Here is a 109,112-nt window from a genome sequence, read left to right as displayed (position 1 = left end):
ACCGTCTCTCCGATGCGTCTCAACCGTCTCTCCGGCTCGTCTCCGCCGTTCCCAGCGTCCCAGCAACCACCTCAGCAGCGCCGGTGAAGGGCGTTCTATGCCTTACGCATTCAACGCGCAAGTGGAAAATTCAAGAAAGTCGTAAAAAACTTCAAATTCGCTTTTTAAACTAATATATCAAATACTTACGAGCTATAAGTCTCACCGAATACGGTTAAAACCATCCTTCAAACCTATCAGACATACCACTCAGGCTTCAGCGCTTGTTGGTTCAAACCCTATATATAGTGAGAGCACTACGCCACCTCCACAAGACAGGACCGACTCGATATGGAGCAGCGATTCATTTCCAATCCCGGAATCGCACCCAGCATCGGCGCCGCCGAGCGCATTGCCCAACGATCCTACAAGGCCTTGCGCATTGTCTATGGATAGGCTCAGGTCTCTCAGAAGCTCAACCGATACGCCTGTGACCGTGATATGACGACTGACACTAAGTTCCCCCTGCTACGAACCGTTGGATTAGACGGTCTGTTGGTGACCTTTGCGCAAACCATGTCCGAGCAATCAAACCGCGCCGCTCTGGCATTTCGCGGCGCGGTAGAAGAACAACAGATCGACGGTGTGCTTGAGACGTCGGCCTCGCTGGCATCTGCATTTATACGATTCAATCCCTCAAGCCTGTCGCATCACGACATCGAAGAGTTGATGCGCGCGATGTTGGACAGTCGCGATTGGTACGCCGCACCCTTGCCTGCAGGGCGACGATTCTGGAAAGTACCGACAGTCTACGGTACCGATCTTGCGCCACAGCTAGAAGACGCAGCGCTGGCAGCCGGATTGTCAACTACAGACGCCATCGATCGTCTCAGCCAATCGCGCGTGCGGGTACTAACCATCGGGTTCGCTCCGGGCCAACCTTATCTCGGGCCATTAGGACCCGAATTCAACATTCCACGCCTGAAAGAGCTGACGCCAATGGTGCCCGAGGGGGCGTTGGTTCTGGCAATTTCGCAATTTGTTCTGTTCTCAGGGCCAACTCCAACCGGATGGCGCCATGTAGGGCAAACCGCTTTCCGTTGCTTTCGTCCGGACATGGAGCAGAGCTTTGCCCTCAACCCCGGTGATGAGATGCAGTTCATCTCAGTCTCGCGCGAGGAACTTGAGGATATCCAGACAACGTGCACCGATGGTTCTGGCGGTGCGAGTTGCAAGGAGATCACGGCATGACGCTGATCGTCCATCGCATCGGTCCAGCTTGCACGGTTCAGGATCAAGGGCGTACTGGGTATCTGGATCAAGGCCTGTCACGTTCGGGTGCCGCAGATGTAATGGCGCTTTATGAAGGAGCCGCCTTGCTGGGTAACGCCCCAAAGTGCGCAGCACTGGAAATGGCGGGGATGGGGGGCGAGTTCGAGGCAACCGTGCCAACCGCCATCGCGCTAACCGGCGCACCTATGCAGGCCAGTATCGATGGCAGCCCGGTTCTGTGGAATGCCTCGCACCAGATGGAAGTCGGACAGCGACTGGTAATCGGGTCGGTTCAACAGGGCAGTTATGGGTATCTACACTTGGGCGGCGGGGTCGAGACCGAAATGACACTGGGCTCTCGCGCGGCACATCTGACCGCCAGGATCGGGCGCGCTGTTCGGGCCGGCGATCGACTGCCCGCACCCGGAGCGGGTACGACGGGCCTGAAGTTGCGTGCCGACGATAGATTCTCGGGAGGCTTGCTGCGGGTCGTGGCCAGCTTTCAAACGGCGCTGTTCGATGAAGGTACACTTGCGCGGTTTACACGAACGACATTCCACCGTGGCGCCCGGGCCAACCGGATGGGCATGCAGCTAGATAGCGAAGGCGACGGCTTCGCTGCCAAAGGCCAGTTAGACATCCTGTCAGAAGTTATAACCCCCGGCGATATACAGATGACCGGTACCGGTGCACCCTTCATCCTACTTCCCGAATGTCAGACCACCGGAGGCTACCCGCGCATCGCAACCGTCCTACCCTGTGATCTGCCCCGCGCGGCACAGACACCGGCGGGGGGCGAGGTTCGGTTCGAGTTTGTATCGATAGAACAAGCTGTGACACTACAAGCCGCTTTTGAGGCCGAACTGGCCCGCATACCGGGGCGCGTCGAACCCTTGGTCCGCGATCCACATGACATCCCGGACCTTCTGTCCTACCAATTGATCAGCGGAATGATCTCTGCCACCGAATAAGGAGTTATCGCGATGCCGAGCGTCGATCTGAATGCAGATATGGGCGAGAGCTTTGGCCCCTGGAATATGGGGGATGATGAAAGCCTGCTGAAGATCATCACTTCGGCCAATATCGCCTGTGGCTTTCACGCCGGTGACCCGGATGTGATGGCCAAGACCATGACTCTGGCGGCCAAGAACGGTGTTGGCATTGGCGCGCATCCTGGTTTTCCCGATCTACAGGGGTTCGGGCGTCGAAACATGAAAGTACCTCATGACAGTTTGCGCAATCTTGTGCGTTATCAACTCGGATCAGCCATCGGCATGGCCAAGGCCGTAGGTACAGAAGTCCGGCACCTCAAGTTGCATGGCGCACTGGCCAATATGTGTTCGGTCGATATCGACATGGCGCGCGCCTGTTATCAGGGCGCGCTGGATGTGGACCCCAACATCATTATAATGGTGCTTGCGGTGACCAAGCAGGACGCGGCTGTGCGCGAACTGGGTTGCAAATGGGTGGGTGAGATCTTTGCGGATCGCGCCTACAACGACGACGGCACGCTAGTAGACCGGTCCTTGCCGGGGGCGGTCATCCATGATCCCGCGCTGGCAGGGCCGCGCATCCTGAACATGGTAAACGAAGGTGCGATCATCACCGAATCCGGCAAGCGGCTAGAGACTTCAATTGATACGATATGCCTGCATGGTGATGGCCCGACGGCGGTTCAGATCGCGCACTCCGTGCGCGAGAACCTGATCGCAGGCGGTGTCGAGGTCACAAAGTTCATCCGCTAGTCACAACAACGTAACTTTCGAACCCCATCTCCAAACTGTTGCCCATGCAGGCCTTAGCGCCTAGCATGATTGGCAAGTGCATGATCTGACTACCACAAATCCAAGCAACGCGCCGCAAGGAGATGAGCCTATGTCTTTCGATCTGATGTCCTACCAGCCAAGGGGCGACAAGAAAAACTCGGACTTCTTCACCGAATATCTGCCCAGGATTTACGAGCGTCGCATCAGCTCTGGCATCGCGGATCAGGTAGGCGCGATGCGCGCGATCGTCATTCAGGTTGAAACAGATGCGCTGTTCGACACGTTGGTCGAACTTTATGTAATGACCCCCTATCGCCATACTGCCAGCTATCTGGGCCAGACGCATAAGTTCGCGGTCATGCACTCACATGCCGATTACCCGGCGCTGATTTTGATGGCTCCGCTCAGTTCGGCGTTCGAAGATTTCATTCCCCGCATCAACAGAATGTACCCGCTGGCGCGCGGCACGCCCCAGACGCGTTATGTGGGTGAGATTTACGGCGCTACCGATTTGAAGAACCTGACGGGAACGCTGGAGGATCAGAATATTCGGTTCGAATATTCCGGGGATACGGAAAACCCATTTTACACGTTGGACGGATACCGGTTTACGACGCCGTCGGATTTCACGTGCAACCGCGTCGGCTATTCAACGCATGATTTCAACGACACCGACAGTCTGGGGCTTGGCGATCGCGCGATGCTGAGCGATGCGGAACAAGCGCGGCTGGATCAGGCCGCAGCCTTTGGCGCCGACAGCAAAATCTCTCCGCTGATGCTGGGGATCGATCACCTCGCCACGCGGGTTCTCGCCGGAGAGCGCGAGGACGCGATCCTCGAGTTTCTGACCATGATCCCCTATTATTTCTGGGGGGCGTACAACATCTTTGACATGAACTCGTCAACCAACGTGAACCGTAACGCCAATGTGGATGACGACAAGAAATCCCCCGCCAAGGTCTTCACCGCCAACAACACGCCATCCTTCGTAAATTCCTTCGCCAAACTGCCGATGCCGACCGAGGATTTCGTGCGCAACTTTGGACGCCGCCTGCACCACATGGCAGTCGAGATTCAGGATGGTGATCATGCCGCAGGTGAGAAAAATGTCGATTTCGTAGTGAATACGCTCAAAGACAAAGGTGTGCCATTTCTTGCCCATGTGGTGGGCGAGTGCAAAGACGATCCGAATCTTAAACAGATCTTCTCGAAGCACTCGAAACATACATTGCTGATCACTGAGTATATCGAGCGCTGCCATCACTATGATGGCTTCTTTACCAAAGACAATGTTGCTGCCCTGACCGCTGCCGCCGGGCAGGACGAACAGTACCAGCATGGTCACGTTTTCGACTGATCGGATAAAAAAAGGGCTGCGAGATCATCGCAGCCCAGACCCATCCAGGAGAGTATGTCGGGTCTTATGACGGCCCGATCATGAAACATGTGACGTTGCGCGCCTGCAACCGGCGGCAAGCCAGATCGGCCTGTTCGCGGGTCATGCCCTGAAAGGTCGCATCAAACCCGCGCGCGCTCTGGTTCACCTTACGCAACGTGCCTTCCAATGTAGTCATTTCCGACAGCGCGGTTTTCAGCAAAACTTTCTCGGCCTCGTATCGCGTGGTGTATCGGCCCACATTGACACCCCACAGGTGACCGCCGGATGTGGACAGGCGGGTAACCACTTCGGGTTCCGGCTCTGGCTGTCTGTCCGGTTCAACCGAGGCAAGAACCACATCCCCAGGCCGCGAAACTGGTCGTGTTGCGCTGTCCGCAGGTGCGACATCCGCTGCCGCAATGGCGGCGGCAATACCGTCTTGAATACGGGAACCATTTTTCTCGGCCGTTTCGGCAACTGCACCTGCTACTTGCACAGCAGCGGCTGCCGTCGGACGCAGGACCGGGCGCAAGCTTTTCTTCGGTGGACCAACCTGAGCGACCTGTACGGTGCCCAGCCCCGTGTTTCCGGCATACGCCGGGCGGGCAGGCTTGCGGATCGGCGCGCGCGAGGGGGCACGGCGGAAACCCATATCCAGAAGTTCAGCTACACGGGCGTTACGTGATGCGCCGGATTTGCCGCCGAAGACCGTGGCAATGATGCGTTCATCCTTGCGTTTGGCTGAAGCAACAAGGTTAAATCCGGCCGCGCGGGTATAGCCGGTCTTGATCCCATCGGCGCCCCTGTAGGCCGCCAGCAGGCGGCGGTTGGTGTTCGGAACGGTCTTGATCCCGGCATGAGTCGATTGGCGCGAGAACAGATTATAATACTGCGGATAATCATACAGCAGATGACGGCCCAGCGTGGTCATGTCGCGCGCGGTCGACAAGTGGCCCGACTCGGTCAGACCATGCGCGTTCTTGAAGGTCGTCCGGCTCATCCCCATCGCCTTGGCGGTACGGGTCATGCGACGGGCAAAGGCCGCCTCGGAACCGCTGAGCGCGATACCTATGGCGGTCGCCGCGTCATTGGCCGATTTCACTGCTGCTGCCCGGATCAGATAACGAAACGCGATTCGCTGGCCGGTGCGCAATCCCAGCTTGGACGGCGGTTCAGCCGCCGCCTTCTTGGTGATCCTAACCTGAGTGTCCAATGTGATCTCACCATTCCGCACCGCCTCAAACGCGATGTAGAGGGTCATCATTTTGGTCAACGATGCCGGATGGAGCCGCGTGTCGGCATTACGGGAATGCAGCACTTCCCCGGTGCGCGCGTCGATGACCATGGCTGCGTAGGGGGCCGCCACGCCTTGAAGTGGCGCAAAAGAAAGCAGCCACAGAAATGCTATAAGGAATAAGCCCATTCGGGCCGGAACTGTCCGCCGAATCTGCACGATCTTTGCCTCTGTCTGCCTCGCGCCGCCGGGTTTTCCCGGTCAGCAATTTTTATTTTGATATTGATCAGGCTAACACAGGGACGGGCTTAAAGAAACTGAAAGCTGCGTGTTCGTTACACCCACTCCGACCCAGCACTGCACTACATGTGGTAGAAGCTGCGCGTCCAGACACCAAACCCGCGATTCCGCCGAAAATCAGGCAAGCCAATCCATCGAATTTTTCGCAACTGATGTGAAACGGCAACAGGTCAGGAAATCCGGGCAACCAGAGCCGAGAGATCGCCCAGATCTCGCAACTCACAAAATCTGGGATTGTCGGCCGGAGTTTCAGCCTTCTCAATTTCCCAGACCAGCCCATGGGGCACATACACGCCCCAGCATCCCGCTTCGATGGGCGCCACCACGTCAGACCGCATCGAGTTTCCGATCATCATCGAGGCCTCGGGACCATCCCCATGCTGCGCGAAAATCATCGAATAAGTCGCTGCCGTTTTTTCGCTCACGATCTCAACGCAATCAAATAGCTCACCCAATCCGGATTGCGCCAGCTTACGCTCCTGATCGATCAGGTCGCCCTTGGTGATCAGCAAAACCCTGTGCGTCTCGGCCACCGTCTCGATGGCCTCGCGCGCATGGGGGAGCAGTTCGATGGGATGCGCCAGCATCTCCTGCCCCGCTTCAACAAGTTGGCGGATAACGCGCGCAGGGACGCGATCTTCGGTCACCTCGATCGCTGTCTCGATCATAGACAGGGTAAAACCCTTGATGCCATACCCATAGTGCTGGATGTTCCGCTTTTCAGCGGCAAGAAGACGTTCCATCAGGTGATCGCGCTCGGCGTGATCGGCCAGCAATTCGGCAAAATAGGTCTGCGTCAGTTGAAAAAACCGCTCATTATGCCACAGCGTGTCATCCGCATCGAACGCGATTGTGGTCAATTTGTCCTGCATTGCGATTCCGACTCGTAGCTCTTTTCTCTGACCACAGTGACGTTATATAAGCCCTCAAACAAACCGAAGCTTGAATCGGGATTCTCTTACAGTAATGCGCGAACACCAGTGGATCATGTCGGACAAGGACGACCAGGACGACGACACGTCGGTCCTGGTGCAAACACGTCCCAAGACCAAGCGGCCTCCGCTGTATAAGGTGTTGCTGCTGAATGACGACTACACGCCGATGGAGTTTGTGGTGCATGTGCTGGAACGTTTCTTCGGCATGACCCATGCGCAGGCGTTCGAAATCATGCTGACCGTGCACAAGAAAGGTGTCGCCGTGGTTGGCGTGTTCAGCCATGAGATTGCCGAAACCAAGGTCGGGCAAGTGATGGATTTCGCGCGCAGGCATCAGCACCCGCTGCAATGCACCATGGAACGCGAAGAATAACGCGCGGCCATGTCTCCTCGCATTGAACTTGCCCTAAGCAGCGGGCTCCGCCTGTCACAACCTCTGACCGTGCTGGCCCCAACCCCCAACCACGATCTGTCGGACCTGCCGCACGAGACGCAGGTGGTACAACCCTTTAAACCCTTTCACGATCATTTTGCCGCGCAAGGTTTTGTGGCAACGCCCAACAGTGACGCGCCCAGCCAGGATGCTGTCGTCTTCCTGCCGCGTGCCAAAGCGCTGGCCCGGGCGTTGGTTCATCAGGCTTGCAGCCGCGCCAGCGGGATCATTGTGGTGGACGGGGCCAAAACCGATGGCGTCGACAGTTTGCTGAAAGACATCCGCAAGCGGGTCGCAATCAACGGGCCGATTTCGAAAGCGCATGGCAAGATTTTCTGGTTTCAGTCTGATGCGGACGCGTTTGCCGACTGGGCTGCGCCTGAAAACCAAATGGTCGACGGATTCCACACCGCACCCGGTGTGTTTTCCGCTGACGGTATCGATCCTGCCTCAGCCCTGTTGCAGAGGTCTCTGCCAACCAAGCGCGGTACGCGCATTGCTGATCTGGGCGCAGGCTGGGGCTTTCTGTCCGCCGGGCTGATCGACGACACCTTGCACAGCCTGCATTTGGTTGAGGCGGATCACACCGCACTCACCTGTGCCCGCTCCAACGTCACCGACCCTCGTGCGCAGTTCCACTGGGCCGACGCAACCAATTGGACCGCACCCGAGCCACTGGACATGGTGGTCATGAACCCGCCGTTTCACACCTCGCGCAGTGCTGACCCGGCCCTTGGGCAGGGATTTATCGCAAACGCCGCACGAAACCTAACACGCAACGGGCAACTCTGGATGGTTGCCAATCGCCACCTGCCCTACGAAGCCACCCTGGCCGAGTTCTTCACGCGCGTTGAAGAAGTTGCAGGAGACAACCGATTCAAGGTATTTCATGCCTCTCGCCCTCGGGGCTGAGGCCCGCTAACCTGCGCCAGAACTCAGGAGGATTCGCATGTCCTTTTCAATCGCGGGCAAGACCGCAATCGTCACCGGCGGTGCCAATGGCATCGGGCTTGCCATCGGGCGGCATTTTGCGGATGCAGGTGCCAATGTCATGTTTGCCGACATGGATGAAAAACGCCTGTCCGAAGAGCTGGGTGAACAGGCGGATGACAGCAATATCCGTTATTTTGCGGGCGATCTGCGCGAAAAGCTGACCATCGCCAACCTACTCTCGGCAACGCTGGATGCTTTCGATCAAGTGGATATCCTGATCAATGGCGCACGGCAGGTCATCCCTTCAGACCCGCTCGACGCGGATGATGACTCGGTCCGTATATTGTTGAACCAGAACCTGATGCCTGCGCTGAGACTGAGCCAACTGGTCGCCAAGCGGTTCATCAAACAGGCTGATGGTGACACCGAGAACCCTGCAGGTTCGATCATCAACCTGTCCTCGATTGCTGCGCGCCGAACCCACCCGGACCTGATGGCCTACTCGGTCTCAACAGCCGCGCTGGATCAGATGACCCGTTCGCTTGCTGTAGCGTTGGCGCCGAGCCGCATCCGCGTGAACTCAATTGCTCTGGGATCGGTAATGAGCGCCTCGTTGCAATCCACATTGAAGGAAAATCGCGACTTCCGCGATGATATCGAAAAACACACACCCCTGGCGCGAATTGCAGCGCCTAACGAACTGGCCGAAACAGCGCAGTTCCTCGCTTCGGATGCCGCGGGTTTCATGACAGGGCAAATCCTGACCATTGACGGCGGTCGCACCCTGCTGGACCCGGTCGCGGCACCTGCCCACTGACACCTATGTTTGACACAGAAAAAAACACCGCCTCCGCATGGTTTCGCCAATTGCGCGATGAGATCATCATGGCGTTCGAAGCGCTTGAGGAAAGCCACGACGCTGGCCCATTCTCAAACGATCAACCGGGCCGTTTTGAAGTGAAAGAAACCACCCGCCAATCCGACGATGGCTCGGACGCTGGTGGCGGTTTGATGTCCGTTATGCGCGGCGGTCGCGTGTTCGAAAAAGTGGGCGTTAATGTTTCAACCGTTTACGGCACACTAGGCGAACGCGCGCAGAATGCGATGGCTGCGCGCAAGGGCATTCCCGGAATGAAAGATGACCCGCGTTTCTGGGCGTCTGGCATCAGCCTGGTGGCACATATGCAGAACCCGCATGTGCCTGCGGTACACATGAACACACGAATGTTTTGGACACCGCATGCCTGGTGGTTCGGTGGCGGGTCCGATCTGAACCCTTGCATCGAATATGACGAAGACACCTCTCATTTCCACGCCACTCAAAAGGCTCATTTGGATCCGCATGGTGCGTCGCATTATCCACGCCTCAAAGATTGGGCCGATGAATATTTCTACATCCCCCACCGCAAACGCGCACGAGGTGTTGGTGGGATATTCATGGATGACTATTGTACTGGCGACTGGCAGGCAGATTTCTCCCTGACCCAGGATATTGGCCGCGCATTCCTTCCAGCGTTCTTACCTCTGGTCGAGAAGCGTCGAATTCAGAGTTTCAATGACACGGACAAGACTAAGCAGCTTGTGCATCGTGGTCTCTATGCGGAATACAATCTGGTTTACGACCGTGGCACCAAGTTTGGTCTGGAAACCGGGCATGATCCCGATGCCGTTCTCATGAGCCTGCCGCCGCTGGCGAAATGGATCTGATGGTCAGAAACCAAAATCTATGAAATTGTCATAGCAATATCCCTGAGCCGACCCTGCCGTCATATTTGCTCCTACGGTTTTGACCGTGACGGAATATGTTGTGACATCTTCAGCCCCTTCAGGCGGTGACAGAGAAAACTGCACCGTACGGGCACCCCTCTCATAGGGTTTCGAGATATAGATGCGTTGAGTTGCTGATGTCCGCAGCGTCCGGATCGCAAAATCACCGATCCCGCACCAATAGGCCACTGGCGCTGATGTACCGATCGCAGCCACCTCGTAGGTGCCATCATTCAATGGCGTGACTGTTGTTCGAAATGCGGGCCGCACACCCACACCGAAGCCAACGGCTTGTGAAAGTGTGGGGGACACCAAAGCAGCCACCAGGCATGCAAGCTTCAGAATTCGCATATCCAATACCTCATTCGATAACTTCGATCGACGCCGTCAAAGCGTGAATTCAATCAATAACATACCATGACAGCATTCTTGCTTCTGGTACAATGTCGAATTCGTGCGCCCTTGGTTACCCACCATGAAAATCCTTTCATTGAATATGATCCGCGCTATGATCTAAGGAACCTTAGTTTCCAGAGTGACCCGTGCAGACGTCATTTCCAAATGACTGGTTCGATATTTCTCCTGAAAAATACGCCGATTTCGGTGCAGTGTTTTATCTCGCGGCACTGACCAAAACACATCGGGATCGCAACTTAGGTCAGGCGCTTTATGCTTTTGAAACGCCCTTGCGTCTGGGGCAGTATCATATCTTTCGGCAAAACGGATTTCCGCGCGGGTTTGTGACTTTCGCCGGTCTAAGCCCTGAAGCCGAACATCGCTATGCGGTACAGGAACAGCCGTTGAATGACGCCGATTTCACCAGCGGTACGTCTTTCTGGATCATCGACATGGTCGCTCCGTTTGGTCAGACCAACCAAATTGTCGAGATGCTGAAACGCGAGATCCCGCATCCCAGGGTGCGCACTAACCGGATGGACAGCGACCTGACCCGAAACCGAATCGTCGAATGGACCCGTGACCAGAACGCTGAGGTGCACATGCGCCTTTACAGAAAAAATGAATTCGCGCGAGTGCTAGAGCAGGAGGGATCATAACATGGTCTCGATAGTCGGCGATACAACAGGTTCGGTGACAGATGATCCACCGAATGTGGCAACCGGTGATCTTGATATTACCAGCGGTGCCACCATCGTCTCGCAGGACTGGTCGATCCAGACGCCCCCCGATCACGGGACAGCCAGCATAGATCCAGCTACAGGCGAATGGACCTATACGGTCGACCCTACCTTTTTCGACAGTTTGGATAATGGCGAAATCGTCACCGATACGTTCACGGTTGAAGTCAACGCCGTCGTCAGCGTCTTCGGCTTTAATTTTAATGCAGCTCCGGAAACAACCGATATCACCATCACAATTGAAGGTGTGTGTTTTACTGCAGGAACGTTGATCGAGACTGAAGTCGGTTCGCAACCGATCGAAACCCTTCAGGTGAATGACGAAGTGTTGACCGCCGATCACGGCTTGCAGCCCATCCGCTGGATCGAAAGCAGCCGATTGGACCGTGGGCGATTACGTGCGAACCCTTCAATGCGACCGGTGCGGCTTACTGCAGGCAGTCTTGGGCCAGATATACCATCCCGTGACCTTCTGGTCTCTCAACAGCATCGAATTCTGATAAGTGGTCCCAAGGTCCAGATGCTATTTGGTGCGCCCGAAGTACTGGTCGCCGCAAAACACCTTTGCTCCTGGCCGGGCATCAATATCGAAACAAGCGACCAGCCTGTCGAGTATTTGCATATCCTTTTGGACAGGCACGAGATTCTAACCGCCGAAGGGGCGCCAGCTGAAAGCCTATTTCTGGGGGAAGAAACCCTTTACACGCTTTCGTCTGACGCATTGCAAGAACTCGTCGAGATTTTCCCCGACCGCGCGACAGACGAACACAACGGATTCGGAAATGCCGCGCGCCTTATCCTGCGCGAGCATGAGGCGCGCGCACTTGCCTAATCCTTAGACGACCCGCCCACCAACATCTTGTGGGGCCAGTGCGACAGTCTTGATCACCGCATAGCAACTGCTGCCCTGCTGCAATCCCAAGGCCGCGACCGAGCGTCGGGTCACGCGGGCCAGAACAATCCCAGCAGGTGTGTTGACCGACACAATGGCACCCGGCCCTTCGCCTGATCGGATCGTTTCGACCTGCCCGGAAAGCACGTTCAGGGCTGACAGCCCTTCTGGTGGTTTGTTCGACAAGATCACCTCTTGCGCCGGGATACGGATACGCAGGTCTTCGCCGATCCGGTGCGCAATGCGCGGCAGGAACAACCGCGCCCCGCCTGCGTCCAATTCAGATAAACCATCATCGTGATGAGCCGCCACGCGAACGCTTAGCACCGCACCCACGGCGCGCACACCGGCGGGGGCAACTGATGGGTCGGCCAGCACTTCGGACGCAGGGCCAAAGCGTACCACCTGCCCATCCTGAAGCGCCACGACCGATGTCGCCAACCGCGCAACCTCGGCCGCCGAATGTGTTACATAGAGGATTGGAACCGAGACCTCATCCCTTAACCGTTCAAAATAGGGCAGGATTTCCGCCTTCCTCGCATCGTCAAGCGCCGCCAAGGGCTCGTCTGCAAGAATCAGGCGCGGGCTGGCCAACAAGGCGCGGCCAATGGCAACGCGCTGTTTCTCACCGCCCGACAGCATAGCCGGGCGCCGATCCAGCAGGTGGCCGATGCCCAACATCTCGATCACGCGATCCGGGCTTTCGCGCTGTACTCCACGCGGGGCAAACCAACGACCATAGTTCAGATTCTGACGCACAGTCAGATGCGGGAACAATCGGCCTTCCTGAAAGATGTATCCCAATCGCCGCCGATGTGGCGGCAACCAAACCCCGCAATCCGTGTCGAACAAAACCCAATCACCCACTGCAACACGCCCCGCTTGGGGACGCAGCAACCCGGCTACGGCATTGACCACCGTGGTCTTCCCGGAACCCGAGCGCCCAAAAAGGACTGTGACACCCGGAGGCGCTTCAAAATCCAAATCGAGCGCAATACCCGGCAGATTATGTTGCATGCGAACAGACAGACTCATGACCCAGACACCCGTTTGGCCACACGGCGGCCGACATATTCTGACAAGAGCAGCGCCCCCATGGCGATTATGATCGAAATGATCACTAACCGCGTCGCCGCCGCCTCACCCCCGGGCACCTGCAAAAACGCATAGACGGCGGAAGGCAGAGTCTGGGTCTGGCCCGGTATGTTTGAAACAAAAGTGATCGTGGCCCCGAACTCTCCCATCGCTTTGGCAAAGGCCAGTATTGCGCCTGCGATAACCCCAGGCAGGATCATCGGCAGCGTCACCGTTCCAAAGACCATCAGACGCGACGCACCCAACGTGGCCCCGGCCTGCTCCAGTTTGGGATCCACCGCCTCAATCGACAAACGGATCGCGCGCACCATCAGTGGAAAGGCCATGATCCCAGCTGCAAGCGCCGCACCGGTCCAGCGGAATGCGAAAACGATACCAAGCTCGGCCAACGGCCCACCCAGCGGCCCCTGAATGCCGAATGTCAGCAGCAACAGATAGCCGGTTACCACCGGAGGTAGGATCAGCGGCAAATGCACCAGACCATTCAACACTTGCCGCCCTGGAAAGCGCCAACGCGCCAAGGCGTAGGCCACGAAGATTCCGAATGGCAGCGTTATTAGCGTCGCCCAGAGTGACACGCGCAACGACAGCTGCAACGCCTCGATCTCTGCTGGTCCCAACCACCCCATCTCGTCACCCGTCCGGCAGGGTGAAACCCTGCCTCAGAAACTCTGCCTGCGCGGTTTCTCCTTGCAGATAGGTCAGAAATGCCTGCGCATCTGGATTTGCGGTGCGGGTCAGGGCTGCAGGGTAGACAATTGTCGGATAATGCTCAGGCGGGATTGTTCCGATCACACCCACCCGATCCTCGGCAATTGCATCTGAACGATACACAATTCCCAGCGGTGCAGCACCCGTCGCCACCAGCGCCAGTGCTGCGCGAACATTATCTGTCTGTGCGATCTGGTCCTGTACTTCGTTCCACATGCCCAAACCCTGCAATGCAGCCTTGCCATAGATACCTGCAGGAACGGCATCGACCAATGCCAACGCCAGATAACCCCCATCCAACTGGGAGAGCAGATCAAACCCAGCTCCAATTTCGGCGGCTTCCGAACTCGGCGCGCCAATCAGCACCAACCCGTTGCTTAGCAAGTCCACCCGTGAAACAGTATCGATCAAATCTTCGCTTTGCAGCACATCCATCCACTCTTCATTGGCCGAGATGAACAGATCTGCAGGGGCCCCAACCTGAATCTGCCGCGCCAATACCGATGAAGCGGCGTAAGACACCGTGACACTGTGCCCGGATTCTTCCTCAAACCCAGGTGCGATGGCATCCAGTGCGGTCTTGAGGCTGGCCGCAGCAAAGACCAGCACCCCCTCGGCCCGAACCGGAGCTGCGATCAGCGTGCATAACGCCAGAGCCGCAATCAGACAGCGCATCTTGTGCCTCCGGTTCAAAGGGTTGCAGTCTCTCTGGGCATATCGGAGGCGACACGGGGCAGGCAAGGCCCTTTCCCGGCGCAAGGAGACATCTGGTTCGACTACGACACGCGTTTCTGTCGCAATTGGGATTGAACCCGGCAGGCATTCAGGCTGATGTGAGCCAAACCAAGACAGGAACCGTTGAACATGCTGCACCAGACCCCCGGACTGATTCAAGAAATCCGCTCACGCTTTGCCCATGTCGACGCCTGCCCGTTTCAGGGGCCACGCATTTTCTTTGAAAATGCAGGCGGTGCACTGACCCTGAATACGGTGATCGACACCTCGGCCAAATTCGCTGCGATCCCGGATAATCAGGGGCGGGACAACGTCGCCAGTCATGCGCTGATCGATATCATCAACCGTGCGAAGGCAGATTTGTCTGTCTTCATGAACGCCTCGGAAGGTCAGTTCTTTGTCGGCGAAAGCGGGACAGAGCTGCTGTTCCGCATGATCCGCACGGCCTGCGTGAATGCACCGAAGGGGGGTAAGGTGATCGGCAGCTCCATCGAACACCCCGCAAGTCGCAGCGCCGCACGCAGATGGGCTGAAATCGCCGGCCTTGACTATGTCAATGTGCCCCATGACGACGTAACAGGCCTTGTCACCGCCAAAGACTATGCTGCGCTGATGACCCCGGATGTGGCCGTCGCCACGATCCTGCACGCCTCGCCTGTAACGGGCATGGGGATGGATGTGGCCGCCATAGCGCGTGTCATCCGCGCTGTCGCACCCGATTGCTTCATAATCGTCGACGGCATTCAGCACGCAGCCCATGGCCAGATGGATATCGATAGCTACGACGTCGATGGCTATGCTATCTCGCCCTACAAAGTGTTCTCACGTCATGGTTATGGCATCGCCTGGATCTCGGACCGCTTAACTGCCCTGCCGCACGACCAGCTGATCGACGCCCCTGCAAACGGATGGGAATTTGGCACTAGAGACACCGGCTCATACGCCGCGATGACCGACGTGGTCGGCTATTTCGACTGGCTCGGCGGACAGGTCTCGGAGGAAACCGATCGCAGGGACCGCATCCGCGCCGCCGGCCATGCGATACATGCCTACGAAACACACCTGACCAATGTTATGATCAACGGTACAGGCAACCTGCCCGGTCTGAGCGATATGGACCATATCACGATCCTGGCTGGTGCTGATAATCCCGCGCGCGAGGGGCTGGTGTCGATCACTGTCGAGGATTTTCCGTCGGCGGATGTGGTGACCCGGCTGAACCAACAAGGCATCCGCACCCATACCCGAAAAGCGGACCACTACAGCGGCAATGTGCTGACACCTTTAGGCCTGAACGACTGTATCCGCATCTCGCTGTGCCACTACAACACCGAACATGAGGTCGCGCAGCTTTTGGCCGCTCTCAAGGACATGAAACCCTGATCTGCAGCGCGGTACAAATTTGCAGAAGAAATTGTGCCCTACCCTCTTGCGCCCGCGCACGGGCTTAGCTACATGAGCCCTCACGGGTGATTAGCTCAGTTGGTAGAGCGCTTCGTTTACACCGAAGATGTCGGGAGTTCGAGTCTCTCATCACCCACCATCCCCCTCAATTTTGATGGCTTGCTCAGGGTCTTGTAACGAGAACTTGGAGACTAATTGAGGATAAATGTACGGGAATCGAAACCTCAAAACCGTGTTGGACTGCCCAGAGGGTTGTTCCCCAGAGGTTAAGGGTACGCTCTCAGGGTAGCTGTACCAACTGATTACCAAGGAATTGTTGGCAAACGAGAGATTGTCAAAGGATTGGGAACTCAGGACCTAGCCGAAGCCTTGAAACGTCGTCCAAATGTCCTTGAGGAAATCCTTGAAGGACAAACACCGTCTCGGCCAGTTCGCCCCAATTATCCGAATCGGGAGCCCGATCTTTAGAGCACCTCATCGAACTATGTCACTACCGCAACCTGCAACCTCTTTGAAACGAGATAACCTACCAAACGGCGGGGCGTAAGCCTCGCCCGTACGACTTTGTATCTGTCTTCTTTAGATAAGGTAGGTTCTAAGAGTGGTTCAGGCCGCAACGTAAGCGAGGAATCTGGTAAAAAGGCAAAGCCGAGCTTTGCTGAGTTTGAATCGAATTTCCGTTCCGCGAACAAAGTGGACAAAAAAATTCCTGAATATGAAAGGTTTGTCAGGTCTTCGACCACCGGATTGTATTACTCGACTGCATGGTTCGAGTTTGTTCTTCTCGCGTAAATCAGTAGACTTACAACCGAAGCAAACAGGTGCATCGGACACGTTATTAACTTGTCTTTTTGGCCCGATAAGTAAGAACTATGCGGGTTAGATCGCTAGATATTCCTCACGAAGGTTGGTGTCTTCAAGTACTTCTTTCGCTGTACCATCAAATACAATGGTTCCGGTATCTAGTATGATCGCACGGTCCGCTAACTCCAAAGCGCGCACGGCATTCTGCTCAACAATTATCGTTGTCATACCCTGTTGCTTAACGTGAGTAAGGGTCTTTTCGATTTCATCTACAATGACAGGAGCCAATCCCTCATACGGTTCATCCAAAAGTAAGACTTTGATGTCCCTCGCCAAGGCTCTGGCGATTGACAGCATTTGTTGTTCGCCGCCTGACAGTGTAATTCCTTCTTGTTTTCTGCGCTCTCCCAAACGCGGAAACAACTCGTAAAGCCGTTCCAGTGACCATCCGATTGGCGGTGCAATCTGAGCAAGCTGCAGGTTTTCTTCGACGGTCAGGCCAGGAATTATTCGCCTGTCTTCTGGTACCAGACCAAGACCAGCTGCCGCCGCCTCGTAGCTTGTCATTTTGTGTAGCGGCTTGTGGTCTAGCCAGATTTCGCCATGTCTTACTTCAGGCTCTCCAACTCTCGCAATCGAACGAAGTGTTGAGGTTTTTCCGGCACCGTTACGCCCAAGAAGAGCAAGAATCTCGCCTTCGTGCACGTTGAAACTGACGCCTTGAACGATATAGCTTTCGCCGTAGTAGGAGTGCATATCCCAAACGGAGAGAAACGCAGGCGCAGTGCTGGCCATATTGGCATTTTTCGAAAAGTCAGGTTTCTCGTTCATAGGTTTTCCTTACGCAGCCTCGCCTAGATAGGCCTCGCGAACCTTGGGGTTTCCGCGGATGTTTTCCGGAGTATCTTCAACCAGGGGTGTTCCCTGCGCCAGAACGGTGATGCGTTCGGCAAGGCTGAATACGACGTGCATATCATGCTCAATGATTGCGATGGTGATGTCGCGCTCATCCTTAATTTGTTTCAGCAAGTCGATTGTGTTGTTTGTATCCGCCCTCGCCATACCCGCGGTAGGTTCGTCTAACAGCAGTAGCCGCGGATTCTGACTGAGGCACATGCCAATCTCGAGTCGGCGCTTATCGCCACGTGAAAGCGAGGCTGCATGCATTTCGCGCTTGTCAGCCATGTTCATCTCTTCCAGCATCGCTTCAGCCTGTTCAACAATCGCCTTTTCGTTGGCGATGGTCTCATACGCATGCATCCGGAACACGCCATCCCTCATAGCAAAAATAGGGATCAACATGTTCTCCATCACTGTCAGTTCACCAAAAATCTCTGGAGTCTGAAAAACACGGCTAATACCCATCTGGTTGATCTGGAAAGGTTCAAGTCCCAACACCGAGGCGTTGTCGAACAATACGGTTCCCGTGTCCGGCATGAGCTTGCCCACCAGACAATTCAGCAAAGTCGACTTGCCGGCACCATTGGGCCCGATGATCGCGTGAACCGAGTTTTCCTCGACGTTGAGGTTTACATCCGTCAGTGCCTTAAGGCCGCCGAAGCGCTTGCTAACGTCTTTGACTCTTAGAATTGCCATGGCTCGCCCCTTATTCCGCCGGTTCTGTTTTGCCAGACGTTGCGTCATCGGCTTTTGATTTCTTGCGTTTGATCCGGTTGAGCAAACGCTGGCCACCTTCAACCAGGCCCCCCGGCAGGTAGATAACGACAAGCATGAAGAGGATGCCAAGCGTCAGATGCCAACCTTTTCCGATGAACGGATGGATCACGAAAACCACCGCGTCCTCCAAACCGTCGGGCAGGAAAGCAAACCAACTGTGCAACACGTTGTCGTTGATCTTCGAGAAGATATTCTCAAAGTACTTGATAAAGCCTGCACCCAGTACTGGACCTATCAAAGTGCCCGTGCCGCCGAGGATAGTCATTAGAACGACCTCTCCCGACGCGGTCCACTGCATACGCTCAGCGCCTGCCAACGGGTCCATTGCGGCCATAAGGCCACCAGCCAGACCGGCGTACATACCAGAGATAACAAACGCCGCCAGTGTGTACGGCTTCGAGTTAAGGCCGGTGTAATTCATCCGCTGCTGGTTCGATTTGACAGCCCGTAGCATCATGCCGAAAGGCGAGCGAAAGATGCGGATAGATAAGTAGAACACCACCATCATAACTATCGCACAAAGATAATATCCCGCGTTAAAATCAAAGCTCCACGCTCCGACGTCCATTGTATAAGTTGCGCGCATCGGCAGCCCGAACAGATGTGGCAGGTCCGGTGAGTTGGCACCCTGCAGGATTTGCGGATCGTCTGCGTAAACCTGCAGACCGGTTTCCCCGTTGGTTAGATTGAACTTGGGGTTCGACAAGACAGAGTAGGCTAATGCAAAACTCATCTGCGCAAAGGCCAGAGTCAGGATCGAAAAGTAGATGCCGGACCGGCGCAGACTGACATACCCAATCAGCAGCGAGAATACCCCGGCGACCACAACGCTGAGCGCGATAGCCGGAATGATGTTGTAACTCAGCAATTTGAACATCCACACGGCTGAGTACGATCCGACACCTAAAAAAGCCGCGTGACCGAATGACAGGTATCCGGTTAGGCCGAACAGGATGTTGAACCCGATGGCAAAGATGCCAAAGATAACAAAGCGCTGCATCAGGTCCGGATAACCCGCGTTGAACTGCGCCATGGCGCTGCCTTCTGGGAACGGGTTCAGGATGAACGGGGCCAGAAGGGTGAGAAGGCCGACGATGATTAGAAGGCTGGTGTCTTTTTTGTTCAGTCCAAACATCGATTATTCCTCCATCACGCCTTTGCGTCCCATCAAACCGCGCGGGCGCGTCAGAAGCACAATGATGGCAACAAGGTAGATGATGATTTGATTGATCCCGGGAATTGTCGTGGTGGCCCAGGTCGTCGAGGCAAAACTTTCCAGGATGCCCAGCAGAAAGCCAGCCAGCACGGCTCCGGGCAGCGAGCCCATGCCGCCAACAACAACGACGACGAAGCTAAGGACCAGAAAGTCCATCCCCATGTGATAATTTGGCGGGTTTAGCGGCCCGTACATTACACCGGCCAAACCGGCCACTGAGGCAGCGATACCGAACATGATCGTAAAGCGCCGGTCGATATTGATACCCAGCAAGCCTACGGTTTCACGATCCGCCATTCCGGCGCGCACGACCATGCCGAACGTGGTGAATTGCAGGAATGAGAAAACAGCACCGATAATCGCGACGGCAAATCCGAAGTACACCAAACGCCAGATTGGATAGATTATTGCGTTGGGGTCAAATCCAATCATTGTGCCAAGGTCGATAGAACCGCTCAGCGCGTCAGGCGCTGGAGTTTGGATTGGGTTGGCGCCGAAGAAATACTTCACGATTTCCTGCAACACGATCGCCAGACCAAAGGTGACGAGGATCTGGTCGGCGTGAGGGCGCTTGTAGAAGTGCTTAATCAAACCGCGTTCCATCACATAGCCCACTGCTAACATGATCGGGATCGCAAACAGGATAGCCAAAGGAACAGACCAATCGATGATCGTCGCACCGGTCTCTGGGCCGAACCAAGCCTCGACATAAGGTGTTTCAACCTTCAGTGGGTTGCCCAGAAAGTCGGTTTGGCTTTCGTCGATGGTGGCAAAGCTCAGGTTCATGAGCTTTTGCAGAGTAACGGCACAGAACGCACCGATCATGAACAGTGCGCCGTGTGCGAAGTTCACAACACCCAGCGTTCCAAAAATGAGCGTCAGCCCCAGCGCAATCAACGCATAGGCCGACCCTTTGTCCAGACCGTTCAATATTTGCAATAGGATGGCGTCCATTGGCCCCACCTCAGGGTTGGTCAGTGTGAATTAAGTGGCGTAACAGGATCAACCCTGTTGCAGATGTCTGGCCGCCTGTTCGGCAGCCAGACTTAGACACGAGGACTTACGCGCCCGGGTTACACTTACCCAGTGAACCACCGGCGAACATCGGATGCTCGGGGTCGTATTCGACCTGCGCACGTGGCGTGATCTCGACGATTTCCAGAGTGTCATAGGCGTTGGTCGGATTCTCGTTGCCACGAACGACCAACACGTCTTTGAAGCACTGGTGGTCCGCGCCACGGTACCAAGTCGGACCGTTGCCCAAACCGTCGAACTCGAAGTCCTCCAGAGCCTCAGCAACGCCACACGGATTGAATGTGCCAGCACGCTCACAGGCATCAGCATAAAGCAGAACTTGTGCATAGCAGGTCTGTGCAGAGTTGGACGGCGGTTTGCCGTACTTTTCACCAAAGGACTTCACGAATGCTTTGGTGCCCTCATCTTGCAGCTGCCAGTTCCAGTTCATGGAACCCAGCACGCCCTTGATGTTCTCGCCCGCACCAGCGGCCATCAGTTCCGAATACAGCGGAACGACGATCTTGAAATCCTTGCCGTTGGCAACTTTGTCGAGCAAGCCGAACTGAATTGCGTTGGTGAGCGAGTTCACCATGTTGCCGCCGTAGTGGTTCAGAACCAGAACATCAGCACCCGAGTTCAATACCGGGGTGATATAGGACGAGAAGTCCGTCGAAGCGAGTGGTGTTTTGACGGTGTTGACCGTTTCCCATCCCAAGGCTTCGGTCGACGCGACGATCGACTCTTCCTGTGTCCAGCCCCAGTTGTAGTCGGCCGTCAGGTGATAAGCACGGCGTTCCTTGCCCATCTCGGCAGCCAGCACCGGCGCAAGTGCAGCGCCCGACATATACGCGTTAAAGAAATGACGGAAACCATTGGCTTTTTTATCCTTGCCAGTCGTGTCGTTGGCATGAGTCAGGCCAGCCATAAAGATCACACCTGCTTCTTGGCAAAGGCCTTGAACCGCAACAGCCACGCCCGAGGACGATCCGCCGTTGATCATGATCGCGCCGTCTTTTTCGATCATCGACTTTGCAGATGCACGTGCAGCGTCTGATTTGGTCTGCGTGTCGCCTGTGACGAACTCGACCTTTTTGCCAAGGATACCGTTGCCTTTCAGCGCCTTCGAGGTGAAGGTATTCAAGCAACCCCCATCTCCCTCACCATTGAGATGTTCGACGGCCAACTGTTGCGCCAGTAGCTCGTCATTACCCTCTTCAGCATACGGTCCAGTCTGGGGAACGTTGAAGCCCAGGGTTACGGACCCTCCGGTAGGTTCGTTGGTATAAGCAGCAGCCGACGAAGCCGTGAAGATCGTAGGCAGGGCCAGACCGGTACCTGCGACGGCACCAGACTTCAACACGCCACGGCGTGTGATCGGTTTATTGGTCATTAATTCCTCCCATTTCTCTTTCTTCCGTCGTCTGGCTCCTCTTCCAGCAGACGAAAGCGCACTTATGTGCAAGTCAATAATGGAAAGGCGAATGAAAACTTCACAACAAATTACTGGATTTAAAACAAAATTTTGTAAATTTGTTCACTAAACGCGAAAGTATCTTGTAAATACACTGCAGCTAGATAGTGCTAACTTGTTATATTCAAAATAATTAGATGCAAACTTTTTTTCCTCATTTTTCTGTCGTGAGTGGTGTCATACGCTTTAGTGAGCTCGAGCCGGGGCAAAGTCGCAAGCGCAAGGCAATTTCTTAATTCCCAATTTGATACTAGGCGCTCGCTGACACGAGTTGTCCGCGGTCAACAGAGCCAGTTTTGCCATTTTTCTGCTCTGGGCTCGAGGTTGTCATTAGCTGCGGATCGTTTGAACGTCGGCTTTTGGACAGGACGAAAATTTGCAGCACGTTTTTTTTGAGACGGTATCTAGCCCGCACTGGGTGGCCAGTTGCCCCCGTACCCCCCACGGCACGTAGCGACCGCTGCAACACCACTGCACATGAGCGGCAATTCCACCGTTATGCGCACCACAGGTTAGATTGGAGTCCATTTACCGACTTGTACTTTGATATTGATTATGAAAGCCTCAAGTTACTGACAACACGAGACATCTTTACAGTAGGATGCTGGTGGCGGCAGTTGGATACAGCACTTAGCTGCATGTGCGGATTGGGATAGAACGCTTCGTTTACACCGAAGATGTCGGGAGTTCGACTCTCTCATCACCCACCATCCTTTCCCCGCGATGTATCAAGGTCTTACGCGACTAGCACCTCTAAATCCGCCCGTTTTGGACATCATGGCCTTCGCATAATCATGTTTTACCGTTGCACGGTCCTCGAAGCGAGCATGCACGATGCAAAAGAACAGGGCACCGTCATCTAGACCGTTGCGAGGTGTAAACCAATCAAAAGGGTCGGTCGGCTCTAACGACGCAAACTGATTAGTCGGTGTCATGGCAGGCGCGACACTAGCTTCACTATTTGTGATGTCATCGAGCAGTGTTGGACGGGCCGTGCCGGTATCCGGCGTGAGAATACCCATGATCTGCTCGCGACCAGCCGGAACGAAACGCCCGCTCTCCTTGACTGGAAACCGGATCGGCTGTCCGGCATAAACATCTCGCTGAACTTCACTGTTCTTAACAATAATGGTTCCGTTAACGAGCACGTACGGAATGCCTTCTGATGGTAGACCTTGCTGACCGAGAGTATAGTTCGCCTTTTCGGTCACAGTCTCCGGATCAAAAATCGTAATGTCCGCAACCATGCCTTCTTGCATACGCCCACGCACCTGCATTGCTCGCAAACCTGTGTCACCTAATCGCTTCGCATGGATGTAACTTAACTGAGTGAGTGTGAGCATAAGCGGCACATTCGCTTCGCGAGCCAGTCTCAAGACAAGCGCGTGGCTGCCTGCTGACCGAGGATGCCCGGCATAGTCTTCGTAGGGAGCATCCCAACTCATCAAGTTGCCCTCGATGTCTAGCCCGGCCATACCGTCGCCCGAGATGCCATAGCCTGCGATGGTGATCCAATCATTCAGCCATTGCTCTCTTGGAGGGCTAAAAACTATGGCTGTCCGTCCCGGTTCATTCTCAGCGAAGTTCAAAAACTCGTCTTTTGTCACGAAGCGATCGAGCTGGGGATCAAAGATAGTGTCTTCGTATTTGTACCCCATCGAACCTTCCCAGTTTTCAGGGGCGATGATCGAAGCTCCGTAGTTTCCCGACCCGGCAGTCCAAGGATAGTAGCTGGACCAGACGTTGTAACCTTGGTCGCGGGCCATCTGGAGCTTTTCCTGATTTTCCCACCACCCATAATCATTATCGTGATGAATGTGCAGCGGGGCGCCAAGCACCATCGCATTGACCAAGATTTCATTTACACCCGTCTGTGTTTCTGTCGGCGTCGAAGCACTGGGATGAAATCGGTGATGGACGGAGGTCAATCTACCGTAACGCGCCGCAGCCCGCTGCGCTTCGAACATCTCATAGGTTGTAATACCTTCGCGGGCGTAGCCGATGGTCGATCCCACGCCGAGTGCTCCAAGACGTAGTCCCTCATCCAGCTGGGCAGTGATTTCGTTCATCTGCTCACGGTTGCTTGGTACAGAAGACCACCCCTCGACGCCATCTTCCACAGATTGCGCCCTCAGTGCGAAGAAGTTCCGGAAGTCTATATCCCCACCTTCAAGCACGAGGCCGTCATGGACCCGCATCCGTGCGAATTCTTGTCCAACCACCGTGCCATAATTTGCCTGCGTTGAACCCTCTCGTGCCTCATACCATTCATCAATGTTAGCGGCTCCGACCTCAAAATCCATTTGAGTTGTGACGCCATCCCTAAGGTTTACTTTGATACCCCAAGGGTCCAACCCGTGTTGCTCAAGGTCGATAAATCCGGGTGCCACAACGTGCCCTGTCGCATCGATAGACTGGCTGCCGTTAATATCTTCGTCGGTAATCGCAGTGATCCAGCCGTTGCTTATTCCAACGTTAGCAATCTGGTCGAACCCGGTTTCCGGGTCCATTACCCGACCGTTGAGAATGACGACATCGTAAGTCTGCGCGGCGCATAGTGTCGAAAAAACAGACAACATGCCCGCCAGAAACAAGGTGCGCATGGACGGATCCTCCCTTTTATCGACAAAACTAAATGTTTCGTTATTTTTAGCGACTGCTTTCGCCCCATTTTAGAATACGATCCGGGTTCTTAGACCGAACAGCGTAATGCTATCCTGGGTAGGGTTCAGCAGCGGGTCAGAAATGAACTGCAGTGATGGCGTGATCTGCAGTCCGGGCGAGATTGAAAAGCGGTAGAATGCTTCGAGCGTGAACTGATCACCGTCTATGCCTCTTGCCTCGGCCCAGTTCAGGCCCAGCCCGGCCAAATCGGTATTGCGACCGTAGTAGCCAAGACCCGCAGAAACGGACCGATCATAAAGCGCCGCTGTCCCTTTTGAGGCCCCTGCCCGAAAGAATGGCATCCATTTATTGCCAACAAACCACGCCGCTGAGAACGCGGCCCCATAATCTTCAGGACGGCTGCCATCGTCGGCTGCATCCGCATGCCAAAGGGTCAGGTGAATATTGTCGAAGTAAATGCGATCAAAGCCGGAGGTGTAACCAAGTTCGAGTGACTTGAAGAGATTGCCATCGCTAAACACATCAAAGTTTGGATCAGACGGGTCGGCGTTTGCGTCTGAGACGCTCGCAACAGCGTAGAAGTTTTCGCTCAGCTTTACCCCACCGGCGATGCCAAGACCTTGATTGGGCGTGTTAATAGTCGGATTGGTATTAAAAGACAGGTTTTGGAAGCCACTGTAGGGGCTGACCAACCCATAGATATCCACAAAGTCCGTTACATCAATCTGGCCAACTTGCAGCGTCCACGAACCGTTCTCGGCCCTTTGGGACCAGAACAGATTGGTTAGCAGCAGACCATTATCGTTGAAGGCTGTTCCCGTGATTGAAAGGGCTCCGCCATCCAGCCCCAAAAACTGTGGGGCGACATCGGTGTAGCTGTGTCGATCTTCGATCTTGAATGTCAGAGAGCCGCGTTCGGTTGCCTGCCAACTACCGTAGAAACGCGCAATCCCACTGGCCGCTTCGCCGGTTCCCAGATCAGCATTTGTGGATTGGCCCAATGCCAAGTAATCAATGTTGAAGCGAAATCCTTCCTCGGCCAGTCGGTCTTTCCACTGAAACCAACCCGGGGCGATATTGCGTGGAAAATCGGAACGGTATTGCGGATCGGTCAGCCCATCTCCGGGCTCTAGATCAGCTTCGACCGAAGATGGCCCGGATAGTCCCTGAGCCGACGCTGCGCCAGCAAAGGCAATACTCAATGCGGCAACCAGAAATCTTATCATTCAGACGCCTTTGCCCCGCCAGTCTTGCGATCGCCCGCCGCTCGGATGCGATCAGCGGCGCGCTGTTTCCATTCCAGCCTGTCTGCCTCCGTTTCCAGAGTCTCGACCTTCTCCGTCTCCAACTGGAAGGTAGCACTCATGGGCATAAGGCCATCCACGACCATCATGTTTTGCATCGTGGGATCAATCTTCAGTGTGCCCGTTAGCCTTACGGGTTCATGAAAATAACTGGGCGTCCAATCGCCATTTAATCGCACACGGATCATCTGATTTGGTGGAGGTGGAGGCATGTGGCTACACATCCCGCGTTCTGGCACCAAATAGGCTACAGGTCGTCCGTCAGGATCGCTCGGGGCGGGAATGGCGAAGCCCGCTAGTGTAATTGTTTGACCATCGAATTGCGGATTTCCGTTTGTTCCAGCCTTTCTTCGCCGTTCCGTCACAATCTCTCGTTGATCGAGTAGCCAGTCGACATCAATCCCATCAGCCGCCAAGGCATCCTCAGTCTCGGTCAGAAGCTCCCGCCATTTCTGCCTCTCTTCTTCGCTGCCACTATCCTGCTGTAACCTGCCGCGCAGCCGTACGACGTAAAGAACATCGTCGAATTGTTCGGCGCTAAGTTCGCGATAGGGGTCTTCAAAGACCTGCGCGGACGGGTCAGGCAGGTCAGACCAGTCCAACGCGGTTCCTTGCGTCGCCATGACAGGATGACCACACCAAACCAACCCTGCAAATACTAAGGAGCGAAACCAATGGTGCATAAATACTCTCCGACTGTTTGGACAGGTCAATCCAGTGTGTTTTTATAGATGACGCCGTCCTTCATGATCAGTCGGATCGTATCTGGGCTTTCTGGCCTCGGATCGGCACCGAACCACTGATCACCTGTGCCAACAACCGAGAAGTCTTCAAGTGGATTACCGTCGATTAGCAGGATATCCGCATAAGCTCCTTCCTCGATAACGCCCAGTTTCCCGGCGGTATACGGGTTCATAAAGTCACCTGACAGAGCGACTACCTCGCCACCCGTCGATGTCAGCGTGACCATTGACGTGTAGGGTCCGAAGAACTCATTGTTCAGGTGTTTTTCATAGGCAATCTGGATATTGCACGCCTCCACAGACCCAACACAGTCGGTCTGGAACCCTCGCTTCACCGGGCATTCCTTCATATTGTCGATGTAGCCCGCAAAAGTGGCCGAAGCCGATTTTGCCTTGGCGAGGCTCGACGGGACGCTTGCCACTGCAGGAATATCAAGCAATCCAGGATCAAAGGCAGTCAGGTTCGTAGTAATGTATGCCCCTTTTTCGTTCATGACTTGGGCAATCTCACAATCAAACGAAAAGCCATGTTCGATCGACATCACACCCGCGTCTAGCGCGTTCATGATCGCCTCCTTACGATAGGAATGCGCCATGACATAGCTGCCATACTCATTTGCCACCTGCACGGCGGCCCGGATTTCTTCGGGGGAACCAGCGAGCAATTGCCATGGATCAAACGCCGAAACCACGCCTCCGGATTGCATGTATTTTAGCTGGGTCGCGCCCATACGAAAGTTGTTGCGTCCAAACTTATGTACATCAGCAACGCTATCGACTTCTTGAGCCAAATTCAGACGGCTCATGTTGGTTTCAGAACCGGGCGGCGCCGTGAAATTGGCGAAATCTGCATGACCACCCCGAGTTCCCAAGAAAGCACCCGAGGCATAGTGGCGGGGCCCAATGATCTGGCCTGAGTCAATTGCCCGCCGAAGCCCACCATTGGCCCCACCTGCATCCCTCACTGTAGTGAACCCCTGCATCAGATACATCTCGGCCATCCGTGCACCGTGTATGGCAAAGTCCTCCCAGGTTGTGTTGGCCTCCATCGCAGGTAACGTCGGCCCCATCAGCATGAGGTGCGCGTGCAGTTCAATAAACCCGGGGGTAAGTGTCCGCCCCTCTCCGTCAATGACCGTAGCGTTGGGGGCATCGATCGCATCGGTTGATACGGCCTTAATTAGATTGCCCTCGACCAATACGCTGGCATTCTCGATACGCTGTTCATTAACGCCATCGAAGACATGCACGTTGGTAAATAGCGTTTGGGGTTCTTCTTGTTCCTGAGCATGTGCGGACGTTGAAAAAGAAAGAGCTGCAGCGACAATTACCGTCGAGCAAAGGGACAATCGTAGACCAGACATAAGTACTCCCTTCATATTCATGTTTTACAAACTGTAGTCTGGAATACCTTGGCTCGGTTGCCACTTTTGAATTAAGATGTTCGAATGTGATTGAAAAACTGGCCACTGCGGAAAACTAATCTAAACAATGGTGACGGGCTTGCCTTTCAACTCGACCTCTCAAGAGCATAGCGAGGGCTTTATTCGCCTCTCTTTAGCCGCTCCGTTCCTGCAATATCTCACCGAACGTAAGATCAACCCGCAACCAGCACTGGATCAGGTCGGCTTGAAGGCCGAGCTGCTGTCTGACCGATCCGTATTTGTACACTCAGAGTTGGTCTACGGCTTGGTGAATGCTTTCTCAGAGTTGTCCGGTGATCGATACCTCGGCCTGCATGTCGGAGAAACATTTGACCTGCAAGGATGGCCTCCGTTCGCTCAAGCCTTGCAATCGACAACGAGTCTGTTCGAGTTTTTTGCCCGTTTTGTTGGGCTTGTACCGCAGGAGTCAAACTCTGTGCGGCACAGCCTTGTCATTGAAGCTGACAGGGCGACTTATCGGATCGAGAGGCAACAGGAACCGACTGTCCCACCGGTTCAGGTTGCCGCTTTTGGAGCCGCAATCTACGTGCGCCTATTGCAGACAGTCGTCGGAGACTCCTGGAATCCTTCCCGTGTTCGATGGGAAAGCAGATACATCACTGGTCTGCCTATCAACTACAAGGGGATCGAGGTTGGCCTTGGGCCTGATTCCGGAATGCAGATTAGTTTTCCTGTGGAATGGTTGTTTTTGCTCCACGTCTCTGAAGGCTCGACCAAACCATTGGCTTCGCCTCGACAAGATGAAGAAGTGACCGTGGTAGCTGCTTTGCGATCTGTCTTACGCGACAAACTGGACGAAACTGATCTGGGACCAGAGCGGGTGGCCGGATTGCTGGGAATACAGCCGGAACGGTTTCTGAAAGCGCTTCAGCAACAAAGCACAACGCTACCCCGTGAGATCAAACGGCTGCGTGTCGATGTCGCTAAGAAGCACCTCCGAGAAGACAAGATGACAATAGCGGAGATCGGCCTGATGCTCGGCTACTCCGACAAGTCCCATTTCACCCGCTTCTTCCGAGGTCAAACCGGAATGACACCGACCAAGTTCCGCCTTGGTGCTTAATTACTTTACTACTTCTTGGATCGGCTCACTATTGCTTGATAAGTGAGGACCGACAAGAACTTGCATTTCATTTTATTGGATCCCCTATCTTTGGATTGCTGAGGGATAGCTATTTCGCCACCAACCAGAATTGGAAGGCGATAAGCGCCTGAACTATTGAAAAGCGGGCCAAAATCAGTGCCTTGGCCGCGCCGTCCGCTCAAATCAATTATTGCCCCGTAATTTCCCGACACGCGCCTTTGCCCCAGCCAGATTTACTGCCCGAAGCCGAGTAGTCGAAGGTGCCTTTTTCCGGGTGTACGTTGTAGTGCAGTGTGTAGCCATCGCCAATATACAGGTAGGTCAAAGTGTCGAGGCCGGGGAATACATCCACGTCTTTGTCGATGTCACCTATTGTAATGTGGCCCTTTTGCTGCCCATCATATTTAACCAGTTTGGCTGCCATTTCCGGATGTTCTGCATCCGGCGCGTCACATTCAAACACGCGTTCTTCTGCAAATGCAGCCGCAGGCAAAAAGGCAAGAAGAAGAGCAATCTTTTTCATTGGATCCCAGTCCGTATTCCGTCACTTTCTCTGCGTCGGCTATTGGCTATTCTGGGCGTAAATTTGTCCAAACTCAGGTCGTAATGCGTTCTCTAACTCAAGCCATATCTCATACCGATACGACGGATTTTTCATCCGCAACCCGAAGGTTCACAAAAGTATCCGAAGCGGCCTCGGATACTCAGTGTTGAAGTTATGGAGTGGCGATCCCTGAAGGACTCGAACCCTCAACCTGCTGATTAGAAGTCAGCTGCTCTATCCAGTTGAGCTAAGGGACCGCTGAGCCCTTCTTGCGGCTTTTAGCGGGCGGGTTCAAGAGCCAAGCGCATGAAGGCGCTGTTTGGGTCGTTTTCGTAACCTACAATCGGACCGCAATATGAATACCCCAGCGATTCATATAGCTTGCGCGCCGCGTCATAGCCTTGCAGATGGTCAGCGCCAGTTTCCAAAACCAACGCAGATAGTCCTTCATCTTGCGCGATCTGCGCAAGGTGTTTCATCATCACCCTCGCAAGCCCCCTACCACGTGCCTCGGCCAAGATATGCACTGATTTGACCTCGGCGGTGCCGTCGGGCAATGCCTTTAGCGCGCCACACCCCAACGGGCAGCCGTCCTCATAAAGCGCCCAAAATCGCACTCCGGTGGCGGCAAGTGAGCCTGCATCCATTGTGTGATTGCTTTCAGCAGGGCCAGCTGCTGCGCTATGCGCGAAATGGGCTTGAATGATGGCGCGCATTTCCTCGGCGCCGGGATCGGCTTCGCGGATGTCGATCATTCAGGATGCCTTGTCAGTGAGTCCAGGGCGCACGCCGGTCTGTGGCAAAGTTCTCACCATAGCCGCGGGCCCGCAAGTTCGGCTTGCGCTTGTGCGGTTCGCTCACCTGTGCATCGATGCCGTTGTCCTTGGCGTAGTCCAACGCCTCTTCCTTGGAGTCGAATTTCAGACGCACCTGGGTTTGCGTGTCATTGGACGAGGTCCAGCCCATCAGCGGATCAACTTCGCGCGCAGAAGCTGGGGCATATTCCAGAACCCACTTGCGGGTCTTGGCCATCCCCGAGGTCATCGCGTTTCGCGAAGGCTGGTAAATCCGTGCGCGCATGTCGCCTCTCCGTATTCACTTGATGGGCCTGTTTATGCGTCAGAGCGCGGCCCGGGACAAGATGACAATTGTCGCGGGCCGCAACAACATCCTGATGACAGGAACTGTCATTGGCAACACTTATGATTTTCGAAAGATCAGCCAAAGGATTGAGCAGATGATCCATTATGAACGAACCCTTGAAATCAACGCGACCCCCGAAGCCATCTGGGCGGTACTCGGCCGGTTTATGCAGATCGACGAGATTGCCCCACAGATCGCATATGTCGAGGCCCTGACGCATGGGGCAAATGGCATTGGGTCAAAGCGGCGTTGTTACTTTGAGAACGGAACCTCTTTGGTCGAAGAGGTGACAGAGTGGGACCCCAACCGAGGTTACAGCGTGCGCCTGTCCGATATGACAGCGATGCCCCTAACCTATGCGCATGCCACGATCGCAATCAAACCGCTGGACGGGGCTAGCACCCAGGTGATCTGGAGCATGGATTATGCCGTGAAATATGGCCCCCTCGGCTGGTTTTTAGGGCAGACCTTGATGAAAATGATGATGTCGAAGGTTCTTGACAGCAACCTGAAGGCACTGGCCAAAAAGGTGAATTCGGATCACATTCCGGATGCTGAACCCGCCTATTACTGAATCAGAGGTTCCCAGACCGGATCAGCCCTTGCAGTTGGACAAAATAAGAACAAATGTAGAGTTCTGATCCGGAGCCCGCCTATGCCATACGCCCATTCCGACAAGACCCAACTGACCGCCGAGGACGTGCGCGCGCGCCTGAAACTTGAGGGCGGCAGGCAGTTTGTCATGCACACCGAGTTCGCCCCCGCAGGCGACCAGCCAACGGCGATCAAGGAACTAACAGGCGGTGTAAATGACGGGGAACGTGATCAGGTTCTTTTGGGGGCAACCGGGACGGGCAAAACCTTCACCATGGCGAAGGTGATTGAAGAGACTCAGCGCCCGGCGATCATCCTCGCCCCCAACAAGACGCTGGCGGCGCAGCTTTACGGTGAGTTCAAGGGCTTCTTCCCTGAGAACTCGGTCGAATACTTTGTCTCCTACTACGACTACTACCAGCCCGAGGCCTACGTGCCGCGCTCAGACACCTACATAGAAAAAGAATCCCAGATAAACGAACAGATCGACCGGATGCGCCACTCGGCCACGCGGGCGCTGCTGGAACGCGATGACGTGATCATCGTCGCCTCGGTCTCATGCATCTACGGCATCGGTTCGGTGGAAACCTATGGGGCAATGACGCAGGATCTGAAGGTTGGGCACGAATACGACCAGCGTCAGGTGATGGCCGATCTGGTTGCCCAGCAGTACCGCCGTAACGATCAGGCCTTTCAGCGCGGGTCCTTCCGGGTACGTGGCGACTCGTTGGAAATCTGGCCCGCCCACCTTGAGGACCGTGCTTGGAAATTCTCATTCTTCGGCGAAGAGTTGGAAACCATCACCGAGTTTGACCCGCTGACCGGTGAACGTGCCGCGACGATGGAGCAAGTTCGCGTCTATGCGAATTCGCACTACGTGACGCCCAAGCCGACGATGAACCAAGCGATCATCGGGATCAAAAAGGAACTCCGCATCCGGCTGGACCAACTGGTCGGCGAGGGCAAACTGCTGGAGGCCCAACGTCTGGAACAGCGCACCAATTTCGATCTGGAAATGCTCGAGGCCACCGGCGTCTGCAACGGGATCGAGAACTACTCGCGCTACCTCACGGGCCGCGCGCCGGGTGAGCCGCCCCCGACCCTGTTCGAGTTTATCCCAGACAACGCCATCGTCTTTGCCGACGAATCCCACGTCAGCGTGCCGCAGATCGGCGGCATGTACCGGGGCGACTATCGGCGCAAGTTCACGCTGGCCGAGCACGGGTTCCGCCTGCCGTCCTGCATGGACAACCGCCCCCTCAAGTTCGAGGAATGGGACGCCATGCGCCCGCAATCCGTCTTCGTCTCGGCCACGCCTGCCAAATGGGAGATCGAACAGACCGGCGGCGTCTTCACCGAACAGGTGATCCGCCCCACTGGCCTGCTGGACCCCGAGGTCGAAATCCGACCCGTCTCGATGCAGGTGGACGATCTGCTAGACGAGGTGCGCAAAGTGGCGGCTGATGGCTATCGCACGCTGGTCACCACGCTGACCAAACGCATGGCTGAGGATCTGACCGAATACCTGCACGAACAGGGTATCAAGGTCCGCTACATGCACTCGGACATCGACACGCTGGAACGCATCGAAATCCTGCGCGACCTGCGGCTGGGGGCGTTCGACGTGCTGGTCGGCATCAACCTGCTGCGCGAGGGACTCGACATCCCCGAATGCGGGCTGGTCGCCATTCTGGACGCGGATAAAGAAGGCTTCCTACGGTCCGAAACCTCACTGATCCAGACCATCGGCCGTGCCGCGCGAAACGCCGATGGCCGGGTGATCATGTATGCCGACAAGATCACCGGCTCGATGGAACGCGCGCTAAACGAAACCAACCGCCGCCGCTCCAGACAGATCGCCTATAACGAGGAACACGGCATCACGCCTGAGACGGTGAAGAAGAATGTCGAGGACGTTCTGGCCGGTCTCTACGAAGGCGATGTCGACATGAACCGCGTCACCGCCACAATCGACAAACCGATGCACGGCGCGAACCTCGAGGCCCATCTGGACGGATTGCGCGAGCAAATGCGCAAAGCCGCCGAGAACCTGGAATTCGAAGAGGCCGCCAACATCCGGGATGAGATCAAACGCTTGGAAGCGGTCGATCTGGCCGTCGCCGACGACCCCATGGCGCGCCAATGGGCGGTCGAGAAAGCCTCGGAAGACGCGGTGAAATCGCGCGGGCGATCAACGGCTGGGCGTCCGGGGCAGCGGGGTGGGAACGTGAAGAGAAGGAAGCGATAGGACAAAAGTGGCTGTCGAGATCAAGTTAGAAGTTTAGTTGGCACAAGCCTTGGGCTGAACCTCTGTACTTCGTCGTGTGGCCTTGATCCGGATCAATGTCGAAACATGAATATGTTGGCAGTGTGCGACGCATGAAGGCTCACAATCCAACCGGCGTAGACGCTTACAAACCTGCACAGATTGCAGAACTGGTTGAAACATCTGGTGTCGCAAAGGCACATCTTTCCATCGTTCAAACGCTGACACTTGCAATACTCGCAGGTGTCTTCATCGGCTTCGGCGGTGCCGCCTACACTATGGTTATGACCGGCGTAGATCCCGGATTTGGGCCAGCCCGGTTTCTTGGTGGGGTGGTGTTTTCTCTGGGCCTGATCCTTGTGGTCGTTGGTGGGGCGGAACTGTTCACCGGAAACGCGCTGATGACCATCGCGGCGGTGGACCGAAAAATCTCGATGCGTGACCTGTTGAGGAACTGGGGATTCGTGTATCTTGGGAATTTAGTCGGAGCCGTCGCACTAGTCCTGGCTTGCGCTGCAAGCGGTTTGCTGGAAGGACCAATGGGGGCCACAGCTGTAGCGATCGCAAATGGCAAGATTGATCTCTCTCCAACGCAAGCCTTTATACGAGGCATTCTGTGCAACGCCTTAGTGTGCCTTGCCGTCTGGCTGAGCTTCGCCGCCAGATCGGTCGTGGGAAAGGTCATGTCAATACTCTGGCCAATTGCGGCGTTTGTTCTGTTGGGTCTCGAACACTCGATCGCTAATATGTACCTGCTGCCTCAGGGTGCACTAGCAGGTGCCGAACTCGGTTGGGGCGCCACCATCAGCAACCTTTTTTGGGTGACAGTCGGCAATGTAGTCGGAGGCGCGGGCGGTGTCGCCCTCGCCTATCGACTTGCCTATTTGGGCAAGGCAAGCGGCTGACACTACCTCAAGTCCTGTCTCGATCGACAATATCCATACACTACAAGGTTGCAGCGCAGCCCTCTCTCCTCCACGTTCGCTATCACAGATTGTGATTCCAAACGGCTGATATGACGAAACCCTACACCCTGCCCAGCACGCATGAAGTCCAGAGCGCCATTCACCGGGTGCGCGGCACCCGCGTAGTGTTGACCGAGGATCGGCGCAGCAAGCGTAGAATGTTGTTTCGCCCCATCACTCCGAAGCAGCCCATACTCATGATAGGGTAAAACCCTATGCTACACCGCGTCAAAAAGAAGGCGGGAAAACCCCGCCCTGCCAATCAGTCCTTATCCCAATGGGCAACCACATCATACCCAACCGGCGTCGGCGGGCCTTCCATGAATTCGGCGAAATGGCCCCACAGCTCGGCCACTTTGGGCGCGTTCGCGTTCGAGGTCGCCTCGCTTTCCACCACCGAAATCACATAGCCCGAGCCATCCTCGTTCATCACATTGGTAAAACTATGTATGCCGGGCATGCCCATGATTTCGGATTTCAGATCATTCATTTTCGCCGTCGCCGCCTCGCGCGTGCCGGGTTTCATTTTGTATTGAGTAATACGTGCAAACATGACTGTCCTCCCTCGTCTGGCGAAATTGCCATAAGGTGCGACCGGTACGGCCGCGCCGCGCGCAACGTATCACAGCGTTCTGAAATCTCGCATTGATACTTAAAGAATCAGGGCATTTTCAACCTGACGCCTCAACCACATTTGGACACCGACACTTCAAGGTTGCAGCCCAGCGCGCGCTCCTCCACGTTTGACATCACAAATTGTGATTCCAAAGGGTTGCCATGACGAACCCAAACACCCTGCCCAGCGCGCATGAAGTCCAGAGCGCCATTCACCGGGTGCGCGGCACCCGCGTGGTGCTGGCCGAGGATCTGGCGCAGTTCTACGGAAAGTCCGTCAGCGCTTTCAATCAGGCTGTCTCGCGCAACAAGGATCTGTTCGAGGGCTACCGCTTTCAGCTGAACGATGCTGAGGTTGCTGATTTGCAATCACAGAATGTGATTTCAAAACCCAAGGGCCGCGGTGGGCGGCGGGTTAATCCGTGGGTCTATACCGATTACGGCGTGGCCATCGCCTCGGCCCTGTTCAAGGACCCTCGCGCGATCAAGATCACCCGGATGATCACCGAAGCCTTTGTTGACGGTGCGAACGCGCTGGCCGAAACCCCGCGCAGCGTGCCGGAAATCCTGCCGCCCACGGACGCTCCGACCCCGCTGCTGCCCAATGGCGATCAACTGCGTGATTTGGCCGAAAACATCCTCGATTCCGGTCAACAGAGCCTGGTCGACTACATCGCCAATCCTACCACCAAGCGCCAGCAAGCGGTGGCGATGATTATGAAAACTCTGGCCGAAACCGCGGGAGAAGAGGTCCGCACCCAGCAGGAACGCCTGCGCCTGCGCATCGCGGAACGTCTGGCCACTGGAGATTACACAAATGATGATGACCGCAAGCGCCTGCTGGAGTTATTGCAAGCCATGAAGGGATAATCATCAGGGTTTGAGGAACTTCGCGGTTCCAACGGTACGCTCACGCGGTGCCTGAGTTTGCCGCGGTGCGTTCCCGGCAGTTCCCGGCATCGCAGTCGTTCGTTGCCGTTGCAGACCACGGGTGCCACAGGCAACACCGTCACCGTCGGGGTCATTTCGCTTGTGATAGCCCGGCCGACCTTCAAAAAATGGCCCCGGAACAAGCCGCTGCACCGTGTCACAGCCCGCCAGCGCCACCAGATGGATCACAGCTTCATGACGCTCGTAGTCCGAGATGCGCAAATACACCCCGATCGTGATCATTCCGATTGTCAACGGCAGCGCAAGCACCATCAGCAGAATACGCAGCGGCGACAGAGCTTTCCGACGCATCTCATCCGCACGCCGTTGCCGCCTTGTCATCCGCGGACTAAGGCCAATCTCATCATTTGTATTTCCGGTCGTCATTGAGGCAGCTATACACCCTGTATGTGGCAAAGCCATGGCCATACCGAGCTAAAAAACCTACTCCGTCACCGCACCACATGCACTGCGCATTTTGCGTGCCGTACCACATGGGTCGCGGTTGACCCCAATAGCAGATCCTGCATGCCAGGCCGGTGCGAGGCCAGAATGATCAGGTCGGGCTTGTTCACTTCGGCCCAATCCAGAATTGTTCTGCCAGAGTGACCTTCGATCACCTGTCCTTGGGCATTTGGTAATCGAGCAGCCAGCGTATCAAGCTCAGCCTGAAGCGCTTTGCGTGTCTCTGAAAGATATTCCGCCGGCATGTATGAGATCGCATAATCCGGAATGTGCTCGACCACATGCAGCAGAGTGATCTGCGCCTGTGGGGTTGCCAGCAACTTTGCCAGTTTCATCGCCGCCGAACTGTCGCGTTCGGCATCAAATGAAATAGGGACAAGGATGTTGTGGTACATGGCTTGTGCCTCCGTGGTTGCGCCAGCATCTTGCCCTGCCTCGCCACAGCGCGCCTTGATTCAGGTCAGGAACCGCCGAATGTTTCGGCAACGTCATACATCACCGGCTCAAAGCTCTTACACAGCTCGTTGATGCGGCGGTTTCGTTCCCGCATTTCCGGCGTACGCAGCATCGCCAGAAAATCATCGCGCCGCTCCCATTGCGAGTAGTTGGCAATCCGGGTCTGGGCGTCATTCACATGCAGCCCTGCAGATATGAACCCGGGTTGTTTCGAGATGAATTCGGCATAAGCATCAGTTAGCGCCTCAAGAAGATCCTGGCAGGTTCCGGGCGTCATCTCAAATGTGGTAATGACGGTCTGATAACTGTCGGTTTTGGAAATCTGCGGCATCTGGCTTCTCCTTTGTAGCTGCCCCCAGCCTAGCACAGCTTCAGGAAACGCAATCCATTTCCTGCAGTTAAGTGCGCCTGCGTTTCAAAAACTTTATCAAACCTCAACAAGTTACTAACCATCCGTTAACCATGACTGCCGATGCTGCAGGCATGGCGCGTCAGTTTTTCATCTATCTGTTGGTCTTTTTAGTGAGCACTCCGGCTTGGGCCGGGGCGTGGCTGCGCGAAAAAGGCTCAAGCTTCACCGCGCTCTCGGTGACCGCTTTCAAAGAAGATGACGGTATCTACAAATATGAATCCGCGCTTTATGCCGAATGGGGGCTGAGACCAAAACTGACCATAGGCCTCGATGCCGAAGAGCATCAGGATCTGTATGGACATGCGTTGGTTTTCGCCCGCTTTCCGGTCGCTGACCTCGGGCAAGCAGGGCGATTTGCCGCCGAGTTTGGCGTGGGTACACATCACCGTCAATATGATGCCTGGGCGATGTACAAAACAACACTCTCATATGGTAAAGGGATTCAAACCGGATTGGGGGGCGGATGGATCAATATCGACGCCGTGCTCGAAAACCGCACGCATGAGGCTCTAATCCGCAAGCTGGATTTCACGGCTGGCCTGTCCTCGGGACGGCGCATTGACCCGCTCTTGCAGATAGAAACCTCGTATATTTCAGATCACCCTTGGTATTGGCGGGTACGTCCCTCGCTGATGTATCGCCCGAAAAAAGGCAACCTCACCTGGATTCTGGGTGCCGAACGCAATTCAGCCGATGACAATATCGGAATCCAATTCGCCCTGTGGCGCAGCCATTGAAGATGGGCCGCCCAAAACTGGGCAGCCCGCCACGTCAATCAGGTATCGGTCCGCAGGATAGTCGAGACTGCCCCGCGCAAGCCTTCGGACCAGCGCAGGCGTATATCGCTCTGACTCGCACCCTGTCTCAGTTCAACATATGGCGTGGTATAGCGTATCGCGTTCGATGCGTTCCCGAGACTGCCCAGGGCCACAACCGAATCACATCCGCGAGCTCGGCCTCCAAACGGTAACTGCCCCTGCGAACTGATGGTCCAGGCCGAAGACGGAGAACTCTGCGTATGCTGCAATCTCAACGGATTGGCGCAGGGCGTATCGATGCCGTGAAACGTATTATTCTCAAAACACACTCTCTTGTGCCGTTCCGGGTCGAGATCGGCAAAACTGGAATCGACCCGATCCACCCGGTCGATCCGCACATTGTTGACGCGAAACTTGTTGCCCGTCACGGTCAGCCCGTTCAGGAAATGACCCGTGCCATAGGGGCGGATCACCAGATAGCTGAACCAGGGCGCAACATCGCTGGCGTAGAAAATGTTATCCGTGATACTCAGCGCGCTGAACGAGAAGCTGGTAAAGTAATCCGGGTTCGCGTCGTGCTCGTTGGTCCATTCGATAAAACAGTTATCGACATAGTTCTCGGCGATGGACGAACTGTTGTAGCCGCCGATGATAACCAACCCGGCATTGCGCACCCCGTTGGCCACGTTGTCGCCCTGGAAAAAGTGGTTGCCCAGGACCAGATTGTTGTCGCCGCTCAGCACTGCGAAATGATGGAACCGGGCCGCCCGGTTATGGCGCAGCTTGACGTCATTGGCATTGGCGTTCAGTGCGATCGAACTGCGATCCGGCACATCCAGACTTTACTCGGTCGACAGGAACTGACAGCCATCGATCAGCATCCCCTGACATCCGCGCCCGATCGAGGTGACGCCGCGATCCTTCGGACGACTGATGAAACAGTCCTTCAGCACAAAGGTGTTCCCACCGGGTGACAGTCGGACATCACTGCATCGCCCGTTGCACTGGAACTCGATCCCTTCCATGTTGAACTTTTGCAGCGCGCTGAAGCCGCTGAAATCCAGCAGGTATTCAAACGACGTAAAGGTGAAGGTCTGCGTACCCGCCGCATCATAGGTTGGCGCGCTCAGCGTGATCTCACCGGTGCTTTCGTTTTTCGACTGCACATAAACCTCACGCCTGACACCGCTGCCGGTGACCAGAGACCCAACCGGAATGTTGGCCACGTTGGCCAGGTTGGTCAGCGTATCGGGATCAGACGGGCTGTAGGTCGCGATCGAGGTGAAGGTTTCGGTATCCCAGTTCGAGCTGCTTTTGACGTCAAACTGCCCGTTACGCACTACGCGACGGGTGGCATAGCCCGTTCGGTTCGGCACAGCCGCCGCCATATCGATAGGCTCGGTCACCGCAATCTTGCGTCCACCCAGATCCAGCGATTCATGGTCCGAGCTATTTAACAGCGCCTGAAACGCCTTTTTAAACGCCAGCATCTCGTCACCAAAGGCGGCGATATAGGTCGGCAGATCGAAATTCTTGGTCAACAGCAGCATCTTGTCGACCGGCATCGTCACGGTGCCGTCGAACGAGACCTCGGATGCCATATTAGTGTTCTCTTCCAGCCGGAACTCACCCTGTGGCACGTAGACCTTGCGCCCGTTCGCCGCCTGATCCGCCGCCTCAAACGCCGCCGAGTCATCGGTGACCCCGTCGCCCACCGCCCCAAAATCGCGCAAGTCTACCAGCCCGATCATGTCCCGCAAGAAAACCGAAGTCACATCGGTGATCTCGATATCATCCACCCGCACCACCGCGCCGTTGGTGCCTTCGATATCCAAACCATAATGGCCATAAAGCGCCGTGTTGCCCCATGGCATATCCACGCCGGGGCGCAGGCCCGTGCCCACGATGGCCGTCACCTCATGCACGATGCCATAGCCGGTCAGCTGCACCGCGGGGCCCTGCTCGACCAACCCGTCCACATGCGCATCTCCGGCACCACCGGCCCAGCCCGCGATCCGCACCTCGGGCAGCGGCCCACTGATCGCCTTCACCCGCGCCTTGATCTGCAGATAGCAGCCCGGCAACAAGGACGTCTGCCCCATATAGCGCAGACGCTGAGGCTCTGCCGTTTTGTAAATCTCCAGACAGCCCGCAAAATCCGCATCCGCTGGAACGAACACGCCCGTACCCGACCCTTCATAGGTCGGAGAGCCCGGCGTGCCGTCGCCACTGGACCAGACCCCAAGATCAGCCGCATAGGCGGACGGCATGAACACGATGCCGTCGGTGATTGCCTTGTTCATGTAAAATCCCTTTCCCAATCGCGCCAAGCACGCGCGCCAAAACCCGATACCGCCCGGGCCCTGAGCCCAAGCGCATGGGTCTGAGTATCGAAAAGGGATTAATCGCGGCTCTTACCACCGTGACGGTGGTGTTGCCTCAGGCCGCCGGGTCAGAATTGCCCAGCAACTGCACGCCGTTGATCTTCCAACGGCCCTCTTGTTGGATCATCTGGTAATCCAGCAGATGCACCCGTCCGTCGCCATCGGTGATCATGACCTTCTGCCACAAGGCACCGCTTATCTCGCGCAACTCCAGAAACCGCACCTCCGCCGGTCGCCAGACCATCGGATAACCGCGGCGCACCATCACCCCAAAATTGTCCGGGTCGCCAAATAAGCGCTGAATATTGGGACTCGCAAAGGTAAAAGCGGTGGCAAAATCATCCGCCTTGAAGGCCTGTATCTGGGCCGAGATATTGGCCTCGATCTCCGCATTCTGCGCGAAGGCTCCGGATGCTAGTCCGGCACTCAGGGATAAAGCAAGCAAAAGTCGACGCATGGGGCCACCTCCTGATGCAAGGGTAGCCCCACACTGGATCAGGTCAAATCAGGACAGTTCTCCGGCCAGCGCCTTGTCGATCAGAGCGATCGTCTCTGGCACACCATAGAGCGCGATGAACCCACCGAACCGAGGCCCCTGCGACGCCCCAAGCAGCACTTCATACAGCGCCGTGAACCAGCCGCGCATCGGATCAAACCGCTCGCGCCCGATGGAATAGACCACCGATTGCAGCGCCTCGTCTTCGATCGGCCCGTAATAGGTTTCCAAAGCCGCCTTCAACGCCTCCAGCGCCTCGCGTTCCAAATCCGTCGGCGCGCGATGCTTACGCGTCGGTTTGACGAAATCGTTGAAGTACCGCACCGCAAAGCCCGCCGCCTGATCCAGATCAGGGTGAGTTTCCGCCGTGGCCTCAGGTGCGTATCGACGGATAAATCCCCACAAGGCTTCTTTATCCTCAGCCCCGGAGACCGACGCCAGATTCAGCAGCATTGCAAAGGGCACCATCAGCGTGGATTCAGGTACGTTCCCACCATGTATATGCCACACCGGGTTGTTCAGCTGCGCCTTCAGGTCCTGCCCCGGATAGGCCCGCAACTGCTGATGATATTCATCATAAGCCTTCGGGATCACATCGAAATGCATCCGCTTTGCTGTCTTCGGCTTCTGATACATGAAATAGGCCAGCGACTCGGTCGGCGCATAGGTCAGCCATTCGTCAATCGACACACCATTACCCGACGACTTCGAAATCTTCTGCCCGTTCTCATCGAGGAACAGTTCATACGAGAAATGCTCAGGTGCACGACCGCCTAAGGCCCGGCAGATCGCGTCATAGATCTTTTCGTTGGTGGCGTGTTCCTTGCCATACATCTCGAAATCAACGCCCAACGCCGCCCAGCGCGCGCCGAAATCCGGCTTCCACTGCAGCTTGACGTGGCCACCGGTCACAGGAACGGTCCACTCCTTGCCCGTCTCATCGTCAAAGGTCACGGTATAGGTCTCGGCACAGACCTTCTTCATCGGCACATACATCACCCGCCCGCTTTCAGGGTGCAGCGGCAGGAAGATCGAATAGGTCTGCTGGCGTTCTTCGCGCAGGCTTTTCAGCATGATCGCCATGATCTCGTCATAGCGCTCAACCGCACGCTTGAGCACCTCGTCGAACTGACCGGATTCATAGAACTCCTTGGCCGAGTAGAACTCATACTCGAACCCGAACGTATCGAGGAACCGCCGCAGCATCGCGTTGTTATGCTCACCAAAGCTGTCATATTCACCGAACGGATCAGGAACCGAGGTCAATGGGCGCTGCAAATGCTGCTCCAGGATTTCCGGGTTCGGCACGTTGGTCGGCACCTTCCGCATCCCGTCCAGATCGTCCGAGAAGCAGATCAGCTTGGTCGGAATATCCGACAGCGCCTCAAACGCGCGCTTGACCATCGTGGTTCGCGCGACCTCGCCAAAGGTGCCTATATGCGGCAGACCCGAGGGGCCATAGCCGGTCTCAAACAGCACATATCCCTTCTCCGGAGCACCGTGCTTATACCGTTTGAGCAACCGCCGCGCCTCTTCAAACGGCCACGCCTTGGACGTCATCGCGGTTTCACGCAGGTCAGACATTTGTATACTCCATCGGGAAACGTGCCAGACACCCCATGCGTCCGGACCGGCCCCTGTTATTGTGCAGGTGCAGTATGAGTCAATAAAAGGCGGTGATTTTCATCAGCCAAAGAACCACACTTTGCCTCGATTTCGACAACCCTTGCAGGCCAACCTTGCAATTCGCGCGACAAAAGCTCTTACCTCGTGACAAACCGCCATTTAGTCGATGATAAAACAATATGAAACTCAGACATCTCGTAAGAAACAAACTCAAAACCATTTTCGACGAAGGGCTGCACGGCGTTAACCAAAAGCCGCCCCAGGGGTTTCTCAGAGGTGTCGAGGCTCTGGGCGAAGATTTTGCCCCCGCGATGATCCGGTCCATGCGGGCCTATCATCGCAAACATGGATGGTTCCCCGATCTCATCTCGCCCAAGACCTTTACCGAAAAGCAGGTACTGTTCAAATTCTTCGGTTTGGTCCCCGAACACAGCCCCTCGGACAAGCTGCGCAGCGCGGGGTTTGTGCCGGTCGCCCTGCGCGACACGTTCGAGATTCCGCAACGCATCTGGGTGTCTGACAAGGCAGAACTACCGGACAACGGCGAGATTCCGGATGGTGGCTATTACTTCAAATCCAACCACAGTTCCGGCACCAACAAGGCCATCTCGTTCCCAATAACGGATAAGACCCGCGCGCAAGAAGAGGAGCGCGCCAAGAAATGGCTAACCCGCAAACACAACGAAAAGCTGGCGCTCTGGTGGTATGAAACGATGCCCCGCAACGTCTATATCGAAGAAGATCTCAGCATGGGCGACGGCGATGCGCCGGATTGGAAATTCTTCGTCTGCAATGGCAGGGTCGAGCTGTTTCAGGTCGATACCGGCCGCTATTCCAACCATGTCCAGACCATCTACAACCGCGACGGCTCTTACGTCGAACACGAGCTGTATTTCAAAACCGGAATCCCCCTGCCCATGCCCGCTTGCCTGCCCGAAATGGTCGCGCTGGCCGAGGGGATCGGTCGCAGCTTCGACTTTATCCGGGTGGACATGTTCATTCTCCGCGGCAAGATCTATCTCGGCGAGATCACTCTGGTGCCAAACGGCACGCGGACCCGCATTCGCAGTCCCGAACTGGACGAGCGGCTGGGGCAGGCCTGGACCGCGCCGTGGATGGGTCAGGTGTCCGAAGGCTGGGTGGATGGTCACTACAAAAACGTCACCTATTCCCCATGGTCCGAATGATCACGGCCCTGCTGCAACAGGACTGGCGCGGGACAGTCTTACCGCACGTCAAAACAAGGTGTTGAACCCGCCTGCCGCCGACCATATCGTACCATCTTGTACACCCTTACGCAGGACAACCCCATGACCGAGCAGATCCCACACCCCATGTCCCCGCAGGATTGCCTTGTGGCAATCATGGTGGCGGTTTCCGCCTCGGACGAGAACATCCGTACGGCAGAGCTGGTCAAGATCGAAGGCGCGGTCAACATGCTGCCGGTCTTTGCCGGTTACGATATCGACCGTACCCGCCGGGTATCGCAGATCGTGTTTGATTTGTTCGAGCAGGAAGACGGGTTGGACGCCCTGTTTGGTCTGGTCCGCGAAAACCTGCCCGAGCGGCTGAACGAAACCGCATATGCGCTCGCCTGTGACGTCGCCGCCGCTGACGGCACACTGGCCGAAACCGAACTGCGCCTACTGGAAGAAATCCGGTATGAGCTCAGCATCGACCGCCTGCACGCCGCCGCTATCGAACGCGGGGCCCGGGCGCGGCATACAACCTAGCTGCCGTAGAGCGTACCCCAGCGCTCAATCAGATTGCGTTGCAATTTGCGGGACCGACGGTTCCAGGGCCGCGCGCCGTCCGGGCGCTCGCGCGATGCTCGCGGGATCGTGGCGCGGTGCGCGGTATCGGCGGTGAAGATCGCAAAGGCCAGATCAACTCCATCTGCCGTTGTCATATAACCCCCAAGACCCGAGACGAAGTTCAACGTCCCCGTCTTTGCGTCGACCTTGATCGGATGATCCTTGACCGGCTGCCCATTTTTGTCGGCCAGAGTAAAGGATCGAAGCAATGGCCGCAGCTCCTCTGATTGCCCCGCAGCCACCAGCGTCTTGACCAGACCGGCGGGGGCCATGCGCGACGCTCCGCTAAGGCCGGAATGATCGACCATCGTGATCCCATTCGCACCAAAGCGCGCGGCCGCCCAGCGGTTCATTTCAGTGGCGGAATCTTCAAGGCTCTGCGGTGCAACCCCGCGCGCTTTGGTCGCCGCCAGGCCCACCATTTCAGCAGTAATATTGGTCGAATATCTCAACATCCCCTTCAGGATGCTTTCCAACGGGTCGCTCTGATGCACGACCAGAACTGTCCCTTGCGATGCCTGCCGCGTTACCTGCACCCGGCCCAGCACGATCCCGTTCACCCGTGCCAGCGTGCGGAACACGTCCCCAGCATAAAGCGCAGGCTTGCGCACCGGCAGCCAGCGTGCCCCGCCATTGCCCAGCGCCCCTTTGGCCACGGTCCAGCGATCCTGCCGCGCGCTTGGCTGATAGGTATAAATCGGCAGGCTGCGGTTCTCGACCCGCATAGAGGCCATATCCACCGACGGCGTATAGTTCGCGCTGCGCGCATCCATTGTTACGCCATACCCGGTGCCTTCGCGTTTCCACTCGAAATGCACGCGGTTGAAGTTCAGGGAAATCCCGCTGATCGACGGGCTATAGCCCAGATGATCCGGCTGCCCCGGATCGATGCTGAAGACGTAAGGTAGCGCACCATCATAGACTTTGAACGCGCCCCGAACCTCGGTGATTCCGGCCTTGCGCAGATTGGCTGCCATGGTGGCCAGTGCGTCTGTATCCAGTAGTGGATCCCCACCACCTGCAAGGATCAGGTCGCCTTTCAGAATGCCATTCTCGATCGGTCCATCCGCGATCAAGGTGGTTTCAAACCGATGCTCCGACCCCAGCACGTCCAGCGCGTAAAGCGCGGTCAACGCCTTGGCGACACTGGCGGGCGGCAGGCTTTGGCCTTCGCCATATACCTCCAGCGGGGTTCCGGTTTCAACGTCGGCCACGGCAAAGACAACTTCGCCCCTCAGCCCCGCCGCTTTAACCAACCGCTCGGCCCCGCTGGGCTGCGGTCCGCGCAGCACAGGACGCAAGGATACCAAAGGCGCCTCGGCCAGACCCGTGCCCGGAACCAGAGACGCCCCTAATCCACCCAGAAACAATCGACGCGAAATATGATCAACCATGGGTCTATTAGAATCCCAGAGCTTAAATGCAGACAATCACTAGATTAAGATTATGCGCCAAGAGGAGTCATTCCGGCAACACCCCATCGCTCCAATCCCCGCGCCTGCGCAACTCTGTCGAACTGACGTCAACCATCGGAACGTTCACAAAACACCAGGCCGGAGCCTCCGCCCGTCCCAGCAAATGCCGCGCCTGCCCGTCTATGCGGTATTTGGCATAAAGCCGCGCCGCCGGTGACATCCGGGCCGAGATCCGATCCCCCGGCCGCGCCACGACGCCCACCGGCACATTGTCCATAATCTGCCGCCAGTCTTTCCAGCGGTGAAACTGTGCCAAATTATCCGCACCCATCAGCCAAACGAACCGCACTTGAGGATAAAGGTGCCGTAACGCCGCCAGCGTATCCGCCGTCGCCCGCGTCGCCGTCAGCGCCTCGATATCCGTCACCTCAACACGCGGATGTTGCATCACTGCGCGTGCCGCCATCATCCGCCGCGCCAGAGGTGCAGGTCCTCGCTCCTTAAGAGGGTTCCCCGGAGACACCAGCCACCACACCCGATCCAACCCAAACGCCTTCATAGCCTCACGCGTCACATGCACATGGCCTTGATGCGGAGGATCAAACGACCCCCCGAACAACCCCACGACCTGCCCGGGCCGCGCATATGGAATGTCATAGTGTTCCATATCCTGCTGATGTTCAGAACTGAAGCGGGTTGTCAATCAGCGCACCAAACGCATCTTTTCTTCATTGCGGCAATTGCCTTACTGGCGTGCTTTGTCTTGAAGTAACCTTCGAACTTGCGTGTTGGTTTGAAAATGGTCGCCGTACCTTCGAAGAAAAATCTTTCTGTATTCAGTACTGCTGAAACGATTTTCTTATGATCAGACTTCGATACCGCCAAAGCCCATCCGTCGTCAGGGACCATCGGAAAGGTCTGAGAACCAGCTCGCAGAAGCAATCCATCCAATTGGCTATATCGCTCCGCCGCATCTGCCCGTAGCAATACCACTGGTTCACCATTTGTATCGATCATCAGCAACATCTGTCGCGTAGGTTTACCGGTGAATTTGGTAGCCATCCAGCAATAGTCACCATCCTCAAAAACACCCCAAACTCCTTTAGAATTGCAATTAGTAAAAGTCTGAGCAAAAAGCGCCCCGGGAGCCAGAAAAACTACAGCGCAAAGTATTCGCAATACAAAAGGCTTCATAAAATTTATTTGTAGCTCAAATTGAATATGGGCCCTAGGTTACATATTCCCGATGTTACTTGCGATCTAAGCATGTGCAGTATTTCAAACTTCACGAGCATGCGGCAGCGGCCTAACCGCATCACCCAATGCCACCCGCCCGGGCCGCACCACCTCGGCGCACCAGCCGCCATGTCCGCGCACGGCAGAATAACCGCCTGTGCCCAACGCCTCTTTCATCCGGCTACAGGGCGCGCAGATCACACTAAAGCGCAAAATGGCTTGCCCCACCTGCACTTCCCGCCCCTTGAACGCCGCCAGATTGATCCCCGAAACCACCAGATTACGCCGCAAGATTTCAGGCGCCACGGGTTCTTGCCCCAGATAAGACCCAATCGCCGCCAGATGCTCCTGCTGGAGCAACGTCACCGCCCGTTTGCCTGCTCGGGCGCGGTCACCGTCGAGTCCATCGTTTGAGACCCAATCCTCGTTGCGCCCATCCATTTCTGCTCTGCGGCCAGAACGTACACCGATCCATGTCACCCGGCCCGGCTGCGCCCAACCGGCAATCAGTTCCGCAAGTTCTGTCAAAGCCTCACCACTCCATTTCGTCTGGGTCCTACCGGACCAAACGACCAAACAAAAATCACAATACCACCAGCTTGCCCCGCCCGCTCGCCTCGGATATCCAGCGTTCCAACTCAAATTCCCCGACCCAGAGGACGCGACATGGCCGCCTATCAATATGTCTACCACATGCAGGGTGTCTCCAAGACCTATCCCGGTGGCAAGAAGTGCTTTGAAAACATCCACCTGAGCTTTCTGCCCGGCGTGAAAATCGGTGTTGTCGGCGTCAACGGCGCGGGTAAATCGACGCTGATGAAGATCATGGCCGGCCTCGACACTGATTTCACCGGTGAGGCATGGGCAGCCGAAGGTGCCAAAGTCGGCTATCTGCCGCAGGAGCCGCAGCTGGATGAATCGCTGACCGTCCGCGAAAACGTCATGCTGGGTGTGGCCGCGAAAAAGGCCAAGGTCGACCGCTTCAACGAAATCGCCATGGAGATCGCCGAGAACTACTCGGACGAGCTGATGGAGGAAATGACCACCCTGCAAGACGCGATCGACGCGGAAAACCTCTGGGACCTTGATAGCCAGATCGACGTTTCGATGGAGGCCCTGCGCTGCCCGCCGGACGATGCCAACATCGCCAACCTTTCGGGGGGTGAGAAACGCCGCGTGGCGCTCTGCAAGCTGCTGCTCGAAGCGCCCGACATGCTTCTGCTCGACGAACCGACCAACCATCTGGACGCCGAGACCATCGCCTGGCTGCAACAACACCTGATCGACTACAAGGGCACCATCCTGATCGTCACCCACGACCGTTACTTCCTGGATGATATTACTGGATGGATTCTGGAACTCGACCGCGGCCGCGGCATTCCTTACGAGGGCAACTACTCCGCATGGCTGGAACAAAAAGCCAAACGGCTGGAACAGGAAGCCCGCGAGGACAAGTCCAAGCAGAAAACCCTGCAGCGCGAATTGGAATGGATGCGTCAGGGTCAGAAGGCCCGTCAGGCCAAATCCAAGGCCCGGATCAACGCCTATAACGAACTGGCAGACCAGTCCGAACGCGAAAAACTGACCCGTGCCCAAATCGTCATCCCCAACGGCCAACGCCTTGGCGGCAAGGTGATCGAGGTCGAGGGCCTGTCGAAACACATGGGCGACAAGCAACTGATCGAAGGGCTGGATTTCGCCCTGCCCCCCGGCGGCATTGTCGGCGTCATCGGCCCCAACGGCGCCGGTAAATCGACCCTGTTCAAGATGCTCACCGGTCAGGAACAGCCCGACAGCGGCACCATCACGCTGGGTGACACGGTCGAGCTGTCCTATGTCGACCAGTCCCGCGACGATCTGAAAGACAGCGACACCGTGTGGGAGGCGATCACCGGCGGCGCCGAGATCATCCAGTTGGGGGATGCGCAGGTCAATTCCCGCGCTTATTGCTCGTCCTTCAACTTCAAGGGCGGCGACCAGCAGAAAAAGGTCTCGCTGCTGTCAGGTGGTGAGCGCAACCGCGTCCACATGGCCCGTCTGCTGAAAGAGGGTGGCAACGTGCTGCTGCTCGACGAACCGACCAACGATCTGGACGTGGAAACCCTGCGCGCACTGGAAGACGCGCTGGTCGATTTCGCCGGCTGCGCCGTCGTCATCTCACACGATCGCTTCTTCCTCGACCGCATCTGTACGCACATTCTGGCCTTCGAGGGTGACGCTCACGTCGAGTGGTTCGAGGGTAACTTCGAGGATTACGAAGAGGACAAAAAGCGCCGTCTGGGACCGGATGCGTTGGAGCCCAAGCGGTTGAAGCATAAGAAGTTTGCGCGTTAGTTTCGACTTTAGAGCTGGCACCCTTGAGTAGTCGAATCTTAGGGTGCCAGATCAAAACCAATGTCAATTGTTACTTCTACGAAAGAAGCATTTTGGATCTTTTTGATAACATCTCATCCCCCCAAAAAAAATCTGCTAAAGAAAACCGCTGATGAAGCTGCACAGAATTGGATTTGGTGGAAGGATGACTACCTGCATGATGGACGGTTCAGAGACCTACCGGTTCTTCAGAATTATCCTCGATTCAGAGGTTTTGGCGCTGATTATTCAGTTTTCCGAGGCTGGAGTGCAGAACAATGTGATGCTGCCCTAGGTTGGTTTAGTATTCAAAGTGATCCTGTTGATTTCAACGGGCTGTACTCTGAATTTATGAAGTACTGCGAAACCCACGAAGCGCTTAAGAAAAACCTACAAAGACGTGTATCGCTCGTTTCAAAGCTTCTCGCGATGTGGAAACCTAATGAATTCGCGATGTGGGACACCCTAGCTCGTGAAGGCATGAGGCAAATTCACGGCCGCGTACGAGGCAGAAACTATCGGAAAAACGGCGCCTCAGATTACATTGCATTCAATACTGACTTCCACTGTTTGCGAAAATTATGGAGCGACGAACTAAATATCGCCGCGATGGGAGCTGGATGCGCAAATTTAGATGGCGAAACACGTTACGAACAGTTTTCAGCTAGAATTCTAGACAATTACCTAATGAACCTCGCAACTCTAAAGAGTTAGCAAGCGTAGGATGGGGTTTCACCCCATCACTCACTCAACGATCATACCCGAACGCTTGCACGATCTGTTCCCGCGCACCAAACCACATGCAAACTCCAACCTCTCAAATAATGGGGTGAAACCCCATCCTACGGCTCTCCGAACGCGCCATCTGTGGCCACACCACTCCACTGCGGGTCAACCCTGCCCGCGCGAATATCGCGATGGATTGACGAATACAGCCAATCGGTCGGGCGCTCGACCAACCCGTGCTTCACCGGATTCCCCCAACAATACGCCATATGATTGCGGTAATCCTGTTCGTCCCGAATGGTGTGCTCCCAAAACCGGCGCTGCCAAATCCCGGCATCCCCCTTCGCAATTTTCGAATCCGTTCGTAGGGTGGGGTTCCACCCCACCACTCCCGACGCCTTCACCCCGCGCGTAAACCGTGCCTTGATCGCACCCCACCGTGTCGAATAATCCGCATCCCCCGGCGGCAAGGTCCAAATCGCGTGCAGGTGATCCGGCAACACAACAAACGCATCGCACCAGAACGGCCGCTCTCTCTGGGTCACTGCAAATGCGGCCCGCAAATGCGCCACCTCTCGCACCAGCAATTCCGACGACCGGTCGGCCAAAGACACGGTGAAAAAATACTTGGCTCCGGGAATGCGGACGCGTCGGTAATCGCTCATGCCGCAACTTGATCATGACGAGGGTTAACGGATTCTGAATGCCACTCCGACGCGCCAGATAAATAACCGGGTCTTATCAAAGGTCCGCAAATTAATAACCAAAACCATCGGCGGATTCTTGTACAAATCGGACGATTGCCCCTCAAACCCCTGTACAAACCGTACAATCCGCCCTTGCCACACGGCCTGACCGATGCCATATCCAAGAGGCTTACGTTTTTCTATTTCGACCCACTGTCTCCTTCTACGGCGCTCAGTCACTCGATCCAGACTACGACGCCAGGCTGCCGCAACTCCGTGGGCAGCACCAAACAGGAGACAACGGATATGCCCGCAGGCACCGTAAAATGGTTCAACACCACCAAAGGCTACGGCTTTATCGCACCCGAAGATGGCGGCAAAGACATCTTCGTACACATCTCGGCTGTCGAGCGTTCGGGCCTCACCGGTCTGGCCGACAACCAGAAAGTCACGTACGAGCTGCGCGCTGGTCGTGATGGTCGCGAAAGCGCCGACAATATCGAACTGGCCTAAGCCGTTAAAAGGGCGGGATTTTTCCCGCCCATCCCATAAGCCCGCATTGAGTGTGTGGCAAAGGGAATACATCACAATCGGGTTATCCTTCCCCAGTGATTGACCAAATCGGCTATCATTCCAAAACTAGCGTTATGATTTCTTTGGTCATTTGAGGGATGTCACCATGTTCACACGCCGTGTTTTTCTGGCCGGTACTGCTGCCAGCCTGTTGCCGGGTGTTGCCAGCGCCAAGAAAGCGGTCGAGTATGATCCGACGCCGCAATTCGTGCGCATCAAAAAGCAATTTCAGCCCGGTCAGCTGCTGGTCGCGCCGCGATCCTTTTACCTTTATTATGTAACCGAGCCACGCAAAGCGATCCGCTATGGCTGCGGCGTCGGCAAAGCCGGACTGGAGTTCACCGGCTCGGCCACCATAGACGTCAAGAAAGAATGGCCGACCTGGCGACCCACCGAAGAGATGATTGAGCGGGACCCTGTCACCTATGCCAAGTTCAAAGACAATGATTATGTCCAGCCCGGCGGCGGAGACAATCCTCTGGGCGCGCGCGCGCTGTATCTGTTTCAGAACGGGGTGGACACGTATTTCCGAATTCACGGCACAACGCAGCCGCAGACCATCGGTCATGCAGTTTCAAACGGGTGCATTAGGATGCTGAATGAGCATGTGATCGATCTGTATAACAGAGTTCCTATCGGCACGGTGGTCACAGTGGTCTAAGCCCCCGACCAATCGACGTCGTCAGCTTCTTCGATCATCAACCGACCTTCGGGCCAAGGGCGCGTCAAACTCTGCGCCTCGTCTTCAGACCCACGCAACCAGCGCTGAACGTCCCGCGCCTCCAGCAGCACTCCCATTCGGTGATGGATCGGCTTTACATCAGCATTGGGTTCGCATGTCACCGCTGCAACCTGATCCACGCGTAGCCCACCCGGGGCTTCCCAAGTGTCGGTGATCGCAGCAAATAGCAGTGGAGCCCCGTCCTTGGCGGCAATCCGCCAGGCCGTTTTGCGTCGCTTCTCACCGGTCCATTCGTAGCAGCCATCCACCGGGATTATGGCGCGACCGACCCCTTCGAAGGCGCTCTTGTCAAAAACCGTCTCGGAGCGCGCGTTTACGATGGTCTCCATCACCGGTCGTCCACGCGCATTGACCCTGCCGACCGGGATAATCCCCCATCGCATGGCCGTTAACCCATCACCAGTCAGTACGACCACTTCTTGACCCGGCTGAATGTTTCTGCGTGCTGGCTGAGGCCCAAGACTGTCTTTCACATTCAGCAACCTCGCGATCTCGCTAATGGGTCGTGTGAGGAAAAATCGGCCGGGCATCGCGTACTCCTATTCGGCAACGCGCTCCGCAAGCGCCAAGACAAAGGGGCCCAGCGTATCAACGATCAGCGCGACGCCTTGGGCACTTGGATGGATACCATCAGATTGCATGAACTGGCGCGCGGCCGCCGGATCGCCTTCGGTTGTGAGCCCGTCAAAAAAGCTTTCCGCATAAAGTGCATCATATTGCTCTGCCAGCTCTGGATACATGGCGTCGAAACTCTGCTTGTAATCGGCTCCGTAATTACCAGGCGCCTGCATTCCAATTATTAGTACCTCGACATCCGCGGTCTCTGCAGCACGCAGTATTGTCTCGAGGTTTGATCGGGCAACGCTCGGATCGATGCCACGCAACAGATCATTGCCGCCAAGTGCAACAATCATGCCGTCGACCTCTGGTGTCAGGGTCCAGTCAACTCGGGCAGCGCCCCCTGCGGTCGTATCCCCGGAAACACCGGCGTTGATCAACCGAACCTCCGCACCTTCTTCCTGAAGCCAACGCTGCAGTTGCGGCACGAACCCGTCTTGTTCCGGCAGCCCATATCCTTGTGTTAGGGAATCTCCGAGCGCAGCAATCACAACTGGCTCTGCCAACGCTGCAATTCCGCAACAGATGAACGCGCCTGAGATCAAACCCTTGTGTAGCTTCTGTTTCACGCCATATCCCAATGGACTGTACCCCTCTTGATGGCCTGATCAATGACGACACCTGTTCTTACGCTCCAAGATGCCGCATTATCGCTGGATGGCAATGCCGGAAGGGTGGATATTCTGCACGACATCTCTCTGTCTGTGAACCAAGGCGAGACGCTGGGGTTGGTCGGCCCTTCCGGTTCAGGGAAATCCTCACTGCTAATGCTGATGGGCGGGTTGGAACAGGCGACCGACGGCCGCGTCACGGTATTGGGCCATGATCTGACGGAAATGAGTGAGGATGTACTTGCCCGGTTTCGTCGTGAATCAATGGGTGTGGTGTTTCAGAATTTTCACCTGATCCCGACGATGACCGCACTTGAGAACGTCGCCACCCCGCTCGAACTTGCAGGGCATAAGGATGCTTTCAAGCGCGCTGAGGCCGAGCTAGAGGCTGTGGGGCTGTCACATCGAAGCGATCACTACCCGGCGCAATTGTCAGGTGGCGAGCAGCAACGTGTGGCGCTGGCCCGCGCGTCGGCCCCACGCCCTAAGATTTTGCTAGCAGACGAACCCACAGGAAATCTGGACGAAGCCAACGGTGCGGCGATTATAGATCTGTTGTTCGGTCTACGCGACCGGCATGGTGCCACCCTGGTTCTGGTCACGCATAGCCACACGCTGGCGCAGAAATGCGACCGCGTCGTGCGGTTGCGGGATGGACGCATCGCTGAAGAGTCGCAGCGCGAGGCGGCCGAATGAGCCTGCGTCTGGCAGGACGACTGGCACGGCGCGAACTTCGCGGTGGGCTGCGTGGATTTCGGGTGTTTCTGGCTTGTCTGGCCTTGGGCGTTGCAGCGATTGCCGCGGTCGGCATGGTCCGCCAAGCAATCCAGACCGGCCTTCAGCAAGAGGGCGCATCGCTACTGGGCGGGGATGCGCAACTGGAATTCACCTATCGCTTTGCCAATGATCAGGAACGCGCGTGGATGGAAAAAACCGCACACGCGGTTTCAGAGGTTGTTGATTTTCGATCTATGGCCGTAACGGGAAACGGGACTAACACGCAACTTGGGCTGACCCAGGTTAAGGCTGTGGATGACGCTTATCCGCTGTTAGGTTCGGCGATCCTTGAACCTGAACTTACTCTGACCGATGCCTTTGCAGGTGCCGATGGGCTGCCTGGTGCAGTCATGGCCCCCTCTCTGATTGACCGCCTAAACCTGATGGTTGGCGAGCAGTTTGAACTTGGCACGCAGAGATTTGTTCTGATGGCCTCGTTAGAGCACGAACCTGACGGCGCGGCTGATGGGTTCTCGCTTGGGCCGCGCACATTGGTCCGGACAAAAGATCTGCAGTCTTCGGGCCTGTTGGCGCTGGGCACTTTGTTTTCAACTAAGTACAGGTTGGACCTGCCTCAGGCTGCCGAATTGGATGCGTTGTCGCTGGAAGCGAAGCAGGCCTTCGAGGGGACCGGCATGCGCTGGACCGACGCTCGCAACGGTGCGCCGGGAATATCTGAATTCGTAGGCCGCCTCAGCGCGTTTCTGGTTCTGGTGGGCCTGTCGGGATTGGCCGTTGGTGGGATCGGTGTGTCTGCTGCCGTGCGAGCCTATCTTTCCCAAAAGACGGAGACGATTGCGACATTGCGCACGTTGGGCGCTGATCGGGCGACAATCTTTCAGACCTACATGATTCAGATCGCCGTTCTGTCGAGCATCGGTATTATCATGGGCTTGGTCCTGGGCGGGGTGCTGCCGCTGCTACTGGCCCCCGTAATCGAAACGCAATTGCCAATCCCCGCAGTCTTCTCTCTTTATCCGCAGCCACTGTTCGAGGCCGCACTTTATGGTGTGCTGACCGCGTTCCTGTTCACACTCTGGCCGCTGGCCAGAACCGAGGAGGTGCGCGCAGCAACCTTGTTTCGGGATGCGCTAACATCGGCGCGCAGTTTCCCGCGCCTGATCTATGTCGTTGCGACCGCTATTGGCTTGGCTGCACTGATCGGAGCCGCTGCATGGTTCAGTGGTTCAACCCGATTGACCCTCTGGACCAGCGCAGGGTTGGCCGGGGCGCTTACTTTGCTGGCCCTTTCTGCCTTTGCCATTCGCAAATTGGCCCGCGCGGGCGCGCCTTGGACCAGAGGCCGCCCTGCCATGCGGTGGGCCTTGTCTGCCATTTCTGACCCACGCGAAGGGGCAGCGTCGGTGGTTCTGTCCCTTGGGCTCGGCCTGTCGGTCCTCGCAGCGGTGGGACAAATCGACGGCACCCTGCGCAATGCGATCTCGGGGAACCTGCCAGAAGTGGCACCCTCATATTTCTTCGTCGATATCCAGAAGGATCAGATGCCCGGGTTCAGCGAACGTCTCGACACTGACCCCGCCGTCAGTCGGGTAGAAAGCGCTCCAATGCTGCGCGGGATCATTACCAAGATCAATGGACAACCCGCGCGAGAGATTGCTGGCGATCACTGGGTTCTGGATGGCGACCGGGGCGTGACCTATTCCGCCCAACCGCCGCAGAATGCCCGCGTGACCGACGGAGTGTGGTGGCCCGAAGATTACAGCGGCCCTCCACAAGTCAGCTTTGCCGCCGAGGAGGCTGCTGAGATGGGGCTTAAACTTGGGGATGAACTCACGGTCAATATCCTTGGCCGCGATATCACTGCTGAACTGACCTCATTACGCGAAGTTGATTTTTCGACCGCTGGAATGGGATTTGTCATGTCGATGAATCCCTCCGCGCTGGCGGGCGCGCCGCATAGCTTCATCGCAACGGTTTATGCCGAAGAGCAGGCCGAAGCCGCCATCCTGCGCGATCTGGCGGGGCAATATCCCAACATCACGGCGGTCCGCGTCCGCGATGCCATTGACCGGGTCTCTGGTTTGCTGGCGGGCCTGGCAGCAGCTACCTCGTATGGCGCAGGCGTGTCCCTGCTGACCGGTTTTCTGGTGTTGATCGGTGCTGCCGCCGCAGGAGAGCCAGCGCGCAGATATGAAGCGGCGATCCTCAAAACTCTGGGCGCGGACCGAGGCCGCATCCTGCGCAGTTTTGCCTTGCGAGCAATTCTGTTGGGGGCCGCTGCCGGATGTGTCGCCCTGTTGACCGGTATTTTGGGCGGTTGGGCCGTGGCCACATATATCTTCGACACAGATTTCACGATTATCTGGCCATCCGCGCTCGGGATCGTTATCGCGGGCGTCGCGGTAACGCTTGGCGCGGGGATGCTCTTTGCGCTACGCCCGCTTTCAGTGCGCCCGGCGCGTATTCTTCGCGCCAGTGACTAAGTTCAACGCACGCACGCGACGGGCTGTAGTATCTTCAGCAACTGGTCGTTGTCACAAACCAACGCATCAAGCGTGATTTCGTCTAAGGATGCATAAAACACCTCAGCCGCATCCTGCAGCGCCAATCGCAAGCGGCAGGCATCGGTCAGCGGGCATGTATTGTCGGCATCCGCAAAACACTCGGCAATCGGCAATCCACCTTCAACATGGCGGAACACAGACCCGACCCGGATCTGATCTGCCGAGCGGGCCAGCGTCATGCCGCCATTGCGGCCACGTTGGGTACTGAGATAATCCAACTGGCTAAGCTGGTTGATCACCTGCGCCAGATGGTTCTCGGAGATGTTGCAGACTTCTGCAATCTCAGCCTTAGTAACCAGCCGATCCTGATGCGCGGCACAATACATCAAAACACGCACCGCGATATTCGTCCGTTTGGTAATCCGCATGAGGGCCTCCCGAATCTCAAGATGAAGCCTTATTGCATGTTCTGTAAAAAGACTGTTTGACATACATCAATCGTCACAGAAGGACACGACCCGCATGGCAGACCCCTATTTCTTCGGCTATGGCAGCCTCGTGAACCTGTCGACGCACGATTTTCCCGACCCGCGCCCGGCGCGTCTGAAGGGCTGGCGGAGGGCGTGGCGGCACACCGATCTGCGCCCGGTCGCCTTTCTGACTGCGATTCCAGATCCCTTGTCAGAAATCGACGGCATGATCGCTCACGTGCCCAAAAACGACTGGGCCGCGCTGGATGAACGGGAATGGGCCTATGAACGCGTGCCTGCCACGCGATCAGTCTCCCATACGCTGACGCAGGAGGCAGAAATTGCCGTCTACGCTGTGCCCCATGACCGCCATACAGCGCCCAGCAATCACCATCCACTACTGCTGAGCTATATCGATGTCGTGGTGCAGGGGTACCTGAGGGCATTTGGATCGGACGGCGCTGATCGCTTCTTTGCCACAACCGATGGCTGGGACGCGCCGATTTTGAATGATCGTGCCGAACCGCGATATCCGCGTCATCAGCAACTCAATCTCACCGAGACTGAATTCGTGGACGACCGTCTGAAGCGCGTATCGGCTCGTATTTTGCAGCCCGGAGACCAAAGAAAAGCAGGCCAACTGCCTGCCTCCTTCGTGTTTTAAGATACTCTCTGCGGGTCAGCCCCGCGCGCGGATCACCTGCAGCAGCGGCAGCAAGGTCGCCATCTCGGGCCCGCGCTCCATTCCGGTCAGCGCTTTGCGCAGCGGCATGAACAGGCCTTTTCCCTTACGGCCCGTGGCCTCTTTCACCGCCTTGGTCCAATTCGCCCAGGTATCTGCGTCGAACGGACCTTCGGGCAGCAGGGCCACCGCCTCTGCTATGAATTCACGATCTTCATCTGCGATCAGAGGTTCGGCCCCATCGCGGCAAAGATCCCACCAGCCTTTGAGATCGCTCAAGGTGGTGATGTTTTCACGCGCCATGGTCCAGAAAGGTTCTGCCAGTTCATCCGGAACACCCGCCTCTGCAACGGCATCCGCAACTTCGGCCAAAGGCAGCGATTGCAGGTGCTTCGCCGTCAGCGGGAACAGATCTTGCACGTCGAACTTGGTCGGTGCCGCGCCAAAACGGTTGATGTCGAACCCGTCGATCAGCTCGGACATCTCAGCACGCAGCTCAACCGGATCAGAAGAACCCAGACGCGCCATCAGGCTCAGCAGGGCCATTGGCTGCACGCCCTGCTCTCGCAGATCACGTAAGGCCAGTGTGCCCAGACGTTTAGACAGGGCCTCACCCTGCGGGCCTGTCAACAGAGAGTGATGCGCAAAGCGTGGGCAGGTGCCGCCCAATGCTTCGATGATCTGAATCTGCGTCGCTGTGTTGGTGACATGGTCCGAACCACGCACCACGTCGGTCACGCCCATCTCGGTATCATCGACCACGGACGCAATCGTATAGAGAACCTGACCATCACCCCGGATCAGCACCGGGTCGGATACCGAGGCGGCATCGATCGAGATGTCGCCCAAAATGCCATCGTTCCATTCGATACGCTCGTGGTTCAGTTTGAACCGCCAGACGCCATTGCCGCGCTCGGCGCGCAGCGCCTCTTTCTCGGCATCGCTGAGGTTCAGCGCGGCACGGTCGTAGACCGGCGGCTTGCCCATGTTCAGTTGTTTCTTGCGCTTGAGGTCAAGTTCGGTTGGCGTTTCAAACGCCTCATAGAACCGACCCATCGCGCGCAGCTTGTCCGCAGCCTCGGCATAACGGTCCAGCCGTTCCGACTGACGCTCGACCCGGTCCCAATGCAGGCCAAGCCACTCCAGATCTTGTTTGATCGCATCGACATATTCTTCCTTCGACCGCTCGGGATCGGTGTCATCGATACGCAGGATGAACGTACCGCCTGCTTTGCGGGCGATCAGATAATTCATCAGGGCGGTGCGCAGGTTGCCCACATGGATGTAACCGGTGGGCGACGGGGCGAAACGGGTCGTGGTCATGGAAGTCTCCTGTTGGCGCGGCTCATGTCACATGGGCGCGTTTTTGTCCAGCAGGGCGTTCAGGTCGGCTCTACCGGCCACATACCATCCAGGTGTTCGAGCCCAGCTTTGATAAGTTCACGAAGCACGTCGAGATCGATGTCTGACAACGTGTTCACGTAGAGGCAGGATTTCCCCAGCTTGTGTTTGCCCAGTCGAGACAGGATATATTCGAAATCAGCATAACCCGGCATGATGTAGATAGAATGCGCAGCCTTGCGCGGAGAGAACCCGGTCGCCAAAAAATCGCCTTCCCGCCCGGAAGCATAGCGATAGTGATATCGGCCAAAGCCAACGATCGACGGACCCCACATCACTGGGGCAAACCCGGTGGTATCCTGAAAGAGCCTGTCCAGCACTTGCGCCTCGTCCGCCTTACGCAGCGGCTGAACGGTCGCCAGAAATTCAGCAATATTTTGCCCGGTGGGCACTGTTTTGTTCTCAGATCGCGGCATGAACAAAAATTAACACGTAATGTTCATCCATGCAGTCCATGTATTGGGTCTATAACTGGCAAGAGAAACGCTCTGACCTATTTCTACTACTGGCGTTCTGACAGGGAGACTTAGATATGACGATCAAATTGACTCGCAGGGCTGCTCTGAGTGCCGCTGCCGCATTGCCTTTTGCCTCTGCCGCGATGCCGGCTTTCGCAGCTGGTAAGCCGAGCAAAGCAAATTCGACCATCGCAAAATCATTCCAGTTGGGCGATTTCACAGTTACCACCCTGCTCGACGGCAGCGTGCCACGTGATGAACCAAAGGCACTATTCGCAGCTGAAGTATCTGACGACGAATTTGCAGCAATCTCTGCGGAAAACTTCATTCCAACTGATGTTGCGCAATTCTTCTTTACTCCGACACTGGTCCATACCGGCTCTGAACTGGTGTTGTTCGACACAGGCTTGGGTCAAGGCGGTATCCAAGCCGCGCTGGCTGACGTAGGAGTCTCACCTGACCAAATTGATGTGGTCGTGATCACGCACATGCACCCCGACCATATCGGAGGCATGACAACGAATGACGCTCCGACATTTGCGAACGCCCGATTTGTAACCGCCGCGCCGGAATATAATTTCTGGTCTGCGATGGATGCGGGCAACCGCGTCGGAGATATGGTTGCAGCGAAGGTCACACCCCAAGCCGAAAAGATGACGTTCCTTGACGATGGTGGAGAGGTCACTTCGGGAATAACAGCGATGGCGGCTCACGGACATACGCCTGGTCACACGGTTTATCATCTGGAAAGCAATGGACAACGATTGGTTCTGACGGCCGATCTGGCAAATCACTACGTCTGGTCATTTGCGCGCCCCGAATGGCCCTTCAGCTTCGATATGGACGCTGCAGCGGCTACCGCGTCGCGTCGGAATGTGCTGGGTATGCTGGCCGCAGATAAAATACCCATGATCGGCTATCACATGCCTTTCCCAGCTGCCGGGTACGTTGAAACACGCGGCGAGGGGTTCCGGTTCGTACCGGTCGGCTATCAAATGATGGGCTAAGGCCTAATAACCAGGATCTGGCCGTACTTTTGAACCATCCGTGAAACGGGACAGGCGAAAAGCGGCTGGGTCAACGCAGGGCGTGCTTTCAGTAACAATATCCGCCGTCAGCCGACCTGCGCCTGGCCCGATCCCAAAACCATGGCCGGAAAACCCGGTTGCGATATGCAGACCCGGGATTTCGTCCACTTTTGAGATAACTGGAATCGCATCCGGGGTCACATCGATCAGCCCGGCCCAGCTTTGGACGATCTCTGCCTCCTCAAGTACGGGCATCGCTTTGCGAGCGTTGAACCAGGCCTGTCGCAACACTTTTCGAGAGGGCTCGGGATCCAGCACCCGGCAGTGCTCAAAAGGCGTTACATCGGTGGGCAGCCAAGTTCTGTCTTCTTTCGCCTCGACCATCCAGCGGCGCGACAGGCGAAACCGCAAGGAACGCCACTCTTGCCGAAACGCTGGCAAGAACTGAAGGCCGAGTCGAAAACTGTCAGGAACAATATCCACGGTATTCTCGTGACCCGACGCAATCGTGTAACCCCCGTCCGCACGTTTGCGAATGGCGAAATCATCACTCCAAAGCGATACCTCCTGCCCGGATTCTACCGGTGAGGTCCGCATGACTGTATTCAGCACCTTGAGTTGGGGCAGAGCGATACCTGCGTTCCCCGCAAAAAGACGCGACCATGCCCCACCCGCCAACACCACCTGACTGCAACGAACTCGCCCACGTTCGGTGAAGACACCTGCAATCCGACCTGCCTCGAGATCGACGCTGCGCACTGCGCATTGTGTCATGATCGCGGCCCCACAATTGCGGGCCGCCTCAGCCATCGCGGGGGCCGCCCACTGCGGCTCAGCCCGTCCGTCTTGCGGCATGTAGAGCCCAGTCTGCGGTTTCATGGTGGAGTTTGGAAATAGTGAGGCCAACTCAGTGTGCGATACCATACGGGCACCTGTCTGCTGCCATTCAACATGCTCCACCCACCGCGTCAAGTTACCAACGTCGCGTGTGCCTGATGCGCCAAATACGATCCCCGACTGAACATAGCCCGTTCTCCGCCCAACGCGTTCATCCAACCCACGCCAAATGCGCAGAGCTTCCTGCATCAATGGGATCTCGCGTGGGTCGCGCATCCCAAGCCGGACCCAACCCCAGTTACGCGAACTCTGTTCACCGGCGATCCGGCCCTTTTCGCACAACAGGACGGAAATGCCACGCTCGGCCAACTCCAAAGCGGTCGAGGCACCAATTACTCCGCCACCAATAACGACGACATCCACCGATTTAGGAAGGGTAATATCAGATTCGACGGAAGTCGGAGAAGGGCCTGGCATCAACCGCTCGGAAGTTGTTTATCGAAGCGGTATCCAGCCCGAGAACGCGTTTTCTGGCAATGAGAAACGGAGGCAGGTCAACTGAATGCAGCAACCTGTTGCCTATCAGCCAGCACATTACGCACCGCGCGGCACTGGCTATTCTAAATCAGGCAGCGCCGGACAGTTGCGCCCATGTTTGGCGCAGGAAAGATCTGCGGCCAGTAACAGGCTTTGCAGCAAGAACTTCTTGCGAATTCAAGGATGGAAATTCCGGTCGCGTCGGCTCATTGTCTGTAGCCGGCGGCGGCGCAAGATCCTCTTTGTTCAGAATTTCTGCGATCGAAGAATCAAGCGTTTCTTCATCCAGCTTGCGCGGCTCAGACTCCATTGTTTTCCATTGCAATGGAGCATGAAGCGATTTGTCATATCCATTCGTCATTTGACCACCATCACCTTTACCGACACCCAAAAACACGGATGCCCAATCTCAAATCAACAATCACGGTCGCAGTTTCTGAAATAGCAGAGCGGCTTACCGGATTACGTCACATTCACCTCACACAAGGCGAACTCTTGACACAAATGTGGCAAAAAAAGGACTCAATTACAAGCCGAACGTGCGCCAGATCTCCATAACCAGTTGTCATATATGGACAATTATCATGACTTAAGCCAACTGCCGACGAATTGGAAACAATCATAGCGATAGAAACTGATCCGGCTCTTAATTCTGATCGCGCCAGCGATTTACAATCGGGTAACGACGATCCAACCAGAAGGCCCGCGGGGTCAGCCGTGTGCCCGGCGCGGACTGGAAGCGCTTGTACTCACTGATGTAAATCAGGTGCTCAACGCGCCGCGCGTCGCCTTCATCAAAACCTGCCGCTACGCAATCGGCGATCGAGCCATCCTGATCCACCAATATATCAAGAATGGCGTCCAGAACTGGGTAATCCGGCAGGCTGTCGCTGTCTTTCTGATCTTCACGCAATTCAGCGCTCGGTGGCTTATCGATGACCGAGGGACGGATGACCACTCCTTCGGGGCCCATCATCCAATCGCGGTGATTGGCATTGCGCCAGCGACAGGTCTCGAACACGCGGGTTTTGTACAGGTCTTTGATCGGATTGTAGCCTCCGTTCATGTCGCCATAAATAGTAGCATATCCTACCGCGACCTCGGACTTGTTGCCTGTCGTCAGCAGCATCTCACCAAACTTGTTCGAGATCGCCATCAACAACAGACCACGTAGGCGGGACTGAACATTTTCTTCGGTCAAATCTTCCTCGCGCCCGGCAAATAGCGGGGCAAGCGTGTTGGTCACCGCTGTCCGACCTTCGGAAATCGGAACAAAATCATAGTGAACTCCCAACGCCTTCGCGACGGCTTCGGCATCATCCAGAGAGCTTTGGCTGGTATATTCTGATGGCAACATAACGCAGCGCACATTGTTCGCCCCGATGGCATCTACCGCAATCGTTGCAACCAATGCTGAGTCAACACCCCCTGACAAGCCAAGCACCACCTTTTTAAAGCCGGTTTTAGCCATGTAGTCGCGCAGAGACTGCACCATAGCGCGATAGTCCTGCTCCCATGCATCTGGCTGCGGCACCACCTCTGCAAGTTCGATTCGCCAGCCGTCGTCGGTGCGCATCAGATCAATGTTTTGCACTGCTTCATCAAAGACCGGCATACGGAATGCAAGCTCTCCGCCGGGGTTCAGACCAAAAGTGGCACCATCAAAAACCTGATCATCCTGCCCGCCGACCATGTTCAAATAGATCACTGGCAAGCCTGTCTCGACCGTACGCGCCACCATATGATTCAGCCGGATGTCGTATTTGTCTCGGAAATAGGGCGACCCATTGGGGATTAACAGGAACTCAGCCCCGGTTTCCTCGAGTGTTTCGGCGACATCCTCGTGCCAGCCATCCTCGCAAATCGGACTCCCCACCCGAACGTTACCGACCGCATAGGGCCCACCGATTGGACCTGTGTCATAGAGCCGAACTTCGTCAAAGACGGTTTCGTTTGGCAAGTGATGCTTGAGAACCTTACTTACGATCTTCCCACCTTTGAGGACCAGATACGCGTTATAAAGCCTGTCATCCTCGACCCAAGGGCCACCGATTGCCAACGCAGGGCCTTCGGCGCAGTCTTCCGCCAGCGCCTGCACAGCTTGCATCGCCGCACGATGAAACACAGGCTTCATCACCAGGTCCTGAGTATTGTAACCGGTGATGAACATCTCAGGCAGCGCCACCAGATCAGCCTGCGCCGCGCGCCCTTGCTGCCAGGCCGCAGCAGCCTTTGCGGCATTCCCTTCGATATCCCCAACGGTTGGGTTCAGTTGCGCCAGAGTGATGCGGAAACGGTCGGCCATTTTGCCCTCTTGCCCTCGTCAGTCCTTCAGGGATTTAGCAGATCACAGCGCGAGTAAAAGGCAAATGCGGCAAAACCCGTTGCTCTGCCCCCTGCGGTATCCTAGTTTTGCGCCAACATCTCATAAGAGCCGCAGGCAGGTACAATTATGAACGCGATCCGCACATCCCTTACCGCTGCTACATTCGCCATGCTGACGCAAATTGCAGCGGCCCAGCAAAATGATCAGATTATCATAGCCGACGACGACGTCGGGGGTGTTTACGAAGGCACATTCGAAAACGGCCTGCGGCACGGCACAGGCACTTATCGTCTGCCCAGCGGATTCGAATATTCCGGTGAGTGGGTCGAAGGAGAGATCCAGGGTAAGGGTACAGCACGATACGCCAATGGTTCGGTCTACGAAGGCGATTTCGTAAAAGGCCAACCTGAAGGACTCGGAAAGATCGTTTACGCCGACGGGCAAACCTATGAAGGTGAATGGTCCAAAGGTGCGATCAATGGCGATGGTATTGCCGAGTACACCAATGGCATGCGGTACGAGGGCACGTTCAAGGAAGCTAAGCGCCACGGTCAGGGCGTGCTGACCAGTGCCGACGGATATATCTACGATGGAGATTGGGTGGACGGCCAAAAAGAAGGCAAGGCCAAGATCACCTACGCTGACGGCAGCACTTATGATGGCGATGTCAAAGCCGGGAAACGTGCTGGTACGGGCACTCTGAATCTGACTGGCGGATTGACCTATACCGGTGACTGGCTTGATGACAATATGACCGGAACCGGTCGGCTCACACACCCCAATGGAGACGTCTACGAAGGGGCGTTGATCAATGGGCGGCGTCAGGGCGAAGGCAAAGTCACGTACGCCAGTGGCGCGGTCTATGAAGGTAATTTCGCCGACGACCTGCGTCACGGACAAGGCACATTTACCGGCACTGACGGCTTTCGCTATACCGGCGAATGGTCAGATGGTCAGATCGCGGGATTGGGCGAGGTAACCTATGCGGATGGTTCCGTTTATGTCGGTGACTTTCTGGATGACCTGCAGCACGGCAAAGGGCGGACGACCTATCCAAACGGCACTGTTTATGACGGCGACTGGGTTGCAGGCGTATTTGAAGGCACCGGAACAGCGACCTATCCAAATGGAACTGTCTATTCGGGGCAGTTTAAAAACGCGCGCAGTCATGGCAAAGGAGTTCTGACCTTCGCCAACGGCTATCGTTATGACGGAGATTGGGTCGATGGTGTCCGGCAAGGGAAGGGCAAAGCCACGTTCCCGGACGGTATTATATATGAAGGCGAGTTTAAGGATGGCAAACGCCACGGACTAGGAACGCTCACTCGCCCCGGCGGTTTCAGTTATACAGGTGAATGGTCTGAGGGAAAAATCAACGGTGCTGGCATAGCAACCTATGAAACAGGCGACGTCTACGAAGGCAATTTTCTGAACAATAAGCGTCACGGTGAAGGGACAATGCGTTTCGCCGGTGGTGAAGTTGAATCTGGGATCTGGGAAAATGACACCCTGGCGCGTGAAACAGATACCCCTGCTGAGATAACTGATCCAGAACCAGAGGCCGAACCTTCAGAACCTCAAACCGATACAGATAACGCAGATACGAGTGACGGCTAACAAAGCCCTACCAAGGCACGCGCTTGCCAGCCCAGTCGAAAAACCCGCCCGTGTCGGTTGGTGAGAGCCCTGCGATAACGGCAAGCAAATTTTCCGCCGCCTCCTCGGGCTCGACTGCAGGGTGGCGTCCGAGATATTTTTTCGTAAATGCAGTCTTAACCGTGCCGGGATGCATCACGACACACGCAGCTTGTTTGTGCGTGCGCGCCAGCTCAATCGCGGCTGTATGCACGATCTGGTTCACCGCAGCCTTCGATGCACGATAACTTACCCAACCACCAAGTCGATTGTCTTCAATTGACCCGACGCGCGCCGACAACACAATGAAGGCTGCCTTCCGGTCACGTGGTAACAGCCTGTGAGCCTGTTTGAGGACCAATGCCGGTCCAATAGCATTCAGGGCAAACTGGTCCATCATCGCGCGGGCTGACACGGCGCGCATCGACTTCTCGGGTTCAGCCCCGTTTATCTCAAGCGCGCCAGATGCAACTATAATCAGATCGAACGGATCAGAGAGAGTATTCAAAATCCGCGCAACCCCATCAGGGTCCGTCAGGTCAAACCCATCCACAGACCGTGACAATCGCGTCACCTCAACGCCCCGCGCTTGCAACAAATCGCTCAGCGCGCGCCCAATTCCACCAGATGCACCTATGATTAAAGCGGTTTCCATGACATCAGAGCTAGAAGGAAACCAAGCCCCTTCAACAGCGCAATCAATTTCAACTAGGGTTCATTTTCCCGCTTTTCATTCGCCATGCGCCCTGTATAAGCTGAAGCCCATGATCAACCGCGCAGATATCGCTTTTGCCGACGCCGCAACCTGCGGTGCTTCGCTGCGTGGTCTACTGATCCTAATCCGCCTCTGAGCGTGCCATCCGGCGCGCCCGCTCAGAGGAGGACGCCCGCGCGCCAAGAGGCTTTAGGACAGAAGAAGAAAGAGAACCCCATGACAAACGTGACCGACCAAGACCGCGTCGTGATCTTCGACACCACATTGCGCGACGGCGAGCAAAGCCCAGGCGCAACCATGACTCACGATGAAAAGCTCGAGATTGCCGAGCTTTTGGATGAGATGGGCGTCGATATCATTGAAGCAGGATTTCCGATCGCATCGGAAGGCGATTTCAAGGCAGTATCCGAGATCGCCGAACGGTCGAAGAACAGCCGCATCTGCGGTCTGGCCCGCGCCAATTTTGCCGATATCGACCGCTGTTGGGAGGCCGTGAAACACGCCGAGAAGAACCGGATTCATACGTTCATCGGCACCTCTCCGTTGCATCGCGCCATCCCGAACCTGACGATGGACGAGATGGCCGACAAGATCCACGAAACGGTCAGCCATGCGCGCAACCTGTGCGAAAACGTGCAGTGGTCGCCGATGGATGCAACGCGGACCGAGTGGGATTATCTGTGCCGTGTAATCGAGATTGCGATCAAAGCGGGTGCGACCACAATCAACATTCCCGATACTGTCGGCTACACAGCCCCGGTCGAGTCTGCCGACCTGATCAAACGCCTGATCGAAACGGTCCCCGGTGCAGATGAGGTGGTCTTTGCAACGCATTGCCATAACGACCTTGGCATGGCGACCGCGAATTCTCTGGCCGCAGTCGCGGGTGGTGCGCGCCAGATCGAATGCACCATTAACGGGCTCGGCGAACGCGCGGGCAACACCGCGTTGGAAGAAGTTGTCATGGCGTTGCGCACGCGTAACGACATCATGCCGTGGCACACCGGCATCGACACCACCAAGATCATGCATATCTCGCGCAGGGTGGCGACGGTGGCAGGATTTCCTGTCCAATTCAACAAGGCCATCGTCGGTAAAAATGCTTTCGCCCATGAAAGCGGTATTCACCAGGACGGAATGCTGAAGAACCGCGAGAATTTTGAGATCATGCGGCCCGAGGATATCGGCCTTTCGGGCACGTCGTTGCCGCTGGGCAAGCACTCCGGCCGGGCTGCATTGCGCGACAAGCTTGAGACGCTGGGCTATGAGGTCGGAGACAACCAGCTCAAGGATATTTTTGTGCGCTTCAAGGATCTTGCAGATCGCAAGAAAGAGGTCTTTGACGACGATCTGATCGCCTTGATGTCGCTGGACGACGACGACGATCGTTTGCAATTGGTGTCGATGAAAGTGACCTGTGGTACAGGCGGTCAGGCTGAATCGACGGTCGAGCTTGAGTTCGATGGCAAAGATGTTATCGCCACCGAGCATGGCGATGGACCGGTGGACGCGACTTTCAAAGCGATCCGAGCGATTTACCCGAACAAGGCGCATCTGCAGCTGTATCAGGTTCACGCAGTGACCGAAGGTACAGACGCGCAAGCCACGGTTTCGGTCCGGTTGGAAGAGGATGGCATGATTGCCACCGGTCAGTCAGCAAATACAGATACCGTTGTTGCCTCGGCCAAAGCTTATATCCACGCGCTGAATCGCCTGATCATGCGTCGTGAAAAAGCAGGTCCAGGCGCGGACACGCGTGAGATCAGCTATAAGGATCTGACCTGAGATAAAATCGGCCCGTTGTCGCGGGCCGATTTTCGCTTGGAAGGTCAGGACAATCCGGCCTTTCTTACTCCACCGACAAAATGCTGCAGATCTTCCTCCCGGGCGTAATGCAGCGTCGCAACCAGATCTTTGATCTCGGTATCGGGCTGCGCAGCATAAATAGCCTCCACATGTTTTCGGGCCTTGGCATCATCCCCCAGCCACGCGAAGCACGCCGCGACATAGGCATTTTGCACAGTGTCCAGCGTTGGCAAATGGGCAAAATCGTCAATCGCCTGATCATAATGCTTTCCACCAAACCGCGCCTTTCCCAGATGGCTCCAGAAACGTGCAGGATGATGCGGATTCAGGCGCATGGCTTTCTGAATCCACTCAGCGCCTTCGTCGGGTCGGCCTGACCAGGTCAGCAACTCTCCCATCTGGACGACAACCAGATCGTAGTTCGGGTTCAGCGACAACGCCCGTTCCTGATGGTAACGCGCACGCGCCAGATTGTTCCGCAATATCTCGACGGCCCCCATCAAACGATGAACATCCGCGTCGTTGTCATCCATCGAGGCCGCCTTCAGGATCGCCTCTTCGCAGGACGCCATCATGGCGTCGCTGTCATCACACCAGCCATAGCCCCAGGCTTGCCCCCGGATGCAACCGCTCCAGGCGTGGGCGTGGGCATAGTCGGGGTCAAGCTCGATGGCGCGGTCGATCAGCTTGGTGGCCTCGGCATTATCTTCGTACGTGCTGCGATGATGCAGGACTTTGGCGGCCAGAACACATTCGTAAGCGGCGAAACTCGATGGTTTTTTGCGCGCCAACCCTTCTTGCTGCGACGCTTCGATCCTCCCCGGCAGAGTCGCAACCACAGCTGAAATCACCTCGTCCTGAATGGTGAAAATATCGTCAAGGTCACGGTCATATTTCTCGGCCCAGACATGGCCGTCGCATTCACTGTCGATCAACTGAACCGTAACGCGCACCCGATTTCCCGCCTTGCGAACGCTGCCTTCGACTATGTAGCGCGCACCCAGTTTATCACCAACATCACGGACGTTCACCGCCTGCCCTTTGTAGACAAAGCAGGAATTGCGCGAGATCACGAACAGTTCGTGCCTGCGGCTCAGCTCAGTCAGAAGATCTTCGGTCAGACCGTCAGCAAAGAACTCCTGCTCTGGATCACCACTCATGTTCTCAAATGGAAGAACCGCGATCGAGGGTTTGACGACTCTTGTCCCTTCTTGCCCGGTAAGGTTCTGCTCGGCCTCGCCGGCCGGCGCATCTAATCCGACCCTGTACGCGCGAACAGGTTGCGACAGGTTCTTGAGCGACAGGTCCCCTACATCGTGAAACTGTAACTCCAACCGACTGGATACCTGTTCGTGGACAGCGCCGGAAATCAGCACATCGCCTGCTTGTGCTGATTGTTCCAACCGGGCGGCAATGTTGACACCACTGCCAAAGATGTCCCCGTCTTCAAAGATGATTTCATCAAGGTTGATGCCTATGCGAAACTGAATGCGCTGATCTTGCGGAACATCCGCATTCCTACGCAACATTCGGTTCTGAACTTCGACGGCGCAGGTTACGGCGTCGCTTGCGCTGGGAAATTCGACAAGCATTCCGTCGCCAGTGGTCTTGATAATCTTTCCGTGGTTTTTCTCGATCGAAGGGTCGATAAGCTCAATCCGGTGCGTGCGCAGCCGCGCCAGCGTGCCTTGCTCGTCAATTTCCATCAATCGGCTATAACCCACCATATCGGCGGCCAAAACCGTAGCAAGTCGGCGATTCATGGCACCCCTCCCTGCTGTAAGTTTAGGGCCGGTGGTCCTTTTGGAACAAGAAATTTTGCAGACACAGCCAGGACGTGTAGTCGGACACGCTCAATGCGCCTTGAACATGTGTTACCTGTGACCCAGCCCCGCAAATATTGCATCCAACCTGCGCGCCTCGTCCGCAAACCCAAACGGAGCGTTCACGACAAACATGCCAGACCCGATCATATGATGACCTTCCCGCGCAGCAGGAAACCGCACCTCATGGCAAATCGTTTTGGGATATCCGGCGGATTTCAGTGATGAAATCATAGCCTTGTGTCGCGCATCCGTCAGGATTGGATACCAGAGTGCGATCACCCCTACATTCCACTTGCGATGCAATTTCGCGATCACCCCAGGCAACCGGTCATAGTCTGCCTTCACTTCATAGCTGGGATCGATCAGCATCATCCCACGCCGGGGCGTTGGTGGCAGCAGAGATTGCGCAAGTTCGAACCCGTCTTGCCGGTAAAACTTGGCCCTGTACGGCGACAGTGCAGTAGCCAGTGCCGCATGTTCCTGAGGATGCAACTCAGCAAGGTGCAAACTGTCCTGTTCTCTGAGCAGATTTGCAGCGATTAGTGGGGAACCGGGATAAGCAGGCGCGCCATATCGGGCCTGCATAGTCCCCAGCACCTGTATCATTGGGTGATCCGGATCAAACCAACCCTCACGCTGCGCACGCGCGATACCGGCAGCCGCTTCTCCCGTTCGGATCGCCTCGGCCGCGTCAAGCTCATACAGACCACGCCCCGAATGCGTCTCGATATAACTGATCGGCTTGTCCTTTTGGGTCAGATACCGCAGCGTCCACGCCAATAAAGCGTGCTTTTGTACATCAGCCAGATTTCCAGCGTGGTAAATATGTTGATATGAGAGCATTTTGCCTTCTAAAGTCCCTACCAATAAGGCGGAAAGGTGCTGACTATCACGGAATCAGCCCTTTAACCGGACGAGTTGGCACCCTATAAGGCATCCGTCCCGGAACCGTCGAGTCGCGGGCAGTGGAAATTCGGACAAACGGGATCAGGGAAATATGGGCATCTTTGGCACTCTGGGCGGCCTGTTCACAGCGGACATGGCTATAGACCTCGGAACAGCGAACACGCTTGTTTACGTCAAAGGGCGCGGTGTGATCCTATCTGAGCCGTCGGTTGTTGCCTACCACGTTAAGGATGGCGTGAAAAAGGTTCTGGCCGTCGGCGAGGACGCCAAACTGATGTTGGGTCGAACGCCAGGCTCGATCGAAGCGATCCGCCCGATGCGCGAGGGCGTCATCGCTGACTTCGACACCGCGGAAGAGATGATCAAGCACTTCATCCGCAAAGTACATAAGCGCTCGACCTTCTCCAAGCCCAAGATTATCGTCTGCGTCCCTCATGGCGCGACACCCGTTGAAAAACGCGCGATCCGTCAATCTGTTCTGTCTGCAGGCGCGCGACGCGCGGGCCTGATTGCCGAACCGATTGCAGCTGCGATCGGTGCGGGCATGCCAATCACCGACCCGACGGGCAACATGGTCGTTGATATCGGCGGCGGCACCACCGAGGTCGCGGTTCTGTCGTTGGGTGACATCGTTTATGCGCGTTCGGTCCGCGTGGGTGGTGACCGCATGGACGAGGCCATCATCTCGTATCTGCGTCGCCAGCAGAACCTGTTGGTCGGTGAATCGACCGCTGAGCGCATCAAGACCACAATCGGCACTGCACGGATGCCCGATGATGGGCGTGGGCAGTCGATGCATATCCGAGGCCGCGATCTGTTGAACGGCGTGCCTAAGGAAATTGAGATCAGCCAGGCTCAGGTGGCCGAAGCACTGTCCGAGCCCGTTCAGGCGATCTGCGAGGCGGTGATGACCGCGCTGGAAACCACACCGCCCGATCTGGCGGCTGATATCGTCGACCGCGGCGTCATGCTGACCGGTGGCGGTGCGCTGTTGGGCGATTTGGATCTGGCTCTCCGCGAACAGACCGGGCTGGCCGTGTCAATCGCTGATGAAAGCCTGAATTGTGTGGCTTTGGGCACCGGCAAAGCGCTGGAATACGAAAAACAACTGCGCCACGCGATTGACTACGAAAGCTAAGGCGCGCACCCTTAGGGTACGAAAACTCGGGCACGAGCAGCACGGGAAGGTAACCTGTGGCAAAGGACCGATCACAGCGCGACGAATACACGACACCCCTGCGCCGATTGCTTGTGGGGATCGTTGTTTTATGCCTGCTGGGTATATTCTTGGTCTGGCGCATCGACAGCCCGCGTGTCGAACGTTTCCGTGCTCAGGTGGTAGACACTGTTGTACCTTCGATGGAGTGGGCGATGGTGCCGGTTACCGCGTTGATCAACCTGTCGCGTGATTTCCAAAGCTACCAGCGCCTTAGCGAGCAAAACCAGGAACTACGCAGCGAATTACGCCTGATGCGCGCCTGGAAAGAGGCCGCATTACAGCTGGAGCAGGAAAATGCCCGCCTGCTGGATTTGAACAATGTACGCCTCGATCCGCGACTGACCTACGTTACCGGCGTCGTAATGGCTGATAGCGGATCACCTTTCCGGCAATCAGTTCTGCTGAATGTCGGCGAGCGAGATGGTATCGTGGATGGCTGGGCTACGATGGACGGGATTGGCGTGGTCGGGCGCATCTCGGGAGTTGGTTCCGATACTTCGCGCGTGATCCTGTTGACCGACGCCTCAAGCGCAATCCCCGCCACCATACAACCATCGGGTCAGACTGCATTGATTACCGGTGATAATACCTCTGCACCCGCCGTCGAATTTCTCGAAAACCGGGAACTGGTTCGACCCGGCGACCGTGTTGTGACATCCGGCGATGGGGGAGTATTCCCCGGCGGCCTGTTGATTGGACAGATCAGCGTTGATCCGGGCGGCAGGTTACGCGTACGTCTTTCCGCCGATTTCGAGCGTCTCGAATTCTTGCGTGTTCTACGCTATCAGTCCGCACCACCAATTAGCGATTCAGGAGACATAGTCGGTCCGCGCCAGCCCGAGGCAGCTTTGACCACACAAGGGGTCAACGATGGATAAGTCGGTCTCCTCTCTTTGGGCTAAACGCAGCTTGTATGTCGCCTTGGCGATAATAGTGATGTTCCTGCACTTGTTGCCGCTGGACACGAAACCTGATCGGCTACCGTTTCCAGATATCATGATCGCGCTTACCTATGCGTGGGTATTGCGGCGACCCGAATACGTTCCAATCCTGACGATTGCCGTCGTCATGTTCATGGCTGATTTGTTGTTACAGCGCCCGCCCGGTCTGCTGGCTGCATTGGTGGTATTGGGGGCGGCCTATCTCCACTCCGCCTCCGTTGGCATGAAAGATTTGGGATTTATAGGCGAATGGACGACTGTCGGAGCAGTAATCACAGTTGTTTTTGTACTTAACCGTCTCCTTCTTGCTATCCTGTCAGTGCAACAGGCGTCATTGGGGCCGGTGGTAGTTCAAGTGGTACTGACAATCGCAATCTATCCCTTGATGGTCCTGATGAGCCAAAGTGCCTTTGGTGTGCGACGAAAATCGGTCGCGGACAGCACAATGCCCCGAGTGCGGTCATGAAACAGAGAAAACCAAAACCTCAGGGTCTGGCTTACAAGCGGCTACCGCGCCGCGCCTTGATTTTAGGTGGATTGCAAGCGGCCTTTGTTGGTGGCCTCGCTGCCCGAATGCGGTTCATGCAGGTTGATCAGGCTGATGAGTATCGCTTGCTGGCCGAAGAAAACCGTATCAATATTCGCCTGATTCCACCAACCCGGGGCCGGATCTACGATCGAAACGGGCAGATCATTGGGCAAAACTCACCGTCTTATCGCATCGTCATCGTGCGTGAGGATGCGGGCGACATCGACAAAGTCATTTCCAAACTCTCGGAACTGATCCCGCTGACCGTAGATGAAATTGAACGTGCCAAGACGGAAATGCGTCGCTCTGCCCCGTTCTTGCCAGTTACATTGGCTGACCAAGTAACGTGGGAGGATATCTCAAAAGTTGCCGTCAACGCTCCGGCCTTGCCTGGTGTCACTCCCGAGGTAGGCTCAACGCGCCAGTACCCGCGCTATGAGGATTTCGCCCATGTCGTCGGTTATGTGGGCCCGGTCAGCGATTATGACCTGAGCCAAATCGAAGACCCCGAACCGGTTCTGCGTATCCCACGGTTCCAGATTGGCAAGGTTGGTTTAGAAGCCAAGCAAGAAATCAGCTTGCGCGGCAAGGCAGGCGCAAAACGGGTCGAGGTCAATGCCACAGGCCGCGTCATGCGTGAACTGGACCGGCAAGAGGGTCTTGCCGGGGCCGATCTGCAATTATCTGTTGATGCCGATCTTCAGCAGTACGCTCAGGCCCGTCTGGCTGGCGAAAGCGCTGCAGCCGTCGTGATGGACTGCGAAACTGGCGACATCCGCGCCATCAGCTCGGCCCCGAGTTTCGATCCGAACTTGTTCGTGCGCGGCATCTCAGTGGCCGACTATCGCACTTTGACAAACGACAAATACCGCCCGCTGGCCAACAAAACGGTACAGGGCACCTATCCACCGGGATCAACCTTCAAGATGATCACTGCCATGGCCGCGCTTGAGGCCGGAGTAATCAGCCCCTCCAACACGGTGTACTGCCCCGGTCACATGAAAGTCGGCAGCCGCCGCTTCCACTGTTGGAAACGCGGAGGGCACGGGTCAGTTGACCTTGAAACATCGCTGAAGCGTAGCTGCGATGTATTCTACTATGACGTGGCAATCCGCGTTGGGATCGACAAGATTTCCGAGATGGCAAACACTTTCGGGTTGGGTATCAAACATGACATCCCGATGTCTGCGGTAGCTGCGGGGCTTGCCCCTAATCAGGAATGGAAGCAACGCATCCACGGGCAGGACTGGCTGGTGGGTGACACCGCGAATGCCTCGATCGGTCAGGGTTTCATGCTCGCATCACCACTCCAACTGGCAGTCATGACTGCACGACTGGCGACCGGTCGTGCGGTAAAACCACGGCTGGTGCGCTCGGTTGACGGGATCGAGCAGCCCTCGGGAGCAGGCGAACCGCTGGCCGTTAATCGCAACAATCTTGAGCAAGTGCGCAAGGCAATGTTCTCGGTCTCGAATAATCGGCGCGGCACGGCATACCGCAGTCGGATCATCGCTGATGAGTTCCGCATGGCCGGCAAGACGGGTACGAGTCAGGTGCGCAACATCACCAAAGCCGAGCGCGCCGCAGGGGTAATCCGCAACGAAGACCTGCCGTGGGAGCGTCGGGACCACGCGCTGTTCGTAAGCTTCGCGCCCTACGACAATCCGAAATACGCAGTGGCCGTGGTGGTGGAACATGGCGGCGGCGGCTCCAAAGCAGCCGCACCGGTGGCGCGCGACATCATGCTACAGGCACTTTACAACGGCACTCCACCGCTCGAAGCCTACCCGGCTGGTGACCGCGAGCGGATCAAGGAGCAACAAAAGCGACTTGAGGGCGATCGTCGCCCCAAAGCGCGTCCTGATGAAAAGGACCGCGCATGAGCTATCTTGAGTATGCCGTCAAATCCACGCCTTCGGGCTTCCGCAAGTTCCTCTATATGAACTGGCCGCTGACGCTGCTTTTGATCAGCGTGGCCAGCGCCGGGTTCCTGATGCTGTATTCGGTGGCGGGTGGGTCTTGGATTCCGTGGGCCGAACCTCAGATGGAGCGTTTTGGCCTTGGGCTGGCGGCAATGTTCATCGTCGCCATCGTTCCGATCTGGTTCTGGCGCAATATGTCGGTCGTGGCCTATCTGGGATCGATCGGGTTGCTGATCGTGGTGGAACTGTTCGGTACCATCGGCATGGGTGCGCAGCGCTGGATTGATCTGGGGTTCATGCGGCTCCAGCCTTCCGAGGTCATGAAAGTCGCGTTGGTGATGGTCCTCGCTGCCTATTACGATTGGTTGCCTGCCCATAAAACCTCGCGACCGCTGTGGGTGATTATCCCGGTCCTTCTGATCCTGATTCCGACCTTTATGGTTCTGAAACAACCCGATCTAGGCACATCAATCCTGCTGCTTGCCGCTGGCGGAGGTCTTATGTTTCTGGCCGGTGTCCATTGGGCCTATTTCGCCGCCGTCATCGCGGCGGGGGTTGGACTGATTGCCACGGTGTTCAACAGCCGTGGGACGGAATGGCAACTTCTCAAAGACTACCAGTTCCGACGTATCGACACCTTCCTCGATCCTTCCACCGACCCGCTCGGGGCGGGATACCACATCACGCAGTCGAAGATCGCGCTTGGGTCAGGCGGCTGGAACGGGCGAGGCTTTATGCAGGGCACGCAGTCACGCCTGAATTTTCTACCCGAGAAACACACCGATTTCATCTTTACTACTCTGGCTGAAGAGTTCGGCTTTGTCGGCGGCATAACCCTGCTGATCCTATATGGCCTGATCCTGATCTTCTGTACGGTCACTGCCCTTTCGACCAAGGATCGGTTCTCGTCGCTGGTAACGCTGGGCATTGCGCTGAACTTCTTCCTGTTTTTTGCCGTCAACATGTCGATGGTGATGGGGCTTGCCCCGGTTGTTGGCGTGCCTCTGCCAATGGTCAGTTATGGCGGTTCTGCCATGCTGGTCCTGATGGCCGCCTTTGGCATCGTCCAAAGCGCTCATATCCACCGCCCCCGCTGAAAGGTTCCCCATGCCCGTGAATGTCCTGTTTTCCGCGCGCCCTGAGTTGTGGCCAGAGTATGAGCCTCTGATGCGGCAATACCTGACCGAAGCGGGGCTGGATTTTCACTTAGCCAAAGACATCCCAGCAGATCAGGTTGACTACATCGTCTATGCCCCGAACGGAGGAGTGCAGGATTTCACTCCCTTCACGCAGCTCAAAGCGGTGCTGAGCCTCTGGGCAGGGGTTGAGAAGATCTCGGGCAATGAAACGCTTACCGTTCCGCTGGCGCGGATGGTCGATGGTGGATTGACGCAGGGCATGACCGAATGGGTGGTTGGGCACGTACTGCGCTATCACCTTGGCATGGACCGTCACATCACGCAGCAGGATGGCACGTGGACACCGGATGCTCCGCCGCTGGCCTCTCAGCGCACGGTCTGCATATTGGGATTGGGCGCATTGGGTGAGGCCGCTGCCCTCGCTCTGGCCGCATTGAATTTTCATGTCATCGGCTGGAGCCGTACCGCAAAAGATATCCCCGGAGTGACCTGCCTGCACGGGCAGGATGGGTTGCGAGAAGCGCTGTCGCAGGCAGAAATCGTTGTGCTCCTGTTGCCCGATACACCTGCCACCGAAAACATCTTGAATGCAGACACGCTCGCCCTGCTTCCCAAAGGCGCACAGATCGTTAATCCGGGGCGTGGGCCTTTGATTGATGACGACGCCTTGCTGCATGCGCTGAATTCGGGACAGATCGGACATGCCACACTGGATGTATTCCGGATCGAACCGCTCCCGGTCAACCATCCGTACTGGGTGCATCCTAATGTAACTGTCACACCGCACATTGCCTCGGAAACGCGCCCCGTCACAGCAGCACAGGTGATATGCGAAAACATCCGACGAGGTGAGGCAGGAGAGCCCTTCCTGCACCTCGTCGATAGAGACCTCGGTTACTAGGCAGCAATCAAACCGCGACCCTTAAGCAAGGCTTCGACGCCGGGCAGGCGGCCACGGAAGGCCAAATAGAGATCTTCAGCCTCGCGTGATCCACCCGTAGAAAGGATATTGTCTTCCAACGATTTGGCGCGTTCCGGATCGAACGCTCCACCTGCTTCTTCGAAGGCGGCGAAGGCATCCGCGTCCATAACCTCGGCCCACATGTAGCTGTAATAGCCCGAGCTATAGCCGTCGCCCGCGAAGACGTGGGCGAAATGCGGGGTGGCATGGCGCATGCCGATAGCAGAAGGCATCCCAATTTTCGCAAGAACCTCGGCCTGTTTGTCCATCGGATCAGCGGGCGCTGCCCCATCGTGGAACGCCAGATCAACCAGCGCCGAGGCAACATATTCCACAGTCTGAAAGCCCTGGTCAAAATTGGCCGCTTTCAGAACCTTTATTAGCATTTCCTGCGGCATCGGCTCACCGGTATCCGCGTGCGTGGCAAACTCGGCCAATACCTCCGGCACTTCCAGCCAGTGTTCGTAAAGCTGGCTGGGCAGCTCGACAAAATCACGCGCCACTGAGGTGCCAGAAATGCTTTCATAGGTCACATTGGACAACATCTGGTGCAGGGCGTGGCCGAATTCGTGGAACAGTGTTCGCGCATCGTCATAAGACAGCAGCGCCGGGTCACCCTTGGCGAAATTGCACACATTGATAACGACAGGCGTCTGTACATTCGGAAACTTTGCCTGCCCCCGCATTGCGCTGCACCATGCGCCTGATCGTTTCGATCCACGTGCAAAGTAGTCTCCGATGAAGACCGCAACATGTTCGCCGTTCCGGGTTACCTCCCACGCACGACAATCAGGATGGTAGAGAGGCACATCCAACGGAGCAAATTCCAGCCCGAACAGACGATTGGCGCAGGCAAACGAGGCTTCAATCATCCGATCCAGTTGCAGATAGGGCTTCAGCGCCGCCTCATCCAGATCATGTTCGGCTTTGCGCCGTTTCTCGGCATAGTAACGCCAGTCCCAGGCTTCCAATGGGCCGTTGATGCCGTCCTCTTGCATCATTTGTGTCAACTCATCGGCGTCTGCATCTGCTCGCTTTTTCGCAGGTTCCCAGACCTGCATGAGAAGGTCGCGCACCCGATCAGGCGTCCGTGCCATCTCGGTTTCCAGCTTGTATCCGGCAAAGCTGTCATAGCCGAGCAGCTTGGCGCGTTCTTCACGCAGTTTCAGGATTTCGGCAGCAATCTCGCGATTGTCAGTCTCACCGCCATTTGCACCACGCGCCGTCCACGCACGATAGGCTTTTTCTCTTAGATCCCGGCGAGGTGAAAACTGCAGAAACGGCACAATCAGCGATCGCGACAGCGTCACCACCGGCCCATCCGCGCCCTTTTCCTGTCCGGCTGCCCGGGCTGTATCGACGACAAAACCGGGCAATCCCTGCAGATCTTCTTCGGCGAGTTCCATGAACCAATCCCGCTCATCTGCCAACAGATTCTGCGTGAAAGACGTGCCAAATGAGGCCAGACGGGCCTTGAGCTCTTGCATCCTCGCATCGTCATCTCCGGTCAACGCGGCCCCAGCCCGCACGAATCCTCGATGGGATAACATCAGAACGCGCGCCTGTTCGTCGGTCAGACCCAATTCGTCGCGCCGATCCCACAGATCAGCCACCCGCTGAAATAGGGATTTGTTCGAAGAAATGCGTGAGTAATGTGCGGCGAGTTTCGGTGAAAACGCGCGTTGGAGTTCCTCGCGCTTGGGGTTGCTGTCAGCGCCTGCGACGGTGAAGAACACCGACAAGACTTTGTCCATCTGCTCACCGGCGGCTTCAAGTGCTTCAATCGTATTGGCGAAAGTGGGCGTGTCCGGATTTGCCGCAATCGCATCGATCTCAGCATCATGCGCTTGCATCGCCTGCTCCAGCGCAGGAGTGAAATCATCATCCGAGATCGTCGCAAATGGGGCAATTTCGAAGGGCGTATTCCAGTCGGACAGGATCGGGTTGGTCATTGAGGTCTCCTTTGACCTCATAGCTAAGACCGCCCGACGCAATGATCCAGAGCTAGTCTGAACTTTGAGCTCCTGACCCGCAAATCGGACAATCTGCGCGGTGCGCCAAGGTGATCTTGCGGCTTTCGCCGTAAAGCGCGTCGTAGATTAACATCTCACCCCGCAACGCCTGCCCGGCACCGGTGATCACCTTGATCGCCTCAACCGCCATCATCGAGCCGACGACACCGGGCAACGGCCCGATTACGCCTGCCTCGGCACAAGAGGGCGCCAGACCAGGGGCCGGGGCTTCAGGAAATATACACTGATAGCACGGGCCGGAAGTGGCTGGGTCGAACACGCTCAGTTGCCCTTCCCATTGCGACAACGCTCCCGAGATCAACGGCTTGCCCAGCGCCACAGCCGTCCGGTTGGCCAGATAGCGGGTGTCGAAATTGTCTGTACCATCAAGGATCAGATCAAAATCAGCAAACAGTTCAGCAGCAATCTCTTCAGTCAGGCGGCGATGATAGGGCAGAACCACGACATTGGGGTTCTGCGCCACCATGGCTTGCTGGGCTGAAAATACCTTGGGCATCCCGATATCCGCATCGCGGTGGATCACCTGCCGCTGCAGGTTCGCATTCTCGATCGCGTCATCATCGATCACACCAATGGTGCCAACTCCGGCGGCAGCGAGATATTGCAAAGCGGGTGCGCCGAGGCCCCCGGCCCCGATCACCAGCACGCGCGCCTGTTTCATCCGCTTTTGACCCGGTCCGCCAAGTTCGCGCAGAACGATATGGCGGGCATAGCGTTCAAGTTCGGTTTCGCTGAACTGATCGGATGGCGTGGCAGGTTCCGACATTGGGCTGGGCGCAGCGCGACTACGTAACGCCTTGATGCCCCGCCCATAAAGCAGAGCTAGCAGAACCACGCCAGAGAGGATCAGCCACATCGCTGCAGACCCGCCAGTCGCCTCACGCAACGGATTCCCCTCCGGCAGCACAAGTTGAGCAATGATCACCCCCGTTAGCAGAGCGCCAACAGAAACCAGACGCGCGGCGCGCGACGCACCGGCGATATATCCAACGCCCCATAGCGCGGCAGCCAGGATCAGAACCAGAAGCATCAGACCCGCCCGGTCGAGCCGAAACCGCCTGCGCCACGGTCGGTCTCACTCAGAACCTCAACGTCCTGAAAAATGGCCTGTACAACAGGCGCGACAATCAGTTGTGCAATACGTTCGCCATGGGTGATTTCGAAAGGCTCCTGCCCCGCATTCAGCACAATCACCCCCAACGGGCCGCGATAATCGCTGTCGATCGTACCCGGGGTATTCGGCAAGGTGATCCCGTGTTTAAGCGCAAGGCCCGAGCGGGGCCGCACCTGAACTTCGAAACCAAGCGGGATCTCGATCCTAAGGCCCGTTGGCACAAGGGTGCGCGCACCTGGAGCTAACACAATTGGCGTACCATTTGGCAAGTTAGCCCGTACATCCGCACCAGCCGCACCAGACGTTTCATAAGAGGGTAACGGCACCGAATGATCAGCCCCTTCCTCTCGGATCACACGAATTGCCACCATCACTGCACCTCAGATTTCAACGACTACTATTTGGTCAGCGCGCCAGTGATCTTAACCGCCAACCGCTTTGCCACTTCGTCTTTACCCATGCGCGGCCATTCTTCGGCACCCTCTTCCGAAATCACGATCACGGCATTTTCGGACCCGCCCATGATGCCCGTCGCGGGACTGACATCATTCGCAACAATCCAGTCACAGCCCTTACGGGCGCGTTTTGCAGTGGCATGTTCGATCACATTATCCGTCTCAGCCGCAAAACCCACCACCAACAGGGGTCGGCCATCTTCCATATGAGCAATGCGCTTCAGGATGTCCGGGTTCTCAGCGAATTCAAGTGCAGGCAGGCCATCACGACTTTTCTTTAGCTTCTTGTCCGAGGCGCTGGATACTCGCCAATCGGCCACAGCGGCTGCGAATACACCAGCATCAACAGGAAGCGCAGCGTCCACCGCATCTGACATCTGTTGCGCCGTCTCAACCCGTACAACATTCACCCTTTCAGGGGGCGAAACGTCAGCCGGACCTGTAACAAAAATAACCTCGGCCCCCAGCGCTGCCAGTGCACGCGCCACAGCCGTGCCCTGTGCACCTGACGAGCGGTTTGCGATGTAACGCACAGGATCAATCGGTTCGTGTGTCGGGCCCGAAGTCACCAAAATACGCTTACCGGTCAATGGGCCGGCCGAAAATTGCGCCTCAATCGAAGCAACGATCTCCAGCGGTTCCGACATGCGGCCCGGGCCATATTCTCCGCAGGCCATGTCACCCTCGTTCGGGCCGACAAATCGCACCCCATCGGCTTCAAGTTGCGCGAGGTTGCGTTGGGTCGCTGGATGCTCCCACATGCGAACATTCATCGCGGGTGCACACAGAACGGGTGTATCGGTTGCCATCAACAGCGTTGAGGCCAAATCATTCGCCAAACCACCTGCCATCTTGCCCATCAGATCAGCGGTCGCGGGCGCAACCACGATCAGATCTGCCGAACGCGACAGTTGGATATGACCCATCTCGGCTTCGTCGGTCAGATCAAAAAGGTCCCTGTAAACCTTCTCACCGGCCAATGCGGATACGGACAAGGGAGTCACGAACTCCTCCGCGGCGCGCGTTAATACAGGCGTCACTGCGGCACCGCGTTCACGCAGCCGCCGGATCAGATCCAGCGATTTATAGGCGGCGATCCCACCACCAATAATCAGCAGAATGCGTTTGGATGACAGCATGTATTGCCCTTCCCGTCCCGATCGGCCCTGACATTAGGCAACGCCGCCGGTCAGTTCCAGCGGTTAATTCTGTGCCTCGAAGGCCTTGCAGGGATCTTCACGTTCTGCAGCAGGGCTATCAACCACGGCGTCGAAGTCTCCGTCGATAAGCCCATCCTCAGATTGCCCGAGCACAAAGACTTTCAGTCCGGGCCGCAAACGCATCAAAAAAGTTGGTATCCCGCGATCTTTGCGTGCATGGCCATTGCCCGTGATCACTGCAATCGGCCCGCCAGTTTCATCTACGGCCCGTAATATGGCGCGCGTGAGCACCGCGTCCCGCAAGCGCTGAATTGCAACCATCTGCGGCAGGACCTCGGCAGGCAAAGCATCGCAATGGGCCGCAAGCTGATCCGCCTCACGCGCGGCCTGATCATCCTCAGGCAAGGGCACTGTCAGCCCATATCTGGCCGCGTCCGCCCCTAAAGTGGTCGCTGCTCCGCGCTCCATAGCTGCACGCGCGGCAGCTCGAGGCACCATCGCTCCATAAACGGGCACATTGGCCGCGCGAAAAACCGGGTAATACATGCTGAGTGGGGGCCAACCAGACTCGGCCCAGCGCAGAATTTTGGACAGCTCTTCAGGATTACTCACCGCTTTCTGCGCCAGTCGCTGTGCGCCTTCTTCGCTCACCATTTCCCAGACAACCGCAGATGGCGCAATTGCCGCAACCGCTTCGGCCTGCACGAAATGATGCTGCGGGTTGTCATGTATTTCACCCAGAATAACGACATCCGCCGCTTGCATGTCGTCCAAGACATCCTGAGGTATATAATCATCGGCGCTGCCCGACTGAGGTAGTGCGGCGAGCAACACAAAAGCTGTAAGAATCGCAAGTGCTTTCATGCGAAGAAGTGTTGCACCTCGCGCGATTGAGCTTCAAGGTTCTTGCGCATTTTTATGAATGCTGCTGCCTCGAGCTGACGCACACGTTCTTTCGACAGACCAAGCTCCTGACCGAGGCTTTCCAATGTCCGAGCGGGTTCGCGCAACTTTCGTTCTCGCACAATGAATCTCTCACGCTCGTTCAAAGACTGCATGGCTGTAACCAACCATTCGCGCAATTGCTGCCTATCATGATTGTTCTCGACCACTTCGGCGGCTTGTTCACTGTCATCTTCCAACGCATCTATCCACTCGCGCCCATCTTCATCTGTCGACTGAATCGCATTCAGTGAGAAATCGGACCCGGCGAGCCGCCCTTCCATCATCTCGACGTCACGCAACGGTACACCAATTTCAGCCGCGATCATCTGGTGCAACTGGTGGCGATCCAAATCCATGCCTTCGGTCGCCGCTTCACGTTCAAGACGTGCCTGAACCCTTCGCATATTGAAGAAGAGAGATTTCTGGGAAGAAGTCGAACCTGTGCGCACCATTGACCAGTTACGCATCACATAGTCCTGAATGCTCGCCTTGATCCACCACACCGCGTAGGTTGAAAATCGAACGCCCCGGTCCGGATCAAACTTGTCGGCGGCTTTCATCAAACCCAGTCCCGCCTCTTGAATCAGATCGTTCATCGGCGCGCCGTAGCGTTTGAATTTTGCTGCCATTGAAATTGCCAACCGCATATAGGCCGTGATCAGGCGGTGCAGAGCTTTCTCATCGCGTTCATCACGCCAAGCATATGCCAGCTTCAATTCTGTCTCTGCGTCCAGCAATTCGGCTTTCATTGCCTGCCGGGACATCGAAAAATCATGTGCGTTATCAAGTGCCATGCAAATCTCCCTTTTTCACAGGCGATTGGCCGGGCTTGCTTTGCCGACTCAGGGTCGATACGCAGGGCAAAACCGGTTGGATCACCAGAAAGGTAATAAAAGTGCATGCCGATTTAACCTTTATCTTGGGCGGCGCTGCATCCGGAAAATCCCTTTTTGCGGAACAGACTGTTGTTTCTACAGGCAAAAATCGCATTTACCTCGCAACATCACAAGTGTTTGATGACGAGATGCGCCTGAAAATCAGGCACCATATTGCACAACGAGGCAGCGGGTGGACGACGATTGAAACACCATTCGATCTGACGCCAGAACTCGCAAAACTGACGCGGGATCAGGTTTGCCTGATCGACTGCGCAACCATGTGGCTGACAAACCACCTGCTCGCTGAGAGCAATCTTAACGAAGCGCAAACCAAACTGCTGAACGCTTTGAAAACCTGCGCAGCGCAAATCGTTATCGTCTCGAACGAAGTCGGCCACGGCATCGTGCCTGACAATGCGCTGTCGCGTCGGTTCCGCGAGGCACAGGGGCGCCTGAACATAGCACTTGCTGCACAGGCGGATCGGGTGGTGCAGGTCACGGCCGGGCTACCATGGGTTCTAAAGGGACCACCCCTGTGACCCGGCTACATTTGGTACGGCACGGCCCGACACATGCCAAAACCATGGTAGGCTGGTCCGATCTGCCCGCTGACTTGAGCGATCACGCTGCAATCAGCCGTCTCAAAACGCACCTTCCCTCCAATGCCGTCGTGATTTCATCGGATTTGTCACGCGCCGCCGACACGGCCAGTGCAATTCAAGGCACACGCCAGCGTCTGCCGCACCATGCCGATCTTCGCGAAATCAATTTTGGTACATGGGAGTTGCGCCCATTTGCTGAGATCGAGGCTGAAGACCCCGAGCTTTGCTTTGCATACTGGGACAATCCCGGAGATGTCAGACCCCCAGATGGGGAAAGCTGGAATGAAGTCCGCGCGCGGGTCGATGCGGTAGTTGATACCTTGATTGCCGACAATTCAGGACGCGATTTGGTAGTGGTCGCGCATTTCGGCGTAATCCTGACTCAAATCCAACGTGCCTTGGACGTGGATGCGCAAGAGGCGTTCAGTCACCGAATCGATAATCTTTCGGTTACCGAGATTACACGCCACGAAACTGGCTGGTCGGTGGGGCGGATCAATCACCGTCCGTGATAGGACTGCGCACAAATCACTGATTTACGAACGCGCATCGACCCTGCATCGTCGGCGCATGACCCATGACCTCTTTATCGGCGACCGGTTGTTTTCAAGCTGGTCCTTGCGCGGATGGCTGATGCTCGAAAAATTCGGCCTGCCCTACCGCACCCACATGATTGGCCTCTACTCCGGGACGATGGCAGCGGATATGAAGCCACTGGCACCAGCACGTCTGGTACCAGCATTGCGGCTACCCGATGGAACTGTGGTCGGTGAAAGCCTCGCCATGGCAGAGACTTTGGCCGAACATCACCCTGACGCCGGACTTTGGCCAACAAAGCCGGCAGCTCGTGCAACAGCCCGGTGGCTTTGTGCTGAGATGATCGCCGGATTCACGGCACTGCGGGGGCAATGCCCCATGCAGTTGAAATATCGCTGGGAAGGTTTCACCCCCTCTAAGAATACGATGGTGGATGTGCAGCGGATCGAAACACTCTGGGCTCATGCTCGGAGTATTTCGGGTGCCGAGTCGGGCCCTCTGTTTGGTGCGTACTCGTTGGCTGATGTCTTCTATACTCCGGTTGCAGCACGGATTATCGGCTACGACCTACCCGTGACTGAGGCCAATCGCACCTACTGCGTGGACCTGCTTTCAGACATTTCCGTTCGGCAATGGCGTGCCATGGGCATGACCATTGAGTATAATCCCTTTCCCTATCCACAAAACCTTACCGCCCATAACTGGCCGATTGGCGAGAACTCGAAAGCGGCAACCGTCAGTACCGGTCCATCCATTAACTCCGCCTGTCCCTACTCCGGAAAACCAGTGAGGGATTATCTTGAACTCGAAGGCAAGGTTTGGGGCTTTTGCAACCCGTTTTGTCGGAACAAAACTGTTGCCGACCCTGGTGCTTGGCCAAAATTTACTGCGATGATCGGCGGCGTTAACGATTCCTAAACCGCAGCCATGGCAGCAACGTCCTGTTAACCAAAAAAACAGGATTGCCATGGTCGCCCGCGCCCACACCGTCGCTTTTCAAGGGGTCGATGCCCGCCCGGTCGAAGTGCAATGCGCCGTTTCTCCGGGCCTTCCTGCGTTTTCCATCGTTGGATTACCGGACAAGGCAGTCTCTGAGGCGCGGGACCGGGTGCGCAGCGCACTGAGCACGATGGCCATCGCGCTGCCCTCGAAACGGATCACAATCAACCTGTCGCCCGCCGATTTGCCCAAAGAAGGTAGCCATTTCGACCTGCCTATCGCGGTTGCCTTGCTTACTGCGCTAGAGATCATTCCTGCGGACGCCGCAGAGGGTGCCGTCGCTTTGGGCGAATTGTCGTTGGACGGCTCGCTTGTTCCGGTTGTCGGAGCGTTGCCCGCCGCCATGACGGCTGCTGCTGAAGATCGTAGCTTGCTTTGCCCCAGCGCCTCTAGCTCGGAAGCCGCTTGGGTAGATGCCACGCAAGTGATCGGTGCTGGCTCATTAGGAGATGTGGTGCGGCACTTCACCGGCCAATCCGCGTTGCCCGCCGCGACACCGGGCGAGGTCAGTCTTTCGCCCAGCGCGCGTGATTTGCGAGACGTAAAAGGGCAGGAAAGGGCCAAACGGGCCTTGGAAATTGCAGCCGCGGGGCGGCATCACCTGATCATGATCGGGACACCCGGTTCGGGCAAATCCATGCTGGCGGCGCGCCTGCCAGGAATATTGCCACCGCTGACGCCGGTCGAAGCGCTGGAAACTTCGATGATCCAATCGCTTTGTGGGTTGTTGGACGAAGGCGGCATCAGCCGCGCCAGACCGTTTCGAGAACCACATCACACCGCCTCGATGGCGGCTATCGTCGGTGGGGGGAAAGGTGCAAAACCCGGTGAAATCTCATTGGCACATAACGGCGTTCTTTTCATGGACGAGTTTCCCGAATTCCCGCGCACCGTTCTAGAAACCTTGCGACAACCGATTGAGACCGGCGAAGTCATGGTCGCCCGCGCCAACGCCCATGTGAAATACCCATGCAGGTTTATGCTGGTGGCCGCTGCCAACCCCTGTAAATGTGGATACCTGACTGATCCGTCCCGTGCCTGCTCGCGCGCACCGGCTTGTGGCGAGGATTATCTGGGCCGCATCTCAGGGCCACTAATGGACCGGTTCGACCTGCGTATCGAAGTACCCCCTGTAGGTTTTACCGATCTCGATTTGCCACCTTCGGGCCATAGTTCAGCCGCTGTGGCTGCGCGCGTTGAAGCCGCGCGCGCTGTTCAAGCTGACCGGTTTCGCGACACCCCCGAGACCCGTCAAAACGCGGATGTCGAAGGTAACCTGTTGGAAGAAATCGCCGCGCCAGATTCCGAAGGCAAGGAGTTGCTTCTAAAAGCTGCCGAGCGTTTCGGCCTTTCGGCCCGCGCCTTCCACCGTATCCTGCGGGTCGCCCGCACCATCGCCGATCTCGATAGAGAGCCGGACGTGCGCCGCCCCCATGTCGCCGAGGCGCTGAGCTTTCGCATCAGCGCAAAGGCAGGTGCTTAAAACTTGGCCTCAATCGCCTGCCAGATTTTCTCGGCAATATTCAAACCGTTGAACCGCTCAAGCTCCTGAATGCCGGTGGGTGACGTGACATTGATCTCGGTCAGGTAGTCGCCAATCACATCGATTCCGACAAAGACCTGCCCACGTTCTTTCAACAACGGCCCAATTGCAGCGCAGATTTCCATATCGCGGTCAGACAGGCCGATTTTCTCAGGGCGCCCACCCACATGCATGTTCGAGCGGGTTTCACCCTCGGCTGGAACGCGGTTGATGGCCCCCACTGGCTCGCCATCCACGAGGATGACACGTTTGTCGCCGTTTCTTACATCCGGCAAAAACTTCTGTGCAATCAACGGCTCACGCGAGAAACCCGTGAACAACTCATGCAGCGATGTCAGGTTGCGATCATTCGCATCAAGGCGGAACACACCAGCGCCCCCATTGCCATAGAGCGGCTTGAGGATGATATCGCCGTGTTTCTCTTTGAATGCTTTGATGGTGAGCAGATCCCGCGCAATTGTGGTGGGCGGCGTCAGTTCAGGAAAGTCCAAAACCAGCAGCTTTTCCGGATAGTTTCGCACCCAAAACGGGTCATTCACCACCAAGGTCTGCCCCCGGAGACGGTCCAGCAAATGGGTCGAAGTGATGTAGTGCATGTCGAACGGAGGGTCTTGCCGCAACCAGACCACATCGAAATCAGCTAGATCCACTTCGCGTTCTGGCCCCAGAACAGCCGGGTCGCCAGCGACCCTTTGCACTGTCATGTCGTGCCCGCGCGCAGTGACTTTGCCCTCCTGATACGCCAATTGATCCGGGCCATAGAAAAAAAGCTTGTGGCCGCGGGCCTGAGCCTCTTCTGCCAAACGAAACGAGCTGTCGGCATTGATATCCACGGCCCCGATCGGGTCCATCTGAAAGGCGATTTTCATGGTCTATCCCTCAATTCCACGCCTGATACATGGTGCAGAGACTCGACGGGTTCAATGGTGATCAGTTCATACCGAAGGCGTTTTCGATGATTTGAACAGTTCCGGTATCATCCACCAAAGCGGCGTCAAAGCGCGTGTTTGTCAACTGCCCGCCGGGTTCCTGTTCAAGATACTGCGCAGCAGATGCACAAATTCGATCCATCTGTCGACGGTTGATGCGAGCGGCGGCGGCTTCAAAACTGCGGCTTTTCTTGACCTCAACGAAGACCAACCCACCCGCATTGCGCGCAATCAAATCAATCTCGCCACCTGCGCCGCGCCATCTGCGCTGTGCGATTGAATACCCTCGGCGCTGGTATTCAGTGGCAACGCTAAACTCTGCCGAACGTCCGGCGTGATATGAAACCGAACCCCGAACAGATCGCCGCATGATTTCATCCTTTTCCCAGTTTCAGGGCCTTCTGATAAATCGGACGGCGCGGCAGGCTGAACATCTCTGATACCAGATCTGCTGCATCCCGTACCGAATGCGTTTCCAAGGCTCTTCTCAAGGCCTCTTCTACGTCAGCTTCCTTAACAGATTGCGAATGGGCGCGATCTACAAGCAAGACAACTTCGCCCTTGACGGACGCACCCTGATACTCAGAGGCAAGATCCGCCAACGTCCCTCTTCGGGTTTCTTCAAACTTCTTCGTCAGTTCACGGCAGAGCGCCGCCTGGCGCTCACCACCCAGCACTGCGGCTAGATCCGCGAGACAACCCGCCACACGCTTCGGCGATTCGTAGAAAACCAGCGTTCCGGGGACACTACGCAGCGCCTCGATTCGCGAACGCCGCGCGCCAGAAGCATTGGGCAGGAAGCCGGCAAAGAAAAAGGCGTCGGTCGGTAGACCGGCCAATGTCAGTGCGGTCAATACGGCAGACGGGCCCGGTGCACAGGTCACGTTATGCCCGGCCTCGGATGCTTGACGCCCCAGACCATAACCGGGATCGGCAATCAGGGGCATTCCGGCCTCGGATGCATAGGCAACCGATTGCCCCTGCGCGAGCGCATCAAGGATCTTGCCACGTGCGCCAGCTCCGCTGTGATCGTGATAGGCCAAAATACGACGCCCCTCGGGCGGCACGCCATGAATTTCCATCAACCGACGCAGGCTACGGGTATCCTCGGCAGCGATCATGTCTGCCGAGGCCAGCACATCCAAAGCCCTGAGCGTAATGTCGCGCGCTGTCCCGATTGGAGTGGCAACAAAATACAGCCCTGCGGCCAATCTGATCTTTTGGAAATTCAAAGCTGGACCCTCACAGCGTGACGTTTATTATCGCGGATCAATAGACCAAGGTGCCCTCAGACGCCGGATCAGGGAGTTTTCTTTTAGATGTTTACCGTTTGCAAGCCCGCACGCAAACTGGCGAAATCCGCCATCGCTCTGGCTACGGCCGCATTCCTCGCTGCTTGTGATACCGGAGGCTTGGGTGGAGGTCCTTCGATCGACGCCTCAGACCCGGTCCCGGTTGCGCTTCTGGTGCCAAGCGGATCGCCTCAATCTGGTGATGCCGCCCTTGCGCGAAGCCTTGAGAATGCCGCACGTCTGGCGATCGCGGATTTGCCGAACGTCAAGATTGACCTGCGAGTATATGACACGGCTGGAAATGCAGGAACAGCATCAAGTGTCGCACAGCAAGCCGTTGCGGATGGGGCTAAGATCATTCTTGGTCCAGTATATGCGCAGGCGGCCAATGCTGCGGGCCTTGCTGTTCTAAACAACAACGTCAACGTGCTGTCCTTCTCGAACAACACCAGCATTGCGGGCGGCAATGTTTATGTGCTCGGGCCCACATTCCAAAACACGGCCAACAGGCTCGTGAACTACGCCGGACAGCAGGGCAAGAACAATACTGTCATAGTGCATAGCAATGACTCGGCGGGCCAGTTGGGCCGGTCTGCCATTGCCACCGCGCTCAGTAACAGCCGCGTCAATAATGCGGGTACCGTTGGATATGACCGGTCTCAGCAGGGAGTGATCGATTCGGTTCCGACCATCAAGGCGACAGTCGACTCAACTGGCGCGGATTCGATCTTCTTGACTGCAACGACGGCGGGCGCACTGCCCCTCTACAGCCAATTGCTACCAGAGGCAGGCGTTTCACCGGCAACAACGCAATATATCGGCCTGACGCGCTGGGACATCCCGGCACAGACGTTGGAATTACCAGGTGTCCAAGGCGGATGGTTCGCGCTACCTGATCCTGCAAAGGCACAGACCTATCGCCAGCGGTACAATAATACATATGGCGAAGCACCGCACCCGATCAGCGGGCTTGCCTACGATGGGGTTGCCGCCATTGGCGCGTTGGTGAGCCAAGGCAAATCCGATGCCCTGACTGGGGCGGCTCTGACCCAAAACGCCGGATTTCAGGGTGTAGGTGGTATCTTCCGCCTGCGACCTAACGGTACGAATGAACGCGGTCTGGCGGTTGCCACGATCCAGAACAAACAGGTGGTTGTGATTGACCCTGCCCCACAAAGCTTCTCTGGCGCCGGATTCTGAGCGACTGGCGCTGGCCACCGCGTCTAAAGACGACCTGATCTGTTCAGCCGACGAGATTTTTGACAGCGTTTCCGTCGATGCCAGATTGTCCGATGCAATTAAAAACAGCTCGGACAACGCAGCGTTGCGCGCAGAAACAGTGCGTATTCTGCGAGACGCCCAAAAGGCTGGGCGCGAGGCGATTTCCGATTCATTTTCACAGCGCCCATTCGATGCACGCCCACTGGCACATTCCTATACCTATCTGACGGATCAGATGGTGCGGACCGCAATGCGGGTCGCAACCGAGCATTTGCACCCGCTCGCCAATCCTACTCGTGGGGAAAAAATCGCCGTATTGGCGGTCGGAGGCTATGGCCGGGGTGAAATGGCTCCCTCCTCTGACGTGGACCTGCTGTTTCTGACGCCCTACAAAATCACCGCCTGGGCCGAGAGCGTGATCGAATCCATGCTCTACATCCTCTGGGATTTGCGACTGAAGGTCGGGCATTCTTCGCGTACGATCAAAGACTGTTTGCGCTTGGGTGCAGATGATTTCACCATTCGCACCGCCATGCTAGAGCAGCGTTATCTCGTCGGGGATCAGACGCTTGCGCAAGAGCTTGAGGAATATCTGAAAAGCGAGCTGTTCAAGGGTACTGAGCGGGAATTTATCGAAGCCAAGCTGAAGGAACGGGATGAGCGGCACCTGAAACAAGGTGAGCGCTATATGGTTGAGCCCAATGTCAAAGAAGGCAAAGGCGGCCTGCGCGACCTGCAATCGCTCTACTGGATCGCAAAATATATCTACAGCGTGAAAGATGTTGCCGAACTGGTCCCGATGGGTTTGTTCACACCGGAAGAGTTCGGTGAATTCGTTCAGGCCGAAGAATTCCTTTGGGCTGTCCGGTCGCATCTGCATCTGGTGACCGGTCGCGCGACAGAACAGCTGACTTTCGATCTGCAGGTCGAGGTGGCGGATCGCATGGGCTACGAAGACCGCGCGGGTCGGCGGGCCGTCGAAGTATTCATGCAGCGGTACTTCCGCGAGGCGACACGTGTGGGCGAGTTGACCCGCATATTCCTGACCAAGCTGGAGGCGTCCCATATGAAGGGTGCTCCGTTACTGGAACGCATTTTTCGCCGTCGACGTCGGATCAAGGCCGGGTACAGGGTTGTTCATGGCCGTCTGGATATCGCGGACCCCGACAAATTCCTGTCAGACAAAGTCAATCTGCTGCGGCTGTTTGAGGAAGGCCTGCGTACAGGCATGTTGATCCACCCTGACGCCATGCGTTTGGTTACGGCAAACCTGAACCTGATCGACGAAGACATGCGCAACGACAAAGAGGCGCGGCGCATTTTCCTTGATCTGATGCTAAAACACGGCAATCCCGAACGGGCACTGCGCCGTATGAACGAGTTGGGTGTACTGTCGGCCTTCCTGCCCGAGTTCGAACACATCGTAGCGATGATGCAGTTCAATATGTATCACAGCTATACTGTGGACGAACACACGATCCAGTGCATCGTAAATCTGGCCCAGATCGAACGCGGAGAACTAATCGAAGAGCTGCCGCTGGCGTCCTCGATCCTTGAGCGAAGTGTCAATCGCAAGGTCTTATACGTTGCCTTGCTGCTACACGATATCGGGAAGGGGCGGCCTGAAGATCACTCGATCCTCGGCGCTCAAATCGCTCGCAAGGTGGCGCCGCGTCTGGGACTGAACAAGGCAGATTCCGAAACCGTGGAATGGCTGGTGCGATACCATCTGTTGATGTCCGATATGGCACAAAAGCGCGATATTTCTGATCCACGCACGATCCGCGACTTCGCCAAAGCGGTTGAAACAGTAAAGCGATTGGATTTGCTCACGGTGCTGACGGTCTGCGACATTCGAGGTGTCGGGCCAAATACCTGGAACAACTGGAAAGCCACATTGCTGCGTGCCTTGCACGCAGACACCAAGCGCGCACTGGAATCCGGCATGGAGGTTCTCAATCGTGCCAACCGTGGCGCAGAGGCGAAAAAGCAGTTGCGCGCCGAGTTGGAAAACTGGTCCAAAGCCGATCTGAAGACTGAAACCGGGCGCCACTACGATCCTTATTGGCAAGGGTTGAACCTTGCGACCCATGTCGAATTTGCGGAGATGCTGAAATCTCTCGAAGACAGCGGTGATCCAGGGGCGGTCGAGATCCGCTTGCATCCGGATGAAGATCGCGACGCGACCCGCGCTTGCTTCGCCATGGGTGACCACCCGGGTATCTTTTCTCGGATTGCCGGGGCGCTGGCTCTGGTTGGGGCCAACGTTGTAGATGCGCGCAGCTATACGACAAAAGACGGTTATGTGACCGACGCATTCTGGATACAGGACGCCGAAGGCCATCCGTTCGAAGCCTCTCGCCTTCCGCGTCTGACCCAGATGATCCACAAGACGCTGAAGGGTGAAGTGGTGGCAAGGGACGCCCTAAAGTCACGCGACAAGATCAAAAAACGTGAGCGCGCCTTTAACGTCCCAACACACGTCACCTTCGACAATGAAGGCTCGGAAATCTACACGATCATCGAGGTCGACACGCGTGATCGGCCCGGCCTGCTTTATGATCTGGCCCGAACATTGGCGGCAGCCAATGTTTACATCGCGAATGCGGTGATCGCGACCTATGGCGAACAGGTGGTTGATACATTCTACGTCAAGGATATGTTTGGTCTGAAATACCATTCTGAGGCCAAGCAGCGTGGCTTGGAGGCCAAGCTTCGTAATGCCATTGCCGAAGGTGCGGAGCGGGCCGCCTCATGAAGCCGATCCGCCTGATCTCGGGCTTTTTCACCGTTGGCTTCTGGACCCTCGCCAGCCGTATTCTGGGTTTCCTGAGGGAGATTCTGCTGACCGCCTTAATCGGCCCGGGCCCGGTTATGGATGCCTTTGTCGCAGCGTTCCGCCTGCCCAACATGTTCCGCCGCTTCTTTGCTGAAGGTGCATTTAATGCTGCCTTTGTGCCGATGTTCTCGAAACGCCTGGAGGGCGATGAGAACGCAGAGGGCTTTGCGCAGGACGCATTCAATCTGTTGGCGGTGGCTGTGCTGGCCTTGGTCGGTTTGGCGATGGTTTTTATGCCAGGCTTGGTCTGGATTACCGCTGAAGGTTTTTACGGAGACGAGCGCTTTGATCTGGCAGTGGACTATGGATACGTCGTGTTCCCCTACATTCTATTCATGTCTCTTGCCGCGTTGTTTTCCGGTGTTTTAAACGCGACCGGCCGATTTGCGGCCGCCGCTGCAGCACCAGTGTTGCTGAACATCTTCGCCTGTTTCGCATTGATCTTTGGAGCCATGTCAGGAGGGGACGTGATCCGCTGGCTGATCGCAGTCATCCCAGTCGCTGGTGTCGCACAGCTTGCTCTGGTCTGGGTTGCGACTGAGCGCGCCGGTATTTGTATACGGCCGGGTTGGCCGACGCTTAGTCCAGAAATGCGGCGTATGGTGCGGATCGCTGTGCCAGCGGCGCTGGCCATGGGGGTGACGCAGGTCAATTTGGTAGTGGGGCAGCTTGTAGCTTCCAAAACCGAAAAAGCCATCAGTTGGTTATTTGCAGCGGATCGTTTGTATCAGCTGCCTTTGGGAGTGGTCGGAATCGCAGTTGGCATCGTTTTATTGCCTGACCTATCGCGCCGTTTGCGCGCAGATGACAAAGACGGCGCCCGCAACGCGTTTTCTCGGGCCGGTGAATTCACATTGCTTTTGACGCTACCCTCAACGGTTGCCTTTCTCATCATTCCTGGCCCATTGGTCTCGGTTCTGTTCCAACGCGGCCAGTTCAGCGCCGAGGATACGGCAGCGACCGCTCTTGCCGTCGCTATCTATGGCATCGGGTTACCTGCGTTCATGTTGCAAAAACTGTTACAGCCGCTGTTCTTCGCCCGCGAGGATACAAAATCACCGTTTAGATACGCCGTGTTTGCGATGGCGGTGAATGCCGGGCTTGCCTTTGGTCTGTACCCCGTCGCCGGTTGGATTGCGCCCGCGATCGCAGCCTCGACCGCTGGTTGGGCGATGGTAGCTTTGCTGGCAATCGGCGCGCGGAGGATGGGGGACGAGGCACGGTTTGACGACCGATTCAAACAGAGAATCTGGCGGATCGTGGCCGCCTCGGCGGGCATGGGCGTTGTGTTGTTTGCTGCGATCCACTTGTTTGGATGGGCGTTTGGCATACCCGGCTGGCGCTACCTAGCGCTATTGATGCTCATCGTTACCGCAGCAATTGCCTATTTCTTGTTGGGCCACGTCTTCGGCGCGTTTAGGCTTTCGGAATTCCGAAATGCACTAAAACGAGGCTGAATTTGCACTAATCACGCCTTGTTTTGCTGAGAATGCGCGCCCAACCGCCCGGAGCCAGAAAGAAAGACAAGCCGAACCCGGTGGCAAATCCACCTAGATCGGCAACCCAATCCGACGTGCCGCCGAAGATCAAGCCGAACAGCAGCTGAATCCCCATAAGAACCGCAATCAAGCTGAAAGCGCGGGATTGGTTTTCGCCGACCAGTGAAAGCTTACGCCACAACAACCATGTGAACGCACCGATCAACCCGTAGACAGGCGGAAACCCCCCAACCAGAGGATAGGGCGGGTTCAGCAAAACGGCATAGGCCAGCGCTCCGCCCACGCCAGACACCACAAAGATGATCAGCATGGCGATGCTGCCAAACACCTCGGCAACCATTTTCCCCATTGCCAGTACAAACACGCAAACAAATATCGCTTGCGTAAAATTGGCCTGGACAAAGGGATAGGTCACAAAGCGGATCACATGTTCGAACGGCCAACGCCCGTTCTGCGCCATCCAGTCGAAGATATCAGGCGAGAACGTGTATTGCTGCAACGCGTCCAGTCGCCATCCAACCGCAGTTGGACCTCCGACCAGCCCACGGCCGCCAAGCATAAAAGCCAGCTCGATCCCCATGATGAACAGAACTAATGCCACCACGACCGGCGGCAGAGGGTTCACGGGCGGTGTATAATGCTCACTGCTCATTGGGCTGGCCTTTCGCGGCTGTTGACGTCCCTTTGCCTCATGGGTAAGCGACGGGGGCTGATTTTTCCAGACAGGAGTTTCCTTCGATGACCGAGACCCAATTCACGCCGCGCGTGTTTTCCGGCATCCAGCCTTCAGGAAACCTGCACTTGGGTAACTATCTGGGTGCACTCAAACGTTTCGTGGATATGCAGGGGCCGGAGTATGAGACCGTCTACTGCATGGTTGACCTCCACGCGATTACTGTCTGGCAAGACCCGGATCGCCTGCGTGAGAAGACTCGTGAAGTTTGCGCTGGATTCATTGCCGCCGGTCTCGACCCTGAGAAATCCATCCTGTTCAATCAGAGTCAGGTGCCCGAGCACACGCAGTTGGCCTGGATCTTCAACTGCATCGCCCGGATCGGTTGGATGCAGCGTATGACGCAATTCAAGGACAAGGCAGGGAAGAATGCGCAAAACGCGTCGTTGGGTCTGTTCGCTTATCCCGCACTGATGGCTGCGGACATACTGGTGTATCACGCGACCCATGTGCCGGTCGGTGAAGACCAGAAGCAGCATCTCGAACTGACGCGCGACATCGCAATCAAGTTCAACCATGACTATGGCGTTGATTTCTTCCCCGTGACCGAACCGGTCATCGGTGGCCCAGCGCCACGCGTGATGAACCTGCGCGACGGCTCGCGTAAGATGTCTTCCTCGGACCCGTCCGATATGACGCGGATCAATATGACTGACGATGCCGACGCCATCGCCAAGAAAATCCGCAAGGCCAAGACTGACCCGGATGCACTGCCCTCGGAAGTGAAGGGACTTGAAGAGCGGCCCGAGGCACGAAATCTGGTGAACATCTACGCTGCTCTTAGCGATCAGACTGCCGAGCAGGTTCTGGCAGAGGTCGGAGGAAAGCAATTCGGTGAGTTCAAGCCGATGCTGGCTGAATTGGCGGTTGAGAAGCTGTCACCCATCTCCTCCGAGATGGCACGTCTGATGGGAGAAGAGGCTGAGATCGACCAGATACTTGCCCGCGGGGCTGAACGGGCGCGTGCGCTTGCCTCCCCGATCTTGCAAAAAACCTACGAGATTGTGGGCATGGTCGGTGCAGGCAAGTCCTGATGATCAGAACCCGATCTAGAAACGCCGCCCAGTCCGGGCGGCGTTTTTGTTTGGCAGCCCATTATGCGGCCTTGGGGCACAGCATTTCATGCACAATGGATTCAGCGACCTCATGCGGGCTAACCGCTTCGATCTTGGCCCTCGTCAGGATGCGATCCATCGTCTGCTCAAGCGCCTTTAATCTATCAGCGACCCAAGCTTCACGCTCTTCCACGCGCAGGATTTCTGTTGCCACATTTATGATGCCACCCCCGTTAGCGACAAAGTCGGGTGCGTAAAGAATGCCGCGCTGGTGAAGCAACCGCGCATCGACAGCACTGGCCAACTGGTTGTTTGCGCCCCCAGCCACGGCGCCGACCTGCAACAACGGAATGCTTGTTTCGTTAAGGATACCCCCGATGGCGCAGGGGGCAAATATGTCGGCCTCAACACCATAAATCATATCGGGGGCCACAGCCTGAGCCGCACACTGTTCAGCAACACGTGCCGATTGGCGGGCATCGATATCTGTGACGATCAGCCGTGCGCCCGCATCATGAAGCAACTGACATAAATGCGCGCCTACATGACCAAGCCCCTGAACCGATACGGTCAGGCCATCCAGATCAGTTCGCCCAAAACGGTGCTGCGCAGCCACCCGGATCGCGTTGAATATTCCGCGTGCCGTGATGGGGGATGGATCACCGCTCGCAAATTCCCCGTCTGCCAGCCCTGCCACAAAGTCAGTCCGGGACCCGATATGGGCCATGTCAGCGGGCGTCATACCCATGTCTTCTGCGGTCCAGTACTGGCCGCTCAGGCTTTGCACCGCTTGACCGAAGGAACGCAGAAGATCGGGTGATTTATCGACGTGCGGATCACCAATAATAACGGCCTTGCCACCCCCCAGAGGAAGATCAGCTGCAGCGTTCTTGAAGGTCATGCCCCGCGCCAATTGCAAGGCATCATTCAATGCCTCAGCGGCATGCCCGTAGGGGCGCATCCGCACACCGCCTGCCGCAGGACCGCGTTGCGTCGAGTGAACTGCAATATAGCCCAATAGACCAAGTGCGCTGTCCTTGAATTCGACCACGCGCTCGTAATCTGGCACGTCTATGATGGTGATGTCCATTCTTCTCCTCCGGGCTACCCAGTGGAGTTTGCCATCTGTCGACGAGTGAATTTCACCTATTTATCGCTACCAGCAGAAGTATTTTAGGGGTATTCTTCAATCAACTCGAAAATGATGGAGTTTTTCACTATGGATGACATCGACTCCAAGATAATCCGTGCCCTCCAGAATGATGGCCGCATGACTGTTATCGATCTGGCAGACCATGTCGGGCTGTCCCCGACACCTTGCGCGCGGCGCTTGGATCGATTGCAACGAGATGGGATCATCACCGGGTACGCCGCTCAGGTAGACCCCGAGCAGCTTGGCTTCGGCGTTACGATTTTTGTCTCTGTCGAGTTGGAGAAACAGGATCGCAGCGCCATCGATTCCTTTGAAAAGGCAATTCGGCGGTGTGATGAGGTGATGGAGTGCTATCTCATGACAGGCTCGCGTGACATCTTGCTACGCGTCGTGGCCAAAGACCTCAACGCATTTGACGCCTTCTTAGAAAACCGACTGATGAAAATACAAGGCATCAGAAATCTGCGTTCAAACTTTGCCTTGCGCACCATGGTCAAACGTGAGTCGCTGCCTCTGTAACGCGGATAATCTGCTGGACCTTGCCTCGGCCCCAACCTAGGTTTCCCGAAGCTTGAGGGAGGGCGCAATGGCAGTCGGCAAAAACATCCGCACCTATTTCGAAGGTCAATGGCATGATGGGGACGCCCCGATCATGCGCGCAGCCGACCATGGCGCATGGCTTGGCTCGTCTGTATTTGACGGCGCCCGCTTTTTTGATGGAATGACCCCGGATCTGGATGCCCATTGCGCTCGGGTCAATCGCTCGGCCGAAGCTCTGATGCTAACGCCTTCGGTGACTACGGAACAGATGGTTGAACTGGTTCAGGAGGGGCTACAAAGTTATCCAACAGATACTGCAGTTTACATTCGTCCTATGTATTGGGGCATCGACGGAGACCCAACCGCAATCATCCCCCAGGAAGACAGCACTGGCTTCGCCATTTGCCTGGAAGAAATCCCGATGGCGCCCGAATCCGCCTCGGCCACGCTGACGACAACCCGCTTCCGTCGCCCCGTTCTGGAATCTGCCGTGGTTAACGCCAAAGCGGGCTGCCTCTATCCGAACAACGCCCGGATGTTGCAGGAGGCGCGTAGCAAAGGTTTCTCAAACGCGTTGGTTGCCGACGCGATGGGGCACGTGGCGGAAACCGCAACCGCCAATATTTTCATGGTTCGCGATGGAGAAGTTTTCACCCCGATTCCCAATGGAACGTTCCTTGCCGGCATCACCCGGGCGCGACACATCAAGAATCTGCGCGCCGATGGGGTGAAAGTGCATGAATCTGTGCTGAGCTTTGAGGACTTTCACGATGCTGACGAAGTTTTCATGACCGGTAACATGAGCAAAGTGACCCCAATCACCGCGCTGGATGACACCCAGTATCAGGTGGGTCCAATTGCCCGTCGCGCACGCGAGATGTACTGGGATTGGGCTGCAAGCAATCGCTGATCGACACCCTGCCCGTTTCAGTTGCCTCTGCGCATCCTCTGGGGCATGATCCCGAAAACAAACGAGGACAAACATGCGCAAGTTCCTAGTCGTTCTGGACGACAGCCGTGAATGCCTGAACGCCATGCGCTTTGCCGCAATGCGCGCGGCCCATACTGGCGGCGGGGTTACGGTTCTTTCGGTAATTCCGCCGGATGAATTCAACCATTGGATCGGCGTCGCTGAGGTGATGCGTGAAGAAGCACGAGAGCGTATTCACGCGCATTTTGAAGTGTTCGCCAAATGGATGCGTGACAAGCAGGGTGTCGAGCCCGAATTGGCCATTCGCGAAGGCGACCCGGTTCCTCAAATCATCGAACACGTCCAGTCCGACTCTGAAATTGGCGTGTTGGTGCTGGGCGCTGGCACTGACAAGAAGGGCCCCGGACCATTGGTAACCCAGCTAACCCGGAACTCTGGCAGTCTGCCTATTCCGGTCACTATTGTGCCCGGCGACTTAAGCAAGGAAAAGCTGGAAGCCATCACCTGAGGCACATTATGCCAGCAACATTGCAATTTTGGTTCGATTTCGCGTCGACCTATTCCTATCTCAGCGCTATGCGCATCCAACAGGCGGCCGCAGAAAAGAGAGTCGCCGTGGAATGGCACCCATTTCTTCTGGGCCCGATCTTTGCTGAACAGGGATGGAACAACTCGCCGTTCAATCTGTATCCCGCAAAGGGCCGGTACATGTGGCGGGATATGGAACGGCTTTGTGCAGCGCGCGATCTACCATTTCAGCAGCCCAAAAATTTTCCACAAAACAGCCTGCAAGCGGCGCGTCTGGCATTGGCACTCGGATCAACTAATCAACGTGGTGCATTTGTACGCGCCGTCTATTCTGCACAATTCGGAGCGGGACAAGACATCTCGGACCTCAAGGTTCTGGCGGAATGCCTTGCCAGTTCAGGCGTTTCGCAAGATGTGATGGAACAGATTGGTAGCCCCCAGATCAAATCCGCGCTGTTCGAACAGGTCGCTCGGGCCAAGGCTCTGCACATCTTCGGCGCACCAAGCTTTATCGCCAAAGATGAATTGTTCTGGGGTGACGACCGATTGGATGACGCGATTTCCTTTGCCGCATCAATTTAGAACGATTCCAAATCTTGACTTCCCCCGTCCGGACGCGCATATCAGATACACCTTAAACGGAGCCGCGCCATGTTTATCCAAACTGAATCCACACCCAACCCGGCAACTCTGAAGTTTTTGCCCGGTCAGACGGTTCTGGAAGCCGGCACTGCAGATTTTCCAAACGCTGAGGCTGCCGAGAAATCTCCGCTCGCCACTCGTATCTTTGGCGTCGCGGGTGTGACAGGAGTGTTCTTTGGCAATGATTTTGTCACGGTGACAAAATCCGATGATGTCCAATGGGATCACATCAAACCCGCCATCCTCGGCGCTGTAATGGAGCATTACCAATCCGGTCAGCCCGTCATGGGCGCAAACGTTGATGCAGGCGCAGGGCACGCCGAACATACCGGTGAAGACGCTGAAATTGTACACCAAATCAAAGACTTATTGGACAGCCGAGTGCGGCCTGCCGTGGCACAGGATGGCGGCGACATAACATTCCATGGCTTCGACAAGGGGATTGTTTATCTTCACATGCAAGGGGCCTGTGCGGGATGTCCATCCTCCACGATCACTCTGAAAATGGGTATCGAAAACCTGCTACGGCATTACATCCCGGAAGTGATCGAGGTTCGCCCCGTTGCGATCTGATCCAACCATCCTGGCATTCGACACATCGGCCGCGCATTGCGCGGCCGCTTTGTTGCAAAACGGTGTGATTGTTGCGTCCTGCGTTGAGCCCATGTCGCGCGGGCAGGCTGAGAGGTTGATGCCTTTACTGGAAGAGTTGTTGGAAGAGAACGAATGCAACTGGCGAGATCTGGACGCGATTGGTGTCGGGGTTGGCCCCGGAAACTTCACCGGGATTCGAATCTCGGTCTCGGCTGCCCGAGGACTGGCGCTTGGTCTGGACGTTCCCGCAGTCGGTGTATCGGGCTTCGATGCCTTGGCCGAGTTGGCCCCCAAAGGCCACTTACCTGCGATTCCCGCTCCTCGCGACCAAGTTTATTTGATGCCGGATGGAGCAGAAGCGCGACTGGTCGCGCGACACGACGCAGAACCATTGGGCAGACTATATCTTTGCGATCAGCCTGATCGGCAGGTTCGCACTATTGCTCGATTGGCGTCGCGGCGTTTGGCCTCGACGCCCACTCCACCCGCACCTTTATATGTTCGCCCTGCAGATGCCGCGCCTTCGCGCGACGTACCTCCGGTCTTGCTTGACGAATGACGCCACAGGAAATGGCTCATATCCATGCCGCCGCGTTCCATCAGAGCCGCCCTTGGGTTGCAGATGAGTTTGCCGAGCTTTTGGCAAATCGCTTCATCCATGCAATTGGGGACACAAGATCATTTGCGTTGGTTCAGGTGATTGCCGACGAAGCGGAACTACTGACGATAGCAACCCATCCAGATCACCAAAGGAAGGGATTGGCGCGAAAGATAATGTTAGAATTCCACGCCTACGCGGAACAGGCTGGGGCTTCGCGGGCGTTTCTGGATGTTGCCTCGGACAATGACGCGGCAATCGCTCTTTACGAAGCATGTGGATACGAAGCATGCGGCACACGCAAGCGCTATTACCTGCGCGAGAACGGTCCAAACGTCGACGCAATCGTCATGGAATGTCGTTTTCACGGCAATTAATCACTTTTTTAGACCATATGGTCAAATTTCTATTGACCGAAGCTGTTGCAAACAGCTTCAATTCCCGCCATCACAACATGTATGCTCGCTCTGAGTGGGTATCGGGGGATTCAGCCCCGGACCGATAATAGCCAACGGGAGTAACAAATGACCCTTATGAAATCTTTGATGGGCGCAGCCGCTGCGGTTGCACTGACAGCAGGCGCAGCCCTGGCAGAACCGGCCCTGATCTTTGATCTGGGCGGTAAGTTCGACAAGTCATTCAACGAAGCGGCCCATAACGGCGCGTCTCGCTGGGCCGAAGAAACGGGCGGTACATACCGCGAGATTGAGATGCAGTCCGAAGCACAGCGCGAACAGGCCCTGCGTCGTTTCGCCGAAGCCGGCTCGAACCCGATCATCACCATGGGCTTTGGCATGGCTGACCCGCTGGCCGCGGTTGCAGCTGACTACCCTGACACAACCTTTGTGGTAGTTGACGTGACATGGCTGGACGCCCCGAACCTGCGCCAGGTTGGCTTTGCCGAGCATGAAGGCTCATACCTAGTTGGCATGATGGCAGCGATGGCATCGAAGACCGGCACAGTCGGCTTCATCGGCGGTATGGACGTGCCACTTATCCGCCACTTTGGTTGCGGATACGCACAAGGTGCCAAAGCCGTGAACCCCGACATCAATGTTGTTGCCAACATGACTGGTACAACTCCGGCAGCGTGGAACGACCCGGTAAAAGGCTCTGAGCTGACCAAAGCACAAATCAGCCAAGGTGCTGACGTGGTTTACGCCGCAGCTGGCGGCACTGGCGTTGGTGTTCTGCAGACCGCCGCAGACGAAGGCATCCTGTCGATCGGCGTTGACAGCAACCAGAACCACCTGCACCCAGGTAAAGTTCTGACTTCGATGCTCAAGCGCGTTGACGTCGCCGTTTATGAAGCGATGAAAGCGGGTGAGGACGTCGAAACCGGCGTATTCGTCATGGGCCTGTCCGAAGATGGCGTTGGCTATGCTATGGACGAGAACAACGCGCCGCTGGTTTCCGACGATATGAAAGCTGCGGTTGACAAAGCTCGTCAGGACATCATCGACGGCAATGTTTCGGTTGTCAGCTACTATGAGAACGACAGCTGCCCGGCACTGCAGTTCTGATAACACACGGGGCGAAGGGTCAAACTTCGCCCCGAATGCACTCTGCCGCGATACTGATCGCGGTCCTTTCGGCAATTGAGGACAAGACATGACCGTCCCCGCCATTGAGCTCAAAGGGATTTCCAAAGCCTTTGGGCCGGTTCAGGCCAACAAAGACATTTCCATCAGCGTAGCCCCCGGAACGATCCATGGGATCATCGGAGAAAACGGTGCGGGCAAATCCACGCTGATGAGCATTCTCTACGGCTTCTACAAGGCCGACAAAGGTGAGATCTGGATCAACGGATCTAAGACCGACATCCCCGATAGTCAGGCTGCGATTGCAGCAGGCATCGGGATGGTTTTCCAGCATTTCAAACTGGTCGAAAACTTCACCGTATTGGAAAACATCGTTCTGGGTGCAGAGGATGGCGGACTGCTGGCCCCATCATTGGCGAAAGCCCGCAAAGAGCTGAAAGAGCTTGAAGAAGAATACGAACTGTTCGTGGACCCCGATAAGCGCATCGACGAAATTGGCGTTGGCATGCAACAGCGGGTTGAGATCCTCAAAGCGCTCTATCGCAAGGCAGAAATTCTAATTCTCGACGAGCCGACCGGAGTGCTGACCCCCGCCGAGGCGGATCAATTGTTCCGCATACTTGACCGGCTGCGGTCCGAGGGCAAAACGATCATCGTGATCACGCACAAGCTGCGCGAGATCATGGAAAATACTGATACCGTCTCGGTGATGCGCCGCGGTGAGATGACCGCGACAGTCAAAACCGCTGAGACCAACCCACAGGAACTGGCCGAACTTATGGTGGGCCGCAAAGTTCTGCTCCAGGTCGACAAGGTGCCCGCGCAACCGGGCAAACCGGTTCTGGAGATCGAAAAGCTCAGCGTCACCGATTCGGCAGGTGTCGAGCGCGTGAAAGGCATCGACCTGACTGTTCGCGCAGGTGAAATCGTGGGGATTGCTGGCGTTGCAGGAAACGGGCAATCGGAACTGCTGGAGGTTCTGGGCGGGATGCGTCCCGGACAGGGATCAATCAAATTGAGCGGGGAACCTCTGCCATTGCACGGCCCCGACTCGGACGGTCAGGCACGGCGCGCGCAACACATCGCGCATGTGCCCGAGGATCGCCAGCGCGAAGGCTTGATCATGGATTTTTACGCGTGGGAGAATGTGGCCTTCGGCTATCACCGCGATCCTGCGTATAAGCGCGGGCTGTTCATGGACAATGCCGCACTGCGCGCCGACACCGAAGCCAAGATTGAGAAATTCGACGTACGCCCGCCCAATGGCTGGCTGACCGCCAAAAGCTTCTCGGGTGGCAACCAGCAGAAGATCGTCGTCGCGCGCGAGATTGAGCGGAACCCGGACCTGCTGCTGGTGGGCCAACCCACACGCGGTGTGGATATCGGTGCCATCGAATTCATTCATAAACAGATCGTTGCCCTGCGTGATCAGGGTAAGGCGATTCTGCTGGTTTCGGTCGAACTGGAAGAGATCTTCTCGCTGTCCGACCGGATCGCCGTGATGTTTGACGGGCATATCATGGGCGAGCGTCTGCCCGCCGAGACGGATGAAAAAGAACTGGGCCTACTGATGGCCGGTGTTGCAGGAGAGGCCGCCTGAACCATGGAAAAAATGCCCAAATGGGCCGATGTGGTGCTGATCCCGATCATCAGCCTGCTGTTGGCCACAATCCTTTCGGCAATCGTTATTCTGGCCATTGGGGAAAACCCGATCGAGGCGGTCAACCTGATGGTCACAGGGGCCTTGGGTTCAACCTATGGCTGGGGTTATACGCTCTATTACGCGACAAACTTCATCTTCACCGGTCTCGCGGTTGCAGTCGCCTTTCATGCGCGCCTGTTCAATATCGGTGGTGAGGGGCAGGCCATGTTGGGTGGACTGGGCGTTGCCATTGTCTGTCTATCAGTCCCATGGCCGCATTGGACCATTGCATTGTTGGCTGCCTGTGCAGCTTCGATGATCTTTGGGGCAGCTTGGGCTGCAATCCCGGCCTATCTGCAAGCCAAGCGGGGCAGCCATATCGTTATCACCACGATCATGTTCAATTTCATCGCCGCTGCCTTCCTGAACTACATGCTGGTCAATGTGATGCGCCCGCAGGGGTCGCAAGACCCGGCGACCGCGCGGTTCCCCGAGGCGGTACACCTGCCAACATTCCAGTCTATGTTCTCAAGCGCTGAAAACATCGTTTTCCGGGGAGCGCCCGCGAATATTTCGTTCTTCGTAGCGATACTTGCCTGCATCGTGGTTTGGGCCCTGATCTGGCGCACGCGACTGGGATACGAAATCCGCGCCTACGGCCATTCGGAAACGGGAGCCGTCTATGCCGGTATTTCACCCGTGCGCATCACGATCATCGCAATGCTGATCTCGGGTGCCCTTGCAGGCATGATGGCTATCAACAATGTCATGGGCGAAGCAGAACGACTTGTCCTCAATTCGACCGAGGGTGCCGGATTTATTGGGATCGCCGTGGCTCTTATGGGTCGTTCCCATCCATTTGGCGTTTTCCTTGCTGCGATCCTGTTCGGATTTCTGTACCAGGGCGGCGCTGAATTGGCGTTGTGGACGTCGATCCCACGTGAACTGATCGTGGTCATTCAGGCGCTGGTCATCCTATTCACCGGTGCGCTCGATAATATGGTGCGCATGCCGCTTGAAAAGATCTTCCTGAGTTTTCGGAAGGGGGCAGAGTGATGGAATTTTTCGTTACCCTCATTCAGGTCCTCGATTCTACAGTTCGACTGGCCACGCCACTGTTGCTGGCTTGTCTGGCGGGTTTGTATTCCGAACGCGCCGGCATTTTCGACATCGGGCTTGAAGGCAAGATGCTTATGGCGGCTTTCTTCTCGGCTGCTATCGCCGCAGTAACGGGTTCGGTCTGGTTAGGGCTTCTGGCTGGGATCGGAGCCTCTCTGGTTTTGTCAGCATTGCACGGACTGGCTTCGATCACGTTTCGGGGCAATCAACTGATCTCGGGTGTCGCCATCAATTTCCTCGCTTCCGGTATGACGGTTCTGATCGCGCAAAGCTGGTTTCAACAGGGTGGACGCACTCCGTCTCTGTTTGGCGGCGGCCGGTTTGAGCCGATCAACTTCCCCTTCGCAGAAGCGCTGGAAGGTGTGCCATTCATCGGCCCGATATATTCCGAGCTGCTGTCAGGCCATTCAATCCTCGTCTATGTGGCGTTCCTGTTCGTTCCACTCACCTGGTGGATCTTGTTCCGCACTCGGTTCGGGCTGCGCTTGCGTGCGGTGGGCGAAAATCCCGCGGCGGTTGACACAGCCGGGGTATCGGTCGTTGGTCTGCGATTTGCAGCTGTGGCCATCTGCGGCATTCTCTGCGGTATTGCCGGTGCGTATCTGGCGACAGCCTTGCAAGCCGGATTTGTAAAAGAAATGACAGCGGGTCGCGGTTTCATCGCATTGGCCGCGCTAATCTTCGCAAAGTGGCGCCCTTGGCACGCGATGTGGGCCTGCCTGTTGTTCGGGTTGTTGCAGGCAATTGCGCTGCGGTTCCAGAACATCGATCTGGGTGGGGTCGTAATCCCGGTCCAGGTGATGGACGCCCTGCCCTACATTCTGACCGTGGTGATTCTTGCAGGTTTTGTTGGCAAAGCCATTCCACCACGCGCGGGGGGTGAACCCTACGCCAAAGAACGCTGATAGAGCCAGTTCAGGACTGCTCCTCAGTCCTGTTTGCTGCAGAGCGGCATACAGAGTTGATTTTGTATGTCGCAACCGTTCTAAGGGGGTATGCACGTATACCTCCCCATAGCCGAAGTTTCGGTCAACCCTTTCCTGCTGCTTGGAATTGGCGGGTTGGTTGGTGTTTTGTCCGGTATGTTTGGCGTAGGCGGGGGGTTCCTGATCACCCCTATGCTTTTTTTCATCGGCATACCCCCGGCTGTGGCGGTGGCCACATCGGCCAATCAGGTTGTGGCCTCATCGTTCTCTGGGCTAATGGCGCACCTGAAACGCAAGACCGTTGACCTTGAGATGGGCACCGTCCTGCTTGGCGGAGGGCTGCTCGGTGCGGCCTTGGGAATGGTTGTTTTTAACTTTCTGAAACATCTCGGCCAGGTCGATCTGGCGGTTCAGCTTTGTTATGTCGTGTTCCTAGGCGTGATCGGCAGCTTGATGTTTGTCGAAAGCCTGAACGCTATCCGTCGCGCAAGGCAGTCAGGAAGTACCCCTGTCGCCAAGCGCCGGCAACGGACATGGGTCCACGCGTTACCCTTCAAAATGCGCTTTCGTGCTTCGAGCCTTTATATTTCAGTGATCCCACCCGCACTGGTCGGGTTCGGCGTTGGTATCCTGTCAGCGATCATGGGAGTTGGCGGCGGATTTATCATGGTGCCCGCGATGATCTATATCCTTGGTATGCC

General features: G+C 56.4%; 106 protein-coding genes, 2 tRNA genes and 2 pseudogenes (1 of these 110 running past the window's edge). 57 read left to right on the top strand and 53 right to left on the bottom strand.

Going from position 1 to position 109,112, the window contains the following annotated elements; all coding sequences use genetic code 11:
* Positions 1-480: 480 nt before the first annotated feature.
* The 4 genes from ACR0KN_RS09180 to ACR0KN_RS09165 all read left to right on the top strand — a co-directional run bounded on the left by ACR0KN_RS09180 (position 481) and on the right by ACR0KN_RS09165 (position 4,374).
* Positions 481-1,230 (top strand): 5-oxoprolinase subunit B family protein, encoded by a 750-nt coding sequence (locus tag ACR0KN_RS09180; protein WP_260024244.1) that lies wholly within the window; start codon positions 481-483, stop codon positions 1,228-1,230.
* Complete coding sequence (locus ACR0KN_RS09175; RefSeq protein WP_480652959.1) at positions 1,227-2,222, top strand: 5-oxoprolinase subunit C family protein; 996 nt, start codon at positions 1,227-1,229, stop codon at positions 2,220-2,222. The genes ACR0KN_RS09180 and ACR0KN_RS09175 overlap by 4 nt, the downstream gene beginning before the upstream one ends.
* Before the next feature lie 12 nt (positions 2,223-2,234).
* On the top strand, positions 2,235-2,996 hold the full coding sequence (locus ACR0KN_RS09170; protein WP_480652957.1) for a LamB/YcsF family protein: 762 nt from the start codon (positions 2,235-2,237) through the stop codon (positions 2,994-2,996).
* A 130-nt stretch (positions 2,997-3,126) separates the two neighbouring features.
* Positions 3,127-4,374, top strand: a complete 1,248-nt coding sequence (locus tag ACR0KN_RS09165) for a hypothetical protein (RefSeq protein ID WP_480652956.1) — start codon at positions 3,127-3,129, stop codon at positions 4,372-4,374.
* Between the two features lie 64 nt (positions 4,375-4,438).
* Here the strand turns inward: ACR0KN_RS09165 and ACR0KN_RS09160 are convergent, their stop codons facing one another.
* Both ACR0KN_RS09160 and ACR0KN_RS09155 read right to left on the bottom strand, forming a co-directional pair.
* Positions 4,439-5,818: a D-alanyl-D-alanine carboxypeptidase family protein gene (locus ACR0KN_RS09160; protein ID WP_480652954.1), complete on the bottom strand. Its 1,380-nt coding sequence runs from the start codon at positions 5,816-5,818 to the stop codon at positions 4,439-4,441.
* Positions 5,819-6,099: 281 nt separating this feature from the next.
* The gene (locus ACR0KN_RS09155) at positions 6,100-6,801 is read right to left on the bottom strand and encodes an HAD family hydrolase (RefSeq protein ID WP_480652952.1); all 702 of its coding nucleotides are present in this window, start codon (positions 6,799-6,801) and stop codon (positions 6,100-6,102) included.
* 94 nt (positions 6,802-6,895) lie between these two features.
* Between ACR0KN_RS09155 and clpS the strand changes: the two genes are divergently transcribed.
* From clpS to hemF, 4 genes are read left to right on the top strand one after another with little or no spacing between them, the layout of a single operon-like run.
* Positions 6,896-7,237: an ATP-dependent Clp protease adapter ClpS gene (clpS, locus tag ACR0KN_RS09150; RefSeq protein WP_170544355.1), complete on the top strand. Its 342-nt coding sequence runs from the start codon at positions 6,896-6,898 to the stop codon at positions 7,235-7,237.
* A gap of 9 nt (positions 7,238-7,246) precedes the next feature.
* Positions 7,247-8,209, top strand: a complete 963-nt coding sequence (locus ACR0KN_RS09145) for a class I SAM-dependent methyltransferase (protein ID WP_480652950.1) — start codon at positions 7,247-7,249, stop codon at positions 8,207-8,209.
* A 37-nt stretch (positions 8,210-8,246) separates the two neighbouring features.
* Positions 8,247-9,047, top strand: coding sequence for an SDR family NAD(P)-dependent oxidoreductase (locus ACR0KN_RS09140; RefSeq protein ID WP_480652948.1), 801 nt, complete (start codon positions 8,247-8,249; stop codon positions 9,045-9,047).
* A gap of 5 nt (positions 9,048-9,052) precedes the next feature.
* Positions 9,053-9,937 carry an oxygen-dependent coproporphyrinogen oxidase gene (gene hemF / locus ACR0KN_RS09135; RefSeq protein WP_170781139.1) on the top strand — a complete coding sequence of 295 codons (885 nt, stop codon included), beginning with the start codon at positions 9,053-9,055 and terminating at the stop codon, positions 9,935-9,937.
* 3 nt (positions 9,938-9,940) lie between these two features.
* On the opposite strand, the gene ACR0KN_RS09130 is transcribed toward hemF, so the two are convergent.
* Positions 9,941-10,348 carry a hypothetical protein gene (locus ACR0KN_RS09130; protein WP_010442438.1) on the bottom strand — a complete coding sequence of 136 codons (408 nt, stop codon included), beginning with the start codon at positions 10,346-10,348 and terminating at the stop codon, positions 9,941-9,943.
* Positions 10,349-10,539: 191 nt separating this feature from the next.
* Between ACR0KN_RS09130 and ACR0KN_RS09125 the strand changes: the two genes are divergently transcribed.
* Complete coding sequence (locus ACR0KN_RS09125; protein WP_480652946.1) at positions 10,540-11,052, top strand: toxin-activating lysine-acyltransferase; 513 nt, start codon at positions 10,540-10,542, stop codon at positions 11,050-11,052.
* A 1-nt stretch (position 11,053) separates the two neighbouring features.
* Positions 11,054-11,965: a Hint domain-containing protein gene (locus ACR0KN_RS09120; protein WP_480652944.1), complete on the top strand. Its 912-nt coding sequence runs from the start codon at positions 11,054-11,056 to the stop codon at positions 11,963-11,965.
* A gap of 3 nt (positions 11,966-11,968) precedes the next feature.
* On the opposite strand, the gene modC is transcribed toward ACR0KN_RS09120, so the two are convergent.
* Genes modC through modA form a run of 3 tightly spaced genes read right to left on the bottom strand, consistent with a single transcriptional unit; the run spans position 11,969 to position 14,506 of the window.
* Positions 11,969-13,060 (bottom strand): molybdenum ABC transporter ATP-binding protein, encoded by a 1,092-nt coding sequence (modC, locus tag ACR0KN_RS09115; RefSeq protein WP_480652942.1) that lies wholly within the window; start codon positions 13,058-13,060, stop codon positions 11,969-11,971.
* The gene (gene modB, locus ACR0KN_RS09110) at positions 13,057-13,749 is read right to left on the bottom strand and encodes a molybdate ABC transporter permease subunit (RefSeq protein ID WP_480652940.1); all 693 of its coding nucleotides are present in this window, start codon (positions 13,747-13,749) and stop codon (positions 13,057-13,059) included. The genes modC and modB overlap by 4 nt, the downstream gene beginning before the upstream one ends.
* A gap of 4 nt (positions 13,750-13,753) precedes the next feature.
* Positions 13,754-14,506, bottom strand: coding sequence for a molybdate ABC transporter substrate-binding protein (gene modA, locus ACR0KN_RS09105; RefSeq protein ID WP_319546229.1), 753 nt, complete (start codon positions 14,504-14,506; stop codon positions 13,754-13,756).
* Between the two features lie 189 nt (positions 14,507-14,695).
* Here modA and ACR0KN_RS09100 point away from each other — a divergent pair, with 189 nt between their 5' ends.
* The 3 genes and pseudogenes from ACR0KN_RS09100 to ACR0KN_RS09090 form a co-directional block, all read left to right on the top strand.
* The gene (locus ACR0KN_RS09100; protein WP_480652938.1) at positions 14,696-15,949 is read left to right on the top strand and encodes an aminotransferase class V-fold PLP-dependent enzyme; all 1,254 of its coding nucleotides are present in this window, start codon (positions 14,696-14,698) and stop codon (positions 15,947-15,949) included.
* A gap of 84 nt (positions 15,950-16,033) precedes the next feature.
* Positions 16,034-16,109 (top strand) — tRNA-Val (locus ACR0KN_RS09095).
* Between the two features lie 146 nt (positions 16,110-16,255).
* Positions 16,256-16,438 (top strand): annotated as a pseudogene (locus tag ACR0KN_RS09090) (DUF6538 domain-containing protein); the annotation flags it as partial.
* 411 nt (positions 16,439-16,849) lie between these two features.
* Here ACR0KN_RS09090 and ACR0KN_RS09085 read toward each other — a convergent pair.
* From ACR0KN_RS09085 to ACR0KN_RS09045, 9 genes are all read right to left on the bottom strand, one after another.
* On the bottom strand, positions 16,850-17,605 hold the full coding sequence (locus ACR0KN_RS09085; RefSeq protein WP_170474546.1) for an ABC transporter ATP-binding protein: 756 nt from the start codon (positions 17,603-17,605) through the stop codon (positions 16,850-16,852).
* Positions 17,606-17,614: 9 nt separating this feature from the next.
* Positions 17,615-18,370: an ABC transporter ATP-binding protein gene (locus tag ACR0KN_RS09080; protein ID WP_170685375.1), complete on the bottom strand. Its 756-nt coding sequence runs from the start codon at positions 18,368-18,370 to the stop codon at positions 17,615-17,617.
* Positions 18,371-18,380: 10 nt separating this feature from the next.
* Complete coding sequence (locus ACR0KN_RS09075; RefSeq protein WP_480652935.1) at positions 18,381-19,586, bottom strand: branched-chain amino acid ABC transporter permease; 1,206 nt, start codon at positions 19,584-19,586, stop codon at positions 18,381-18,383.
* 3 nt (positions 19,587-19,589) lie between these two features.
* Positions 19,590-20,621, bottom strand: a complete 1,032-nt coding sequence (locus ACR0KN_RS09070) for a branched-chain amino acid ABC transporter permease (RefSeq protein ID WP_170474536.1) — start codon at positions 20,619-20,621, stop codon at positions 19,590-19,592.
* Positions 20,622-20,727: 106 nt separating this feature from the next.
* Entirely contained in the window at positions 20,728-22,074 is a 1,347-nt protein-coding gene (locus ACR0KN_RS09065; protein WP_170474534.1) for a substrate-binding protein, read from the bottom strand.
* A gap of 809 nt (positions 22,075-22,883) precedes the next feature.
* On the bottom strand, positions 22,884-24,758 hold the full coding sequence (locus ACR0KN_RS09060) for an amidohydrolase family protein (RefSeq protein WP_480652933.1): 1,875 nt from the start codon (positions 24,756-24,758) through the stop codon (positions 22,884-22,886).
* A 69-nt stretch (positions 24,759-24,827) separates the two neighbouring features.
* On the bottom strand, positions 24,828-26,006 hold the full coding sequence (locus ACR0KN_RS09055; protein WP_480652931.1) for a carbohydrate porin: 1,179 nt from the start codon (positions 26,004-26,006) through the stop codon (positions 24,828-24,830).
* Positions 26,003-26,767, bottom strand: a complete 765-nt coding sequence (locus ACR0KN_RS09050; RefSeq protein WP_480652929.1) for a DUF3299 domain-containing protein — start codon at positions 26,765-26,767, stop codon at positions 26,003-26,005. Before ACR0KN_RS09050 ends, ACR0KN_RS09055 begins: the two co-directional genes overlap by 4 nt.
* A 26-nt stretch (positions 26,768-26,793) precedes the next feature.
* Positions 26,794-28,206, bottom strand: coding sequence for an amidohydrolase family protein (locus ACR0KN_RS09045; protein ID WP_480434989.1), 1,413 nt, complete (start codon positions 28,204-28,206; stop codon positions 26,794-26,796).
* Positions 28,207-28,318: 112 nt separating this feature from the next.
* Between ACR0KN_RS09045 and ACR0KN_RS09040 the strand changes: the two genes are divergently transcribed.
* Positions 28,319-29,335 (top strand): AraC family transcriptional regulator, encoded by a 1,017-nt coding sequence (locus tag ACR0KN_RS09040; protein ID WP_480652927.1) that lies wholly within the window; start codon positions 28,319-28,321, stop codon positions 29,333-29,335.
* 208 nt (positions 29,336-29,543) lie between these two features.
* Here the strand turns inward: ACR0KN_RS09040 and ACR0KN_RS09035 are convergent, their stop codons facing one another.
* The 4 genes from ACR0KN_RS09035 to ACR0KN_RS09020 form a co-directional block, all read right to left on the bottom strand.
* A complete protein-coding gene (locus tag ACR0KN_RS09035) occupies positions 29,544-29,879 on the bottom strand; it encodes a hypothetical protein (RefSeq protein ID WP_010442450.1) in 336 nt (111 codons plus the stop codon).
* Between the two features lie 201 nt (positions 29,880-30,080).
* Positions 30,081-30,157 (bottom strand) — tRNA-Arg (locus tag ACR0KN_RS09030).
* 21 nt (positions 30,158-30,178) lie between these two features.
* Positions 30,179-30,655, bottom strand: coding sequence for a GNAT family N-acetyltransferase (locus ACR0KN_RS09025; protein WP_170544391.1), 477 nt, complete (start codon positions 30,653-30,655; stop codon positions 30,179-30,181).
* A gap of 13 nt (positions 30,656-30,668) precedes the next feature.
* Positions 30,669-30,980 (bottom strand): ETC complex I subunit, encoded by a 312-nt coding sequence (locus ACR0KN_RS09020; RefSeq protein ID WP_170544393.1) that lies wholly within the window; start codon positions 30,978-30,980, stop codon positions 30,669-30,671.
* On the opposite strand from ACR0KN_RS09020, the gene ACR0KN_RS09015 reads away from it, so the two are divergent.
* From ACR0KN_RS09015 to ACR0KN_RS09005, 3 genes are all read left to right on the top strand, one after another.
* The gene (locus ACR0KN_RS09015) at positions 30,979-31,617 is read left to right on the top strand and encodes an SRPBCC family protein (RefSeq protein WP_480652924.1); all 639 of its coding nucleotides are present in this window, start codon (positions 30,979-30,981) and stop codon (positions 31,615-31,617) included. The two genes, ACR0KN_RS09020 and ACR0KN_RS09015, sit on opposite strands and share 2 nt — an antisense overlap.
* An 81-nt stretch (positions 31,618-31,698) precedes the next feature.
* Positions 31,699-33,885 carry an excinuclease ABC subunit UvrB gene (gene uvrB / locus ACR0KN_RS09010; RefSeq protein WP_480652922.1) on the top strand — a complete coding sequence of 729 codons (2,187 nt, stop codon included), beginning with the start codon at positions 31,699-31,701 and terminating at the stop codon, positions 33,883-33,885.
* A 131-nt stretch (positions 33,886-34,016) separates the two neighbouring features.
* A complete protein-coding gene (locus ACR0KN_RS09005) occupies positions 34,017-34,808 on the top strand; it encodes a formate/nitrite transporter family protein (RefSeq protein ID WP_480652920.1) in 792 nt (263 codons plus the stop codon).
* A 322-nt stretch (positions 34,809-35,130) separates the two neighbouring features.
* Here the strand turns inward: ACR0KN_RS09005 and ACR0KN_RS09000 are convergent, their stop codons facing one another.
* Positions 35,131-35,421, bottom strand: coding sequence for a hypothetical protein (locus ACR0KN_RS09000; RefSeq protein WP_170781163.1), 291 nt, complete (start codon positions 35,419-35,421; stop codon positions 35,131-35,133).
* 224 nt (positions 35,422-35,645) lie between these two features.
* Here ACR0KN_RS09000 and ACR0KN_RS08995 point away from each other — a divergent pair, with 224 nt between their 5' ends.
* Positions 35,646-36,353 carry an ORF6N domain-containing protein gene (locus ACR0KN_RS08995; protein WP_480652918.1) on the top strand — a complete coding sequence of 236 codons (708 nt, stop codon included), beginning with the start codon at positions 35,646-35,648 and terminating at the stop codon, positions 36,351-36,353.
* 3 nt (positions 36,354-36,356) lie between these two features.
* On the opposite strand, the gene ACR0KN_RS08990 is transcribed toward ACR0KN_RS08995, so the two are convergent.
* The 3 genes from ACR0KN_RS08990 to ACR0KN_RS08980 form a co-directional block, all read right to left on the bottom strand.
* The gene (locus ACR0KN_RS08990) at positions 36,357-36,800 is read right to left on the bottom strand and encodes an excalibur calcium-binding domain-containing protein (protein ID WP_480652916.1); all 444 of its coding nucleotides are present in this window, start codon (positions 36,798-36,800) and stop codon (positions 36,357-36,359) included.
* 65 nt (positions 36,801-36,865) lie between these two features.
* Complete coding sequence (locus ACR0KN_RS08985) at positions 36,866-37,273, bottom strand: universal stress protein (RefSeq protein ID WP_010442458.1); 408 nt, start codon at positions 37,271-37,273, stop codon at positions 36,866-36,868.
* A 65-nt stretch (positions 37,274-37,338) separates the two neighbouring features.
* Positions 37,339-37,665 carry an antibiotic biosynthesis monooxygenase family protein gene (locus ACR0KN_RS08980; RefSeq protein WP_170474493.1) on the bottom strand — a complete coding sequence of 109 codons (327 nt, stop codon included), beginning with the start codon at positions 37,663-37,665 and terminating at the stop codon, positions 37,339-37,341.
* Positions 37,666-37,796: 131 nt separating this feature from the next.
* On the opposite strand from ACR0KN_RS08980, the gene ACR0KN_RS08975 reads away from it, so the two are divergent.
* Complete coding sequence (locus ACR0KN_RS08975) at positions 37,797-38,483, top strand: hypothetical protein (protein WP_480652914.1); 687 nt, start codon at positions 37,797-37,799, stop codon at positions 38,481-38,483.
* A 38-nt stretch (positions 38,484-38,521) separates the two neighbouring features.
* Here the strand turns inward: ACR0KN_RS08975 and ACR0KN_RS08970 are convergent.
* From ACR0KN_RS08970 to ACR0KN_RS08960, 3 genes and pseudogenes are all read right to left on the bottom strand, one after another.
* Positions 38,522-40,807, bottom strand: a pseudogene (locus ACR0KN_RS08970) (glycosyl hydrolase family 28-related protein).
* Positions 40,808-40,943: 136 nt separating this feature from the next.
* Positions 40,944-41,345 (bottom strand): DUF4864 domain-containing protein, encoded by a 402-nt coding sequence (locus ACR0KN_RS08965; RefSeq protein ID WP_480607634.1) that lies wholly within the window; start codon positions 41,343-41,345, stop codon positions 40,944-40,946.
* 48 nt (positions 41,346-41,393) lie between these two features.
* The gene (locus ACR0KN_RS08960) at positions 41,394-42,968 is read right to left on the bottom strand and encodes a lysine--tRNA ligase (RefSeq protein WP_480652913.1); all 1,575 of its coding nucleotides are present in this window, start codon (positions 42,966-42,968) and stop codon (positions 41,394-41,396) included.
* A 221-nt stretch (positions 42,969-43,189) separates the two neighbouring features.
* On the opposite strand from ACR0KN_RS08960, the gene ACR0KN_RS08955 reads away from it, so the two are divergent.
* Together ACR0KN_RS08955 and ACR0KN_RS08950 are read left to right on the top strand one after the other, a co-directional pair.
* Entirely contained in the window at positions 43,190-44,197 is a 1,008-nt protein-coding gene (locus ACR0KN_RS08955) for an ATP-grasp fold amidoligase family protein (protein WP_480652912.1), read from the top strand.
* A 123-nt stretch (positions 44,198-44,320) separates the two neighbouring features.
* Positions 44,321-44,743, top strand: coding sequence for a tellurite resistance TerB family protein (locus tag ACR0KN_RS08950; protein WP_039543633.1), 423 nt, complete (start codon positions 44,321-44,323; stop codon positions 44,741-44,743).
* On the opposite strand, the gene dacB is transcribed toward ACR0KN_RS08950, so the two are convergent.
* The 4 genes from dacB to ACR0KN_RS08930 form a co-directional block, all read right to left on the bottom strand.
* Positions 44,740-46,218 carry a D-alanyl-D-alanine carboxypeptidase/D-alanyl-D-alanine endopeptidase gene (dacB, locus tag ACR0KN_RS08945; protein ID WP_480652911.1) on the bottom strand — a complete coding sequence of 493 codons (1,479 nt, stop codon included), beginning with the start codon at positions 46,216-46,218 and terminating at the stop codon, positions 44,740-44,742. The genes ACR0KN_RS08950 and dacB overlap by 4 nt on opposite strands.
* 67 nt (positions 46,219-46,285) lie before the next feature.
* Positions 46,286-46,906, bottom strand: coding sequence for a nicotinate-nucleotide adenylyltransferase (locus ACR0KN_RS08940; protein ID WP_480652909.1), 621 nt, complete (start codon positions 46,904-46,906; stop codon positions 46,286-46,288).
* Between the two features lie 32 nt (positions 46,907-46,938).
* Entirely contained in the window at positions 46,939-47,433 is a 495-nt protein-coding gene (locus ACR0KN_RS08935; RefSeq protein WP_480652907.1) for a hypothetical protein, read from the bottom strand.
* Between the two features lie 84 nt (positions 47,434-47,517).
* A complete protein-coding gene (locus tag ACR0KN_RS08930) occupies positions 47,518-48,003 on the bottom strand; it encodes an MOSC domain-containing protein (RefSeq protein WP_480652905.1) in 486 nt (161 codons plus the stop codon).
* Between the two features lie 138 nt (positions 48,004-48,141).
* Between ACR0KN_RS08930 and ettA the strand changes: the two genes are divergently transcribed.
* Positions 48,142-49,809, top strand: coding sequence for an energy-dependent translational throttle protein EttA (ettA, locus tag ACR0KN_RS08925; protein WP_480652903.1), 1,668 nt, complete (start codon positions 48,142-48,144; stop codon positions 49,807-49,809).
* Positions 49,810-49,869: 60 nt separating this feature from the next.
* Positions 49,870-50,541: a hypothetical protein gene (locus ACR0KN_RS08920; protein WP_480652901.1), complete on the top strand. Its 672-nt coding sequence runs from the start codon at positions 49,870-49,872 to the stop codon at positions 50,539-50,541.
* A gap of 128 nt (positions 50,542-50,669) precedes the next feature.
* Here the strand turns inward: ACR0KN_RS08920 and ACR0KN_RS08915 are convergent, their stop codons facing one another.
* Positions 50,670-51,218 carry an REP-associated tyrosine transposase gene (locus ACR0KN_RS08915; RefSeq protein WP_480652900.1) on the bottom strand — a complete coding sequence of 183 codons (549 nt, stop codon included), beginning with the start codon at positions 51,216-51,218 and terminating at the stop codon, positions 50,670-50,672.
* Positions 51,219-51,545: 327 nt separating this feature from the next.
* Here ACR0KN_RS08915 and ACR0KN_RS08910 point away from each other — a divergent pair, with 327 nt between their 5' ends.
* Both ACR0KN_RS08910 and ACR0KN_RS08905 read left to right on the top strand, forming a co-directional pair.
* Complete coding sequence (locus ACR0KN_RS08910; protein WP_010442474.1) at positions 51,546-51,752, top strand: cold-shock protein; 207 nt, start codon at positions 51,546-51,548, stop codon at positions 51,750-51,752.
* A gap of 166 nt (positions 51,753-51,918) precedes the next feature.
* The gene (locus ACR0KN_RS08905) at positions 51,919-52,473 is read left to right on the top strand and encodes a L,D-transpeptidase (RefSeq protein ID WP_010442475.1); all 555 of its coding nucleotides are present in this window, start codon (positions 51,919-51,921) and stop codon (positions 52,471-52,473) included.
* On the opposite strand, the gene ACR0KN_RS08900 is transcribed toward ACR0KN_RS08905, so the two are convergent.
* Together ACR0KN_RS08900 and ACR0KN_RS08895 are read right to left on the bottom strand one after the other, a co-directional pair.
* Positions 52,470-53,084, bottom strand: coding sequence for an SOS response-associated peptidase (locus ACR0KN_RS08900; RefSeq protein ID WP_480652897.1), 615 nt, complete (start codon positions 53,082-53,084; stop codon positions 52,470-52,472). The genes ACR0KN_RS08905 and ACR0KN_RS08900 overlap by 4 nt on opposite strands.
* 9 nt (positions 53,085-53,093) lie before the next feature.
* Positions 53,094-53,741: an arylesterase gene (locus tag ACR0KN_RS08895; RefSeq protein WP_480652895.1), complete on the bottom strand. Its 648-nt coding sequence runs from the start codon at positions 53,739-53,741 to the stop codon at positions 53,094-53,096.
* 42 nt (positions 53,742-53,783) lie between these two features.
* On the opposite strand from ACR0KN_RS08895, the gene ACR0KN_RS08890 reads away from it, so the two are divergent.
* Together ACR0KN_RS08890 and ACR0KN_RS08885 are read left to right on the top strand one after the other, a co-directional pair.
* Positions 53,784-54,479: an ABC transporter ATP-binding protein gene (locus tag ACR0KN_RS08890; protein ID WP_480652893.1), complete on the top strand. Its 696-nt coding sequence runs from the start codon at positions 53,784-53,786 to the stop codon at positions 54,477-54,479.
* Positions 54,476-57,004 (top strand): ABC transporter permease, encoded by a 2,529-nt coding sequence (locus ACR0KN_RS08885; protein ID WP_480652891.1) that lies wholly within the window; start codon positions 54,476-54,478, stop codon positions 57,002-57,004. Before ACR0KN_RS08890 ends, ACR0KN_RS08885 begins: the two co-directional genes overlap by 4 nt.
* Positions 57,005-57,006: 2 nt before the next feature.
* Here the strand turns inward: ACR0KN_RS08885 and ACR0KN_RS08880 are convergent, their stop codons facing one another.
* Positions 57,007-57,453 (bottom strand): RrF2 family transcriptional regulator, encoded by a 447-nt coding sequence (locus ACR0KN_RS08880; protein ID WP_010442480.1) that lies wholly within the window; start codon positions 57,451-57,453, stop codon positions 57,007-57,009.
* Between the two features lie 94 nt (positions 57,454-57,547).
* Here ACR0KN_RS08880 and ACR0KN_RS08875 point away from each other — a divergent pair, with 94 nt between their 5' ends.
* On the top strand, positions 57,548-58,159 hold the full coding sequence (locus ACR0KN_RS08875) for a gamma-glutamylcyclotransferase family protein (protein WP_170771840.1): 612 nt from the start codon (positions 57,548-57,550) through the stop codon (positions 58,157-58,159).
* 15 nt (positions 58,160-58,174) lie between these two features.
* On the opposite strand, the gene gltX is transcribed toward ACR0KN_RS08875, so the two are convergent.
* Positions 58,175-59,500, bottom strand: a complete 1,326-nt coding sequence (gene gltX, locus ACR0KN_RS08870; protein WP_480652888.1) for a glutamate--tRNA ligase — start codon at positions 59,498-59,500, stop codon at positions 58,175-58,177.
* 59 nt (positions 59,501-59,559) lie between these two features.
* Positions 59,560-59,994, bottom strand: coding sequence for a DUF1801 domain-containing protein (locus ACR0KN_RS08865; RefSeq protein WP_480652886.1), 435 nt, complete (start codon positions 59,992-59,994; stop codon positions 59,560-59,562).
* Between the two features lie 116 nt (positions 59,995-60,110).
* Between ACR0KN_RS08865 and ACR0KN_RS08860 the strand changes: the two genes are divergently transcribed.
* The gene (locus ACR0KN_RS08860; protein ID WP_480652884.1) at positions 60,111-61,043 is read left to right on the top strand and encodes an MBL fold metallo-hydrolase; all 933 of its coding nucleotides are present in this window, start codon (positions 60,111-60,113) and stop codon (positions 61,041-61,043) included.
* Positions 61,044-61,046: 3 nt separating this feature from the next.
* Here ACR0KN_RS08860 and ACR0KN_RS08855 read toward each other — a convergent pair whose 3' ends face one another.
* From ACR0KN_RS08855 to ACR0KN_RS08845, 3 genes are all read right to left on the bottom strand, one after another.
* On the bottom strand, positions 61,047-62,378 hold the full coding sequence (locus ACR0KN_RS08855) for an NAD(P)/FAD-dependent oxidoreductase (RefSeq protein ID WP_480652882.1): 1,332 nt from the start codon (positions 62,376-62,378) through the stop codon (positions 61,047-61,049).
* A gap of 148 nt (positions 62,379-62,526) precedes the next feature.
* The gene (locus tag ACR0KN_RS08850) at positions 62,527-62,835 is read right to left on the bottom strand and encodes a hypothetical protein (RefSeq protein WP_480652880.1); all 309 of its coding nucleotides are present in this window, start codon (positions 62,833-62,835) and stop codon (positions 62,527-62,529) included.
* A 249-nt stretch (positions 62,836-63,084) separates the two neighbouring features.
* Positions 63,085-64,743, bottom strand: coding sequence for an NAD+ synthase (locus tag ACR0KN_RS08845; RefSeq protein WP_480652878.1), 1,659 nt, complete (start codon positions 64,741-64,743; stop codon positions 63,085-63,087).
* Positions 64,744-64,890: 147 nt separating this feature from the next.
* Here ACR0KN_RS08845 and ACR0KN_RS08840 point away from each other — a divergent pair, with 147 nt between their 5' ends.
* Complete coding sequence (locus tag ACR0KN_RS08840) at positions 64,891-66,381, top strand: MORN repeat-containing protein (protein ID WP_480652877.1); 1,491 nt, start codon at positions 64,891-64,893, stop codon at positions 66,379-66,381.
* Between the two features lie 7 nt (positions 66,382-66,388).
* On the opposite strand, the gene ACR0KN_RS08835 is transcribed toward ACR0KN_RS08840, so the two are convergent.
* Positions 66,389-67,054, bottom strand: a complete 666-nt coding sequence (locus ACR0KN_RS08835) for an SDR family NAD(P)-dependent oxidoreductase (protein WP_480652875.1) — start codon at positions 67,052-67,054, stop codon at positions 66,389-66,391.
* Positions 67,055-67,330: 276 nt separating this feature from the next.
* On the opposite strand from ACR0KN_RS08835, the gene ACR0KN_RS08830 reads away from it, so the two are divergent.
* Positions 67,331-68,899 (top strand): 2-isopropylmalate synthase, encoded by a 1,569-nt coding sequence (locus ACR0KN_RS08830; RefSeq protein ID WP_480652873.1) that lies wholly within the window; start codon positions 67,331-67,333, stop codon positions 68,897-68,899.
* Between the two features lie 44 nt (positions 68,900-68,943).
* On the opposite strand, the gene ACR0KN_RS08825 is transcribed toward ACR0KN_RS08830, so the two are convergent.
* Together ACR0KN_RS08825 and ACR0KN_RS08820 are read right to left on the bottom strand one after the other, a co-directional pair.
* Positions 68,944-70,683, bottom strand: coding sequence for an adenylate/guanylate cyclase domain-containing protein (locus ACR0KN_RS08825; protein WP_480652871.1), 1,740 nt, complete (start codon positions 70,681-70,683; stop codon positions 68,944-68,946).
* Between the two features lie 111 nt (positions 70,684-70,794).
* Positions 70,795-71,589, bottom strand: a complete 795-nt coding sequence (locus tag ACR0KN_RS08820) for a 23S rRNA (adenine(2030)-N(6))-methyltransferase RlmJ (RefSeq protein ID WP_480652869.1) — start codon at positions 71,587-71,589, stop codon at positions 70,795-70,797.
* A 154-nt stretch (positions 71,590-71,743) separates the two neighbouring features.
* Here ACR0KN_RS08820 and ACR0KN_RS08815 point away from each other — a divergent pair, with 154 nt between their 5' ends.
* Genes ACR0KN_RS08815 through ACR0KN_RS08790 form a run of 6 tightly spaced genes read left to right on the top strand, consistent with a single transcriptional unit; the run spans position 71,744 to position 78,303 of the window.
* Positions 71,744-72,790, top strand: coding sequence for a rod shape-determining protein (locus ACR0KN_RS08815; protein ID WP_010442888.1), 1,047 nt, complete (start codon positions 71,744-71,746; stop codon positions 72,788-72,790).
* A gap of 56 nt (positions 72,791-72,846) precedes the next feature.
* A complete protein-coding gene (gene mreC / locus ACR0KN_RS08810) occupies positions 72,847-73,749 on the top strand; it encodes a rod shape-determining protein MreC (RefSeq protein ID WP_010442887.1) in 903 nt (300 codons plus the stop codon).
* Complete coding sequence (locus tag ACR0KN_RS08805) at positions 73,742-74,278, top strand: rod shape-determining protein MreD (RefSeq protein ID WP_170781190.1); 537 nt, start codon at positions 73,742-73,744, stop codon at positions 74,276-74,278. The genes mreC and ACR0KN_RS08805 overlap by 8 nt, the downstream gene beginning before the upstream one ends.
* Positions 74,275-76,224, top strand: coding sequence for a penicillin-binding protein 2 (gene mrdA, locus ACR0KN_RS08800; protein ID WP_260024146.1), 1,950 nt, complete (start codon positions 74,275-74,277; stop codon positions 76,222-76,224). The genes ACR0KN_RS08805 and mrdA overlap by 4 nt, the downstream gene beginning before the upstream one ends.
* Complete coding sequence (rodA, locus tag ACR0KN_RS08795; RefSeq protein ID WP_480652866.1) at positions 76,221-77,360, top strand: rod shape-determining protein RodA; 1,140 nt, start codon at positions 76,221-76,223, stop codon at positions 77,358-77,360. Before mrdA ends, rodA begins: the two co-directional genes overlap by 4 nt.
* Positions 77,361-77,370: 10 nt before the next feature.
* A complete protein-coding gene (locus ACR0KN_RS08790) occupies positions 77,371-78,303 on the top strand; it encodes a 2-hydroxyacid dehydrogenase (protein WP_480652864.1) in 933 nt (310 codons plus the stop codon).
* Here the strand turns inward: ACR0KN_RS08790 and ACR0KN_RS08785 are convergent.
* The 6 genes from ACR0KN_RS08785 to ACR0KN_RS08760 form a co-directional block, all read right to left on the bottom strand.
* A complete protein-coding gene (locus ACR0KN_RS08785; protein WP_480652862.1) occupies positions 78,300-80,315 on the bottom strand; it encodes a M3 family metallopeptidase in 2,016 nt (671 codons plus the stop codon). The genes ACR0KN_RS08790 and ACR0KN_RS08785 overlap by 4 nt on opposite strands.
* A 52-nt stretch (positions 80,316-80,367) precedes the next feature.
* Positions 80,368-81,426 carry a HesA/MoeB/ThiF family protein gene (locus ACR0KN_RS08780; protein ID WP_480652861.1) on the bottom strand — a complete coding sequence of 353 codons (1,059 nt, stop codon included), beginning with the start codon at positions 81,424-81,426 and terminating at the stop codon, positions 80,368-80,370.
* Positions 81,426-81,881 carry a dUTP diphosphatase gene (gene dut, locus ACR0KN_RS08775; RefSeq protein ID WP_480652859.1) on the bottom strand — a complete coding sequence of 152 codons (456 nt, stop codon included), beginning with the start codon at positions 81,879-81,881 and terminating at the stop codon, positions 81,426-81,428. Before dut ends, ACR0KN_RS08780 begins: the two co-directional genes overlap by 1 nt.
* Positions 81,882-81,907: 26 nt before the next feature.
* A complete protein-coding gene (gene coaBC, locus ACR0KN_RS08770; RefSeq protein ID WP_480652857.1) occupies positions 81,908-83,104 on the bottom strand; it encodes a bifunctional phosphopantothenoylcysteine decarboxylase/phosphopantothenate--cysteine ligase CoaBC in 1,197 nt (398 codons plus the stop codon).
* 63 nt (positions 83,105-83,167) lie between these two features.
* Positions 83,168-83,989: a ChaN family lipoprotein gene (locus ACR0KN_RS08765; RefSeq protein ID WP_480652855.1), complete on the bottom strand. Its 822-nt coding sequence runs from the start codon at positions 83,987-83,989 to the stop codon at positions 83,168-83,170.
* Positions 83,986-84,864: an RNA polymerase factor sigma-32 gene (locus ACR0KN_RS08760; RefSeq protein ID WP_170474364.1), complete on the bottom strand. Its 879-nt coding sequence runs from the start codon at positions 84,862-84,864 to the stop codon at positions 83,986-83,988. The genes ACR0KN_RS08765 and ACR0KN_RS08760 overlap by 4 nt, the downstream gene beginning before the upstream one ends.
* 101 nt (positions 84,865-84,965) lie before the next feature.
* Between ACR0KN_RS08760 and cobU the strand changes: the two genes are divergently transcribed.
* From cobU to ACR0KN_RS08740, 4 genes are read left to right on the top strand one after another with little or no spacing between them, the layout of a single operon-like run.
* A complete protein-coding gene (gene cobU, locus ACR0KN_RS08755) occupies positions 84,966-85,487 on the top strand; it encodes a bifunctional adenosylcobinamide kinase/adenosylcobinamide-phosphate guanylyltransferase (protein ID WP_480652853.1) in 522 nt (173 codons plus the stop codon).
* A complete protein-coding gene (locus ACR0KN_RS08750; protein WP_480652851.1) occupies positions 85,484-86,062 on the top strand; it encodes a histidine phosphatase family protein in 579 nt (192 codons plus the stop codon). The genes cobU and ACR0KN_RS08750 overlap by 4 nt, the downstream gene beginning before the upstream one ends.
* A gap of 58 nt (positions 86,063-86,120) precedes the next feature.
* On the top strand, positions 86,121-87,005 hold the full coding sequence (locus tag ACR0KN_RS08745; RefSeq protein ID WP_480652849.1) for a glutathione S-transferase: 885 nt from the start codon (positions 86,121-86,123) through the stop codon (positions 87,003-87,005).
* Between the two features lie 49 nt (positions 87,006-87,054).
* Entirely contained in the window at positions 87,055-88,569 is a 1,515-nt protein-coding gene (locus tag ACR0KN_RS08740) for a YifB family Mg chelatase-like AAA ATPase (protein ID WP_480652847.1), read from the top strand.
* On the opposite strand, the gene gshB is transcribed toward ACR0KN_RS08740, so the two are convergent.
* The 3 genes from gshB to rsmI form a co-directional block, all read right to left on the bottom strand.
* The gene (gshB, locus tag ACR0KN_RS08735; RefSeq protein WP_480652846.1) at positions 88,566-89,498 is read right to left on the bottom strand and encodes a glutathione synthase; all 933 of its coding nucleotides are present in this window, start codon (positions 89,496-89,498) and stop codon (positions 88,566-88,568) included. The genes ACR0KN_RS08740 and gshB overlap by 4 nt on opposite strands.
* Positions 89,499-89,559: 61 nt before the next feature.
* Entirely contained in the window at positions 89,560-89,928 is a 369-nt protein-coding gene (locus tag ACR0KN_RS08730; protein WP_480652844.1) for a YraN family protein, read from the bottom strand.
* 4 nt (positions 89,929-89,932) lie between these two features.
* Positions 89,933-90,790, bottom strand: a complete 858-nt coding sequence (gene rsmI / locus ACR0KN_RS08725; RefSeq protein WP_480652842.1) for a 16S rRNA (cytidine(1402)-2'-O)-methyltransferase — start codon at positions 90,788-90,790, stop codon at positions 89,933-89,935.
* 87 nt (positions 90,791-90,877) lie between these two features.
* Here rsmI and ACR0KN_RS08720 point away from each other — a divergent pair, with 87 nt between their 5' ends.
* The 3 genes from ACR0KN_RS08720 to murJ are packed head-to-tail and all read left to right on the top strand — an operon-like array spanning position 90,878 to position 96,367.
* A complete protein-coding gene (locus ACR0KN_RS08720; RefSeq protein ID WP_480652840.1) occupies positions 90,878-92,050 on the top strand; it encodes a penicillin-binding protein activator in 1,173 nt (390 codons plus the stop codon).
* On the top strand, positions 92,010-94,829 hold the full coding sequence (locus ACR0KN_RS08715) for a [protein-PII] uridylyltransferase (protein WP_480652838.1): 2,820 nt from the start codon (positions 92,010-92,012) through the stop codon (positions 94,827-94,829). Before ACR0KN_RS08720 ends, ACR0KN_RS08715 begins: the two co-directional genes overlap by 41 nt.
* Entirely contained in the window at positions 94,826-96,367 is a 1,542-nt protein-coding gene (gene murJ / locus ACR0KN_RS08710) for a murein biosynthesis integral membrane protein MurJ (protein ID WP_480652836.1), read from the top strand. The genes ACR0KN_RS08715 and murJ overlap by 4 nt, the downstream gene beginning before the upstream one ends.
* A gap of 7 nt (positions 96,368-96,374) precedes the next feature.
* Here the strand turns inward: murJ and ACR0KN_RS08705 are convergent, their stop codons facing one another.
* On the bottom strand, positions 96,375-97,061 hold the full coding sequence (locus tag ACR0KN_RS08705) for a rhomboid family intramembrane serine protease (protein WP_480652834.1): 687 nt from the start codon (positions 97,059-97,061) through the stop codon (positions 96,375-96,377).
* A gap of 86 nt (positions 97,062-97,147) precedes the next feature.
* Here ACR0KN_RS08705 and trpS point away from each other — a divergent pair, with 86 nt between their 5' ends.
* A complete protein-coding gene (gene trpS / locus ACR0KN_RS08700; RefSeq protein WP_170474329.1) occupies positions 97,148-98,176 on the top strand; it encodes a tryptophan--tRNA ligase in 1,029 nt (342 codons plus the stop codon).
* A 61-nt stretch (positions 98,177-98,237) separates the two neighbouring features.
* Here trpS and ACR0KN_RS08695 read toward each other — a convergent pair whose 3' ends face one another.
* The gene (locus ACR0KN_RS08695) at positions 98,238-99,287 is read right to left on the bottom strand and encodes a Glu/Leu/Phe/Val family dehydrogenase (protein WP_480652832.1); all 1,050 of its coding nucleotides are present in this window, start codon (positions 99,285-99,287) and stop codon (positions 98,238-98,240) included.
* A 129-nt stretch (positions 99,288-99,416) separates the two neighbouring features.
* Here ACR0KN_RS08695 and ACR0KN_RS08690 point away from each other — a divergent pair, with 129 nt between their 5' ends.
* From ACR0KN_RS08690 to ACR0KN_RS08635, 12 genes are all read left to right on the top strand, one after another.
* Positions 99,417-99,869 carry an Lrp/AsnC family transcriptional regulator gene (locus ACR0KN_RS08690; protein ID WP_010442863.1) on the top strand — a complete coding sequence of 151 codons (453 nt, stop codon included), beginning with the start codon at positions 99,417-99,419 and terminating at the stop codon, positions 99,867-99,869.
* Between the two features lie 67 nt (positions 99,870-99,936).
* A complete protein-coding gene (locus ACR0KN_RS08685; protein ID WP_010442862.1) occupies positions 99,937-100,800 on the top strand; it encodes a branched-chain amino acid aminotransferase in 864 nt (287 codons plus the stop codon).
* 73 nt (positions 100,801-100,873) lie between these two features.
* Complete coding sequence (locus ACR0KN_RS08680) at positions 100,874-101,329, top strand: universal stress protein (protein WP_010442861.1); 456 nt, start codon at positions 100,874-100,876, stop codon at positions 101,327-101,329.
* An 8-nt stretch (positions 101,330-101,337) separates the two neighbouring features.
* Entirely contained in the window at positions 101,338-101,931 is a 594-nt protein-coding gene (locus ACR0KN_RS08675; RefSeq protein WP_480652829.1) for a DsbA family protein, read from the top strand.
* Between the two features lie 69 nt (positions 101,932-102,000).
* Complete coding sequence (locus ACR0KN_RS08670) at positions 102,001-102,564, top strand: NifU family protein (protein WP_170474317.1); 564 nt, start codon at positions 102,001-102,003, stop codon at positions 102,562-102,564.
* Entirely contained in the window at positions 102,554-103,144 is a 591-nt protein-coding gene (gene tsaB / locus ACR0KN_RS08665; protein ID WP_480652827.1) for a tRNA (adenosine(37)-N6)-threonylcarbamoyltransferase complex dimerization subunit type 1 TsaB, read from the top strand. Before ACR0KN_RS08670 ends, tsaB begins: the two co-directional genes overlap by 11 nt.
* Positions 103,141-103,560: a GNAT family N-acetyltransferase gene (locus ACR0KN_RS08660; RefSeq protein WP_480652825.1), complete on the top strand. Its 420-nt coding sequence runs from the start codon at positions 103,141-103,143 to the stop codon at positions 103,558-103,560. The genes tsaB and ACR0KN_RS08660 overlap by 4 nt, the downstream gene beginning before the upstream one ends.
* Before the next feature lie 147 nt (positions 103,561-103,707).
* The gene (locus tag ACR0KN_RS08655) at positions 103,708-104,706 is read left to right on the top strand and encodes a BMP family lipoprotein (RefSeq protein ID WP_010442856.1); all 999 of its coding nucleotides are present in this window, start codon (positions 103,708-103,710) and stop codon (positions 104,704-104,706) included.
* Positions 104,707-104,794: 88 nt separating this feature from the next.
* Positions 104,795-106,324: an ABC transporter ATP-binding protein gene (locus ACR0KN_RS08650; protein ID WP_480652822.1), complete on the top strand. Its 1,530-nt coding sequence runs from the start codon at positions 104,795-104,797 to the stop codon at positions 106,322-106,324.
* 3 nt (positions 106,325-106,327) lie between these two features.
* Positions 106,328-107,422, top strand: coding sequence for an ABC transporter permease (locus ACR0KN_RS08645; RefSeq protein ID WP_170544552.1), 1,095 nt, complete (start codon positions 106,328-106,330; stop codon positions 107,420-107,422).
* The gene (locus tag ACR0KN_RS08640; protein ID WP_480652820.1) at positions 107,422-108,390 is read left to right on the top strand and encodes an ABC transporter permease; all 969 of its coding nucleotides are present in this window, start codon (positions 107,422-107,424) and stop codon (positions 108,388-108,390) included. The genes ACR0KN_RS08645 and ACR0KN_RS08640 overlap by 1 nt, the downstream gene beginning before the upstream one ends.
* 90 nt (positions 108,391-108,480) lie before the next feature.
* Positions 108,481-109,112 carry the 5' portion of a sulfite exporter TauE/SafE family protein gene (locus tag ACR0KN_RS08635; protein ID WP_170771918.1) on the top strand. It continues 292 nt past the right edge of the window, so 632 of the gene's 924 nt are visible here — the first part of the coding sequence; its start codon is at positions 108,481-108,483; the stop codon falls past the right edge of the window.

Source organism: Ruegeria sp. AP7 (assembly GCF_056539905.1).
The sequence above is the reverse complement of the archived record's forward strand: the minus strand, read 5'-3'. Positions and strand labels throughout refer to the sequence as shown.

Coding starts and splice junctions, on each gene's coding strand:
- modA (WP_319546229.1), bottom strand. CDS start 14,506: ATGCGCTGTCTGATTGCGGCTCTGGCGTTATGCACGCTGATCGCAGCT.
- ACR0KN_RS08845 (WP_480652878.1), bottom strand. CDS start 64,743: ATGGCCGACCGTTTCCGCATCACTCTGGCGCAACTGAACCCAACCGTT.
- mrdA (WP_260024146.1), top strand. CDS start 74,275: ATGAAACAGAGAAAACCAAAACCTCAGGGTCTGGCTTACAAGCGGCTA.
- ACR0KN_RS08830 (WP_480652873.1), top strand. CDS start 67,331: ATGACAAACGTGACCGACCAAGACCGCGTCGTGATCTTCGACACCACA.
- ACR0KN_RS08965 (WP_480607634.1), bottom strand. CDS start 41,345: ATGCGTCGACTTTTGCTTGCTTTATCCCTGAGTGCCGGACTAGCATCC.
- coaBC (WP_480652857.1), bottom strand. CDS start 83,104: ATGCTGTCATCCAAACGCATTCTGCTGATTATTGGTGGTGGGATCGCC.
- ACR0KN_RS09050 (WP_480652929.1), bottom strand. CDS start 26,767: ATGCACCATTGGTTTCGCTCCTTAGTATTTGCAGGGTTGGTTTGGTGT.
- ACR0KN_RS08740 (WP_480652847.1), top strand. CDS start 87,055: ATGGTCGCCCGCGCCCACACCGTCGCTTTTCAAGGGGTCGATGCCCGC.
- ACR0KN_RS08840 (WP_480652877.1), top strand. CDS start 64,891: ATGAACGCGATCCGCACATCCCTTACCGCTGCTACATTCGCCATGCTG.
- ACR0KN_RS08985 (WP_010442458.1), bottom strand. CDS start 37,273: ATGTACCACAACATCCTTGTCCCTATTTCATTTGATGCCGAACGCGAC.
- ACR0KN_RS08825 (WP_480652871.1), bottom strand. CDS start 70,683: ATGAATCGCCGACTTGCTACGGTTTTGGCCGCCGATATGGTGGGTTAT.
- uvrB (WP_480652922.1), top strand. CDS start 31,699: ATGCCATACGCCCATTCCGACAAGACCCAACTGACCGCCGAGGACGTG.
- ACR0KN_RS08815 (WP_010442888.1), top strand. CDS start 71,744: ATGGGCATCTTTGGCACTCTGGGCGGCCTGTTCACAGCGGACATGGCT.
- ACR0KN_RS08865 (WP_480652886.1), bottom strand. CDS start 59,994: ATGCCGCGATCTGAGAACAAAACAGTGCCCACCGGGCAAAATATTGCT.
- ACR0KN_RS09045 (WP_480434989.1), bottom strand. CDS start 28,206: ATGAAGGGAGTACTTATGTCTGGTCTACGATTGTCCCTTTGCTCGACG.
- ACR0KN_RS08890 (WP_480652893.1), top strand. CDS start 53,784: ATGACGACACCTGTTCTTACGCTCCAAGATGCCGCATTATCGCTGGAT.
- ACR0KN_RS08835 (WP_480652875.1), bottom strand. CDS start 67,054: ATGGAAACCGCTTTAATCATAGGTGCATCTGGTGGAATTGGGCGCGCG.
- ACR0KN_RS09015 (WP_480652924.1), top strand. CDS start 30,979: ATGTCGCCTCTCCGTATTCACTTGATGGGCCTGTTTATGCGTCAGAGC.
- ACR0KN_RS08720 (WP_480652840.1), top strand. CDS start 90,878: ATGTTTACCGTTTGCAAGCCCGCACGCAAACTGGCGAAATCCGCCATC.
- ACR0KN_RS08650 (WP_480652822.1), top strand. CDS start 104,795: ATGACCGTCCCCGCCATTGAGCTCAAAGGGATTTCCAAAGCCTTTGGG.
- ACR0KN_RS09080 (WP_170685375.1), bottom strand. CDS start 18,370: ATGGCAATTCTAAGAGTCAAAGACGTTAGCAAGCGCTTCGGCGGCCTT.
- ACR0KN_RS09085 (WP_170474546.1), bottom strand. CDS start 17,605: ATGAACGAGAAACCTGACTTTTCGAAAAATGCCAATATGGCCAGCACT.
- ACR0KN_RS08780 (WP_480652861.1), bottom strand. CDS start 81,426: ATGCTTCTGGTTCTGATCCTGGCTGCCGCGCTATGGGGCGTTGGATAT.
- ACR0KN_RS08785 (WP_480652862.1), bottom strand. CDS start 80,315: ATGACCAACCCGATCCTGTCCGACTGGAATACGCCCTTCGAAATTGCC.
- murJ (WP_480652836.1), top strand. CDS start 94,826: ATGAAGCCGATCCGCCTGATCTCGGGCTTTTTCACCGTTGGCTTCTGG.
- rodA (WP_480652866.1), top strand. CDS start 76,221: ATGAGCTATCTTGAGTATGCCGTCAAATCCACGCCTTCGGGCTTCCGC.
- ACR0KN_RS08730 (WP_480652844.1), bottom strand. CDS start 89,928: ATGCGGCGATCTGTTCGGGGTTCGGTTTCATATCACGCCGGACGTTCG.
- ACR0KN_RS08920 (WP_480652901.1), top strand. CDS start 49,870: ATGTCAATTGTTACTTCTACGAAAGAAGCATTTTGGATCTTTTTGATA.
- ACR0KN_RS08990 (WP_480652916.1), bottom strand. CDS start 36,800: ATGACGACCGGAAATACAAATGATGAGATTGGCCTTAGTCCGCGGATG.
- dut (WP_480652859.1), bottom strand. CDS start 81,881: ATGGTGGCAATTCGTGTGATCCGAGAGGAAGGGGCTGATCATTCGGTG.
- modC (WP_480652942.1), bottom strand. CDS start 13,060: ATGAGTCTGTCTGTTCGCATGCAACATAATCTGCCGGGTATTGCGCTC.
- ACR0KN_RS09145 (WP_480652950.1), top strand. CDS start 7,247: ATGTCTCCTCGCATTGAACTTGCCCTAAGCAGCGGGCTCCGCCTGTCA.
- ACR0KN_RS09160 (WP_480652954.1), bottom strand. CDS start 5,818: ATGGGCTTATTCCTTATAGCATTTCTGTGGCTGCTTTCTTTTGCGCCA.
- gltX (WP_480652888.1), bottom strand. CDS start 59,500: ATGACCACGACCCGTTTCGCCCCGTCGCCCACCGGTTACATCCATGTG.
- ACR0KN_RS09000 (WP_170781163.1), bottom strand. CDS start 35,421: ATGTTTGCACGTATTACTCAATACAAAATGAAACCCGGCACGCGCGAG.
- ACR0KN_RS09060 (WP_480652933.1), bottom strand. CDS start 24,758: ATGCGCACCTTGTTTCTGGCGGGCATGTTGTCTGTTTTTTCGACACTA.
- ACR0KN_RS08765 (WP_480652855.1), bottom strand. CDS start 83,989: ATGAAAGCACTTGCGATTCTTACAGCTTTTGTGTTGCTCGCCGCACTA.
- ACR0KN_RS08885 (WP_480652891.1), top strand. CDS start 54,476: ATGAGCCTGCGTCTGGCAGGACGACTGGCACGGCGCGAACTTCGCGGT.
- ACR0KN_RS08805 (WP_170781190.1), top strand. CDS start 73,742: ATGGATAAGTCGGTCTCCTCTCTTTGGGCTAAACGCAGCTTGTATGTC.
- ACR0KN_RS09120 (WP_480652944.1), top strand. CDS start 11,054: ATGGTCTCGATAGTCGGCGATACAACAGGTTCGGTGACAGATGATCCA.
- ACR0KN_RS09020 (WP_170544393.1), bottom strand. CDS start 30,980: ATGCGCGCACGGATTTACCAGCCTTCGCGAAACGCGATGACCTCGGGG.
- ACR0KN_RS09130 (WP_010442438.1), bottom strand. CDS start 10,348: ATGCGAATTCTGAAGCTTGCATGCCTGGTGGCTGCTTTGGTGTCCCCC.
- ACR0KN_RS08690 (WP_010442863.1), top strand. CDS start 99,417: ATGGATGACATCGACTCCAAGATAATCCGTGCCCTCCAGAATGATGGC.
- ACR0KN_RS08975 (WP_480652914.1), top strand. CDS start 37,797: ATGACTGCCGATGCTGCAGGCATGGCGCGTCAGTTTTTCATCTATCTG.
- ACR0KN_RS09035 (WP_010442450.1), bottom strand. CDS start 29,879: ATGAAAAAGATTGCTCTTCTTCTTGCCTTTTTGCCTGCGGCTGCATTT.
- ACR0KN_RS09025 (WP_170544391.1), bottom strand. CDS start 30,655: ATGATCGACATCCGCGAAGCCGATCCCGGCGCCGAGGAAATGCGCGCC.
- ACR0KN_RS08935 (WP_480652907.1), bottom strand. CDS start 47,433: ATGAAGCCTTTTGTATTGCGAATACTTTGCGCTGTAGTTTTTCTGGCT.
- ACR0KN_RS08860 (WP_480652884.1), top strand. CDS start 60,111: ATGACGATCAAATTGACTCGCAGGGCTGCTCTGAGTGCCGCTGCCGCA.
- ettA (WP_480652903.1), top strand. CDS start 48,142: ATGGCCGCCTATCAATATGTCTACCACATGCAGGGTGTCTCCAAGACC.
- ACR0KN_RS08680 (WP_010442861.1), top strand. CDS start 100,874: ATGCGCAAGTTCCTAGTCGTTCTGGACGACAGCCGTGAATGCCTGAAC.
- ACR0KN_RS08910 (WP_010442474.1), top strand. CDS start 51,546: ATGCCCGCAGGCACCGTAAAATGGTTCAACACCACCAAAGGCTACGGC.
- ACR0KN_RS09040 (WP_480652927.1), top strand. CDS start 28,319: ATGGTGACGGGCTTGCCTTTCAACTCGACCTCTCAAGAGCATAGCGAG.
- ACR0KN_RS08655 (WP_010442856.1), top strand. CDS start 103,708: ATGACCCTTATGAAATCTTTGATGGGCGCAGCCGCTGCGGTTGCACTG.
- ACR0KN_RS08820 (WP_480652869.1), bottom strand. CDS start 71,589: ATGCTCTCATATCAACATATTTACCACGCTGGAAATCTGGCTGATGTA.
- ACR0KN_RS09180 (WP_260024244.1), top strand. CDS start 481: ATGACGACTGACACTAAGTTCCCCCTGCTACGAACCGTTGGATTAGAC.
- gshB (WP_480652846.1), bottom strand. CDS start 89,498: ATGAAAATCGCCTTTCAGATGGACCCGATCGGGGCCGTGGATATCAAT.
- ACR0KN_RS08745 (WP_480652849.1), top strand. CDS start 86,121: ATGACCCATGACCTCTTTATCGGCGACCGGTTGTTTTCAAGCTGGTCC.
- ACR0KN_RS09070 (WP_170474536.1), bottom strand. CDS start 20,621: ATGGACGCCATCCTATTGCAAATATTGAACGGTCTGGACAAAGGGTCG.
- ACR0KN_RS08855 (WP_480652882.1), bottom strand. CDS start 62,378: ATGCCAGGCCCTTCTCCGACTTCCGTCGAATCTGATATTACCCTTCCT.
- ACR0KN_RS09065 (WP_170474534.1), bottom strand. CDS start 22,074: ATGACCAATAAACCGATCACACGCCGTGGCGTGTTGAAGTCTGGTGCC.
- trpS (WP_170474329.1), top strand. CDS start 97,148: ATGACCGAGACCCAATTCACGCCGCGCGTGTTTTCCGGCATCCAGCCT.
- dacB (WP_480652911.1), bottom strand. CDS start 46,218: ATGGTTGATCATATTTCGCGTCGATTGTTTCTGGGTGGATTAGGGGCG.
- ACR0KN_RS08955 (WP_480652912.1), top strand. CDS start 43,190: ATGAAACTCAGACATCTCGTAAGAAACAAACTCAAAACCATTTTCGAC.
- ACR0KN_RS08705 (WP_480652834.1), bottom strand. CDS start 97,061: ATGAGCAGTGAGCATTATACACCGCCCGTGAACCCTCTGCCGCCGGTC.
- ACR0KN_RS08645 (WP_170544552.1), top strand. CDS start 106,328: ATGGAAAAAATGCCCAAATGGGCCGATGTGGTGCTGATCCCGATCATC.
- hemF (WP_170781139.1), top strand. CDS start 9,053: ATGTTTGACACAGAAAAAAACACCGCCTCCGCATGGTTTCGCCAATTG.
- ACR0KN_RS08940 (WP_480652909.1), bottom strand. CDS start 46,906: ATGGAACACTATGACATTCCATATGCGCGGCCCGGGCAGGTCGTGGGG.
- ACR0KN_RS08875 (WP_170771840.1), top strand. CDS start 57,548: ATGGCAGACCCCTATTTCTTCGGCTATGGCAGCCTCGTGAACCTGTCG.
- ACR0KN_RS09170 (WP_480652957.1), top strand. CDS start 2,235: ATGCCGAGCGTCGATCTGAATGCAGATATGGGCGAGAGCTTTGGCCCC.
- ACR0KN_RS08950 (WP_039543633.1), top strand. CDS start 44,321: ATGACCGAGCAGATCCCACACCCCATGTCCCCGCAGGATTGCCTTGTG.
- ACR0KN_RS08640 (WP_480652820.1), top strand. CDS start 107,422: ATGGAATTTTTCGTTACCCTCATTCAGGTCCTCGATTCTACAGTTCGA.
- ACR0KN_RS09140 (WP_480652948.1), top strand. CDS start 8,247: ATGTCCTTTTCAATCGCGGGCAAGACCGCAATCGTCACCGGCGGTGCC.
- ACR0KN_RS08960 (WP_480652913.1), bottom strand. CDS start 42,968: ATGTCTGACCTGCGTGAAACCGCGATGACGTCCAAGGCGTGGCCGTTT.
- ACR0KN_RS08675 (WP_480652829.1), top strand. CDS start 101,338: ATGCCAGCAACATTGCAATTTTGGTTCGATTTCGCGTCGACCTATTCC.
- ACR0KN_RS08880 (WP_010442480.1), bottom strand. CDS start 57,453: ATGCGGATTACCAAACGGACGAATATCGCGGTGCGTGTTTTGATGTAT.
- ACR0KN_RS09165 (WP_480652956.1), top strand. CDS start 3,127: ATGTCTTTCGATCTGATGTCCTACCAGCCAAGGGGCGACAAGAAAAAC.
- ACR0KN_RS08900 (WP_480652897.1), bottom strand. CDS start 53,084: ATGCCCGGCCGATTTTTCCTCACACGACCCATTAGCGAGATCGCGAGG.
- ACR0KN_RS09155 (WP_480652952.1), bottom strand. CDS start 6,801: ATGCAGGACAAATTGACCACAATCGCGTTCGATGCGGATGACACGCTG.
- clpS (WP_170544355.1), top strand. CDS start 6,896: ATGCGCGAACACCAGTGGATCATGTCGGACAAGGACGACCAGGACGAC.
- ACR0KN_RS08760 (WP_170474364.1), bottom strand. CDS start 84,864: ATGGCACTTGATAACGCACATGATTTTTCGATGTCCCGGCAGGCAATG.
- ACR0KN_RS08790 (WP_480652864.1), top strand. CDS start 77,371: ATGCCCGTGAATGTCCTGTTTTCCGCGCGCCCTGAGTTGTGGCCAGAG.
- ACR0KN_RS09100 (WP_480652938.1), top strand. CDS start 14,696: ATGCTGCACCAGACCCCCGGACTGATTCAAGAAATCCGCTCACGCTTT.
- ACR0KN_RS08685 (WP_010442862.1), top strand. CDS start 99,937: ATGGCAGTCGGCAAAAACATCCGCACCTATTTCGAAGGTCAATGGCAT.
- ACR0KN_RS08980 (WP_170474493.1), bottom strand. CDS start 37,665: ATGCCGCAGATTTCCAAAACCGACAGTTATCAGACCGTCATTACCACA.
- ACR0KN_RS09005 (WP_480652920.1), top strand. CDS start 34,017: ATGAAGGCTCACAATCCAACCGGCGTAGACGCTTACAAACCTGCACAG.
- ACR0KN_RS08660 (WP_480652825.1), top strand. CDS start 103,141: ATGACGCCACAGGAAATGGCTCATATCCATGCCGCCGCGTTCCATCAG.
- ACR0KN_RS09075 (WP_480652935.1), bottom strand. CDS start 19,586: ATGTTTGGACTGAACAAAAAAGACACCAGCCTTCTAATCATCGTCGGC.
- ACR0KN_RS08670 (WP_170474317.1), top strand. CDS start 102,001: ATGTTTATCCAAACTGAATCCACACCCAACCCGGCAACTCTGAAGTTT.
- ACR0KN_RS09055 (WP_480652931.1), bottom strand. CDS start 26,006: ATGATAAGATTTCTGGTTGCCGCATTGAGTATTGCCTTTGCTGGCGCA.
- modB (WP_480652940.1), bottom strand. CDS start 13,749: ATGGGGTGGTTGGGACCAGCAGAGATCGAGGCGTTGCAGCTGTCGTTG.
- ACR0KN_RS08915 (WP_480652900.1), bottom strand. CDS start 51,218: ATGAGCGATTACCGACGCGTCCGCATTCCCGGAGCCAAGTATTTTTTC.
- ACR0KN_RS09175 (WP_480652959.1), top strand. CDS start 1,227: ATGACGCTGATCGTCCATCGCATCGGTCCAGCTTGCACGGTTCAGGAT.
- ACR0KN_RS08695 (WP_480652832.1), bottom strand. CDS start 99,287: ATGGACATCACCATCATAGACGTGCCAGATTACGAGCGCGTGGTCGAA.
- ACR0KN_RS08905 (WP_010442475.1), top strand. CDS start 51,919: ATGTTCACACGCCGTGTTTTTCTGGCCGGTACTGCTGCCAGCCTGTTG.
- ACR0KN_RS08995 (WP_480652918.1), top strand. CDS start 35,646: ATGACGAACCCAAACACCCTGCCCAGCGCGCATGAAGTCCAGAGCGCC.